This window comes from Variovorax sp. SRS16, from assembly GCF_901827165.1.
Classification (GTDB): domain Bacteria; phylum Pseudomonadota; class Gammaproteobacteria; order Burkholderiales; family Burkholderiaceae_C; genus Variovorax.
Map to the genome: position 1 here is coordinate 2,127,085 of NZ_LR594666.1, position 111,198 is coordinate 2,238,282.

At 68.0% G+C, this 111,198-nt stretch carries 105 protein-coding genes and 5 pseudogenes (2 of these 110 cut by a window edge); 52 read left to right on the forward strand and 58 right to left on the reverse strand.

The features are described 5' to 3' along the window. The 3 genes from E5P2_RS10325 to E5P2_RS10335 form a co-directional block, all read right to left on the reverse strand. Window positions 1-500, reverse strand: the 5' end (the start) of a protein-coding gene (locus E5P2_RS10325; RefSeq protein ID WP_162566995.1) for a type II toxin-antitoxin system HipA family toxin. The gene continues 814 nt to the left of window position 1, outside the view; 500 of the gene's 1,314 nt are visible here — the first part of the coding sequence; the start codon lies at window positions 498-500; the stop codon falls past the left edge of the window. Between the two features lie 3 nt (window positions 501-503). Beyond that, window positions 504-812: a helix-turn-helix domain-containing protein gene (locus tag E5P2_RS10330; protein WP_162566996.1), complete on the reverse strand. Its 309-nt coding sequence runs from the start codon at window positions 810-812 to the stop codon at window positions 504-506. Window positions 813-1,051: 239 nt separating this feature from the next. After that, window positions 1,052-2,647: a glucan biosynthesis protein gene (locus E5P2_RS10335; RefSeq protein ID WP_162566997.1), complete on the reverse strand. Its 1,596-nt coding sequence runs from the start codon at window positions 2,645-2,647 to the stop codon at window positions 1,052-1,054. 130 nt (window positions 2,648-2,777) lie between these two features. Between E5P2_RS10335 and ada the strand changes: the two genes are divergently transcribed. From ada to alkB, 3 genes are all read left to right on the forward strand, one after another. After that, window positions 2,778-3,860, forward strand: coding sequence for a bifunctional DNA-binding transcriptional regulator/O6-methylguanine-DNA methyltransferase Ada (ada, locus tag E5P2_RS10340; RefSeq protein WP_197908484.1), 1,083 nt, complete (start codon window positions 2,778-2,780; stop codon window positions 3,858-3,860). An 11-nt stretch (window positions 3,861-3,871) separates the two neighbouring features. Continuing rightward, window positions 3,872-4,612 carry a 2OG-Fe(II) oxygenase gene (locus tag E5P2_RS10345; protein ID WP_443083550.1) on the forward strand — a complete coding sequence of 247 codons (741 nt, stop codon included), beginning with the start codon at window positions 3,872-3,874 and terminating at the stop codon, window positions 4,610-4,612. Between the two features lie 120 nt (window positions 4,613-4,732). Then, complete coding sequence (gene alkB / locus E5P2_RS10350) at window positions 4,733-5,392, forward strand: DNA oxidative demethylase AlkB (RefSeq protein WP_162566999.1); 660 nt, start codon at window positions 4,733-4,735, stop codon at window positions 5,390-5,392. Window positions 5,393-5,417: 25 nt separating this feature from the next. On the opposite strand, the gene E5P2_RS10355 is transcribed toward alkB, so the two are convergent. Continuing rightward, on the reverse strand, window positions 5,418-6,473 hold the full coding sequence (locus E5P2_RS10355; protein ID WP_162567000.1) for an MBL fold metallo-hydrolase: 1,056 nt from the start codon (window positions 6,471-6,473) through the stop codon (window positions 5,418-5,420). A 4-nt stretch (window positions 6,474-6,477) separates the two neighbouring features. Then, entirely contained in the window at window positions 6,478-7,065 is a 588-nt protein-coding gene (locus tag E5P2_RS10360; protein WP_162567001.1) for a LuxR C-terminal-related transcriptional regulator, read from the reverse strand. Window positions 7,066-7,139: 74 nt separating this feature from the next. On the opposite strand from E5P2_RS10360, the gene E5P2_RS10365 reads away from it, so the two are divergent. Genes E5P2_RS10365 through E5P2_RS10375 form a run of 3 tightly spaced genes read left to right on the forward strand, consistent with a single transcriptional unit; the run spans window position 7,140 to window position 9,991 of the window. Next, the gene (locus E5P2_RS10365) at window positions 7,140-7,952 is read left to right on the forward strand and encodes a CoA transferase subunit A (protein WP_162567002.1); all 813 of its coding nucleotides are present in this window, start codon (window positions 7,140-7,142) and stop codon (window positions 7,950-7,952) included. Window position 7,953: 1 nt separating this feature from the next. Then, a complete protein-coding gene (locus E5P2_RS10370; protein WP_162567003.1) occupies window positions 7,954-8,592 on the forward strand; it encodes a 3-oxoacid CoA-transferase subunit B in 639 nt (212 codons plus the stop codon). A gap of 19 nt (window positions 8,593-8,611) precedes the next feature. Next, window positions 8,612-9,991, forward strand: a complete 1,380-nt coding sequence (locus tag E5P2_RS10375) for a CoA transferase (RefSeq protein ID WP_162567004.1) — start codon at window positions 8,612-8,614, stop codon at window positions 9,989-9,991. Window positions 9,992-10,011: 20 nt separating this feature from the next. Here the strand turns inward: E5P2_RS10375 and E5P2_RS10380 are convergent, their stop codons facing one another. The 3 genes from E5P2_RS10380 to E5P2_RS10390 form a co-directional block, all read right to left on the reverse strand. After that, complete coding sequence (locus E5P2_RS10380) at window positions 10,012-10,251, reverse strand: hypothetical protein (protein WP_162567005.1); 240 nt, start codon at window positions 10,249-10,251, stop codon at window positions 10,012-10,014. A 141-nt stretch (window positions 10,252-10,392) separates the two neighbouring features. Then, window positions 10,393-10,806: a hypothetical protein gene (locus E5P2_RS10385; protein ID WP_232080646.1), complete on the reverse strand. Its 414-nt coding sequence runs from the start codon at window positions 10,804-10,806 to the stop codon at window positions 10,393-10,395. Between the two features lie 95 nt (window positions 10,807-10,901). Further along, window positions 10,902-11,864 (reverse strand): LysR family transcriptional regulator, encoded by a 963-nt coding sequence (locus E5P2_RS10390; protein WP_162567007.1) that lies wholly within the window; start codon window positions 11,862-11,864, stop codon window positions 10,902-10,904. A 102-nt stretch (window positions 11,865-11,966) separates the two neighbouring features. Here E5P2_RS10390 and E5P2_RS10395 point away from each other — a divergent pair, with 102 nt between their 5' ends. Genes E5P2_RS10395 through mmsB form a run of 4 tightly spaced genes read left to right on the forward strand, consistent with a single transcriptional unit; the run spans window position 11,967 to window position 16,687 of the window. Continuing rightward, window positions 11,967-13,487 (forward strand): CoA-acylating methylmalonate-semialdehyde dehydrogenase, encoded by a 1,521-nt coding sequence (locus tag E5P2_RS10395; RefSeq protein WP_162567008.1) that lies wholly within the window; start codon window positions 11,967-11,969, stop codon window positions 13,485-13,487. 10 nt (window positions 13,488-13,497) lie between these two features. After that, window positions 13,498-14,652 (forward strand): acyl-CoA dehydrogenase family protein, encoded by a 1,155-nt coding sequence (locus E5P2_RS10400; protein WP_162567009.1) that lies wholly within the window; start codon window positions 13,498-13,500, stop codon window positions 14,650-14,652. Further along, a complete protein-coding gene (locus E5P2_RS10405) occupies window positions 14,649-15,764 on the forward strand; it encodes an enoyl-CoA hydratase/isomerase family protein (protein WP_162567010.1) in 1,116 nt (371 codons plus the stop codon). Before E5P2_RS10400 ends, E5P2_RS10405 begins: the two co-directional genes overlap by 4 nt. 23 nt (window positions 15,765-15,787) lie before the next feature. Further along, a complete protein-coding gene (gene mmsB, locus E5P2_RS10410; protein WP_162567011.1) occupies window positions 15,788-16,687 on the forward strand; it encodes a 3-hydroxyisobutyrate dehydrogenase in 900 nt (299 codons plus the stop codon). 21 nt (window positions 16,688-16,708) lie between these two features. Here the strand turns inward: mmsB and E5P2_RS10415 are convergent, their stop codons facing one another. Continuing rightward, window positions 16,709-17,635, reverse strand: coding sequence for a LysR family transcriptional regulator (locus tag E5P2_RS10415; protein ID WP_162567012.1), 927 nt, complete (start codon window positions 17,633-17,635; stop codon window positions 16,709-16,711). A gap of 70 nt (window positions 17,636-17,705) precedes the next feature. Here E5P2_RS10415 and metE point away from each other — a divergent pair, with 70 nt between their 5' ends. Then, window positions 17,706-20,033 (forward strand): 5-methyltetrahydropteroyltriglutamate--homocysteine S-methyltransferase, encoded by a 2,328-nt coding sequence (metE, locus tag E5P2_RS10420; RefSeq protein ID WP_162567013.1) that lies wholly within the window; start codon window positions 17,706-17,708, stop codon window positions 20,031-20,033. 24 nt (window positions 20,034-20,057) lie between these two features. On the opposite strand, the gene E5P2_RS10425 is transcribed toward metE, so the two are convergent. Both E5P2_RS10425 and E5P2_RS10430 read right to left on the reverse strand, forming a co-directional pair. Further along, entirely contained in the window at window positions 20,058-20,720 is a 663-nt protein-coding gene (locus E5P2_RS10425; protein WP_162567014.1) for a hypothetical protein, read from the reverse strand. Between the two features lie 77 nt (window positions 20,721-20,797). After that, on the reverse strand, window positions 20,798-22,249 hold the full coding sequence (locus E5P2_RS10430; RefSeq protein WP_162567015.1) for a short-chain fatty acyl-CoA regulator family protein: 1,452 nt from the start codon (window positions 22,247-22,249) through the stop codon (window positions 20,798-20,800). Window positions 22,250-22,361: 112 nt separating this feature from the next. On the opposite strand from E5P2_RS10430, the gene prpC reads away from it, so the two are divergent. The 4 genes from prpC to E5P2_RS10450 all read left to right on the forward strand — a co-directional run bounded on the left by prpC (window position 22,362) and on the right by E5P2_RS10450 (window position 27,037). Next, window positions 22,362-23,516, forward strand: a complete 1,155-nt coding sequence (gene prpC, locus E5P2_RS10435; protein ID WP_162567016.1) for a bifunctional 2-methylcitrate synthase/citrate synthase — start codon at window positions 22,362-22,364, stop codon at window positions 23,514-23,516. A 15-nt stretch (window positions 23,517-23,531) separates the two neighbouring features. After that, window positions 23,532-24,983 (forward strand): bifunctional 2-methylcitrate dehydratase/aconitate hydratase, encoded by a 1,452-nt coding sequence (locus E5P2_RS10440; RefSeq protein WP_162567017.1) that lies wholly within the window; start codon window positions 23,532-23,534, stop codon window positions 24,981-24,983. Window positions 24,984-25,060: 77 nt separating this feature from the next. Next, complete coding sequence (locus E5P2_RS10445) at window positions 25,061-26,029, forward strand: Bug family tripartite tricarboxylate transporter substrate binding protein (RefSeq protein WP_162567018.1); 969 nt, start codon at window positions 25,061-25,063, stop codon at window positions 26,027-26,029. Between the two features lie 144 nt (window positions 26,030-26,173). Next, a complete protein-coding gene (locus E5P2_RS10450) occupies window positions 26,174-27,037 on the forward strand; it encodes an isocitrate lyase/PEP mutase family protein (protein WP_162567019.1) in 864 nt (287 codons plus the stop codon). Between the two features lie 17 nt (window positions 27,038-27,054). Here E5P2_RS10450 and E5P2_RS10455 read toward each other — a convergent pair whose 3' ends face one another. From E5P2_RS10455 to E5P2_RS10495, 9 genes are all read right to left on the reverse strand, one after another. Then, complete coding sequence (locus E5P2_RS10455; protein ID WP_162567020.1) at window positions 27,055-27,378, reverse strand: chaperone modulator CbpM; 324 nt, start codon at window positions 27,376-27,378, stop codon at window positions 27,055-27,057. 5 nt (window positions 27,379-27,383) lie between these two features. After that, the gene (locus E5P2_RS10460) at window positions 27,384-28,343 is read right to left on the reverse strand and encodes a DnaJ C-terminal domain-containing protein (protein WP_162567021.1); all 960 of its coding nucleotides are present in this window, start codon (window positions 28,341-28,343) and stop codon (window positions 27,384-27,386) included. A gap of 29 nt (window positions 28,344-28,372) precedes the next feature. After that, complete coding sequence (locus tag E5P2_RS10465; protein ID WP_162567022.1) at window positions 28,373-28,996, reverse strand: histidine phosphatase family protein; 624 nt, start codon at window positions 28,994-28,996, stop codon at window positions 28,373-28,375. 4 nt (window positions 28,997-29,000) lie between these two features. After that, window positions 29,001-31,394, reverse strand: coding sequence for a penicillin acylase family protein (locus E5P2_RS10470; RefSeq protein ID WP_162567023.1), 2,394 nt, complete (start codon window positions 31,392-31,394; stop codon window positions 29,001-29,003). Then, complete coding sequence (locus tag E5P2_RS10475) at window positions 31,391-32,035, reverse strand: CDP-alcohol phosphatidyltransferase family protein (RefSeq protein WP_162567024.1); 645 nt, start codon at window positions 32,033-32,035, stop codon at window positions 31,391-31,393. The genes E5P2_RS10470 and E5P2_RS10475 overlap by 4 nt, the downstream gene beginning before the upstream one ends. Before the next feature lie 79 nt (window positions 32,036-32,114). After that, a complete protein-coding gene (locus E5P2_RS10480; RefSeq protein ID WP_162567025.1) occupies window positions 32,115-32,858 on the reverse strand; it encodes a glutamine amidotransferase in 744 nt (247 codons plus the stop codon). 8 nt (window positions 32,859-32,866) lie between these two features. Beyond that, window positions 32,867-34,282, reverse strand: coding sequence for a GTPase/DUF3482 domain-containing protein (locus tag E5P2_RS10485; RefSeq protein ID WP_162567026.1), 1,416 nt, complete (start codon window positions 34,280-34,282; stop codon window positions 32,867-32,869). Beyond that, a complete protein-coding gene (locus E5P2_RS10490; protein ID WP_232080648.1) occupies window positions 34,279-35,643 on the reverse strand; it encodes a DUF2868 domain-containing protein in 1,365 nt (454 codons plus the stop codon). The genes E5P2_RS10485 and E5P2_RS10490 overlap by 4 nt, the downstream gene beginning before the upstream one ends. Window positions 35,644-35,863: 220 nt before the next feature. Further along, window positions 35,864-37,843: an ABC transporter ATP-binding protein gene (locus E5P2_RS10495; RefSeq protein ID WP_162567027.1), complete on the reverse strand. Its 1,980-nt coding sequence runs from the start codon at window positions 37,841-37,843 to the stop codon at window positions 35,864-35,866. Window positions 37,844-37,938: 95 nt separating this feature from the next. Between E5P2_RS10495 and E5P2_RS10500 the strand changes: the two genes are divergently transcribed. After that, window positions 37,939-38,766 (forward strand): DODA-type extradiol aromatic ring-opening family dioxygenase, encoded by an 828-nt coding sequence (locus E5P2_RS10500; RefSeq protein ID WP_162567028.1) that lies wholly within the window; start codon window positions 37,939-37,941, stop codon window positions 38,764-38,766. Further along, the gene (locus E5P2_RS10505; RefSeq protein WP_162567029.1) at window positions 38,759-39,628 is read left to right on the forward strand and encodes an alpha/beta fold hydrolase; all 870 of its coding nucleotides are present in this window, start codon (window positions 38,759-38,761) and stop codon (window positions 39,626-39,628) included. Before E5P2_RS10500 ends, E5P2_RS10505 begins: the two co-directional genes overlap by 8 nt. Window positions 39,629-39,673: 45 nt before the next feature. Here the strand turns inward: E5P2_RS10505 and E5P2_RS10510 are convergent, their stop codons facing one another. Both E5P2_RS10510 and E5P2_RS10515 read right to left on the reverse strand, forming a co-directional pair. Next, window positions 39,674-40,645, reverse strand: a complete 972-nt coding sequence (locus E5P2_RS10510; protein WP_162567030.1) for a Bug family tripartite tricarboxylate transporter substrate binding protein — start codon at window positions 40,643-40,645, stop codon at window positions 39,674-39,676. A 32-nt stretch (window positions 40,646-40,677) separates the two neighbouring features. Next, the gene (locus tag E5P2_RS10515) at window positions 40,678-42,759 is read right to left on the reverse strand and encodes a metallophosphoesterase family protein (protein WP_162567031.1); all 2,082 of its coding nucleotides are present in this window, start codon (window positions 42,757-42,759) and stop codon (window positions 40,678-40,680) included. A gap of 104 nt (window positions 42,760-42,863) precedes the next feature. Here E5P2_RS10515 and E5P2_RS10520 point away from each other — a divergent pair, with 104 nt between their 5' ends. After that, window positions 42,864-43,679 carry an IclR family transcriptional regulator gene (locus tag E5P2_RS10520; RefSeq protein ID WP_162567032.1) on the forward strand — a complete coding sequence of 272 codons (816 nt, stop codon included), beginning with the start codon at window positions 42,864-42,866 and terminating at the stop codon, window positions 43,677-43,679. Window positions 43,680-43,696: 17 nt separating this feature from the next. Here E5P2_RS10520 and E5P2_RS10525 read toward each other — a convergent pair whose 3' ends face one another. Further along, the gene (locus tag E5P2_RS10525) at window positions 43,697-44,638 is read right to left on the reverse strand and encodes an aldo/keto reductase (protein WP_162567033.1); all 942 of its coding nucleotides are present in this window, start codon (window positions 44,636-44,638) and stop codon (window positions 43,697-43,699) included. Window positions 44,639-44,646: 8 nt separating this feature from the next. Continuing rightward, window positions 44,647-44,928, reverse strand: a complete 282-nt coding sequence (locus E5P2_RS10530; RefSeq protein WP_162567034.1) for a helix-turn-helix domain-containing protein — start codon at window positions 44,926-44,928, stop codon at window positions 44,647-44,649. Window positions 44,929-45,196: 268 nt separating this feature from the next. Between E5P2_RS10530 and imuA the strand changes: the two genes are divergently transcribed. From imuA to E5P2_RS10545, 3 genes are read left to right on the forward strand one after another with little or no spacing between them, the layout of a single operon-like run. After that, window positions 45,197-45,994: a translesion DNA synthesis-associated protein ImuA gene (gene imuA, locus E5P2_RS10535; protein ID WP_162567035.1), complete on the forward strand. Its 798-nt coding sequence runs from the start codon at window positions 45,197-45,199 to the stop codon at window positions 45,992-45,994. Continuing rightward, entirely contained in the window at window positions 45,963-47,267 is a 1,305-nt protein-coding gene (locus E5P2_RS10540; RefSeq protein WP_162567036.1) for a DNA polymerase Y family protein, read from the forward strand. The genes imuA and E5P2_RS10540 overlap by 32 nt, the downstream gene beginning before the upstream one ends. Continuing rightward, window positions 47,260-50,637, forward strand: coding sequence for an error-prone DNA polymerase (locus tag E5P2_RS10545; RefSeq protein WP_162567037.1), 3,378 nt, complete (start codon window positions 47,260-47,262; stop codon window positions 50,635-50,637). The genes E5P2_RS10540 and E5P2_RS10545 overlap by 8 nt, the downstream gene beginning before the upstream one ends. An 81-nt stretch (window positions 50,638-50,718) precedes the next feature. Here E5P2_RS10545 and E5P2_RS10550 read toward each other — a convergent pair whose 3' ends face one another. The 9 genes from E5P2_RS10550 to E5P2_RS10590 all read right to left on the reverse strand — a co-directional run bounded on the left by E5P2_RS10550 (window position 50,719) and on the right by E5P2_RS10590 (window position 61,044). Beyond that, window positions 50,719-51,270 (reverse strand): hypothetical protein, encoded by a 552-nt coding sequence (locus E5P2_RS10550; protein WP_162567038.1) that lies wholly within the window; start codon window positions 51,268-51,270, stop codon window positions 50,719-50,721. Between the two features lie 43 nt (window positions 51,271-51,313). Then, window positions 51,314-52,786 (reverse strand): N-acyl-D-amino-acid deacylase family protein, encoded by a 1,473-nt coding sequence (locus tag E5P2_RS10555; protein ID WP_162567039.1) that lies wholly within the window; start codon window positions 52,784-52,786, stop codon window positions 51,314-51,316. Window positions 52,787-52,882: 96 nt separating this feature from the next. Further along, window positions 52,883-53,863 (reverse strand): ABC transporter ATP-binding protein, encoded by a 981-nt coding sequence (locus E5P2_RS10560; protein WP_162567040.1) that lies wholly within the window; start codon window positions 53,861-53,863, stop codon window positions 52,883-52,885. After that, a complete protein-coding gene (locus E5P2_RS10565) occupies window positions 53,860-54,894 on the reverse strand; it encodes an ABC transporter ATP-binding protein (protein WP_162567041.1) in 1,035 nt (344 codons plus the stop codon). Before E5P2_RS10565 ends, E5P2_RS10560 begins: the two co-directional genes overlap by 4 nt. Next, on the reverse strand, window positions 54,891-55,784 hold the full coding sequence (locus E5P2_RS10570) for an ABC transporter permease (RefSeq protein WP_162567042.1): 894 nt from the start codon (window positions 55,782-55,784) through the stop codon (window positions 54,891-54,893). Before E5P2_RS10570 ends, E5P2_RS10565 begins: the two co-directional genes overlap by 4 nt. 2 nt (window positions 55,785-55,786) lie before the next feature. Beyond that, window positions 55,787-56,722: an ABC transporter permease gene (locus tag E5P2_RS10575; RefSeq protein WP_162567043.1), complete on the reverse strand. Its 936-nt coding sequence runs from the start codon at window positions 56,720-56,722 to the stop codon at window positions 55,787-55,789. 25 nt (window positions 56,723-56,747) lie between these two features. Further along, window positions 56,748-58,328 (reverse strand): ABC transporter substrate-binding protein, encoded by a 1,581-nt coding sequence (locus E5P2_RS10580; RefSeq protein ID WP_162567044.1) that lies wholly within the window; start codon window positions 58,326-58,328, stop codon window positions 56,748-56,750. 52 nt (window positions 58,329-58,380) lie between these two features. Beyond that, window positions 58,381-59,832: a M81 family metallopeptidase gene (locus E5P2_RS10585; protein WP_162567045.1), complete on the reverse strand. Its 1,452-nt coding sequence runs from the start codon at window positions 59,830-59,832 to the stop codon at window positions 58,381-58,383. A 36-nt stretch (window positions 59,833-59,868) separates the two neighbouring features. Continuing rightward, window positions 59,869-61,044: an NAD(P)/FAD-dependent oxidoreductase gene (locus E5P2_RS10590; protein WP_162567046.1), complete on the reverse strand. Its 1,176-nt coding sequence runs from the start codon at window positions 61,042-61,044 to the stop codon at window positions 59,869-59,871. 202 nt (window positions 61,045-61,246) lie between these two features. Here E5P2_RS10590 and E5P2_RS10595 point away from each other — a divergent pair, with 202 nt between their 5' ends. Then, entirely contained in the window at window positions 61,247-62,056 is an 810-nt protein-coding gene (locus tag E5P2_RS10595; protein WP_162567047.1) for a helix-turn-helix domain-containing protein, read from the forward strand. A gap of 47 nt (window positions 62,057-62,103) precedes the next feature. Continuing rightward, window positions 62,104-63,072: a hypothetical protein gene (locus E5P2_RS10600; RefSeq protein ID WP_197908486.1), complete on the forward strand. Its 969-nt coding sequence runs from the start codon at window positions 62,104-62,106 to the stop codon at window positions 63,070-63,072. Here E5P2_RS10600 and E5P2_RS10605 read toward each other — a convergent pair. Further along, window positions 63,017-63,976, reverse strand: coding sequence for a PDR/VanB family oxidoreductase (locus tag E5P2_RS10605; protein ID WP_232080650.1), 960 nt, complete (start codon window positions 63,974-63,976; stop codon window positions 63,017-63,019). The two genes, E5P2_RS10600 and E5P2_RS10605, sit on opposite strands and share 56 nt — an antisense overlap. A 303-nt stretch (window positions 63,977-64,279) precedes the next feature. Between E5P2_RS10605 and E5P2_RS10615 the strand changes: the two genes are divergently transcribed. Further along, a complete protein-coding gene (locus tag E5P2_RS10615) occupies window positions 64,280-66,991 on the forward strand; it encodes an autotransporter outer membrane beta-barrel domain-containing protein (RefSeq protein ID WP_162567049.1) in 2,712 nt (903 codons plus the stop codon). A gap of 18 nt (window positions 66,992-67,009) precedes the next feature. On the opposite strand, the gene E5P2_RS10620 is transcribed toward E5P2_RS10615, so the two are convergent. After that, window positions 67,010-67,414 carry a GreA/GreB family elongation factor gene (locus tag E5P2_RS10620; protein ID WP_162567050.1) on the reverse strand — a complete coding sequence of 135 codons (405 nt, stop codon included), beginning with the start codon at window positions 67,412-67,414 and terminating at the stop codon, window positions 67,010-67,012. 349 nt (window positions 67,415-67,763) lie between these two features. On the opposite strand from E5P2_RS10620, the gene E5P2_RS10625 reads away from it, so the two are divergent. Next, a complete protein-coding gene (locus E5P2_RS10625) occupies window positions 67,764-68,558 on the forward strand; it encodes an SDR family NAD(P)-dependent oxidoreductase (protein ID WP_162567051.1) in 795 nt (264 codons plus the stop codon). A 246-nt stretch (window positions 68,559-68,804) separates the two neighbouring features. After that, entirely contained in the window at window positions 68,805-69,794 is a 990-nt protein-coding gene (locus tag E5P2_RS10630; protein ID WP_232080651.1) for a hypothetical protein, read from the forward strand. A 551-nt stretch (window positions 69,795-70,345) separates the two neighbouring features. Here E5P2_RS10630 and E5P2_RS10635 read toward each other — a convergent pair. Beyond that, window positions 70,346-71,272, reverse strand: a complete 927-nt coding sequence (locus E5P2_RS10635) for a histone deacetylase family protein (protein WP_162567052.1) — start codon at window positions 71,270-71,272, stop codon at window positions 70,346-70,348. Between the two features lie 9 nt (window positions 71,273-71,281). Continuing rightward, window positions 71,282-71,725 (reverse strand): universal stress protein, encoded by a 444-nt coding sequence (locus tag E5P2_RS10640; protein ID WP_162567053.1) that lies wholly within the window; start codon window positions 71,723-71,725, stop codon window positions 71,282-71,284. A gap of 105 nt (window positions 71,726-71,830) precedes the next feature. Here E5P2_RS10640 and E5P2_RS10645 point away from each other — a divergent pair, with 105 nt between their 5' ends. From E5P2_RS10645 to E5P2_RS10685, 9 genes are read left to right on the forward strand one after another with little or no spacing between them, the layout of a single operon-like run. Continuing rightward, window positions 71,831-74,149 carry a heavy metal translocating P-type ATPase gene (locus E5P2_RS10645; protein ID WP_162567054.1) on the forward strand — a complete coding sequence of 773 codons (2,319 nt, stop codon included), beginning with the start codon at window positions 71,831-71,833 and terminating at the stop codon, window positions 74,147-74,149. 1 nt (window position 74,150) lies between these two features. After that, window positions 74,151-74,288, forward strand: coding sequence for a cbb3-type cytochrome oxidase assembly protein CcoS (gene ccoS, locus E5P2_RS10650; protein WP_162567055.1), 138 nt, complete (start codon window positions 74,151-74,153; stop codon window positions 74,286-74,288). A 59-nt stretch (window positions 74,289-74,347) separates the two neighbouring features. Further along, window positions 74,348-75,787 (forward strand): cytochrome-c oxidase, cbb3-type subunit I, encoded by a 1,440-nt coding sequence (ccoN, locus tag E5P2_RS10655; protein WP_162567056.1) that lies wholly within the window; start codon window positions 74,348-74,350, stop codon window positions 75,785-75,787. 9 nt (window positions 75,788-75,796) lie between these two features. After that, window positions 75,797-76,426: a cytochrome-c oxidase, cbb3-type subunit II gene (gene ccoO, locus E5P2_RS10660; RefSeq protein ID WP_162567057.1), complete on the forward strand. Its 630-nt coding sequence runs from the start codon at window positions 75,797-75,799 to the stop codon at window positions 76,424-76,426. 11 nt (window positions 76,427-76,437) lie between these two features. Next, window positions 76,438-76,575 (forward strand): cbb3-type cytochrome oxidase subunit 3, encoded by a 138-nt coding sequence (locus E5P2_RS10665; RefSeq protein ID WP_162567058.1) that lies wholly within the window; start codon window positions 76,438-76,440, stop codon window positions 76,573-76,575. 13 nt (window positions 76,576-76,588) lie between these two features. Continuing rightward, a complete protein-coding gene (gene ccoP, locus E5P2_RS10670) occupies window positions 76,589-77,518 on the forward strand; it encodes a cytochrome-c oxidase, cbb3-type subunit III (RefSeq protein ID WP_162567059.1) in 930 nt (309 codons plus the stop codon). 24 nt (window positions 77,519-77,542) lie between these two features. Continuing rightward, window positions 77,543-78,979 (forward strand): cytochrome c oxidase accessory protein CcoG, encoded by a 1,437-nt coding sequence (ccoG, locus tag E5P2_RS10675; RefSeq protein WP_162567060.1) that lies wholly within the window; start codon window positions 77,543-77,545, stop codon window positions 78,977-78,979. A gap of 15 nt (window positions 78,980-78,994) precedes the next feature. After that, window positions 78,995-79,270, forward strand: a complete 276-nt coding sequence (locus E5P2_RS10680) for a FixH family protein (protein WP_162567061.1) — start codon at window positions 78,995-78,997, stop codon at window positions 79,268-79,270. A 4-nt stretch (window positions 79,271-79,274) separates the two neighbouring features. Beyond that, a complete protein-coding gene (locus E5P2_RS10685) occupies window positions 79,275-79,520 on the forward strand; it encodes a hypothetical protein (RefSeq protein ID WP_162567062.1) in 246 nt (81 codons plus the stop codon). Here the strand turns inward: E5P2_RS10685 and fnr are convergent. Next, window positions 79,501-80,220 carry a fumarate/nitrate reduction transcriptional regulator Fnr gene (gene fnr, locus E5P2_RS10690; protein ID WP_162567063.1) on the reverse strand — a complete coding sequence of 240 codons (720 nt, stop codon included), beginning with the start codon at window positions 80,218-80,220 and terminating at the stop codon, window positions 79,501-79,503. The genes E5P2_RS10685 and fnr overlap by 20 nt on opposite strands. Window positions 80,221-80,343: 123 nt before the next feature. On the opposite strand from fnr, the gene hemN reads away from it, so the two are divergent. Then, entirely contained in the window at window positions 80,344-81,762 is a 1,419-nt protein-coding gene (gene hemN, locus E5P2_RS10695) for an oxygen-independent coproporphyrinogen III oxidase (RefSeq protein ID WP_162567064.1), read from the forward strand. 2 nt (window positions 81,763-81,764) lie between these two features. Then, on the forward strand, window positions 81,765-82,478 hold the full coding sequence (locus E5P2_RS10700) for a sulfite exporter TauE/SafE family protein (RefSeq protein WP_162567065.1): 714 nt from the start codon (window positions 81,765-81,767) through the stop codon (window positions 82,476-82,478). Window positions 82,479-82,509: 31 nt separating this feature from the next. Here the strand turns inward: E5P2_RS10700 and E5P2_RS10705 are convergent, their stop codons facing one another. Then, on the reverse strand, window positions 82,510-83,295 hold the full coding sequence (locus tag E5P2_RS10705; protein ID WP_232080901.1) for a hypothetical protein: 786 nt from the start codon (window positions 83,293-83,295) through the stop codon (window positions 82,510-82,512). A 196-nt stretch (window positions 83,296-83,491) separates the two neighbouring features. On the opposite strand from E5P2_RS10705, the gene E5P2_RS10710 reads away from it, so the two are divergent. After that, complete coding sequence (locus tag E5P2_RS10710) at window positions 83,492-84,163, forward strand: Crp/Fnr family transcriptional regulator (RefSeq protein WP_232080652.1); 672 nt, start codon at window positions 83,492-83,494, stop codon at window positions 84,161-84,163. Window positions 84,164-84,236: 73 nt separating this feature from the next. Here E5P2_RS10710 and E5P2_RS10715 read toward each other — a convergent pair. The 4 genes and pseudogenes from E5P2_RS10715 to E5P2_RS10730 all read right to left on the reverse strand — a co-directional run. Then, window positions 84,237-84,599: pseudogene (locus tag E5P2_RS10715) on the reverse strand (FtsX-like permease family protein); the annotation flags it as partial. Between the two features lie 18 nt (window positions 84,600-84,617). Beyond that, window positions 84,618-84,770 carry a hypothetical protein gene (locus tag E5P2_RS10720; protein WP_162567068.1) on the reverse strand — a complete coding sequence of 51 codons (153 nt, stop codon included), beginning with the start codon at window positions 84,768-84,770 and terminating at the stop codon, window positions 84,618-84,620. 178 nt (window positions 84,771-84,948) lie between these two features. Then, the gene (locus tag E5P2_RS10725) at window positions 84,949-85,254 is read right to left on the reverse strand and encodes a hypothetical protein (RefSeq protein ID WP_232080653.1); all 306 of its coding nucleotides are present in this window, start codon (window positions 85,252-85,254) and stop codon (window positions 84,949-84,951) included. 28 nt (window positions 85,255-85,282) lie between these two features. Next, complete coding sequence (locus tag E5P2_RS10730; RefSeq protein WP_162567070.1) at window positions 85,283-85,588, reverse strand: hypothetical protein; 306 nt, start codon at window positions 85,586-85,588, stop codon at window positions 85,283-85,285. Window positions 85,589-85,637: 49 nt separating this feature from the next. On the opposite strand from E5P2_RS10730, the gene E5P2_RS10735 reads away from it, so the two are divergent. From E5P2_RS10735 to E5P2_RS10740, 3 genes and pseudogenes are all read left to right on the forward strand, one after another. Then, window positions 85,638-86,990 carry an MBL fold metallo-hydrolase gene (locus E5P2_RS10735; RefSeq protein ID WP_162567071.1) on the forward strand — a complete coding sequence of 451 codons (1,353 nt, stop codon included), beginning with the start codon at window positions 85,638-85,640 and terminating at the stop codon, window positions 86,988-86,990. Window positions 86,991-87,080: 90 nt separating this feature from the next. Beyond that, window positions 87,081-87,179, forward strand: a pseudogene (locus tag E5P2_RS38350) (hypothetical protein); the annotation flags it as partial. After that, window positions 87,149-87,463: a hypothetical protein gene (locus tag E5P2_RS10740; protein ID WP_443083513.1), complete on the forward strand. Its 315-nt coding sequence runs from the start codon at window positions 87,149-87,151 to the stop codon at window positions 87,461-87,463. The pseudogene E5P2_RS38350 and the gene E5P2_RS10740, both read left to right, overlap by 31 nt. Here E5P2_RS10740 and E5P2_RS10745 read toward each other — a convergent pair. The 3 genes from E5P2_RS10745 to E5P2_RS10755 form a co-directional block, all read right to left on the reverse strand. Then, the gene (locus tag E5P2_RS10745) at window positions 87,450-89,498 is read right to left on the reverse strand and encodes a PAS domain S-box protein (RefSeq protein WP_162567072.1); all 2,049 of its coding nucleotides are present in this window, start codon (window positions 89,496-89,498) and stop codon (window positions 87,450-87,452) included. The two genes, E5P2_RS10740 and E5P2_RS10745, sit on opposite strands and share 14 nt — an antisense overlap. Then, window positions 89,498-90,226: a winged helix-turn-helix domain-containing protein gene (locus E5P2_RS10750; protein WP_162567073.1), complete on the reverse strand. Its 729-nt coding sequence runs from the start codon at window positions 90,224-90,226 to the stop codon at window positions 89,498-89,500. Before E5P2_RS10750 ends, E5P2_RS10745 begins: the two co-directional genes overlap by 1 nt. A gap of 63 nt (window positions 90,227-90,289) precedes the next feature. Next, entirely contained in the window at window positions 90,290-91,198 is a 909-nt protein-coding gene (locus tag E5P2_RS10755) for a universal stress protein (RefSeq protein WP_232080654.1), read from the reverse strand. A gap of 139 nt (window positions 91,199-91,337) precedes the next feature. Here E5P2_RS10755 and E5P2_RS38355 point away from each other — a divergent pair. Continuing rightward, a pseudogene (locus E5P2_RS38355) lies at window positions 91,338-91,514 on the forward strand (histidine kinase); the annotation flags it as partial. A gap of 280 nt (window positions 91,515-91,794) precedes the next feature. Here the strand turns inward: E5P2_RS38355 and E5P2_RS37700 are convergent. From E5P2_RS37700 to E5P2_RS10780, 5 genes and pseudogenes are all read right to left on the reverse strand, one after another. Continuing rightward, a pseudogene (locus E5P2_RS37700) lies at window positions 91,795-92,040 on the reverse strand (alcohol dehydrogenase catalytic domain-containing protein); the annotation flags it as partial. A gap of 7 nt (window positions 92,041-92,047) precedes the next feature. Then, complete coding sequence (locus E5P2_RS10765) at window positions 92,048-92,338, reverse strand: BON domain-containing protein (RefSeq protein ID WP_162567074.1); 291 nt, start codon at window positions 92,336-92,338, stop codon at window positions 92,048-92,050. Between the two features lie 68 nt (window positions 92,339-92,406). Further along, window positions 92,407-93,060: a BON domain-containing protein gene (locus tag E5P2_RS10770; RefSeq protein WP_162567075.1), complete on the reverse strand. Its 654-nt coding sequence runs from the start codon at window positions 93,058-93,060 to the stop codon at window positions 92,407-92,409. A 94-nt stretch (window positions 93,061-93,154) separates the two neighbouring features. Continuing rightward, window positions 93,155-93,331, reverse strand: coding sequence for a hypothetical protein (locus E5P2_RS10775; protein WP_162567076.1), 177 nt, complete (start codon window positions 93,329-93,331; stop codon window positions 93,155-93,157). Then, window positions 93,324-93,839 (reverse strand): universal stress protein, encoded by a 516-nt coding sequence (locus E5P2_RS10780; protein ID WP_162567077.1) that lies wholly within the window; start codon window positions 93,837-93,839, stop codon window positions 93,324-93,326. The genes E5P2_RS10775 and E5P2_RS10780 overlap by 8 nt, the downstream gene beginning before the upstream one ends. A 32-nt stretch (window positions 93,840-93,871) precedes the next feature. Between E5P2_RS10780 and E5P2_RS10785 the strand changes: the two genes are divergently transcribed. After that, window positions 93,872-94,390 carry a universal stress protein gene (locus E5P2_RS10785; protein ID WP_162567078.1) on the forward strand — a complete coding sequence of 173 codons (519 nt, stop codon included), beginning with the start codon at window positions 93,872-93,874 and terminating at the stop codon, window positions 94,388-94,390. Between the two features lie 252 nt (window positions 94,391-94,642). Here the strand turns inward: E5P2_RS10785 and E5P2_RS37705 are convergent, their stop codons facing one another. Continuing rightward, complete coding sequence (locus E5P2_RS37705) at window positions 94,643-94,885, reverse strand: hypothetical protein (RefSeq protein ID WP_232080655.1); 243 nt, start codon at window positions 94,883-94,885, stop codon at window positions 94,643-94,645. A gap of 95 nt (window positions 94,886-94,980) precedes the next feature. Then, entirely contained in the window at window positions 94,981-95,505 is a 525-nt protein-coding gene (locus E5P2_RS10795) for a universal stress protein (RefSeq protein ID WP_162567079.1), read from the reverse strand. 102 nt (window positions 95,506-95,607) lie between these two features. Between E5P2_RS10795 and E5P2_RS10800 the strand changes: the two genes are divergently transcribed. From E5P2_RS10800 to E5P2_RS10835, 8 genes are all read left to right on the forward strand, one after another. Continuing rightward, on the forward strand, window positions 95,608-96,108 hold the full coding sequence (locus tag E5P2_RS10800) for an NUDIX hydrolase (protein ID WP_232080656.1): 501 nt from the start codon (window positions 95,608-95,610) through the stop codon (window positions 96,106-96,108). Between the two features lie 81 nt (window positions 96,109-96,189). Further along, window positions 96,190-96,774: a hemerythrin domain-containing protein gene (locus E5P2_RS10805; protein WP_162567080.1), complete on the forward strand. Its 585-nt coding sequence runs from the start codon at window positions 96,190-96,192 to the stop codon at window positions 96,772-96,774. Window positions 96,775-96,793: 19 nt separating this feature from the next. Then, window positions 96,794-97,216, forward strand: a complete 423-nt coding sequence (locus E5P2_RS10810) for a universal stress protein (RefSeq protein WP_162567081.1) — start codon at window positions 96,794-96,796, stop codon at window positions 97,214-97,216. Between the two features lie 21 nt (window positions 97,217-97,237). After that, window positions 97,238-98,647: a trypsin-like peptidase domain-containing protein gene (locus E5P2_RS10815; protein ID WP_162567082.1), complete on the forward strand. Its 1,410-nt coding sequence runs from the start codon at window positions 97,238-97,240 to the stop codon at window positions 98,645-98,647. A gap of 60 nt (window positions 98,648-98,707) precedes the next feature. Beyond that, complete coding sequence (locus E5P2_RS10820; RefSeq protein ID WP_162567083.1) at window positions 98,708-99,529, forward strand: universal stress protein; 822 nt, start codon at window positions 98,708-98,710, stop codon at window positions 99,527-99,529. Between the two features lie 470 nt (window positions 99,530-99,999). Continuing rightward, window positions 100,000-101,340 carry an NRAMP family divalent metal transporter gene (locus E5P2_RS10825; protein ID WP_232080657.1) on the forward strand — a complete coding sequence of 447 codons (1,341 nt, stop codon included), beginning with the start codon at window positions 100,000-100,002 and terminating at the stop codon, window positions 101,338-101,340. Window positions 101,341-101,534: 194 nt separating this feature from the next. After that, window positions 101,535-103,910, forward strand: a complete 2,376-nt coding sequence (locus E5P2_RS10830; protein WP_162567084.1) for a phosphoketolase family protein — start codon at window positions 101,535-101,537, stop codon at window positions 103,908-103,910. Beyond that, window positions 103,907-105,085 (forward strand): acetate/propionate family kinase, encoded by a 1,179-nt coding sequence (locus E5P2_RS10835; RefSeq protein WP_174262656.1) that lies wholly within the window; start codon window positions 103,907-103,909, stop codon window positions 105,083-105,085. Before E5P2_RS10830 ends, E5P2_RS10835 begins: the two co-directional genes overlap by 4 nt. A 221-nt stretch (window positions 105,086-105,306) precedes the next feature. On the opposite strand, the pseudogene E5P2_RS10840 reads toward E5P2_RS10835, so the two are convergent. Then, window positions 105,307-105,817, reverse strand: a pseudogene (locus tag E5P2_RS10840) (transposase); the annotation flags it as partial. Between the two features lie 36 nt (window positions 105,818-105,853). Between E5P2_RS10840 and E5P2_RS38360 the strand changes: the two are divergent. Beyond that, window positions 105,854-106,279, forward strand: a complete 426-nt coding sequence (locus E5P2_RS38360; RefSeq protein WP_162567086.1) for a hypothetical protein — start codon at window positions 105,854-105,856, stop codon at window positions 106,277-106,279. Here the strand turns inward: E5P2_RS38360 and E5P2_RS10850 are convergent. The 4 genes from E5P2_RS10850 to E5P2_RS10865 all read right to left on the reverse strand — a co-directional run. Next, window positions 106,266-106,625, reverse strand: coding sequence for a type II toxin-antitoxin system PemK/MazF family toxin (locus E5P2_RS10850; protein ID WP_162567087.1), 360 nt, complete (start codon window positions 106,623-106,625; stop codon window positions 106,266-106,268). The genes E5P2_RS38360 and E5P2_RS10850 overlap by 14 nt on opposite strands. Then, the gene (locus E5P2_RS10855) at window positions 106,625-106,888 is read right to left on the reverse strand and encodes an AbrB/MazE/SpoVT family DNA-binding domain-containing protein (protein ID WP_162567088.1); all 264 of its coding nucleotides are present in this window, start codon (window positions 106,886-106,888) and stop codon (window positions 106,625-106,627) included. Before E5P2_RS10855 ends, E5P2_RS10850 begins: the two co-directional genes overlap by 1 nt. A gap of 537 nt (window positions 106,889-107,425) precedes the next feature. Next, window positions 107,426-110,587 (reverse strand): efflux RND transporter permease subunit, encoded by a 3,162-nt coding sequence (locus E5P2_RS10860; RefSeq protein WP_162567089.1) that lies wholly within the window; start codon window positions 110,585-110,587, stop codon window positions 107,426-107,428. Beyond that, window positions 110,584-111,198, reverse strand: the end of a protein-coding gene (locus E5P2_RS10865) for an efflux RND transporter periplasmic adaptor subunit (RefSeq protein WP_162567090.1). It continues 900 nt past the right edge of the window; 615 of the gene's 1,515 nt are visible here — the last part of the coding sequence; its start codon lies off the right edge, out of view; its stop codon occupies window positions 110,584-110,586. The genes E5P2_RS10860 and E5P2_RS10865 overlap by 4 nt, the downstream gene beginning before the upstream one ends.

Below are 111,198 nucleotides of genomic sequence, written 5' to 3' on the forward strand. Positions count from 1 at the left end.
TTGGCATGGTCGTCGTTCTCGAGCGAGCCGGCGACCGCCTTGCGCGCCTCGACGACCAGCCGGCTCAACTGGATCGCCATCGGCTTCTGGGTCGCCGGGCCGCGCGCCGGCTTGAACTGGAGCGCGCCCATCGCGCGGTTGTTCATGTAGGCGAGCCGGTCCAGGGCCGTGATGTCCTGCGGCGAGATGCCGCGGTCGGCCATCCAGCGGTTGATGAGCGCGTTGCCGAAGTCGTCGGGCAGCGCGTCGTTGAGCATGGCCGGCAGGCGCTTGTAGGTTTCCGCGGGCAGGTCCGTGAACAGGAAAGTCCGGTCGGCGGCCAGCGGCATCTGCAGGGGCGAAGGCTCGATGCGGCCGGCCTGGAACTGCGGCGTGTAGCGGAAGGCGTAGAAGCCGTAGCCCGGATCGAGCGCAACGACGCCGACGCGTTCGCCCCACAGGTGGATCTCGACGCTGTCGACGTGCTTGTAGCCGGCGGTCCTCGGCTTGCGGGTGGCCATGGCTCAGGTCGGCGCAGGCTTGCGCGTCGTCGCACGCTGCCGTGGCGCGGCGGCCCGGGTCAGCGTGAGCGGATTGATGGTGGCGACCGGCGCGATGGTCTTGAGCCAGTCCTCACGGCCGAGCGCGCGCAGCACGGAAACCAGCGTCCTGATGCTCGAACCCAGGCCGCCCTCGAGATTCTTGAGCGCGTGCAGGCTGACGCCCGCACGTTCGGCGACAGTCTTCTGGTCGATGTTCTGATCGAGGCGCAGCGCGCGCAGACTGGCGCCAAGGCTCGCTTCGAGGTCGGCTGTCGTTTGATGGCTTGGCACGGGTGCTCCTGATGGATTTGGATCGAATCGGGAGAGAATCCATAAAAGACCTATTTAGGTCTATAAATATGAAATATTGCCAATTATGAACCTATTTAGGGCTCTTGTTGCAAGTGATAAGAGATTCCATAAAAGTCCCAATATGGTCTTTTATAAAGAATCTAGCTTGCGATAGGCCCAATTCGGTATCTTGACGCAAGACGCTTGCGCCCTCCGCGTGACGTTGCGGGTCGAACCGTTCAGAACGGCTGGTATTGGTACAGCCATGTCTCCGTCAGCGGCTGGTCGCCGAGCTTCAGGAACAGGCGCATGTCGACCGGATCGTTGCCCTCGGCCGCGAAGTCGAATTGCGCGCGCCAATGACCCGCCATGCCGTCGGGTACCGCTTCCGAAAAGATGTACGAGAACTTGCCGCGCGATGCGGTCAGCACGAGCTCGGGCTTGACGCCGAAGGGAATGGCTTCGAGCGGCTTGCCGATGAACTCGACCATGAACTTGCGCACGCCCTGCGGCCGCGGCTGGCCGGGCTGGCCACCGCGCCCGAGGCGCGTCGCGACGCAGCGTGCGAGCGGCGAAGGGAAGGGCTCGTCGGCCGCCCAGTGCAGCCGGTACTTGAGGCTGTAGCTGCTGCCCGCCGTGGCCGGCGCCTTGGGCACCCAGCAGGCGAGGATGTTGTCGTGGATCTCGTCATCGGTCGGTATCTCGATGAGCTGCACAGCGCCTTCGCCCCAGTCGCCGATCGGCTCGACCCACAGGCTCGGGCGCTTCTCGTAGCCGACGCCGTCCTGGTAGTGGTCGAAGACGCGGTCGCGCTGCAGCAGGCCGAAGCCGTGCGGACTCTTGTCGGCAAAGGAAGAGGCGCGGGTCTGGGTGGGATTGTTGAGCGGGCGCCAGATGCGTTCGCCGGCACCGTTCCACATCGCCAGGCCATCCGAGTCGTGCACCTCGGGGCGCCAGTCGATGCCGGTGGGCTTGACCGTTTCGGAGTACCAGTACATCGACGTCAGCGGTACCAGTCCGAACCGGCCGACATCGCGCCGCAGGAAGAGGCGCGCGTCGATGTCCATCAGCACCGCGCGGCCGCGCTGCATGACGAACTTGTAGGCACCGGTGATGCTCGGCCCTTCGAGCAGTGCATAGACCGTCATCGCGGACGAATCCGAACCCGGCGGCTCGAAGTAGAAGCGGGTGAAGCTCGGAAACTCCTCCGGCCGATCGGGCATCGCGGCATCGAGCGCGATGCCGCGCGCCGACAGGCCGTACTGGTAGAGCTCGCCGATGGCGCGGAAATACGAGGCGCCGAGGAAGGCGACCCAGTCGTTCGTTTCCCAGGGCAGCTTCTTCTGATCGCCCAGCCGGCTCTCCTGCAGACGAAAGCCGGCAAAGCCGGCGCCGTCGGGCAGCTTGCGCGCGGGGCTGTCGGCCGGCATGCTGAAGTACGAAGCGTCGTAGACGATCTCGCGCGCGAAACCATCGCCGCTCGCCGTCTCGAGCACGTGCATGTGGACCGGCGTCTGGAAATAGCGGCCCAGGTGGAAGAATGTGACCGGAAAGGCGCCCGGCCCCTCGCGGAACAGCGCGTTGTCGGCGTTGAACTTGATCTTGCCGTGCGCGTCGTAGTCGATCTGCTGCAGCACGTCCGCAGGCAAGGAGTTGTCGGCCACGTAGGGCCTGCCGGCCAGCGACTTCGCGCGCGTCACAAGACGTTCGAAGGAAAAGGGCCGGGGCTCGCCGAGCTGGAGTCCGGCCGCTGCGAGCGCATCCAGGGGAATGCCGAGGGCGGCAAGCGCCGCGGAGGCGCCACCGGCGAAAAGAAGTGAGCGACGATCGATCATTGCCCAGAATGGTAGCGAGCCCTTGCAGTGTGTCCCGTAGGCCGATGACTGAATTCGAAAGCAAGACCCGGAGTGCGCCGACGGCACGTCATCCCTAAAGTGACGCCATCGACCCCTTCAAGGATGCAAGATGAACATGAATGGTCTCAATGAAATGCGTGCCCTCGCCACGGTGAGCGATCCACGCTGGGCGGCCGTCGCGGCGCGCGACCCGGCTGCCGACGGCCGCTTCTTCTATTCGGTGCGCACCACCGGCGTGTACTGCCGGCCTTCCTGCGCGGCGCGGCCGGCACGGCCCGAGAACGTGGCCTTCCACGCCACCGCTGCGGAAGCCGAGCGCGCGGGCTTTCGTCCCTGCAAGCGCTGCAAGCCGGACCAGCCCGCACTGGCCGAACAGCATGCGGCCATGGTGGCCGAACTGTGCCGCTTCATCGAAGGTGCCGACCAGCCGCCGACGCTCGATGCGCTGGCAGAGCGCGCGGGCCTCAGCAGCTATCACGTGCACCGGGTCTTCAAAGACATCACGGGCCTCACGCCCAAGGCCTATGCAGCGGCGCACCGTGCCCGGCGCGTGCGCCGTGAGCTCGGGCGCAGCGAGACGGTGACCGGTGCGATCTACGACGCCGGCTACAACTCCAACGGCCGCTTCTACGAAAACTCGAATGAGGTGCTGGGCATGACGCCCACCACCTGGCGCGCGGGCGGCGCGGGCACCGACATCCGCTTCGCCATCGGCGAATGCGCGCTCGGCGCGATCCTGGTCGCGCAAAGCGAACGCGGCGTGTGCGCGATCGCGCTCGGCGACGACCCCGAGGCGCTGGTGCGCGATCTGCAGGACCAGTTTCCGCAGGCCCGGCTCCTCGGCGGCGACGCGCGCTTCGAGCAATTGGTCGCCCGGGTGGTGGGCTTCGTCGAGGCGCCCGGTCTGGGGCTCGATCTGCCGCTCGACGTGCGCGGCACGGCCTTCCAGCAGCGGGTGTGGCAGGCACTGCGCGAGATCCCCGCGGGCAGCACGGCGAGCTATGCCGACGTGGCGCGGCGCATCGGCGCGCCGAAGTCGGTGCGCGCGGTGGCGCAGGCCTGCGGTGCCAATCATCTGGCGGTGGCGATTCCGTGCCATCGCGTGGTGCGCAGCGACGGCCATCTGTCGGGCTACCGCTGGGGCGTGGAGCGCAAGAGCGCGTTGCTGCAGCGGGAGGCCAAGCGGACATGAACGCACGGGACATGAGCATGCCGGTCGCGCGCCATACGACGGCGAACGACGTCGAACAGCGTGTCGATGCGATCGACTGGATGCGCGTCGGCGACGATCTCGATGCGGAGGGCAACGCCGTGATCGACCGCCTGCTGTCGCCGTCCGAATGCGCGTCGCTCGCTGCGCTCTATGCACAAGACGCGCGCTTTCGCAGCCGCGTGCTGATGGCGCGGCACGGCTTCGGCCGGGGCGAGTACAAGTACTTCGCCTATCCCTTGCCTGGCCTCGTGGCCGGACTTCGCGAGGCGATCTACCCGCGGCTGGTGCCGATCGCCAACCGATGGAACGAGCTCATGCGCATCGACGTCCGCTATCCGGAGCGACATGCCGACTTCATCGCGCGCTGCCACGCCGCGGGGCAACTGCGCCCGACACCGCTGCTGCTGCAGTACGAGACCGGCGACTACAACTGCCTGCACCAGGACCTGTATGGCGAGCATGTGTTTCCGTTGCAGCTGGTGATCCTGCTGTCCGAGCCCGGCCGCGATTTCGGCGGCGGTGAGTTCATGCTGACCGAGCAGCGGCCGCGCATGCAATCGCGTCCCATGGTGCTGCCGCTGCGGCAGGGCGATGCGGCGGTGATCGCGGTGCACCACCGGCCGGTGCAGGGTACGCGCGGGGTCTACCGCGTCAATCTGCGGCACGGCGTGAGCCGTGTGCGCTCGGGCCTGCGTCATACCGCCGGCATCATCTTTCACGACGCTGAATGAAACTCGCCCCCAGGCTTGCCCACTTCGTGTGGCCGCCAACCCCCTGCCGGGGGCAACACCAGCGGCCCGGCGGAGCCGGTTCCACGGTGTTTCCCGAAAGGGATGTCGTAGTTCTTTGCGATGAATGCCGTGACACCTGACCTGTTCGAATCGCCTGTCGAGTTCCAGGGCACCGTGCCGATCGAGCCCGGCGCGGTGCTGCTGCGCGGGTTCGCGGGACCGCATGCGACGACCCTGCACGCGGACTTGATGCGGGTCGTCGCCGAGGCGCCGCTGCGTCACCTCGTCACGCCCGGCGGCTTTCGCATGTCGGTGGCGATGAGCAACTGCGGCGCACTGGGCTGGGTGTCGGATCGCAGGGGCTATCGCTACGACGCCATCGACCCCGACAGCGGCCGGCCCTGGCCGCCGCTTCCGGCCTCGTTCATGCAGCTCGCGACCCAGGCTGCCGCCGCGGCCGGCTTCGAAGGCTTCGCGCCCGACGCCTGCCTGATCAACCGCTACGAACCCGGCACGCGGCTGTCCCTGCATCAGGACCGCGACGAGCGCGATCTGCGGCAGCCCATCGTCTCGGTGTCGCTCGGCATTCCCGCGGTGTTCCTGTTCGGCGGCGCGAAGCGGGCCGACACCACGCAGCGCATTCCGCTCGGCCATGGCGATGTCGTGGCGTGGGGCGGGCCGGCGCGGCTGCACCATCACGGCGTGCTGCCGCTGAAGGATGCGTGGCATCCGTTCATGGGCGCGTGCCGCATCAACCTGACCTTCCGCAAGGCGCGCTGACAGGCAGGCAGCCGGTCGCGCGGCTTCAGGCCTTCTCGCGCGGCGCGATCGTCCGCGTTCCGCCGATCGGCAGCACGAAGAAGCTGTCGTCCGGCAAGCCCCGCTCGCTGCGCAGGGCGGCCAGCCGGCGCGGCGGCTCGTCGAGCGATTCATCGGTCAGCTCGAAGGTGCCCCAGTGGATCCCGAGCGAGCGCTTGACGCCGAGGTCCGCATGGATCTGCAGCGCTTCCTCGACGTCCACATGCTGCTCCCGCATGAACCAGCGCGGCGCATAGGCGCCGATGGGAATCAGCGCGATGTCGAAGCCACCGCCTCGGGCCGCGGACTGCCGGTCTTCGAAGTGCCGGCGGATGTCGCCGAAATCGCGCGAATAGCCGGTGTCGCCGGCGAAGAACAGATGGCAGTCGGGCGCGAGCACGGCGAAGCCGCCCCACAGCGTGGCCAGCGCATCGCGCGGGCTGCGCGAGGACCAGTGCTGCGCCGGCACCAGTGTCACTTCGACTTCGCCGTGCGGCGTCGGCACCGGATGCCGATCCCACCAGTCCAGCTCCACCGCATGGGCGATGCCGTGCGCCGCCATCCATGACGCGAGGCCGAGCGGCACGACGAACAGCGGCGGCCCGCCGGCCTGCTGGTTCAATGCCGCGACCGAGCCCGTATCGAGATGGTCGTAGTGGTTGTGCGAGATCAGCACCAGGTCCACGTGCGGCAGATCGGACAGTGCGATGCCCGGCGGCACATGCCGCTTCGGTCCGGCGAACTGCACCGGCGATGCACGTTGCGAGAACATCGGATCGGTCAGCACGGTGAGTCCGCCCACCTGCGCGAGGACCGTGGCATGACCGATCCAGGTCACCGCGGGCGCCATCCGCGTGCCGGCCCTGGCATTGGCATGCAGCCATTCCAGGTCCGGCGTCATCCGCGGCGTCGGCACGAGCGGCGGTCGTGGCAGGCCGGCGCGTGCGGCCTGCCGGCGCCAGCGCAGCAACTCGGACAGGCTCTTGGTCTTGAACTCGGTGTAGTTGTTCTGGAAGCCGCGGGCGCGGTGGTGCGGTTTGGGCAGATCGGCGTCGAAGGTCATTGGCTCATCCCGCAATCAATTTCTGCACCAGTTCGGCCGTCGTCGCGGCCGCATATTTGCGCATCAGGCGCGCACGATGGAGTTCGACGGTGCGATGGCTGATCGCCAGCGCGCGGCCGATCTCCTTGGAGGTCAGGCCCTGCATCACCTGCGCCGCCACTTCGCGTTCGCGCGGCGTGAGTTCGGCCTTGGCGCTGCGGCGCGAGCCGAGGTCCTCGAAGATCCAGATGCCGGCCTCGTGCGGCGCCGCGCGGTTGAGCGCCTGGCCGCTCACATGGCACCAGAAGGTTTCGCCGGCGAAGGCGCCGTGCAGGTTGCCGACGCGCTGCATCATGCGGCTGTCGGCATAGCGGCCGTTGGCATTGAGGATCGGCTCCATGCGCTTGCCGATGCGCTCGAATTCGGCGACGCTCGGGTACAGCACGCGGAACGACTGGCCGATCAGCGCATCGCGGGCGGCACCGAACATCTCGCACAGGCGCGCGTTGCAATCGACGATGGTGCGATGGCGCGAGACCACCATGCCCACCGGCGCATGCTCGAAGGCAAGCCGGTAGTCGATGAGGGCCGCGCCGGGGTCGGGTGTCGCCATTACGAAATACTACGTATGTTTATACGTAGTATCGTCCTGACTCTGCATCCAACCAACCAACCGAACGAGGAAACATGGCGAACAAGATCTACCCCTCCGCCGACGCGGCGCTCAAGGGCGTCGTGGCCGACGGCCAGACGCTTGCCGTCGGCGGCTTCGGCCTGTGCGGCATTCCCGAGGCGCTGATCGACGCGCTGCACGACTCGGGCGTGAAGAATCTCACCTGCATCTCGAACAACGCGGGCGTCGACGGCTTCGGCCTCGGCAAGCTGCTCGGCACGCGCCAGATCAAGCGGATGATCGCGAGCTACGTCGGCGAGAACAAGGAGTTCGAACGCCAGTTCCTCGCCGGCGAACTCGAGCTCGAATTCACGCCGCAGGGCACGCTGGCCGAGAAGCTGCGCGCCGGCGGTGCCGGCATCCCGGCCTTCTTCACCAAGACCGGCGTCGGCACGCAGGTGGCCGAAGGCAAGGAACTGCGCGAGTTCGACGGCGAGACCTACGTGATGGAACGCTCGCTGGTGCCCGACGTGGCGCTGGTCAAGGCCGACGTGGCCGACAAGTCGGGCAATCTGCGCTTTCGTCTCACGGCGCGCAATTTCAATCCGGCCGCGGCGATGGCGGGCAAGATCTGCATCGTCGAGGTCGAGAAGATCGTCGAGGTCGGCGAACTCGCGCCGGACGACATTCATCTGCCGGGCATCTACGTGCACCGCATCGTGCTCAACAGCACGCCGGAAAAGCGCATCGAGAAACGCACCGTGAGTGCCGCCGCGCCGGTCGATGCCGCGGCCGCCAAGGTCGAGGCACAGGCCGCCATCGCGCAAGCCGCGGTCGGCAGCGAAGTCCCGGTGCCGAAGGTGCCGGTCAACAAAAAAGGAGCCTGACATGCCCTGGACCCAGGACCAGATGGCGGCCCGCGCCGCGCAAGAACTCGAAGACGGTTTCTACGTCAACCTCGGCATCGGTATCCCGACGCTGGTCGCCAACTTCGTCGGCGACAAGGAGGTCTGGCTGCAGAGCGAGAACGGCATGCTCGGCATCGGCCCGTTCCCGACCGAAGACCAGGTCGACGCCGACCTGATCAACGCCGGCAAGCAGACCGTGACCACCATTCCCGGATCGGCGATCTTCGGCAGCCACGACAGCTTCGCGATGATCCGCGGCGGCAAGATCAACCTCTCGATCCTCGGTGCGATGCAGGTCAGCAGCAAGGGCGATCTGGCCAACTGGATGATCCCCGGCAAGATGGTCAAGGGCATGGGCGGCGCGATGGACCTGGTCGCCGGCGTCAAGCGCGTGATCATCCTGATGGAGCACGTCGCGAAGAAGAAGGACGGCACCGAGGACCTCAAGATCCTCGAGCAATGCACGCTGCCGCTGACCGGTGTCGGCGTGGTCGATCGCATCATCACCGACCTCGCGGTGATGGATGTCGTGCCCGCAGGGCTGAAGGTGGTCGAGCTGGCGCCGGGCGTGAGCTTCGAGGCGCTGCAGGCCAAGACCGGGGCCAAGCTGATCCATTGACCGCGAGGCGGCCCTGGCGATGGACGCGATGCAGGCGCTGGACGGGATCTGGCGGCAGGCTGGCTTGCCGCCCGAAGCGCTGGCGCATGCCCGGCTGAGCGGCTCGGAGCCGGTGCTGCCCTCGTCGTTCGCCGTCGGCACGGCCGCGCAGAGCACCATCGCCGCGGCTGCGCTGGCCGCTTGCGAGTTGGGTCACACGCGGGGTGCGCCGCGGCAGGAGGTCGGCGTCGACATGCTACATGCCGCGCTCGAATGCGTGGGCTGGTTCAGCATCGATGGCCAGGCGCCCAATCCGTGGGACGCGTTCTCGGGGCTCTATCGCTGTGCGGATGGCGCGGTGCGCGTCCATGCCAATTTTGCGCACCATCGCGACGGCGCGCTGCGCTTGCTGGGCCTCGACCCGGCCACCGCCCAGCGGGCCGACGCCGAGGCCGCGATGCGCCACTGGCGCGCACTCGACTTCGAGGATGCGGCGGCGGCCGCCGGGATGGTCGCCACCGCGCTGCGCCGCTTCGACCAATGGGATGCCACGGCCCAAGGCCGCGCGGTGGCATCGCTGCCGCTGTTTCGCATCGAGCGCATCGGTGATGCGCCGCCGCAGATCCTGCCTGCGCTCGGGCTGCAGGCACGGCCGTTGTCCGGCGTGCGCGTGCTCGACCTCACCCGCATCCTGGCCGGTCCGGTGGGCGGGCGCGCATTGGCGGCCTACGGTGCGGACGTGATGCTGATCAATTCGCCCCGGCTTCCCAATATCGTGTCGATCGCCGACACCAGCCGCGGCAAGCTGTCGGCGCATGCGGACCTCGAAACCCAGGAGGGCCGCGACGCGCTGGCGGGGCTGCTGCGCGAGGCGCATGTCTTCGTCCAGGGCTATCGGCCGGGTGGCCTCGCGGCGCGCGGCTTCGGTCCCGAGGCGTTGGCGCGGGCACGGCCGGGAATCGTCTGCGTGTCCCTCACGGCCTACGGCACCGAGGGGCCCTGGGCCGGGCGGCGCGGATTCGATTCGCTGGTGCAGACCGCGATGGGTTTCAATCATGCCGAAGGCGAAGCCGCGGGCGACGGCAAGCCCCGTCCCTTGCCCATGCAGATCCTCGACCAGGCGACCGGCTACCTGATCGCGATGGGTGCGTCGGCGGCGTTGTGGCGCCAACTGCGCGAAGGCGGCAGCTGGCACGTGCAGGTCTCCCTTGCACAGACGGGGCACTGGCTGCGCGGCTTGGGCCGGGTGCCGCACGGACTCGCGGCGGCGCGGCCCGACTTCGCGCCCTGGCTCGAGACCTCGACCTCGGGATTCGGTGAATTGCGCGCAATGCGTCACAGCGCCCAGCTGTCGCGCACGCCGGCCGCATGGCCGCGTCCTTCGATGCCGCCGGGAAGTGATCCGCCTGTGTGGCCTTGAGTTGGGGCGCGCGATGCGTCTCAGAGTGAGCCGATGGCGACGATCAGCATCGACAGGCCGAAACTCGTGGCGACCATCAGCAGTCCGATCGAGACGACCCGGGTTCGGCGTGACAGCCTCTGCGGGAGTGCCGTGATGGAAAGGCCCAGCGGGCTGCGCTTCGCGGCTGCGTCCGGCGAGACCAGCTTCGCGGGCGCGGTCGCACGAGGTACCGGTACGAAACCCGAATCCTGGATCGAGATGGCGGCGGCGTGGCTCACGTGATACTCCGTTCGATGGGCACTGGTGCGCATGGATGAAGTATTCGCGGCGGCGGCGAATTGCACATCGCCCAGAGGAGCCAAGCGGCACATCCGCCGTGGGCCAATACGGGGGCACCCCGGTATCGGCGAGCGCCGGGCTCAGCGATCGGGCATGGGCTGCGCGGACGGGGCCAGCGGCGGACTCGCGAAGGCCATCACGTATTCCATCGGTTCGGCGCCGATGTTCACCAGCTGGCATTCGGCACCCGAAGGCAGGATCAGGCTGCAAGGCGCATGGAAGCGTTGCGGGCCGCTCTCCAGGTGGAGATTGCCGTACCCTGCCAGCACCAGCACGACGCGATCGCTGTGTTGCGGCTCCAGGTCCGCGCGTGCGTTGACGTCGAGTGTTTCGATCCAGAGTTCGAAGCCCGAGCCCAGTTGCCGGCTGGCGGCTGCAAACCGCCGGCGGCCGACTTCGTGCAACCGAGGCAGGGTGGCATGATCGATGACGTGCATGAGCGCAGGACGGAACGATATCGGGGGGCGCAGCCGCCGCGCCGGAGTGGGCAGCATGCTTCACCTGGGTGGCAGTGTTCTCCTTTCGAGCCTCGGTGCATAGAGGTTCAGAGAGCCAACGACGGGCCAACGGCGAGCCTCTCTCCGATCGATCACGCCTTGGACGGCGCTGTTTCAGTCGCCTTCGGGCGGCGCTGCCTGGACGCCGATCGCAACGACCTCGCCGACGCCGGCAGCAGCAGCGCGCGCTGTGCCTCCACCGTCTCGCGCAGGAAGTTCCAGGTGGCCTGCATCCGAGCGAGGTGCTTCGTTTCGGCCGGCACCGACATCCAGAAGGTGCGCGTGAAGTTGGCTTCTTCGGGCAGCACGCGGCGCAGCGACTTGTCGCTCTCGGCGATGAAGGCCGGCAGCACCGCGATGCCTGCGCCCGCCGCCGTGGCTCGGTGCTGCGCCAGGATGCTGGTGCTGCGCAGGGCGAACGAATCGGGCCGGTACAGCTCGTCGAGGAATTGCAGCTCCTTGCTGAAGAGCAGGTCGTCCACGTAGCTGATGAAGGTGTGGCCGCGCAGATCCTCGCGCGTGGCGATGCGCGGGTGCGCCGCCAGATAGCGCGCCGACGCATAGAGCCGCAGCGTGTAGTCGGTGAGCTTGGTCACCACCACCGGCCCGCGGGCCGGCCGTTCGAGCGAGATCACGATGTCGGCCTCGCGGCGCGACAGATGCACCAGCCGCGGCATCGCGAGCAGGTCGATCACGAGTTTGGGGTGCGCCTGTGCGAACAGCGCGAGCTGCGGCGCCAGCACCACCGTGCCGAGGCCCTCGGTGGTGCCGATGCGCACCAGCCCCGACAGCCCCTCGTGCGAGGCCGGCGTCGCGCTCTCGACCGTGCGGAAGGCGCTTTCCATGGCCTCCGCCTGCGGCTGCAGCCGGCGGCCGGCTTCGGTCAGCCGATGCCCATCGGCTTCGCGGGAGAAGAGCGGCGTGCCGACCTCCTTTTCGAGCGCCTGGATGCGGCGCGCGACCGTCGTGTGATCGACCGCGAGCCGGCGCGACGCGCTCATCAGGGTGCCCGAGCGCGCGAGCTCGAGGAAGAAGCGCAGGTTGTCCCAGTCCATGCGTTGCAATTATGCAGATCGCGGGTGCGTATTTGTCTATTGCTTGCGCAAAACTGCAAAGCTAGGATCGCCTTCTGCACCCTTTCTTCAGGAGACAAGTTCATGGACGCCACCACCACCCCCGCGACGAAGGTCGCGACCGTCAAATTGCTGATCGGCGGCAAGTTCGTCGAATCCAAAACCAGCGAGTGGCGCGACATCGTCAACCCGGCGACCCAGCAGGTGCTGGCGCGCGTGCCCTTCGCCACGCAGGCCGAGGTCGATGCCGCCGTGGCTTGCGCCAAGGAGGCCTTCAAGACCTGGCGCAAGACGCCGATCGGCGCACGCTCGCGCATCTTCCTCAAGTACCAGCAACTGATCCGCGAGAACATGGCCGAGCTGGCCGCCATCCTCACGGCCGAACAGGGCAAGACCTTGCCCGACGCCGAGGGCGACGTGTTCCGCGGCCTCGAGGTGGTCGAGCATGCCGCCGGCATCGGCAACCTGCAGCTCGGCGAGATGGCCAACAACGTGGCCAACGGTGTCGACACCTACACGCTGCTGCAGCCGCTCGGCGTCTGCGCCGGCATCACGCCCTTCAACTTCCCGGCCATGATCCCGCTGTGGATGTTCCCGATGGCGATCGTCACCGGCAACACCTTCGTGCTCAAGCCCTCCGAGCAGGACCCGATGGTCACCATGCGCCTGTGCGAACTCGCGCTCGAAGCCGGCATCCCGGCCGGCGTGCTCAACGTCGTCCACGGCGGCGAAACCGTGGTCAACGCGATCTGCGACCACAAGGACATCAAGGCGATCTCCTTCGTCGGCTCGACCAAGGTCGGCACGCACGTCTACAACCGTGCGACGCTCACCGGCAAGCGCGTGCAATGCATGATGGGCGCGAAGAACCACGCCATCGTCATGCCCGACGCCAACAAGGAGCAGACGCTCAACGCATTGGCCGGTGCGAGCTTCGGCGCCGCGGGCCAGCGCTGCATGGCGGTGTCGGTCGCGGTGCTGGTCGGCGAGGCGCAGAAATGGGTGCCCGACCTGGTCGCCAAGGCGAAAACGCTGAAGATCGACGCCGGCATCGAGAAGGGCGTCGACGTCGGCCCGCTGGTGTCCTGCGCGGCCTACGACCGCGTCAACGGCCTGATCGAACGCGGCGTGGCCGACGGCGCCACGCTGGCGCTCGACGGCCGCAAGCCCACCGTGCCCGGCTACGAGAAGGGCAACTTCGTCGGACCGACGGTGTTCGCCGACGTCAAGCCCGGCATGACCATCTACGAGCAGGAAATCTTCGGCCCGGTGCTGTGCCTGGCCAACGCCGACAGCATCGACGAGGCGATCGAGCTCATCAACGCCAACCCGAACGGCAATGGCACCGCGATCTTCACGCAGTCGGGCGCTGCGGCGCGCCGCTTCCAGGAAGACATCGATGTCGGCCAGGTCGGCATCAACGTGCCGATCCCGGTGCCGGTGCCGATGTTCTCGTTCACCGGTTCGCGCGCGTCCAAGCTCGGCGACCTGGGGCCGTACGGCAAGCAGGTCGTGCTGTTCTACACGCAGACCAAGACGGTGACCGCGCGCTGGTTCGATGACAGCACCGCGCACGGCCTCAACACGACCATCAGCCTGAAGTAATCTCGGGCGCATGGACTTCGAACTCTCGGAAGAGCAACGGGCCTTTGCGCAGACGGCGCGCGAATTCGCACTGGCCGAATTCGCGCCGCATGCGGCGCGCTGGGATGCGGAGGCGATCTTTCCGAAGGAGGCGATCGCCAAGGCCGGCGAACTCGGCTTCTGCGGCCTCTATGCCCCCGAAAGCATCGAGGGCCTTGCGTTGCCGCGTCTCGATGCCGCGCTGGTGTTCGAGGAGATGGCCGCGGTCGATCCGTCGACCACGGCCTTCATCACGATCCACAACATGGCGACCTGGATGCTCGGCACCTGGGGCGGCCCCGCCGTGCGCGAGCGCTGGGGTGCCGATCTCACGAGCGGCCGCAAGCTGGCGTCGTACTGCCTGACCGAACCGGGCGCGGGCTCGGATGCCGGCTCGCTCAAGACGCGCGCCGAGCTGCAGGGCGGCGACTACGTCATCGACGGCGGCAAGGCCTTCATCTCCGGCGCCGGTTCCACCGACGTGCTGGTGCTGATGGCGCGCACCGGGGCCGGCGGCGCTGGTGGCATCTCGGCCTTCGCGGTGCCGGCCGACGCGCCGGGCATCAGCTACGGGAAGAAGGAACACAAGATGGGCTGGAACAGCCAGCCCACGCGCACCATCAACTTCGACAACGTGCGCGTGCCGGCCGAGAACCTGCTCGGCAGCGAAGGCGAGGGCTTCCGCATCGCGATGAAGGGGCTCGACGGCGGGCGCATCAACATCGCGACCTGCTCGGTCGGCGCGGCGCAGGGCGCGCTCGATGCGGCGCGCCGCTACCTGCACGAGCGTCAGCAGTTCGGCAAGCCGCTCGCGAGCTTCCAGGCGCTGCAGTTCAAGCTGGCCGACATGGCGACCGAACTCGTCGCCGCGCGCCAGATGGTGCGCCTCGCCGCGAGCAAGCTCGACGCCGGCCATGCGGACGCCAGCACCTACTGCGCGATGGCCAAGCGCTTTGCGACCGATGCGGGCTTCAACGTCTGCAACGACGCATTGCAGCTGCATGGCGGCTACGGTTACTTGAGCGAATTCCCGCTGGAGCGGCTGGTGCGCGATGCGCGCGTGCACCAGATCCTCGAAGGCACCAACGAAATCATGCGCATGATCGTCGCGCGCAAATTGCTGGAAAGCGACAGCGACATCCGATGACCGACGCCGTAGTCCTCTTCGACGAAATCAGCACCGCCGGCGGGCAGCGCTTCGGCATTGCCACGCTCAACACGCCGGCCTCGCTCAACGCGCTGTCGGTCGACATGGTGCGCCTGCTGACGCCGCGGCTGCGCGCCTGGGCCAAGGACGCGGGCATCGCCGGCGTCATGCTGCAGGCCGCGGGCGAGAAGGCCTTCTGCGCCGGCGGCGACCTGCGCCAGCTGTATGCGACGCTGGGGCAGTACGGGGCCGAACGCAATCCCTACGCCGAAAGCTTCTTCGGCGAAGAGTACGAGCTCGACTACCTGATCCACACCTACCCCAAGCCCTTTCTGTGCTGGGGCCACGGCATCGTGATGGGCGGCGGCATCGGCCTCATGGCCGGCGCATCGCACCGCGTGGTGACGGAAAAGAGCCGGCTCGCGATGCCCGAGATCAACATCGGTCTCTATCCCGATGTCGCGGGCAGCTGGTTCCTGCGGCGCATGCCGGGGCGCGTGGGCTTGTTCCTCGCCTTCACGGCCGCGCCCTTGAACGCGGCCGATGCGATCTTCTGCGGCCTGGCCGACGTCTGCATCGCACATGAGCACAAGTCGCAGGTGCTCGACGCCATCGCCCGCGTCCACTGGCAGGGCGACGCGCAGGCCGATCGCGCCACGCTTTCGCGCCTGCTCGAACCGCATGCGGCGAGCGCCGAGCCGCAGCGTTCGGTCGTGCGCGCGCATTTCGACACCATCAATGCGCTGATGGCCGGCGACGACCTGCTCGCGATCGCGCAACGGCTGCGCGCGCTGCACAGCGACGATGCGTGGCTGCAGACCGCCGCCGCGACCTTCGTCAAGGGCTCGCCGAGTTCGGCCGCGCTGGCCTTTGCGTTGTGGCAGCGCGTGCACCACATGTCGCTGGCCGAGGTGTTCCGCCTCGAGTACTGGGCTTCGCTGGGCGCCTGCGCGCATGCCGACTTCCGCGAAGGCATCCGCGCGCTGCTGATCGAGAAGGACCGCAACCCGCGCTGGAATCCCGCGACGCTCGAGGAGGTCACGCGCGAATTCATCGACGACCATCTGCGTCCGCGCACCCCTGGACCGCACCCGCTGGCCGCACTCACCTGAACACCATCCACGGAGACACACACATGAAGATCGCATTCATCGGCCTCGGCAACATGGGCGGACCCATGGCGCTGAACCTGCACAAGGCCGGCCACGCGCTGAGCGCCTTCGATCTGTCGGCCGAAGCCTGCAAGAAGCTCGCGGCCGACGGCGTGTCCATCGCCGGCTCGGCGGCCGCCACGCTGGCCGGCGCCGAGGTAGTGATCAGCATGCTGCCCGCGAGCCAGCATGTGGAGGCGCTCTATTTCGGCAACGGCGGCCAGGGCGGGCTGCTCGAGCAGATCGCGCCCGGCACACTCGTGATCGACAGCAGCACCATCGCCGCGGCGACCTCGCGCAAGGTGGCGGAGGCGGGCGCCAAGCGCGGCGTGGCGGTGATCGACGCGCCGGTCTCGGGCGGCACCGGCGGCGCGGTCGCGGGCACGCTGACCTTCATGGTCGGCGGATCCGAAGCGGACCTCGAACGCGCGCGCCCCGTGCTCGAGAAGATGGGCACCAACATCTTCCACGCCGGCACCGCGGGCGCAGGCCAGACGGCGAAGATCTGCAACAACATGCTGCTCGGCATCCTCATGATCGGCACCTCGGAAGCGATCGCGCTCGGCGTCGCCAACGGGCTCGACCCCAAGGTGCTGTCCGAGATCATGCGGCGCAGTTCGGGCGGCAACTGGGCGCTCGAAAAGTACAACCCGCTGCCCGGCGTGATGGAGGCCGCACCGGCCTCCAAGGGCTATGCCGGCGGCTTCGGCACCGACCTGATGCTCAAGGACCTGGGCCTCGCACAGGAGAACGCGGCGGCCGTGCGCGCCGCCACGCCGCTCGGCGGCCTGGCGCGCAATCTCTATGCGGCGCACAGCCTGGCCGGCCATGGCGCGCTCGATTTCTCGAGCGTGATCAAGCTGGTGCAGAAGGCCGGCGGCTGATCGCAGCGCGGGCGCGCGCATTCACAGCAGCGCGATGCCCGGCAGGCTCTTGAAGCAGGACTCGCGCGTGATGCGAACGAAATCCTCCAGCCATGGCTGGGCCGAGGTCGCTGCGGTGCAGGCCATGTGCAGCTCGCCGGTCAGGCCCTTGCGGCCCACGGGCCGGGCCGTGACGTATCCGCGGTCCAGATAGCCCTGCACGGCCCACAGCGGCAAGGTCGCGATGCCGCGGCCGCTGGCCACCAGCTGCAGCATCGCGACGGTGAGTTCGGTGGTGCGGCGACGCGCCGGCTCCACGCCCGCCGGCGCCAGCACCTGGCGCACGATGTCGAGCATGTCGTCGGGCACCGGGTAGGTGATCAGCGTCTGGTCGGCGAAGTGGCGCGCCGTGAGATGCGTGCGCGCCGCGAGGGGATGGTCGTTGGCCAGGAGCGCCATGATCTCGAAGCGGAACAGCGGGTGGTAGTCGACCGACTCGGCCGCGTCCTGCTCGGAGACGATCGCCACCTCGGCGCGCTTTTGCAGCACCAGCGCGATCGGGTCGGGATGAAAGCCCGAGACGATGTCGAGCTCGATCTCCGGCCAGTGGCTGCGAAATGCGTCCATCGCCGGCATCAGCCAGTCGAAGCAGGTATGGCATTCGACCACGATGCGCAGCTGCCCGCTGCCGCGCTGCGCCAACCGCGCCATGTCGCGTTCCGTTTCCTCGACCAGCGACACCGCGGCATCGGCGAGCTGCAGCAGGCGCAGGCCCGCGCTGCTGAACTGCGGCGGCAGCGACTTGCGCTCGAACAGCGCCGCGCCATAGCGATCTTCGAGCAGCTTGACCTGGTGCGACAGCGCCGACTGCGTGAGATTGAGCAGCTGGGCGGCGCGCACCAGGCTGCCCGTGTCGCGCAGGGCGATCAGCGTGCGCAGGTGCCGGATCTCGAGGATGGATTGAGGCATGAATCGGATTCAAGTTGACTGGCAAAAGCTTTCGTTTGAATCATAGAGCCGAAACGCCGACCATTGCCGGATGACACGCATCCACACTCTCGGCTTTCCGCGCATGGGCGCGCAGCGCGAACTCAAGTTCGCCCTCGAACAACACTGGCGCGGCGAGCTCGACCGCGACGCGCTCGAAGCGGTCGGCGCCGGGCTGCGCGCGCGCCACTGGCAGGCCCAGCGCGATGCCGGGCTCGATCGGGTGACGGTGGGCGATTTCGCGTTCTACGACCATGTCGCCAACCACATCCAGCTGCTGGGCTGCGAGCCCGCACGCTTCGACTTCCGCGGCGACGCGCCCGAGCTCTCGCGCTACTTCGCGATGGCGCGCGGTGTGGCGGCCGAGCCGCACGCACATGAACACGAAGGTGATTGCACGCATGCCGGGCATGGCAGTCTCGCGCTCGAGATGACCAAGTGGTTCGACACCAACTACCACTACCTGGTGCCCGAGTTCGGCGCGGCCACGCGCTTTGGCCTGGGGTCGTTCCGGCTGTTCGACGAGGTCGCAGAGGCGCAGCAGGCCGGGCACGCGGTCAAGGCCGTGCTGCTCGGGCCGCTGAGTTTCCTGTGGCTCGGCAAGGAAAAGGAAGCCGGCTTCGACCGCTTCACGCTGCTCGATTCCCTGCTGCCCGTCTACGAGCAGATCCTCGCGCGGCTGAAGGCGCAGGGCGTCGAATGGGTACAGATCGACGAACCGATCCTCGGCCTCGACCTGCCCGATGCGTGGCGCCATGCCTTCGAGCGCAGCTACTGGCAGCTCGCGCGCAGCGCGCCGAAGCTGCTGCTGGCCACCTACTTCTCGCCGCTCGCCGACAACCTTCGGCTGGCCTGCCAGCTGCCGGTGGCGGGCCTGCACGTGGATGCGGTGCGCGCGCCCGATGAACTCGTCGGCGTGGCCGACTGGCTGCCGGCGCACAAGGTGCTGTCCGTCGGCATCGTCGACGGCCGCAACATCTGGCGGACCGAACTCGATGCGGCACTGGCGCGCCTGCGCCCGGTCGCGGCCAAGCACCAGGGCGAACTCTGGCTCGCGCCTTCGTGCTCGCTGCTGCACGTGCCGTTCAGCCTTGCGGGCGAGGACAGGCTCGACCCCGAGGTGAAATCCTGGCTGGCGTTCGCGGCGGAAAAGCTCGACGAGTTGCGCGTGCTGCGCGCCGCGATCGATGGCGGCGAGGCCGGCGTGCAAGCCGAACTCGCGGCCGCACGCGCCGCCGTGGCCGCGCGCCGCGCCAGCCCGCGCGTGCACCGCGCCGACGTGGCGCTGCGCCTGGCGCGCCGCGTGGCCGGCGACGATCGCCGTGCCACGCCCTTCGCCGAACGCCAGGCGGCGCAGCGCGCACGCTTCGCATTTCCGCCGCTGCCGACCACCACCATCGGCTCCTTCCCGCAGACGCCGCAGGTCCGCGCCGCGCGCGCCGCCTTCCGGCGCGGCGCGCTCGATGCCGCCGGCTACCGCGCGAAGATGCGCGCCGAGATCGCGCTCGCGGTGCGCAAGCAGGAAGCGCTCGGCCTCGATGTGCTGGTCCATGGCGAGGCCGAGCGCAACGACATGGTCGAGTACTTCGGCGAGCAGCTCGACGGCTTCGCCTTCACCGCCAACGGCTGGGTTCAGTCCTACGGCTCGCGCTGCGTCAAGCCGCCCATCCTCTACGGCGACGTGGCACGGCCGGCGCCGATGACGGTCGAATGGACCGCCTACGCGCAAAGCCTCACGTCGCGGCCGATGAAGGGCATGCTGACCGGGCCGGTCACCCTCCTGCAGTGGTCCTTCGTTCGCGACGACCAGCCGCGCGCGCGGACCGCCGAACAGATCGCCTGGGCCATCCGCGACGAGGTGGTCGATCTCGAGCAGGCCGGCATCGGCATCGTGCAGATCGACGAACCGGCGATTCGCGAAGGGCTGCCGCTGCGCCGTGCGGGCTGGCCGGCTTACCTGGACGGCGCCACCCGCGCGTTCCGGATCAGCGCCTCGGGCGTGGCCGACCGCACGCAGATCCATACCCACATGTGCTATTCGGAATTCAACGACATCCTGCCCGAGATCGCCGCCATGGATGCCGACGTGATCACCATCGAGACCAGCCGCTCCGACATGGAACTGCTGCGCGGCTTCGGCGCCTTCGCCTATCCGAACGAGATCGGCCCCGGCGTCTACGACATCCATTCGCCGCGCGTGCCGGCCACGCACGAGATGGTGCGGCTGATGCGCAAGGCGGCGGCGGTGGTGCCGCCCGACAGGCTCTGGATCAATCCGGACTGCGGGCTCAAGACGCGCGCCTGGCCCGAGACCGAGGCGGCGCTGGCGAACATGGTGGCGGCCGCCCGACAGCTGCGCGAGGAATTGGCGGCGGCTTGATGCCGGCCGCGCGAGCCGCGGCCCTCAGTAGCCGAGCGTCGGATTGCGCCGCGCCTCGTCGCGCCGGCGCTCCTCACGCACCCGATCGCAGCGCGGATGCCGGCTGTACGCAGGGTTGTCGCAGTGAGAGGCTTCGCAGCGCGCGGCGAAGATGAAGTTCATGTTCTCGCAGCCGCGCCGCGGGTCCATCGGTTCCGCGCGCGCGTGCGGCGCGGCGCGCGGCGGCTGCGCGCGCTCGGGTGCCGGCAGCACCGGCGCCACCGGATCGGGCGCGCCGGGCTCGACCACCATCTCGCCGGCCGACAGCGACGAGACCAGCGGCACCGGGTCCGGCGCCTTGGGCGGTGCCACCGCAGGCATCGGGGCGGTGGGCGCTGTCGCCTGCACCACGGCCGGCGCTGGCGCACGGCGCGTCACGTACGCGGTCCAGCCGACAAAGCAGAGCAGCACGGCGAACGCCAGCAGTCCGACCCGGATCCACACGATGGGCTGTTCGGTCGGCAGCACGATGCGCTCGAGGGCGGGAGGGCGTTCGCTGTCCGGGCCGCCCGCGGGTCCTTTCACGCGCATGGCCGCGAGCGCGGAGGGTCCGGTGGCAGCAAAGGCCGGCAGCCTGCCCGCACAGCCATGACAGAACATGGCGTTGTCGCGATTCTCGGTGTTGCACACGGCACAGACCACGGACATCCAGCAGCTCCCGGTGATTGGGCAATACAGTGCGGCGACTCTGCACACCGGCTGCGCCGGCGTCTGCCGGCCGGCGCCTACTTTGCGTGGCGCCGGGTGCCGGCGGTTCTGGCCGGTGCCACCGCGTAGGGCGTGAACCGGCTCTGATTCTCGTCGACATCGAGCGGGCGGCCGACAAACGGAAAGGCGCGCTGCGGGCAGGCCGCGCGCTCGCACACCTTGCAGCCCATGCCGATGGGCGTCGGCACCTCCGGGTCGCCGAGGTCCAGGCCCTTGGCATAGACGAGCCGCGACGCATGGCTGATGTCGCAGCCCAGGCCGATCGAGAAGGTCTTGCTCGGCGAGCCATAGCCGAGCTGGCCGCGCGAGATGGTGCGCGCGATCCACAGGTAGGCGCGGCCGTCGGGCATGCGCGCGAGCTGCGGCAGGATGCGGCCCGGCTGCGCGAAGGCCTCGTACACGTTCCACAGCGGGCAGGTACCGCCCATCTTGGAGAAATGGAAATGCGTGGCCGACTGCCGCTTCGAAATATTGCCCGCGCGGTCGACCCGGATGAAGAAGAAGGGCACGCCGCGTGCCTCGGGCCGCTGCAGGGTCGACAGCCGATGGCAGATGGTCTCGAAGCCGACGCCGAAGCGCCGCGCGAGCTGGTCGATGTCGTAGCGCAGCGCCTCGGCCGCCGCGAGGAAATCCGCGTAGGGCAGCAGCAGGGCGCCCGCGAAGTAGTTGGCCAGGCCGATGCGCGCCAGCGCGCGCGCCGCGGGGCTGGAGAACTTGGCCGAAGCCACCAGGTCCTGCAGCACCTCATCCATCTCCAGGAACGCGATCTGCGTCGCCAGCTGGAAGGCGGACTGGCCGGGCTCGAGATACGGCGACAGGCGCAGCACCTTGGTGGCGGGGTCGTAGCGGCGCTGGTCGTTCGAGGCTCCATCCTCGGCCGGCACCACGCGCACGCCGTGCTGCGTCAGCAGGCGCTGCGCCAGCCGGTCGCCGGGACTGCCTTCGCGCAGCCGCCATTCGGCCGCGAGCGACTCGGCCGCATCGTCGAGCGCGGCGATGTGGTTCTGCCGCGCGAAGAAGAAGTCGCGCACTTCCTCGAAGGGCATCGGCCGGCCCTGCGCGAGGTCGCCGCGTCCGTCGCCGAGGCCGGCGGCCATGGCCTCGATGCGTTCCATCGCGTCGCGATGGCGCCGGTGCAGCGCGATCAGGCTGTGGCCGACCATCGGCATCTGGGTGGCGATCTCGCGCATCTCGGCGAGCGAGACCGGCTCGCCGCCCGGGTTGTCGGCCAGCGCCTCGCGCAGGCCGGCCACGAGCCGGGCTTCCTCGTCGTCCGAGAAGGATTGCACGTCGATGTCGAAGGCCGCGCTGACCTTGAGCAGCACCGGCACGGTGAGCGGCCGCTGGTTCTGCTCGATCTGGTTGAGGTAGCTCGGCGACAGGCCGAGCCGCTGCGCCAGCGCGACCTGGCTCAGGCCGCGCTCCTCGCGCAGACGGCGCAGGCGCACGCCCATGAAGGTCTTTTTCATATTCGCAATATTCGCAAGAACGGTCGCCGCCATTCGCAATGATTCGCCAATTCAGGCCTTCATTATGAAGCGAATGTTGCGTAAATTGCGAAGACGCTTTCAAGGAATCCGCATGACCGAAACTTCCCAGGCCGGCTTCAAGCCGAAGAAATCCGTCGCGCTCTCGGGCGTGACGGCCGGCGACACCGCGCTGTGCACCGTGGGCCGCACCGGCAACGACCTGCACTACCGCGGCTACGACATCCTCGACATCGCCGAGGTCTGCGAGTTCGAGGAGATCGCGCACCTGCTCGTGCACGGCAAGCTGCCGACGGCGGCCGAGCTGCGCGCCTACAAGAACCGGCTGAAGGCGATGCGTGGCCTGCCCGCCAGCGTGAAAGCGGCGCTGGAGCAACTGCCGGCGAGCACCCATCCGATGGACGTGATGCGCACCGGCGTCTCGGCGCTCGGCTGCGTGCTGCCGGAGAAGGACGATCATGGCGTGGCCGGTGCGCGCGACATCGCCGACCGGCTCATGGCCTCGCTCGGCTCGATGCTGCTCTACTGGTACCACTGGTCGACGCAGGGCCGGCGCATCGAGGTCGAGACCGGCGACGAATCGATCGGCGCGCACTTCCTGCATCTGCTGCATGGAGGGGAGCCGTCGGCGAGCCGCGAGCGCGCGATGCACACCTCGCTCAATCTCTATGCCGAGCACGAATTCAACGCCTCGACCTTCACCGCGCGCGTGGTCGCCGGCACCGGCTCGGACGTGTATTCGGCCATCACCGGCGCCATCGGCGCGCTGCGCGGGCCGAAGCACGGCGGCGCCAACGAGATGGCCTTCGAGATCCAGAAGCGCTACGACTCGCCCGACGAGGCAGAGGCCGACATCCGCCGCCGCGTCGCGGCCAAGGAGGTCGTGATCGGCTTCGGCCACCCGGTCTACACCGTGGCCGATCCGCGCAACGAGGTCATCAAGCGCGTCGCGAGGCAGCTGTCGCAGGAAGAGGGTTCGACCCGGATGTTCGGCATCGCCGAACGCGTCGAGACCGTGATGTGGGACGCCAAGCGGATGTTCCCCAACCTCGACTGGTTCAGCGCCGTGAGCTACCACATGATGGGCGTGCCGACCGCGATGTTCACGCCGCTGTTCGTGATCGCGCGCACCAGCGGCTGGGCGGCGCACATCATCGAGCAGCGCATCGACAACAAGATCATCCGGCCGAGCGCCAATTACACTGGCCCCGAGGATCTGAGCTTCGTGCCGATCGCCGAGCGCCGCTGAATGCAGAGAGAAAGCATGTCCACACACGTCAGCAACATCCGTCCCGAATGGGACCCCGTCATCGTCGACATCGTCGACTACGCGCTCGGCTACGAGGTCCGCTCCGACCTGGCCTACGACACGGCCCGCAACATCCTGATCGACACGCTGGGCTGCGGACTGGAAGCGCTCGAGTACCCGGCAGCCTGCAAGTTGCTGGGGCCGGTCGTCAAGGGCACCACGGTGCCGCAGGGGGCGCGCGTGCCGGGCACGCAGTTCCAGCTCGATCCGGTGCAGGCGGCGTTCAACATCGGCGCGCTGATCCGCTGGCTGGACTTCAACGACACCTGGCTCGCCGCCGAATGGGGTCATCCGAGCGACAACCTTGGCGGCATCCTGGCCGTGGCGGACTGGCTCAGCCGCACGGCCATCGCCGCGGGCAGGAAGCCGCTGGTGATGCGCGACGTGCTGACCGGCATCATCAAGGCGCACGAGATCCAGGGCGTCATCGCGCTGGAGAATTCGTTCAACAAGGTCGGGCTCGATCACGTGCTGCTGGTCAAGGTGGCGTCCACCGCGGTGGTCTCGCAACTGCTGGGCCTCACGCGCGACGAGACGCTGGCCGCGGTCTCGCTGGCCTGGGTGGACGGCCAGAGCCTGCGCACCTACCGCCACGCGCCCAATGCCGGCAGCCGCAAGAGCTGGGCCGCGGGCGATGCCACCAGCCGCGCGGTGCGGCTGGCGCTGATCGCGCAGACCGGCGAGATGGGCTATCCCTCGGCCCTCACGGCGAGGACCTGGGGCTTCTACGACGTGCTCTTCAAGGGCCAGCCCTTCCGCTTCCAGCGGCCCTACGGCAGCTACGTGGCGGAGAACGTGCTGTTCAAGATCAGCTTCCCGGCCGAGTTCCACAGCCAGACGGCGGTCGAGGCCGCGGTCACGCTGCACGGTCAGCTCGCGGCGGCCGGCAGGTCGGTCGAGGACATCCGGCGCATCACCATCCGCACGCACGAGGCCTGCATCCGCATCATCGACAAGCAGGGGCCGCTCAACAACGAGGCCGACCGCGACCATTGCATCCAGTACATGGTCGCCGTGCCATTGATCTTCGGCCGCCTCACCGCCGCCGACTACGAGGCTGGCGTCGCGGCCGACCCGCGCATCGATGTGCTGCGCGCGAAGATCCATTGCGTGGAGGACGCGCGCTACACCGCGGACTACCACGATCCCGACAAGCGCAGCATCGCCAACGCGCTGACGGTGGAATTCAACGACGGCAGCAGCCTGCCCGAGCTCGCGGTCGAATACCCGATCGGCCACAAGCGCCGCCGCCGGGACGGCATCCCGCTGCTCGAGGCCAAGTTCCGCACCAACCTTGCGCGGCGCTTTCCGAAGAAGCAGCAGGACGCGATCCTCGCCGTCTCGCTCGACCAGCGCGCGCTGGAGGCGATGCCGGTGAACGAGTACGTCGATCTCTACGTGATCTGAGCGCGCGGCGGGCGCGGGCGATGGGCGCGGTGGCATCATTGCCGCCTCGACATGAATCGGACACCAGGAGACATTGCATGCATTCATTCCGCCGCCTCTCACTCCTCGTCGGCCTTACCGCCGCCTTCGTCGCGGGCAGCGCGGCCGCGCAGACCTGGCCCACCAAGCCGATCCGGCTGGTCGTGCCGTTCTCGGCCGGCGGCGCCAATGACCTGATGGCGCGCGCCGCGGCCGAGGGGGCGTCGAAGGCGCTGGGCCAGCCGGTGGTGGTCGACAACAAGCCCGGCGCGGGCACGGTGCTCGGCGCCGAGATCGTCGCCAAGAGCGCGCCCGACGGCTACACCTTCCTGGTCAGCGCGGCCGGCGTGGTGTCCAACAGCATGGTCCGCAAGAGCATGCCCTACAAGGACGAGCAACTGGTGCCGGTCGCGATGATCGGCCTCGCGCCTTCCGTCATCGTGGTGCCGGGCGACGCGCCCTACAAGGACCTGAAGGAATTCATCGCCGCCTCGAAGAAGTCATCCACCGGCTTCCATTGGGCCACGGCCGGCACCGCCAGCACGCCGCACTTCGTCGAAGGCCTGCTCACGACCAAGTACGGCGCCAAGCTCGACCTGGTGCCGTACAAGAGCGGTTCGGAGTCGATCACCGCAGTGCTCGGCAGCCAGGTCGAGGCCACCTCCGAGGCCAGCATCGTGGTGCTGCCCTACATCAAGAGCGGCAAACTGAAGGCGCTGGCCGACACCTGGACGCAGCGCATCTCGGCCTACCCCGACCTGTCGACCGCGGTCGAGCAGGGCTTCCCCGACATCCGCATCGCCCACTGGGCCGGCGTGCATGCGCCGCGCGGCACGCCGGATGCGATCCTCGACAAGATGGCGTCCGCGATCGATGCCGCGATGAAGACGCCGGCCACGGTCGAGCACCTCAAGAGCATGGGCATCGAGCCCATCGGCGGCACGCGCGCCTCCTTCGTCAAGTTCGTCGGCGAAGAACGCGCGCGCCTGGGCGGCGTGGTCAAAGCCACCGGCATGAAAGAGGATTAGGCTCGCCCCCCAGGCTTGCCCACTCCGTATGGCCGCCAACCCCCCGGCCGGGGGCAATACCGGCGGACCGGCCGAGCCGGATCCGCGGTATTTCTGGAAGGGGCCGGCACACTCCGCATCTGACATCTGATGAAAATTGAATCCATGACTTCTCGCAAGACCCTTCGTACCCTGGCAGAGGCGCGCCGCGGCGTGCTGGTGCCGGGCGCTTTCAATGCGCTCTCGGCGCGCGTGATCGAAGACCTCGACTTCGAGGCGATCTACGTCACCGGCGCGGGCGTGACCAACATGTGGTTCGGCCTGCCGGACCAGGCCTTCATGGGCCTGCACGAGATCGCCGACCACACGGCCCGCATCCGCGACGCAGTGCAGCTGCCGCTGATCGTCGATGCCGACACCGGCTTCGGCAACGCGCTCAACGTGCGCCACGCGGTGCGCGTGCTGGAGCGCGCCGGCGCCGACTGCATCCAGCTGGAGGACCAGGTGAGTCCCAAGCGCTGCGGCCACTTCTCGGGCAAGGAGGTCATCGACACCGCCGAGATGCTCGGCAAGATCAAGGCCGCGGTCGATGCGCGGCACGATCCCGATCTGCTGATCATGGCGCGCACCGACGCCGCGGCGGTGCACGGCTTCGAGGCCGCGGTGGAGCGCGCGCAGCAGTTCAGCGAGGCCGGCGCCGACATCCTGTTCGTCGAGGCCGTCACCACGGCCGACGAGATCCGCGCGCTGCCCAGGCGCCTGGACCGGCCGCAGCTGATGAACATGGTGATTGGCGGCAAGACGCCGATCTTCAGCGCCGAGGAGCTCGGCGGCCTCGGCTACGGCATCGTGCTCTATGCCAACGCCGCGCTGCAGGGCGCGGTGGCGGGCATGCAGAAGGCACTCACGGTGCTGCGCGACACGCGGCGCATCGACGAGGATCCGGCGCTGGTCGTGTCCTTCGCCGAGCGGCAGCGGCTGGTGGGCAAGCCGGCGCTCGATGCGCTGGAGAAGAAATACGAAGCCTGAAGGCGCCCGGCCGGGGTTCAGATCTCCCGGCCAAGCCCCTGCGCACGCAGAACGGCCTTGAGGCGTCGCACCTCGTGCTCCAGATCGACGATCAGCGCCGCGGCTTCGACCCCGACGCCGAAATCGCGTTCGAGCCGGCGCACGGTGAGCGCGCATTGCAGGTCGGCGCTTTCGAAGCGCCAGTCGTCCGGCCGCTGGGCCGGCGCACGCGATGCGATGACGCCGACCTCGACCAGCTGAACGACCCAGGCGATCTCCGCGCCGCAGGCGTGCGCAAGCTCGTGCGCCGCGAGCGGATGCGAGGCGCCCAGTGCGGTGGTGGTGACGGAAACGGTGGCCATGCTCATCACACTCCCAGATGGCTGCGTGGGTTGAAGGGGGCGGCCTGCGCGAGCTGCTCGTAGGCCTTGCGCGCGGCGTCGGTGTCGGCCGGCGGCAATGCGATCTCCAGCAGCAGGTAGAGATGGCCCGGCGGCTTGCCCGGCAGCCCGCGCTCCTTGAGGCGCAGCTTGAGTCCGTTGCGCGCCTTCGGCGGCACGGTGACCTCGACCACGCCGCCGCCCGGCGTCGGCACCTCGATCTTCGCGCCGAGCGCGCCTTCGGTCGGCGTGATCGGCAAGGTCATGTAGATGTCGCGGTCCTCGATGCGGTAGAGCTTGTGCGGCGCGATGCGTACCTCGAGGTACATGTCGCCCGCCGCTTCGCCGCCGATGCCCGGCATGCCCTGGCCGGCCAGGCGGATGTACTGGCCCGGATGCACGCCGGGCGGGATCTTCACGCTGAGCGTGCGCGTCTTCCACTCGGGCCGACCCTGGGCATCGATCTCCTGCGAGCGCAGCGTGATCTCGCGCTCGGCGCCCTTGAGCGCATCCTCGAGCGCGATCTCGATCGCGGCGTGATGGTCCTCGCCGCGCGCGCGGTGGTGGCGGCGCTCGGCGCTGCGCCGCTCGGCCGCGCCGAACACCGACGAGAAGAACTCGCTGAAGTCCGCATGGTCGGCCGGCCCCTGGCCCGGGCCGCGATGGAATTCGAAGCCCTCGTCCCAGTTCGGCGGCGGCTGGAAGCCGCCGTCGGGGCTGCCGCCGCGTGCGACGTGGTCGGCGAGCTGGTCGTAGGCCGCGCGCTTTTCCTTGTCGCGCAGCACGTCATTGGCTTCGTTGATGTCGCGCATGCGCACTTCGGCGTCGGCTTCCTTGCTGACGTCGGGGTGGTACTTGCGCGCGAGCTTTCGGTAGGCCTTGCGCACCTCGTCTTCCGAGGCGCCGCGCTCGAGGCCGAGGGTCTTGTAGTAGTCCTTGAAATCCATGGTGTTTGGGTATGCAGGTGGCGGCCGGTTCAGGCCAGGGCGGCGCCATCGTCCGCTTGCGCGAGCAGCGCCGCCACGCCCCATGTGGGGCCGCTGCGCGCGAAACGCAATGGCTGCGCGTTGCCGAGCACGCCGAAGTCGATCGGCACGCCGAGCATCGCCGCCAGCACCAGCAGCGATCCGCCGTGCGCCACCACCAGCACCGGCGCGGGAAGCGCGAGCGCCGCGTCGAGCGCGACGCGCTTGCGCTCGACGAAGCGGGCCAACGTCTCGCCGCCCTCGGGTTCGCAGGCCCAGTCGAGCGCGGCGGAAGAAGTGCCGATCAGTGCGCCGAAGTCGCGTTCGCGCAGGCCTTCGAGCACCAGCGGCGCGAGCGCGCGGTTGCGATGGCGGCCCATCACCGTGTGCGCGGTGTCGAAGGCGCGTTTCGCATCGCTGCACGCGACGCTCTGGATCGGCTCGCCGGCCAGCAGCTCGGCGGCGCGCGCCGCCTGCGCGAGGCCGAGGTCGCTCAATGGCTCGTCGACGGGCTGGAAGATGCGCTGCGCATTGCGCGGCGTCTGGCCGTGGCGCAGGAAGTAGAAGTGGTCGCAGGCCGGTGCGAGCGGCACCTGGGCTGCGAGCCGAACGAGTTCATGGAGTCCGTCGTGCATGGTTTCAATAGGCGAGGTGGAGGGGCGCGCCCACGCGCTGGGCGTCGATGTCGGCGCGATGGAAAGGCAGCGGCAGCCATTGTTTGGCCGAGAACAGCGGCAGCTGATCGTAGGCGAGCGGCGAGGCCGGGTCGCTGCTCTGGCCGTAGGTCAGCAGGGCTTGCGCCACCGGGCCGCGGTCGTCGAAGCTCACGGCCTGGATGTAGCTGGTGCCGAAGTTGACCTGGTAGCCGGTGGGCCGGATCAGCGACTGGCCCTGGCTCTCGACCTTGTTGAGCACGCCTTCGAATTCATCGCCGCCGTGGAGCGTGACCTTCTGTCCGCGCACCATCCGCGTCTGCACCTCGGCCAGCGGCACGTCGGCCGCGAAACCCGCGGTGCGCACGATGCCGACCGCATCGCCGAGCGCCTTGAAGACGGCATCGCGCCTGGCCGGCGTGGCCATGTCGAGGCCGGCCGGCGTGACCACCGGACGCGCCGCGTCGAAGGGCACGCGCCACACCTTCGGCACATCCTTGGCCTTGCGCCAGAACTCGCGGAAGAGCGGTGCGCCCTTCGAGGCGCTGTCGCTGGTGCGGTCCCACGCGGCCAGCACGCGGCAACCCAGCGTCTGGTCGGGCGTGAGCGCCGCGGCGTCGGCGCTGCAGGCGGCGGCGAGGTCGTCCATCACCAGCATGCCGGCCAGGTTCTTGTCGCGGAAGATCACGCTGCGCAATTCGGCCGCGCCCATGCGATTGCCCGGCAGGCCGTCGTTGCCGGCGAGCCGGCCTTCGATCTCGAGGATGCCGCTGCGCGTGCGCAGCCGCTGCGGCGTGCCGATGGCGCCCACCAGCGGCGAGATACCGGCCGGCGGCGCGATGTGCGGGTTGCTGAGCCAGAAGCTGTCGTTGCTGTTCTGCACCCAGTCCTGCGTCACGATCACCGGCATGCGCGCGGGCGGTATCGCGCCGGGCATCGCGGCGGCGCTGTCGCGGTGCCAGGCGCAGGCCGAGCGCGAGCCATCGAGCACCGCGAGGCCGGTGTCGAGCAGCGCCGCCGCGGCGGGCGAGGGCGCGCAGGCCTTGAGCATCTCGGCCGACACATCGGGCACCACCGAGAGATCGGCATACATCGCATGGCCGTCGCGGTCGGCGGCGATGGTGTTGACCCACGGCATGCCCTGGTTGTCCATGGCGGCGCGCAGTTCGGCCACGTCGTGCGCCAGCGCCATCCGCATCCAGCTCTGCGCCGAGCGCACGTTGAGCGTGTTGACGTCGCGGATCGCGTAGGCCTTGGCGGCCGTCCAGCCCAGGCCTGCGCGCGGCAGCGAGAGGACCGGGCCCCATTCGGTGCCGTAGAAAGTCTTTTGCGCCGGCGCCGCGCCGCCGGCTGCGGCGGCCGCGGGCAAGCTGATCGTGCGCGCCGTCATCTTGCGCGGCTGGCCGTCGACGATGTAGGTGGTCGGATCGCTCGGGTCGAGCTTCAGCTCGTACAGCGTGAAGCGCTTGCCGGTCGAGACCGTGTGCGTCCAGGCCACGTCCTTGTTGAAGCCGATCACCACCATCGGGCTCCCGCCGATGCCCGCGCCCATCACGTCGAGCTTGCCGGGAATGATCAGGTGCATTTCCCAGAAGCGGTTGGTGCCGGTCCAGGGAAAGTGGGGGTTGCCGAGCAGGACGCCGTGGCCGTCGGGCGTCGCGTTGCGGCCGAAGGCCCAGCCGTTGGAGCCGAGCTCGCCGCCTTCGGGATTGGCGTTGAAGCTGTAGCGGCCGATCTCCGCGACGGCCTGCTGCCGGTCGACCGGTGCCTCGCCGCTTCGGGTGCCCGGCGCCGGCGGTCGGGCCGCGAGCACCGCGCCGGCCAGCGCGCCGAGGCCGCCCTGGATCATCGACAACTCGGTGCCGCGCCACAGATCGGTGGGCACCATCGGCCGCACCCAGGGCTTGCCGCGACAGGCTTCGGGCAGGCCGTTCGGGCCCGTGTCCTGCAGGTACCGGTTGTAGCCGGCGATGTAGCCGCGCGACGAGGCCCGCGCGTCGGGGTCGACGGTGGCCGCGGCGCGCGCGAGCGCGGCGTCGTCCATGTGGGCGCGCACGAACAGATCGATCTGCGCGTTCGGCATGCGGCCCAGGCCGAGCTGGCCGATGCCCTCCGGTCCGAGGAACTGCGAACGCTCGCCGCGTACCGTGAGCAGGTGGTCGGCGATCTGGCAGACGTTGTCCTGCGCGTACGCGTAGCCGACGCCGAAGCCGATGCCTTCGTAGTCCGGTGCCGTGATGTGGGCGATGCCATGGGCCGTGCGTTCGATGGTCACGCCGCGCCCGCCCGCCGCCGGTGCGGTGGCGCAGGCGCTGAGAAGTGCGGCGGCGGCGAGGCAGGTGGCAGACCTCACGAAGTGGGGAAGCCTGAGGGAGGTCATAGTTTTGGAATGCGCAGGGTCTTGCTGATCATCAGCGTGCCCGAGAGCGCGAACAGCAGGCACAGCGGATGCAGCAGCCAGGGGCCGAGCTGCCACGCCCCGCCCCACGGCGTCGCGCCGATGTGTCCCTGAACGGCCGCGACCGCGAGCACGCCCACCAGCACCACGCTGGTCGGGATCGGCGTGCCCTCGAAGTACTTCACCTTGCCGGCACCTTCGGACAAGGCTTCGGCCGTCACGTTGTAGCGCGCCAGGCGGCTCACGCCGCAGCCGACGAAATAGATCAGGATCACGCAGTCCCATCCGCCGTCGAGCCCGGCGGCGAAGGCCAGCGCGGCGGGCGCGACGCCGAAGGAGATCACGTCGGCGAGCGAGTCGAGTTCGCGGCCGAGCGCGGACTGGGTCTGCCGCCAGCGCGCGATGCGGCCGTCGAACACGTCGAAGATGAAGGCCGCGGGCGCGAGCGCCGCAGCCCACAGGAACTGCGCGAGCGACTGGCTCGCCACATAGGCCATCGCCAGGAACACCGCGCCCACGCCGCAGGCTGCGTTGCCGAGCGTGAACACATCGGCCAGGTGAAAGCCGCGGATCATCGAGAAGTGCTTGCGCGCCGGCGCCGGGGAAGGCGGGGAGTTCGACATGGGTGGCTCCGAAGGCAGGTCAGGTGCCATGCACCTTAGCGCAAGTGGCCGCCGGTCGCTGTAGTCGCCGTCCGATGCCTCAGGCGGCGGCGTCGTGTTCTTCGGCGATGTGGGCGAAGCGGCCGAGCAGCTGCGCCGAGGTCGGCGTGCCGGCGACGCGCTCGCGCAAGGCTGCGGCGTCCTGGCCTTCCGCGTGAAGCGGGCCGGCCATCAGGTCGACATAGCCGCGCATCGCCTCGGCATCGAACTCGGGATGGAACTGCACGCCCCAGGCGCAGCGGCCGATGCGAAAGGCCTGGTTCGGCTCGAGCGCGGTGCCGGCCAGCCGGACCGCGCTCGCGGGCAGCCGCAGCGCGCTTTGCCGGTGCGCCATCTGCGCGTCGAAGCGCGCAGGCAGGTCGTGCAGCAGCGCATCGCCGGCGGCTTCATGCGTGAGTTCGATCGCGACGGTGCCGAGCTCCAGGCCGCCCGGGCGATCGCCGGCCTCGCCGCCGAGCGCATCGGCCAGCAGTTGGTGGCCGAAGCAGATGCCGAGCACGGGCGTGTCGTGGGCCACGAGTTGCCGCAGCCACGCGCCGGTCGCTTCGCTCCAGGGCTCGCGGTGCGAGACCATCGCATGCGAGCCGGTGACGACGGCACCGGAAATCGTGTCCGGCGCCGGCAGGGTATCGCCGCGGCGCGGATCGAGCACCACCACCGGCAGCCGCGTCGCGCCGAGTCCGGCGGCGACCCAGTGCTCGAAGTCGCCTTGCCGGTCGCGCAAGGCATCGAAGGTGTCTCCGACCTTGATGATCGCGAGCGGGCGGGGCGGGATGTTTTCCATGTCCGCGATCATGCCGCAGTCGCGGCTGCATCGACGGCCTCGATCGCTGCCGCAACGCGCCCCGCCACCTGGCTCACCAGCGCCTGTCGCTGAGGCGGCTCGCGCCAGCGCAGTCGCAGGCCCGTTTCCCAGTCGGCATGGCTGCGCGCCGGTTGTGCCGCGCGCACGAGATCGGCGAGCGCGCGCGGCGCCGCTGCGCTGCCGGCGGGCGCGGCGATGCGGTCGATGGCCGCATGGCCGCGCTGCTCCAGCGCGCGCAGCAGTTGCAGCTGCCAGCCTGCGAGCACGATCAGCACACGGTCCTCGACGGTGAGCTCGTGCAGGTCGCGCAGCTTGTTGACGAGCTTGCGGCCCAGCGGTCCCCAGCCCTGCGACACCGCGCCGCCGATCGCGCCGCCGAGCGCCGCGCCCGCGCCCAGCGACAGCCCGGCCAGCGCGAGGTCCGCCACCACGCCGACCGCCGCGCCGACGGCCACGCCCTTGCCGAGCAGCAGGCCTGCGTCCTTCAGGGCCTCGGGATGGAAGAAGTCCATGGTCCAGCGGCCTTCGACCAGCGGCAGCGGCGCCTCGTCGGCATCGCCGTCGCGAAAGCCGTAGAGCGCGAGCAGGTCGTCGGCCGAGCGCTGGGCCTTGTCGAACACAGCCTTCTGCAAGGCCGCGATCAGGCGTCGGCGGTGCGCTTCGTCGGCGAATTCGGCGGCCGTCGCGCTGCGGCGCATCGCGGCCGCATCGACCAGCAGTTCCGCGATGCGCAGACTTGCCGCGCGGCGGCGCTCGGCGAACTCGGCTTCGAGAAAGGCGACCACTTCATCGAGCTGCCGCCGCCGGTCGCGCAGCAGCGTGGCGAGATCGCGGTACAGCTCGCGCTCGGCGCCGACGAAAGGCGCCGCCGCATCGAAGCGCACCACCACGTGCAGGCCATAGGCCGACAGCAGGGTCTTCCATTCGGCCTCGCGGCTGGCTGCGCTGCAGACGAAATTGAGCACTGGCAGCACGGGCCGCGCGCAGGCATTGAGCAGCTCGATCTCGGCACGGAACTTGGGCAGCACCGGCTCGCGCGCATCGATCACCAGAAAGGCGGCATCGACCTCGAGCAGCGCGCGCAGCACCTTGGCCTCCTGCTCGAACACGCCGTGCGCCTCGGGGCCTTGCAGGAATCGCCGCACGCGCTCCGGCGGCGTGAGGCTGCGGTCCTCGGCATCGAGGTGTTCGCGCAGGGCAACCGCGTCCTCGAGGCCGGGCGTGTCGAGGAAGCGCACGGCGGCGCGGCCATCGACCTGCAGGTCGATGCTTTCGACATGCCGCGTGGTGCCCGGCCGCTCGGAGACCTCGCCGAAATTCACGCGCCGCGTGAGCGTGCGCAGCAGCGAGGTCTTGCCTGCATTGGTGTGGCCGACGACGGCGATGCGAAGCGCTTCGGTCACGACAACGTCTCCGCGCCTTCGGTGATCAGCAGCCGATCGAGGCCCGCATCGGCCAGCCAGCCGTGCCAGCGACGGCGCGCCGCTTCATCAGCGCCGGGCAGCCGCAGCCGGCATTCGCCGCACAGTGCCATCACTTCGCGCAGAAAGCGCTCGGTGCCACGGTCGGGGCTCGAAGCCGCGTTGCAGGCGACGAAGGCCTGGCGCGGCCGCAGCCGGGCCAGCTCGTCGAGCAGCGCGCGCCGCGCACCGGCACTGCCGTCGATGCGCAGCACCTGCGCGCCGGACGCCCGGGCTTCGGCCGGTGGCCACGGCAACTCGTCGGGCAACTCGAAGCCGATCAGCACCGTGGCGTTGCCGACCTCGCCGTCGCTGAGGCCCGCCGGCATGCGCCGCAGCGCGGGGCCGCTGTCGGCATCGACGATATGGCGCGGCGCCATCGCATCGAAGCGGGCCCGCAATCGGCTGAAATAGGCCTGCGAGCCGTCGGGCCGCAGCGATTTGCGGCGCAGCCTCCACACGGCCGCGCAGAGCAGCGCGAAGACCCCCCGCGGCAGCAGGCCATAGACCACGATGCAGCCGGTGAGCCACAACGCCCAGGCGCGCTGCCCCGAGGCCGCGGCCAGCGGCGACAGCACGGCGTTGGCATCGGGCACCGGAAAGCCGAGCCACGACGGCGCCGCACCCAGCCATTGCACGGCGTGCACGAAGAAGGCCGGTTCGAGGATCGTGGTTTCCCAGTTCAGCGTGTAGTTGCGAAACGCGAGTGCGAACAGCAGCGCCGCGATCACGACCGTGAACGACAGCGACCAGATCGCATGGCTCACGAAACCCAGCGCCCAGGGCAGCAGCCGCGCGCGCGCCATCAGCCGGGTGGCGGCGCGCAGCAGCAGCGGCGTCTGCCCCTGCCGACCGCCGGCCACGCGGGCCGTGAGGGCGAGCCAGATCCAGCCGAAGGAGGCATTGAAGGCGCCGAGCGGAACCACCAGGCCGAACAGCCACAGCAGCAGCGTCAGCAGATGCAGCCCGAGCAGGCTCGCCAGCGCCACGACCACGTTGATGCGGCGCTCGCTGTTGCCGACCACGCTGCCGGCCAGCGTCAGCCCGGCGAGCACGATCAGCGCCACCAGCGCCAGCAGCACCCACGGCGCCCAATGGCGCGCACGGGCCAGTTCGTCCTGCAGTCCGATGCGTTGGCCGAGGATGCGCGCGCGTGCCGCGATGCGCGCCGGGCCGTCCGCGTGTGCGCTGGCCGCTTCGCGCATCGCCTGCGCGTCGTCCAGCGGGCCGGCCTGCTCGATCAGCTGCACGGCTTCGATGATCACCGCGTCCTGAAAGGCAGGGGGGCGCGCAACGGGGTTCAATGGCTTCCTTCAAAGACCGGACAGTGCCGGGGCGCACCGCGGAAGCGCGAAATTATGCCCGGCATGCACGGTCCCGCCGCCATGAAAAACGGGGCCGCGAAGGGCCCCGGAATTCCCACCGATGGAAGGCGGGAATGAAAAATGATGTTCTAGCGCAGACCGAAGAAGGACAGAACGGCGACGACGACCACGACCAGACCGACGATATAGATGATGGAATTCACGGCGGGGACTCCTCTTTGTTGAAGACGGCTTCAGCGTGCGCCGCCGTCCCGGTTCGCGATGTCGGCGATGGACTTCGCGCACTGTAGGACTCGCGACGCAAGCCGGCGCTGCTTTCCGGCGGGTTCACTTCCCATTCATCGTCGTCGTCGCCGTCGCCCAGGAATCCGCCGCTCTGGTGCGCCCAGAGGCGCGCATAGAGGCCGCCCTGCGCAAGCAGCGTGCGGTGGTCGCCTTCCTCGACCACGCGGCCTTCGTCGAGCACGATCAGCCGGTCCATGGCCGCGATGGTCGACAGCCGGTGCGCGATCGCGATCACCGTCTTGCCCTCCATCAGCCGGTACAGGCTGGCCTGGATCGCGGCCTCGACCTCGGAGTCGAGCGCACTGGTGGCCTCGTCGAGCAGCAGGATCGGCGCGTCCTTGAGCATCACGCGCGCGATCGCGATGCGCTGGCGCTGGCCGCCCGAGAGCTTGACGCCGCGCTCGCCGACGTGGGCCTCGTAGCCGTGCCGGCCGCTCGGGTCGCCCAGGGTCTGGATGAAGGCGTGCGCCTCGGCGCGCTCGGCCGCGGCCTGGATCGCGGCCGGCTTCGCGTCGGGCCGGCCGTAGGCGATGTTGTCGGCCACCGAGCGGTGCAGCAGCGAGGTGTCCTGCGTGACCATGCCGATGTGGGCGCGCAGGCTGTCCTGCGTGACATGGGCGATGTCCTGGCCGTCGATCAGGATGCGGCCGCTTTCGAGGTCATGGAAGCGCAGCAGCAGATTCACCAGCGTCGACTTGCCGGCGCCGGAGCGGCCCACCAGGCCGATCTTCTCGCCGGGCGCGACGCGCAGCGTGAGGTCGTCGATCACGCGCCGGCCCGCGTCGCCATAGCGGAAGCTCGCATGCTCGAAGCGCACCTCGCCGCGCGGCACGTCGAGCGTGCCGGCATCCGGCGCGTCGAGCACCGTGCGCGGGCGCGACAGGGTCTTCATCCCGTCCTGCACGGTGCCGATGTTCTCGAACAGGCTGGTCATCTCCCACATGATCCAGTGCGACATGCCCTGCAGCCGCAAGGCCATCGCGGTGGCCGCCGCGACCGCGCCGACGCCGACCGCGCCCTGCGACCACAGCCACAGCGCGGTGCCGGCCATGCCGGCGGTGAGGCCCATGCTGAGCGTGTGGTTGGCGATCTCGAACGCGCTCACCAGCCGCATCTGGCCGTAGCCGGTGGCCATGAACTCGGCCATCGCGGCGCGCGCGAAGCCGGCCTCGCGCTGCGCGTGCGAGAACAGCTTGACGGTCGAGATGTTGGTGTAGGCATCGGTCACGCGGCCCGTCATCAGCGCGCGTGCATCGGCCTGCGCCTTGCCGATCTTGCCGAGCCGCGGCACGAAGAAGCACAGCGTGCCGATGTAGAGCGCGAGCCAGATCACGAAGGGCATCATCAGCTGCGCATCGAGCACGGCCGCCAGCACGATCATGGTGGCGATGTAGACGCCCATTGCCACCATCACGTCGGCCAGCACGAAGAGGGTGTCGCGCACCGCGAGCGCGGTCTGCATCACCTTGGCCGTGATGCGGCCCGCGAATTCGTCCTGGTAGAAGGCCATGCTCTGGCCCAGCATCAGGCGGTGGAAGTTCCAGCGCATGCGCATCGGCAGATTCACCGCCAGCGTCTGGTGCTTGACGATGGTCTGCAGCGCGACCACGCCGATGCTGGCGACCAGCGCCGCGCCCAGCCATGTGAGCGTGCTGCCGCGCTGTTGCCAGAGCTGCGCCGGCACCTGGCCGCCGAGCCAGTCGACGATGCGGCCGAGGATCGCGAACAGCAGCGCCTCGAAGGCCGACATCGCCGCGGTGAGCAGGGCCATCGCGGCGATCTTGCCGCGCACGCCGTCGGTGCAGGCCCAGAGAAAGGCGAAGAAGCCCCCGGGCGGCAGCGCGGGTTCGGCGGGCGGATAGGGGCGAAGAAGTCTTTCGAAGAAAAGAAACAAGATGCGTGGTCTCCAGACAGGCGCCACTGTAGCGGGCGGCGGCGCCAGCACGCGCTGCATGGGAAATATCTAGACTCGGGGGTCAAGGAGCCTTCATGACCACCACCACCTCGACCCTTCCGACCTATTTCATTTCCCATGGCGGCGGGCCGTGGCCCTGGATGAAAAAGGAAATGGGCACCGCCTACGACCGCCTCGCCGCTGCGCTGGCCGACATGCCGCGCCAGATCGGCCGCACGCCGGCTGCCATCCTGATGATCTCCGCCCACTGGGAGGAGGCCGCCTTCACGGTGATGGGCAACCCGCACCCACCGATGGTCTACGACTACGGCGGTTTTCCCGAGCACACCTACCACGTGCACTACGACGCGCCGGGCGCGCCCGAACTCGCGCGCCGCGTGCAGGCGCTGGTGGAAGCGGCGGGCCTGCCCGCGGGAGTCGATGCCGAACGCGGCTTCGACCACGGCACCTTCTCGCCGATGGCCGCGATGTATCCGAAGGCCGACGTGCCGCTGATCCAGCTGTCGCTGCTGCGCGGCCTCGATCCGGCGCAGCATCTGGCGCTCGGCCGTGCGCTGGCGCCGCTGCGCGACGAGAACGTGCTCATCGTCGGCAGCGGCCTGAGCTATCACAATCTTCGCAACTTCGGACCGCAGGCGCGCGATGTGTCGAAGGCCTTCGACGACTGGCTCGACGATGCGGTGGTCGGCGCGGCGCCGCCGCAGCGTGTCGAGCGCCTGCTCGACTGGGCCTCGGCGCCGGCGGCGCGCATGGCGCATCCGCGCGAGGAGCACCTGATTCCGCTGATGGTCGCGGTCGGTGCCGCCGAGGGCGAGGCCGGCGTGCGGGTGTATCACGAGGAAGCGTTCATGGGCGGCATCGCGGTGTCGAGCTTCCGTTTTGGCGAGGCGGCCGGTGCCTGATTCCTCGATCTTCGACGCCGAAGCGGATGCCGAGGCACGCCGCCTGATCGCGCGCATCGATGCGCTGTCCACTGTCCACGATCCGCAGCACGGCGGGGTGCGCGTGCGCTGGCGCCGCTTCGGCAACGGCAATGGCGACACGCAGCCGCCGCTGGTGCTGCTGCACGGTGGCCACGGCAGCTGGATGCACTGGCTGCGCAACATCGAGGCGCTCTCGGCGACGCGCACGCTGTGGCTGCCCGACATGCCGGGCTTCAACGACTCCGATGCGCCGCAGCGGCCGGCGCTCGATCCCTTGCTCGATGCGCTCGGCGGCACGCTCGACAGCCTGATCGGCGCGCACCGCGAGATCGATCTGGGCGGCTTTTCATTCGGTGGTTTCGTCGCATCGCGCTTCGCGCTGCAGCGCGGCGATGTGCGGCGGCTGGCCTTGCTGGGCAGCGGCGGCCACGGCACGCTGCGCCGCATGACCGTGGAGATGATCAACTGGCGCGCCGCCCGCGACCGCGACGAGGAGCGCGCCGCCTTGCTGCACAACCTGCACGCGCTGATGCTGCACGACGAGGCGGCCATCGATGCGCTGGCCTTCGTGATCCACGACATCTCCTGCCATGGCACGCGCTTTCGCAGCAAGGACGTGTCGCTCGCGGGCGGGCTGCAGGCCGCGCTCGATGCCATTGAGGGGCCGCAGTTGCTGCTGTGGGGCGAGCACGACGTGACGGCCGATTCGCGGCCACTGGTAGCGCAGCTCGTCGCGGGCCATGCGAACCGTCAGGGCGCGGTGATCGGCGGCGTCGGGCACTGGGTGCAGTACGAGCGCGCGGACGAGGTCAACGCGCGGCTCGCGGCCTTCTTCGCCTGACGGCCGTCGCGGCTGCCGTGCCGCGTCTTCTTGCGACGACGCGACTCAGGGCTCGGCGCTGATGCCGGTCTCCGCGACGATCGCCTGGTACTTCTTCATCTCCGCGGCGATGAAATCGTGCAGTGCCGCGCCCTGAAGCGGCGTCGCCGACAGCCCCTGGTCCTCGAGCGAACGCACGAAGGCGGGCTGCGACAGGATGGCCATCACATCGGTGCTGATCTTCTTTTGCATCGACTCGGGAAGTGCCTTCGGCCCGAAGACGCCGAACCAGTTGGTCAGCTGCAGGCGCGGCAGGCCGAGCTCGACCACCGTCGGCACGTCGGGCAGCAGCTTTTCCCTGCGCGGGCCGGCCACCGCGAGCGCATGCAGCTTGCCGGCACGGATGTGCTGGAGCAGCGGCGGCGTGGTCGCGAAGAAGAGATCGATCTGTCCGCCGATCAGGTCGCTGACGGCCAGCGATGTGCCGCGGTAAGGCACATGCGTCAGACGCAGCCCGGTCAGGCGTGCAAGCATTTCGCCGGCCATGTGCTGCTGCCCGCCGATGCCCGGCGATCCGTAGGTCATCGGTTCGGAAGCGTTCTTGCGCGCGAGCAGCGATTTCATGTCCGTGACGGGGAGCTTCGGTCCGCTGACCAGGACCAGCGGCGCCGATGCGACCAGCGTGATCGCCGAGAGATCCGACACCGGGTCGTAGCGCATGTTCTTGAAGACCAGGCTGTTGAGCGAGACCTCGGGCGTGTAGCCCAGCAGCAGGGTGTAGCCGTCGGGTGCTGCCCGCACGGTTTGCTCCGCCGCGATCATCCCGCTGGCGCCGGGCCGGTTCTCGACCACCACTTGCTGGCCCCATCGGGCCGTCAGCGCGGTGGCGATCAGGCGTGCGACCAGATCGGTGGAGCCTCCGGGTGCGTAGCCGACGAGAAGCTTGACCGGTTTGTCCGGGTAGGCCGGCTCGGCCCACGAGAGGAGCGGTGCCGACGCGGCCAGAACGAGGGCGAGCACGGTGGAACGGATCGACATGAGGAACTCCTGCACGAAGGTTGGAATGGAACTCAGAGGCGGACGAGGACGACCTGCAGCGGGCCATCGCCTTCGCCGTCGAGCGCCCGCTGCAAGGTCTTCATCTGCGAGGCCACGCTGCATCGCTCGCCGGTGACGAGGTCGTAGGCGATGCCCGAAGGCGCCAGCGTGCCCAGGCGGTCGAGCACCCGGCTCGTCGTCTGCCGGATCAGCACGTAGTCCTGCGCGTCTGCCTTGAAGGCGAGCGCGAGGCTGGCATCGTGCGTCTGCGCACCGAGCGTGAGGGTCTGCGCGCTCGACAGCAGCGCGTTGAGGGTTGTGAACGCGGTCGCTGCGGGCCGCGGATTGAAGCGCCGGTCGATGAAGGCATGGCGCGGGAAGTAGCCGCGGTCCACGTCCATGAAGGTGTCGTACACGTAGCGGATGCCCGGGCTCGACTTCGACAGGATCATGGCCTCGGCGACGCTCGCCACGTTGGCGCGATCGTCGGCACGCTCGATCGCCAGGCTGGGGCCGCTCAGCTTGAGCGAGGCCAGCACGAGGCAGCCGGTCGCTGCGTGGAATGCCTTCAAGGTCGCGGCCGCGGCGACGAGGGACTGCCCGGCTTCGATGCGGACCGTGACGCCGTCGATCTCGCCGGCGCGGTGTGCCGAGAGGATCATTTCCTCGTGCTCGGCCAGTTCCTCGGGCGTGAATCCGGCCTTGACGAAATGGCTGAAATGCTTGCCGTCGAAATGCGAGTCGTCGAAGGTCAGGATCTTCGCGTAATAGACCTGTGCGCCCGACGACGTGCGCAGTGCGCGCAGCGCACTGCGCTGGCGTGCGAAGCCGTCGAGCGTGGCATTGACCTCGAAAGCCGCGACGCCGCAGGCCTGCAGGTCATGCGCGAGCAGTTCCGCCTTGGGTGCACCGAGCGCCGTCACGATGTAGCGATGGCCCTGGCGCGCCAGCACCTGCATCCGTTGCCTCGATTCGGTTTCGCCGAGGTCCATGTCCGGGACCTTCAGCAGGCGCGCGCCCATTTCCCACAGCGCCAGCAACGGATAGTCGTTGCGCGCCCACTTGCGGCCGAACTCCTGCACGCCGCCGGTCGCGGTGATCTGCATGCTTTCGGCCCATGGATGGCGCAGTTCCACGCCGACGTTGTCGAAGGTCGAGGTCTTCGGGTGTGCGAGCAGCCGTTCGTGTCGCGCAAGGGTCGCATCGCCGGCCTTCGCCTGCGCGCCCATCGTGCGGATCGAATGGGCGACATGGCCGTCGGCATGGACATCGACCACGAAGTAGCCGAGCTTCTCGACGTCGCCGCGGCCGAACTCGACGCTCGGCGCGACCTTGTAGAACTCCGAAAAATCGTGGCGCAGGAAGGCGGTCGAAGGCAGCATGTAGAACTCGGCGTTGCCCACGCGTTCGTACCAGAAGTTGTGGACGTGGCCCGCGAACACGGCCTCGACCTGCGGCCGTTGCATCAGTCCCAGCAGCCAGGACCGGCCCGGCTCGTCGACGTTGTCGTAGTTGCCGCGCTCGCTGCGTGAATGAATGTAGGGCGGGTAGTGCATGAAGAGAAACACGCGCTTGTCGGCGGCGCGTTCGATCTCGTCTTCGAGCCAGAGCTTCTGGCGTTCCTCGTCGGGCAGCCCCGAGTTGAGAAGCAGCGAGTTGATGACGATGAAACGCAGTCCGCCTTCGTCGAAGGCGTGGTAGTCGGCACCGAAGGCCGCGCGGTACGTCTTCAGGAAGGACTCGCAGACCTGGTCGGCCGGCATCCAGTCCACGCGTTTGTCGCCGACGTCGTGGTTGCCCGGCGCGAGATGGACCGGGACCTTGACCGGTGCCGCGATGTCCTTGAAACAACGCACCGCCTCGTCGAAGGTCGGCAGGGACGGCACCGGATGAACGATGTCGCCGAGGTGCACGACGAAGCTCGGGGGTGGATCCATGGCCGCGATGTCCAGGAAGACGCGCCGGGCGCGCGCATTCGCCAGGCGGTTGGTTTCGTAGGGCGAACTGGACACGCCATCGCTTTCGTTGACGTGCGTGTCGGCGACCACCACGAACGAGAACAGGGGACGACCGCGAAGGGCGCTGGGAAAGGTGGGGCCGGTTTCTTCGATCATGGTGATGAGAGATTCGTTATATTGATTTATCGTCAAAATAGTGGAATGAAATTGTCTGAGCGGTTCGATAGAATGTCAATCACCGTTTTGGATGGAGACCTCGTTTGGCCGATCGACCCAGTCCCGACTTCCCGGACGCCGCGGATCTGGTCGCTCATCCCCAATTCGCGTCCACGCTGGCCAATGGCCTGGCGGTGCTCGGCTGCTTCGGCAGCGGCGCGGCGACGCTCGGCAACAAGGAAATCGCGGAGCAACTGGGCATGGCACGGCCCACGGTGTCGAGGCTGACCTTCACCCTGGTGGGCCTGGGCTACCTTCGACGCGATACGCGGACCGGCCGGTACTCCCTCGGGCCCGCCGTTCTCTCGCTCGGCTATCCGCTGCTGTCGCAATTGACCATTCGACAGGTGGCGGGCCCAGCCATGCTCGAACTGGCGCGCTATGCACGCGGTCCCGTGTCGATGGGAACCAGGGATCGGCTGCAGGTCGTTTACCTGGAAACTGTCCAGGGGCAGGACACGAACGACACCAAGCCCGACATCGGCTCGACGCGGCCCTTTTTGCGCACGGCCATCGGTCGGGCGCTGCTGTATGCGCAGGAGGCGCCGGATCGCGCCATCCTCCTCAAGCAGCTCCAGAAAGCCTATCCCGAGGAATGGGACAAGTTCGGTCCGGCGCTGGATCTGGCCTTCGACGAAATCAAGTCGCTCGGCTTTTGCATCGTCTCGACCGACTGGCGGCCGACGCTCGCCGCCGTGGCCGTGCCGATGCGCGGGCGGGTCAACGGCATGTCGCTCGCCTTCAACGCGACAGTGCCCAGCTATTCGACGGACAGGAAGTACCTGGAGACGAACCTCGGGCCGCGTCTGGTCGGGCTGGTGAACAGCATCGAATACAAGCTCGGACTGCAGCAGAGCTGAAGCCGGGGGCCGGACGCCTAAGCGGCCAGTGAGGCGGCGTGCCGCTGCCAGAAGGCCGCGTCGGGCATCGGGCCGGTGCCGGCTGCCGCGTTGTCGGTCATGTGCTCGGGGCTTCCGGTGCCGGGAATCGTGCAGGTCACGGCCGGCGCGCTCAGCACGAACTTCAGCAGCACCTGCGCCCAGCTCGTGCAGCCGATCTCCGCGGCCCAGCCGGGCAATGGCTTGTCGCGCCAGCGGCGCAGCAGGCCGCCGCCGCCGAAGGGCAGGTTGACGATGACCGCGACGCCGCGTTCGGCCGCGAGCGGCAGCAGGCGCTGTCCGGCCTCGCGCGCATCGAGCGAGTAGTTGATCTGCAGGAAGTCGAGCTTCTCGGCACGCAGCACCGCTTCGACTTCGGCATAGGCCGATGACGTGTAGTGCGTGATGCCGATGTAGCGCACGCGGCCCTGGTCCTGCCAGCCGCGCAGGGTCTTGAGGTGGGTGCGCCAGTCGACCAGGTTGTGCACCTGCATCAGGTCGATGCGCTCGGCGCGCAGGCGCTGGAAGGACTGCTCCATCTGCGCGATGCCGGCCTCGCGGCCGCTGGTCCAGACCTTGGTGGCGAGGAAGGCGCGCTCGCGCTGCTTCGATGCGGCCAGCAGATCGCCGGTGATCGCTTCGGCGCGGCCGTACATCGGCGAGCTGTCGATCAGCTTGCCGCCGGCGGCGAACAGCGCGTCGAGCACGCCGGGCAGGCGCTGGTATTCGGCGCTGCCGGGCGCGACGTCGAAGCCGATCCAGGTGCCGCAGCCGATGACGGGCAAAAGCTCGTGGGTGGAGGGGATGGGGCGGGTGTTCATCTTCGTTTCCGTCCGTGGCTGGGAGAAGGCGAGCGGAGGCAGGGCAGTGCAGATCGACAGACCGACGCCGAAGCGCAGAAACCGGGCGCGCGTGACGCCCTCATGGGTTGCGGCTCCCATGTCGCGTCTCAGTCCATCGTCAGTTCGACATGAACGCGACGCCCGATGGCCGTCGCGATGTTGACCAGCGCATCGAGCGAGAAACGCGACACGCGGCCTCGCAACAGGTCGTTCATCCGGGGTTGCGTAATGCCGCAGCGCGTTGCGGCCTGGGTCTGGGTCCAGCCGCTCTCCTTGACGATGGCGGCGATTTTCTGCATCAGTTCCGCGCGCGCCCTGAGATTGGCCGCCTGTTCCGGCGTGTCGGCGATGGCATCCCAGACGCTGGCATGAGTATGAGCAGGGTTCATGTGCACTCCTTGATCATTTGCTGGAAGCGGCGTCGTGCCGTCTCGATGTGCTGCCTCGACGTGGCCTGGGTTGCATCTTGTCGGACATCCGATGGAAAGTCTTTCAGGCATTGAAGGGAGTCGCCGAGCAAGCAGATCGGCTTCATGAATTATATCCAAGTGGATATAAATTGATCACGGCGATTCTGAAAGGCATGTAGGAGGGATAAAGAAAAAGCGCGATGCGAGGCAGAGAATGCTGTATAAAAATACAGTCATCCAATCCATCATGGGCCTCCCTTCCTTCGACTCCTTTTCCCCTGCCGCCCGCCACCACGTCTGGTGCGGCGACGAGCTGGGCCTGTCCGACGCGCAGGTCATCGGCACCGGCCATGCCGCGCTCGATGCGCAGTTGCCCGGCGGCGGCTGGCCGGTCGGCGCGTTGACCGAACTGCTGCAGACCGCGCCCGAGGCGCATGCCTGGCAACTGCTGCTGCCCGCGCTGGCGCAGGCGGTGCAGGGCAGCACCGGGCCGGTGGCGCTGATCGGCGCGCCGCACGAACCCTTCGGTCCGGCACTGGCGGCGCACGGCCTGCCGGTCGAGGCGCTGCTGTGGGTGCGCAGCGAGGCACCCGCTGCGCGGCTCTGGGCCTGCGAGCAGGCGCTTCGCTGTGCCGACATCGCCGCCGTGCTGGCCTGGCTGCCGCAGGCGCGCGTGGGCGAATTGCGGCGGCTGCAGCTCGCGGCGGCGCAGCACGACGCGCTGCTGTTCGTGTTCCGGCCCGAGAGCGCGGCGTATTCGACCTCCCCGGCACGCCTGCGCCTGCAGCTGGCCACCTGCGAGCAGGACCGCACGCAGATCGACATCCGCATCCTCAAGCGCCGCGGCCCGCCGCTGGCCTCGCCGGTGCAGTTGCCTGCGCGCAGCGAGCGCATGGCGGCGCTGCTCGCGGGCAGCCAGTTGCGGCGCAAGCTGCGGCAGCAGCAGGAGGGCGTCGAACCGGCCGCCGGCACGGCCACGGTGGTGCGCATCGAGGCATGGAAAGGAGGAGCGCATGCACTGGATCGCCTTGCGGTGGCTGCCTGAGGGCGATGCCGTCCTGCCGACTCCCGAAGCATTGGGCTGGTGGGCGCTGGGCTTCACGCCGCGCGTCGCCTGGGTCGACGAGGCGCTGCTGCTCGAAGTCTCGGCCTGCGAGCGGCTGTGGGGCGGCCGTCTGGCGCTGATGCGCCTGATTGCGGGCACGAACCCGGCAGCGCCGGTGCGCGTGCAGCAGGCCCAGGGCGCGACCAGCCTGATCGCGCTCGCACGGCTGCGTCTGTTCGCGCGCGGCGAGACGCCGCCTGCCGAGCTGCCCTGCGGCCTGCCGCTCGACACCCTGAGCGCGGCGCACGATCACCTCGACGTGCTGGTGCACCTGGGCTGCCGCACCTGGGGCGAGGTGGCGGCGCTGCCGCGCGCCGGGCTCACGCGCCGCTTCGGCAAGGAATTGCGCGCGGCGCTCGATGCGGCCTATGGCCTGCAGCCCGAAAGCCATCGCTGGCTCACGCTGCCCGATGTCTTCGAGCAGAAGATCGAGCTGCCCGCCCTGGCCGAAGGTGCGCCCGAGCTGATGTGGTCGGCCAACCGCCTGCTGGCCGCGCTGCAGATCTGGCTGCGCGCGCGGCAGCGCGGCGCGGTCGCGGTCGAGCTGCAATGGACGCTGGACCTGAAGCGCCTGGAAGGCGTCGACCTGCCGCCGCACCAGCAGATCATCGTGCGCACGGCCGAGCCCACGCAGGACATGGCGCACCTGCGCCGACTGATGGCCGAGCGGCTCGCGCTCACCTGGCTGGCGGCGCCGGCCAGCTGGCTGCGCCTGCGCTCGCTCGAAACCACGCCGTGGGCCGGCGCGAGCACGAGCTTCCTGCCCGAGGACAACCGCAAGGGCGACAAGCTGCACGAACTGGTCGAGCGGCTCAGCGCGCGGCTCGGCGCAGGGCAGGTGCTGAGCGCGGTCGCACGGGCCGATCACCGGCCGGAGCATCGGCAGGCATGGCAGCCGGCCTTGCATGCGAAGCGAACCGATGCCCCGTCGCCGCCTTCGCGGCCGGAGCCGCCTTACCCTTCATGGCTGTTGCGCGAGCCGCTGCAGTTGGAGATGCAGGGCGAGTACCCCTGCTACCAGGGGGCGTTGCGCAGGCTGGTCGGGCCGCAGCGGCTGGAAGCCGGCTGGTGGGCCGATGGCCGGCCGGCCGTGCGCGACTACTACATCGCCGAAAGCCCGAAAGCCGGCCTCGTGTGGATCTACCGCGAGCGGCCCTCGGCCTGCTTCGCATCGGACGAAGTGCGCTGGTACCTGCAGGGCCTCTATGCCTGAGCTCAGCGACAAGCAACTGCGCGCCCGCATGTCGAAGGTGCATGTGCTGCCGGCGGCCGCGAAGCCGGTGCGCGAACTGCCGGACTATGCCGAACTGCACTGCGTTTCCAACTTCAGCTTCCAGCGCGGCGCATCGGCGCCCGAGGAACTCGTGGCGCTCGCCTACGAGCTGGGCTACGCGGCGCTCGCGATCACCGACGAATGCTCGGTCGCCGGCGTGGTGCGCGCCCACACGGGGCTCAAGGACTACCTCGAACTGCTCGACGAGCAGGACCGCGAAAATCCCGACCTGCCGCCGCATCCGCGCAACCCGGACTTTCGCGTGCTGTACGGCAGCGAGTTCATGTTCGAGCGCTTCCGACTGGTCGCGATCGCACACGACCTCGAAGGCTGGGGCAACCTGTGCGAATTCATCACTGCCGCGCGCACCCGCGCGCCCAAGGGCGACTACCACGTGAGCCTCGAAGACAGCGACATCGCCTCGCTGCGCCACTGCGAGATCCTCCTCGTGCCGCGCCGCGCGTCGTCGGGCGGAATCTTCGACCTGCCGTCGCTGCAGGCCGATGTGGAAACCATTGCCGGCCTGTTCGGGCACACGCCCTGGCTGCTGGTCGAGATGCCCAACGAATGGGACGACGACCTCTGGTTCGCCACGCTGCATGCGCTGGGCGAGCGCACCGGCCTGCCGCTCGTGGCCGCGGGCGACGTGCACATGCATGTGCGTTCGCGCAAGCCGCTGCAGGACGTGATCACCGCCGTGCGCGAGGGCAAGCCGGTCGGCGAATGCGGCTTCGCGCTGCAGCCCAATGCCGAGCGCCATCTGCGTTCACGCAAGCGGCTGGCCGACATCTTCCCGCGCGCGCTGCTCGCCCGCACGCTCGAGGTGATGCGCCGCTGCACCTTCGGGCTCGACGAGATCCGCGCGCATTACCAGTACCCGCTGGAAAACGTCGGCAACGGCGAGACGCCGGCGCAGACGCTGGTGCGCAAGACCTGGGAAGGTGCGCGCGACAAATATCCCGAGGGCATTCCCGAGCAGGTGCGCACGCAGGTGCAGCACGAGCTCGACCTGATCATCGAACTCCACTACGAGATGTTCTTCCTGACGGTCGAGGACATCGTGCGCTTCGCCAGGAGCGAGGACATCCTCTGCCAGGGCCGCGGCTCCTCCGCCAACTCGGCGGTCTGCTTCTGCCTCGGCATCACCGCGATCGACCCCGAAACCGGCCACCTGCTGTTCGAGCGTTTCCTGAGCCGCGAACGCCACGAGCCGCCCGACATCGACGTCGACTTCGAGCACCAGCGGCGCGAGGAAGTCATCCAGTACATCTACAAGAAGTATGGCCGCGAACGCGCAGCCATCGCCGCCGTCGTGATCTGCTATCGCTCGCGCAGCGCCTTGCGCGACGTCGGCAAAGCACTCGGCATCGACGAGCGGCTGATCGACGAATTCGCCAAGGATCACTACTGGTTCGACGAAGCCATCCTCGATCAACGCATGGACGAGGCGATGACACGTGCGGGCGTGCGCGAAGAGCGGCTCAAGCTGCACCAGTGGATCGAGCTCACGCAGCAGCTCAAGGGCTTTCCGCGCCACCTGAGCCAGCATGTCGGCGGCTTCGTGCTCACGCAGAGCAGGCTCACGCGCCTGGTGCCGGTCGAGAACGCATCGATGAAGGATCGCTCCGTCATCCAGTGGGAGAAGGACGACCTCGAGGCCATGGGCATGCTCAAGGTCGACGTGCTCGCGCTCGGCATGCTGAGCGCGATCCGGCGCAGCCTCGATTTCGTCAACAGCTGGCGTGCCAGCACGCTGCAGATGCACGAGATACCGAAGGACGACCAGGCAATGTTCGACATGATCTGCGAGGCCGACACCATCGGCGTGTTCCAGATCGAGAGCCGGGCGCAGATGTCGATGCTGCCGCGCCTCAAGCCGCGCAGCTACCAGGACCTCGTGATCGAGGTGGCGATCGTGCGGCCGGGTCCGATCCAGGGCGGCATGGTGCATCCGTATCTCAAGAACCGCGAGAAGCTGCGCAAGGGCGCCCAGATCGATTACCCCTATCCGGATCTCATCCCTGCACTCGGACGCACGCTCGGCATCCCGATCTTCCAGGAGCAGGTGATGCAGATTGCGATGATCGCGGCCAAGTTCACGCCCGACCAGGCCGATCGCCTGCGCCGCTCGATGGCCGCGTGGAAGCGAAAGGGCGGAGTCGAGAAGTTCTACGAGCCATTGGTCGGTGGCATGAAAAGAAACGGCTATGACCCCGCCTTCGCCGAAGCCATCTTCAAGCAGGTGCAGGGTTTCGGCGAATACGGCTTTCCCGAAAGCCATGCGGCCAGCTTCGCGAAGCTGGTCACGGTGAGCTGCTGGCTCAAGCACTACGAACCTGCGTGCTTCCTGGCCGCAATGCTCGATGCGCAGCCGATGGGTTTCTACAGCCCCTCGCAACTCGTGCAGGACGCGCGGCGCCATGGCGTCGAAGTGCGACCGGTCGACGTCACGTGCAGCCGCTGGGATTGCACCCTAGAGCTCCCGGCTGTTCCTCCTTCCCCCTCTGGGGGAAGGCTGGGATGGGGGCCGCAGCCTCCGCCCCACGCAACGCCCCGCTTCGCCCACCGCCAAGGCAACCCCCACCAACCTGCCGTCCGCCTGGGCCTGCGTCGCATCGGTGGCCTCAGCGAGGCCGGCGCCCAGCGCCTGCTCGACGCCCGCGACGCATCGCCTTTCACCAGCACCGAAGACCTCGCATTGCGCGCCGAGCTCGACGGCAAGGACATGGCCGCGCTCGCCGCCGCCGATGCGCTGATCACGCTCTCGGGCCATCGCCGCCAGCAGGTCTGGGACGCGACCGCGCAGAAGCGCTCGCCGGCGCTGCTCAAGGGCGTGCCCATCCACGAGCGCGCGCTGCAATTGCCCGCCGCGCCCGAAGCGGAGGAGATCACCGGCGACTACGCCTCGCTCGGCCTCACGCTGCGCCGCCATCCGCTGGCGCTGCTGCGCCCGCGCCTCGCGCGCATGCAGCTGCTGAGCGCCGAGCAGCTGCGCGCGCTGCCGCACGGCCAGACCGCGCGCGCCTGCGGCATCGTCATGGGGCGCCAGCGGCCGCAGACCGCCAAGGGCACGATCTTCGTCACGCTCGAGGACGAGACCGGCAACGTCAACGTGATCGTCTGGAACCATGTGGTCGAGGCCTGGCGCGAGCCGCTGCTGCGCTCGCACCTGCTCGCGGTGCAGGGCACGTGGCAGCGCGACGTCGACAGCGGTGGCGAGGTGCGCCACCTGGTGGCCACCGGCTTCAGGGACCTCACGCCGCTGCTCGGCCGGCTGGCAGAGAGCAACAGGAGCCGCGATTTCCACTGAGATCGAGCCCGAGTGCTCAGACAGACCCGTCAGTCACCGTGCCCGCATCGTGATCACCGGACGCAGCGGCATCGGCATCGGTCACGTCTTCGTGTCGCTTGAGCTGTTGCTGCGCAGCACCCGGCCATCGCCCACGAAGGATTCGCCGACCAGCATCCGGAACGCCGCGCCCGGCTGAAAGCGCGCCAGCGCCAGCGCCGGCGCCAGGAACTCGACGTCCAGCGTCTGTGCCACGCCGCGCCGGAAGGTCTCGCCGGGTGCCACGAACCAGCGCGCCGAGAAGCCCTCGTTGTCGATCACCAGCGCGCAGCGATGTTCGCCCGCGAGGATCGGCGTGTCCTCGGAAGGCAGCATCGGCGTGCGCAGCGTGAGCTCGACCAGCGCGTGCGGCTGGAACGGCGCGCCCGCCTCGAAGCTCGCGGCCCCGGGTGCGGCCGGGCGCCGGATCCGCGCCACCAGCCAGCTGATGATGTTGCCGATGACCGGCAGCCACAGCAGCATCATCAGCGTGCCGATGTTGCGCAGCGTGCCGGGTTCGGCGAACTGGCGCACGAGGGCGCCGGCCGCGGCCAGGCACAGCAGGACGATGACGATGATCTTGCGCCGGGACTGGATGGTGGTGCTGGTGGTCATGAGGGGGCCGCTGATGCGGCACGCCCATTCTCGTGCCCTTTGCTCAGTGCGTCCTCGGCGGCACCCCGTCCCGGCGCACGATCACCTGCCCGTTGCGCGCGCCGCTGTGGGTGCCGTGCCGCCAGCTGACGGCGCCGTTGACGATCACGCAGTCGATGCCTTCGGCCGGCAAGGTCGGCGTCCTGTAGTTCGCCGCGTCGCGCACGGTCGCGGCATCGAACACCACGATGTCGGCATGGTGCCCCACCTTCAGCGTGCCGCGCCCGTGCAGGCCGAAGTTGCGCGCGGTGAGCCCGCTCATCTTCCACACCGCGGTCTCCAGCGGGAACAGACCGACATCGCGGCTGTAGTGGCCGAGCACGCGCGGGAAGGTGCCCCACAGGCGTGGATGCGGGCTCTCGCCGACCGGAATGCCGTCCGAGCCGATCATGGTTTCGTCGAAGGCGAGGATGCGCTGCACGTCGTTCTCGTCCATCAGGAAGTAGATCGCGCTGCCGGGCTGCAGGCGGCGCGCGGCCTCGTCCTTCGCGACGCCCCATTCCTTCGCGATGTCGTCGAGGTCGCGTCCTGCGCACTCGGGATGCGGCTGGCTGTCGGCGATCAGCACGCGGCCCTCGAGCATGCCGCGGTCGGTGCGGATCATGGTCGAGCCCGCGGTGTAGGGATAGCAGTCGAGCGAGACGCACTGGTGCTTCATGGTCTCGCGGATGAAGGGCAGGGTGGTCTTCGAGCGGCCGAAGTTGGACGTGTTCTGGACCTTGTGGTGCGACACGACCACCGGAATGTCGAGCTCGCGGCCGATGCGGAAGGTCTCTTCGAGCGCGTCCATCACCTTGTCGGCCTCGTCGCGCATGTGCGTCACGTAGAGCGCCTTGCGGGCGCTGAGTGGCCGGCCGACTTCGATGATCTCCTCGGTCGTCGCCTTCACTGCGGGCGGATAGAAGGTACCGGTGGACATGCCGATCGCGCCGGCCTGCATCGCTTCCTCCACCAGCGCCTGCATGGCCGCGATCTCCTGATCGTTGGCGGGGCGGTCGAGGTCGGACATGGTGACCGCGCGCAAGGTCGAGTGGCCGACCATCGCCGCGACGTTGACCGACGAGGGTGTGGCGCGCAGCGCGTCGAGGTACGCCGCGAAGGTGGTGAAGCGGCCTTCGGGTGGCGAGTCGATCAGACTCAGCGGCATCGGCAGATCCATGTCCGCGCGCAGCGGCGCGGCGCTGATGCCGCAGTTGCCGGCAATCACGGTGGTCACGCCCTGCGAGATCTTGAACGGCATCGCGGCCTGCGACAGAACGGCCTGGTCGTCGTGCGTGTGCGAATCGATGAAGCCGGGGGCGACGATGCGACCGGTGGCGTCGAGCGTCTGCACGGCCGTGCATTGCGAGAGGTCGCCGATGGCAGCGATGCGTCCATCGGTGATGCCGACATCGGCATCGAAGCGCGGGGCTTTGGTGCCGTCGATGACGGTGCCGTTGCGGATCAGGAGATCGAAGTGGGAAGGTGTTTGCGTCATGGGAAGTCCTTTGCGTCTTGCTCCCTCTTCCTTTGGGAGAGGGCGGGGGTGAGGGCGCCGGGCGATGGAAAGGGTCGCGTCGTTGTCGAGGAGCCGCTAGCGGAAATGGCAGGCCACCCATTGGCCGCCGACGGAACCCGAAGGCCGCTCGGTCAACGCCGGCGTCTGCTCCTTGCACACGGCTTGCGCCAACGGGCAGCGCGTATGGAAGCGGCAGCCCGAAGGCGGATTCGCGGGGCTCGGCGGATCGCCTTGCAACAGAATGCGCCGGGCCGGCGTGCGCGGATTCGGCACCGGCACGGCCGACAGCAGGATCTCGGTGTAGGGATGGCGCGGTGCCGAGAACAGCGTGTCGCGGTCCGCCACTTCGACGATGCGGCCGAGGTACATCACGGCCACGCGATGGCTGATGTGGCGCACCACCGCGAGGTCGTGCGCGACAAAGAGGTAGGCGATGCCGAGCTCGGCCTGCAGGTCCATCAGCAGGTTGACCACCTGCGCCTGCACCGACACGTCGAGCGCCGACACCGGCTCGTCGCAGACGATCAGCTTCGGGTTGAGCGCGAGTGCGCGCGCAATGCCCAGCCGCTGCCGCTGGCCGCCCGAGAACTCGTGCGGATACTTCTTCGCCGCCTCGGGCCTGAGGCCCACCTTGGCGAACAGCCACTGCACACGCTCGCGGCGTTCGGCACCCGAGCGCATGCCGAAGTTCTTCAGCGGCTCGGCCACGATGTCGCCCGCCGACAGGCGCGGGTTCAATGACGCATACGGATCCTGGAAGATGATCTGCAGCTCGCGCCGGCGCAGGCGCATCTCGCCGGGCGAAAGTCCCACCAGCTCTTCGCCATCGAGCTTCACCGAGCCCGAAGTCGGCTCGACCAATCTCATCACCGACTTCGCGGTGGTCGTCTTGCCGCAGCCCGATTCGCCGACCAGCGCCAGCGTCTCGCCGCGCGCCACGGTGAAGGAGACATCGTCGACCGCCTGCACCGGCGGCTTGGGCTTCGACAGCCAGCGCTGTGGCGAGACGTAGTGCTTGCGGAGCTGCTCGACCTTCAGCAGGACGTCGGCATTCATGCGACAGCCTCCTGCGCCCAGTCGACGCGGCCTTCCTCGACCGCGAAGCAGGCCGCCGTGTGATCGCCGCCGCGCGCGACGAGCCGCGGCGTCTCGGCCATGCAGCGCGCATCCGCATGCGGGCAGCGCGCCGCGAAGGCGCAGCCGCGGCCGAGTTCGTGCGGCGCGGGCACGAGGCCCGGAATCTCCGCGAGCCGCGTGCCGGTGCCATTCATCGACGGCATCGAGGCCATCAGCGCGCGCGTGTAGGGATGCAGCGGCCGGTCGAACAGGTCGAGCACGTCGGCCTCCTCGACCTTGCGGCCCGCGTACATCACGATCACGCGGTCGCAGCTCTCGGCCACCACGCCGAGGTCGTGCGTGATCATCACCACGCCCATGCCGAGTTCCTTCTGCAGCCGCTTGATGAGGTCGAGAATCTGCGCCTGAATCGTCACGTCGAGCGCAGTGGTCGGTTCGTCGGCGATCAGCACCTCGGGGTTGCAGGCCAGCGCCAGCGCGATCATCACGCGCTGGCGCATGCCGCCGGAGAGCTGGTGCGGGTATTCGTCGACGCGCCGCTCGGGCTCGGGGATCTGCACCACGCGCAGCATCTCGACGGCGCGCTTCAGCGCCTCGGCGCGGCTCGCCTTCTGGTGCAGCTGCACCGTCTCGGCGATCTGCCGGCCGACGGTCAGCACCGGGTTCAGCGAGGTCATCGGCTCCTGGAAGATCATCGAAATGCGGTTGCCGCGGATCTGCCGCATCGCGCGTTCGCTCAGCTGCAGCAGATCGGTGCCGCGCAGGCGCACCGTGCCGCTCACGCGCGCCGGCGGCGTGGGCACGAGGCGCAGGATCGACAGCGCGGTGACGCTCTTGCCGCAGCCCGATTCGCCGACCACGCCCAGCGTGCGGCCGGCGCACACGGTGAGGGACACGCCATCGACCGAGCGCACCGTGCCCGCGAGCGTGTCGAAGTGCGTGCGCAACTCGCGCACTTCGAGCAGGGGTTCGTCGGGGGCCAGCGCGATGCGCGACAGCGGCTGCGTCATAGCTGCCTCGCGAGCCTGGGGTCCAGCGCATCGCGCAGCCCGTCGCCCAGCAGGTTGATGGCCAGCACCGTCAGCGCCAGCAGGATGCCCGGGTACAGGATGATGTGGAAGGCCACGGCGACGAAGTTGCGGCCCTCGGCCATCATGTTGCCCCAGCTGGGCGTCTGCGCCGGCACGCCGACGCCGAGGAAGGACAGCACGGCCTCGGTCAGCACTGCCGATGCCGCGACGAAGGTCGCCTGCACCACCAGCGGCGCCACGATGTTGGGCAGCACGTGGCGCAGCAGGATCACCGGCAGCCGTGTGCCGACCGCATGCGCGGCCTCGACGTAGAGCTGCTCGCGCAGGGTCAGCGCGAGCGAGCGCACCAGCCGTGCGACGCGCGGCACCTCGGGCACCGTGATGGCGACGATCACGGTCGTCAGGCTGGCCTGCGTGACCGCCATCAGCGCGATCGCGAGCAGCGTGCCGGGGATCGCCATCAGCCCGTCCATCACACGCATGATGAAGCCGTCGGTCCAGCGCACGAAGCCGGCCGTGAGGCCGAGCAGCACGCCGAACACCGTCGCCAGCAGCGCCACCGACAGGCCCACCACCATCGACACGCGCCCGCCCCACACGGCGCGACTGAACACGTCGCGGCCGAGCGCGTCGGTGCCGAACCAGTGCTCGGCCGAGGCCGGCTGCATGCGCGCGAGCGGGTCGATGTCCTGCGGATCATGGGTCGCGATCCACGGCGCGCCGATGGACAGCAGCGCGATCGCGATCAGCAGCAGGGCGCCGATGATCAGCGTCGGGTTCTTGCGCACCCAGCGCCAGCGCGGCGGGACGAAGGGCGTGTCGTCGGCGGCGGAAGCCGCGGCATCGGTCATGGGCAAGGCGGCGGACATGGTCAGTACTGGATGCGGGGATCGAAGAAGCGGTAGCTGAGATCGATGAGCAGATTGATCAGCACATAGACCCCGGCCGAGATCAGCAGCACGCTCTGGATCACCGGATAGTCATGCCGCTGCACCGACTCGATCACCAGCCGGCCGACGCCGGGAATCGCGAACACCGTCTCGGTCACCACCACGCCGCCGATCAAGAGCGCGATGCCGACGCCGACCGTGGTCGCGATCGGTATCGCCGCATTGCGCAGCGCGTGGCCCAGCACCGGCAGCACGCCCAGTCCCTTGGCGCGCGCGGTGCGGATGTAGTCCTCGTGCAGCACCTCGAGCACGGTGGCGCGCGTCATGCGCGTGACCAGCGCGATGTAGACCAGCGCGAGGTTCACGCAGGGCAGCACCAGGCTGCGCAGCCAGCCGCCGGGGCTCTCGGCGAAATGCACGTAGCCCTGCACGGGAAACCATGGCAGCCGGATCGAGAAGGCATAGACCAGCAGATAGCCGACCAGGAACACCGGCACCGAAAACGCCAGCACCGCAAACAGCATCACCAGCCGGTCGACCCAGCTGCCCGCGCGGTGCGCCGCCAGTGTGCCGAGCGGCACCGCGACCACGAGCGTGAGCAGCATGGTCAGCAGCGCGATCGACAGCGTCGGCTCCAGCCGCTGCGCGAGCAGATGCGTCACCGGCACCTGCGTGAAGATCGAGGTGCCGAGGTCGCCGCGCGCGAGCTTGCCGAGCCAGAGCACGAACTGCTGCCAGAGCGGCTGGTCCAGGCCCAGCGCGGTGCGCAGCTTGGCGATGTCGTCGACGGTGGCGAGATCACCCGCGATCAGCGCGGCCGGATCGCCGGGCGAGAGATGGATCAGCAGGAACACCACCACCGCCACCACCGCCATCACGGGGAGCGTCGAGAGCAGGCGTCTGGCGAGATAGCCCATGGATGTGCGATGCAGCCTTGGGCTTCTAGCGGTCGAGCACCCAGACGTTGGGCATGCCGGCCCACAGCTTGTCGATGCCCTTCAGGTCGGCGCGCGCAGCGAAGGCGGCCGAGTACTGGCCGGCGTTGATGTAGGGCACGGCCTCGTAGGCGCGCTTCTGGAAGGCGTCAAGCAGCTCCTTTCGCCTGGCCGGCACGGTCTCCTTGATCCATGCGCTGCGCAGTTCGTCGAGCGGCTTGTCGCAGGGCCAGCCGGGCAGGGTGGTGCCGCAGGCCGCGCTCAGGTAGGCGTTGGTGACCGGCGAGTTGACGTCGAATTCACCGGCCACCGTCACATACATGCTCCAGCCGCCGGCCTCGGGTGCATCGCGCTTGGCGCGGCGCGCGCCGATCGAGGCCCAGTCCATGGTCTGCATGTCGACGTTCATGCCGATGCTGCGCATGGTCTGCGCGGCCATCAGCGCCTCGGCATTGAGGTAGGTGATGTCGCTCGGCACCAGCAGCACCACCTTCTCGCCCTTGTAGCCGGCATCGGCCAGCATCTTCTTCGCCTTCGCGATGTCGGGCTTGCGGTACGGGTCGGCGCCGGCATCGGTCTCGTTCGGTCCGCCGCAGATGAAGTAGGTCGCGCAGTAGGTCACGCGCATGTCGAGCGGGTAGCCCATCGCGGCCGTGAAGCGTTCCTGGCTCACCGCCATCAGCAGTGCCTGCCGTACCTTCGGGTTGTCGAAGGGCGCATGCAACTGGTTGAAGACCAGGAAGCCCTGGTACGCGCCGCCGTTGCCGATCTTCACGTTCGGGTCGGTGCGCAGCGGCGTGATGTAGTCGGGCGGCAGTTGCTCGATGTAGTCGACCTCGCCGCGCTTGAGCGCTGCGACGGCGCTGTTGGCATCGGGCAGATAGAGCCACTCGACGCGGTCGAAGTGGCTCTTCTTGCTGCCCGCGAGGCCGCTCGGCGGCTCGCTGCGCGCCACGTAGTTGGGGTTGCGCACGAACACCGCCTTGTTGCCCGGCACCCACTCATCGCGCTTGAAGATGTAGGGGCCGGAGCCCATCACCTCGGACAGCGGCGAGGTGGCCGGCATCCTGGCGAGTCGCTCGGGAAGGATGAAGGGCGGATAGCCCGAGGGCTTGGCCAGTGCGTCGAGCACCATGCCGAAGGGTTCCTTGAGCGTGAGCGTGAAGCTGTTGGCGTCGACCGCCTTCCATTCGGCGCCGGCCGTGCCCATCGCGCGGCCCAGGCTGTCGCGCGCGCCCCAGCGCTGCAGCGAGGCGATCACGTCGGCCGAAGTCACCGCGCTCCCATCGGAGAACTTGAGGCCGGGCCGCAGCGTGAAGCTCCACTGCTTGCCGTCCTTCGAGCTCGTGTACTTGTCGACCATCTGCGGCTTCGGCGTGCCGCTCGCGTCCTCTGCGAACAGCGTGTCGTAGACCATGTAGCCGAAGTTGCGCGAGATGTAGGCGGTGGTGAAAGTCGGGTCGAGGATCTTCACGTCGGCATGCGCGACGACCTTGAGCGTCTTGGTCTGCGCCAGAGCGGGAAGGCCGGCGCCGGCCAGGAGCAGGGCGCCCAGCGTGGCGAGGGCGGCGAGCGTGCGTCGTTTCATCTTCGGGTCTCCGGTGAGGTGGCGAATGGAACAGGGAACAGCGGATCGGCGATCAGGCCGCGGCATCCAGCGGCCACCTGGGCCGCCGCACCTTGCGATAGGGCAGGGTCGACAGATCGAGCGTGACCGAGCCCGGCGCGCCGGCATAGATCACATGCTTCGCGACCTTGGAGAAGGAGGCGTAGAAGTGCTGCGAGGATTTGACGACGATGATCTTCTTCGCCGCCAGGTCGCAACCCAGCTGCGTGAAGAGGTCGGTGCCCATCGCCTGGCTGCGCAGCGTGGTCAGCACGATCTCGATCCCCTTGGCCTCGACCAGCGCGCAGTCGCCGAGCGCGATCGGCGTGTTCGCCAGGCCGGTCATCACCATCTCGGGACACAGCGCCTTGACGGTGCATTCGAGATCGATCGGATCGCCCGACAGCGGGCTGATCTTGCCGCCGATGCGCAAGGCGAGGCGCGCGCCCGCGCCGGCCTCGAAGGCCATGCGCGCCGCGCCCGGGTCCCACACCGGGCCGAGCGCCGCGTTGCCGATGCCGCGCTCGACCATGCGGCGCAGCATGAAGGTCGAATCCCCGGCCGCGCCGCCGCCCGGGTTGTCGGCGCCGTCGGCCAGCACCACCGGCGCGCCGTCGAAGGCCAGCGCCTGGTCGAGCGCGGCGTCGATGTCGGGATAGCGCACGGTGAGCGCATCGCGCAGTCCGATCAGTTCGTCGGCCAGCCGGCGCGCGAGCGCATCGGCCTCGGCCTGCCGGCCATCGGTGTAGACCAGCACCTTGGTCCCCATCTCGGGCACGTCGCCCCACGGGAAGCCATGCGAAATGGAGATCGAGAGCACGCCGTCCTTGCCTTCGAGCGCCTGGATGCGATCGACGAAGCCGCGCGCCGGCTCGCGCGAGGTGTGCATGATCACCACCATGCCGGTGTCGACCACGGCATGCACAGGCTTGATCTTGCCTTCGACCATTGCAAAGCAAAGATCGACCAGTTCGAGTCCGCGTTCGAGGATGTCGGTGTGCGGATATTCCTTGAACGCGATCAGGAGGTCGGCGCTCGCCGTCATCTCGGCGGTCATATGGTTGTGCGGATCGAGCTCGGCACCGACCACCACCTTCGGCCCGACGATCGCGCGCACGCGCTGCAGCAGGTCGCCCTCGCAGTCGTCATAGCCGTCGGCCACCATCGCGCCGTGCAGGCCGAGCAGCACCATGTCGACCGGCAGCGCGGCGCGCAGGTCGGCCAGCAGTTCGTCGCGCAGCATCTCGTAGGCCTGGCGCGTGGTCGTGCCGCTGGGCTGCGCGCCGGCCACCATGCCCTCGATCAGCGTCCAGCCGCGCTCCTTGCCGCGCAGGCGTGCGGCCCACAGCGGGCCGGAGAACATGGTCATGCGGTCGGGATGCTGACCGGCCGGGTAGTAGCCGCGGTCCTTGAAGGACGCGAGGCCGGTCGGCATCGGGCCGAAGGTGTTGGTTTCGGTGGCGAGGGATCCGCTGAAGACACGCACGGCGAGGACTCCTGATGGATGAAGAAGGAAGGCGGTTCAGTTCGGCGCGGCGGCCCGCGCATCGCCGGCGCGTCGCAGCCGCGCCGGGCCGAGCATCGCGGCCGTGAGGCCGAAAGACGCCGCATGCGCGGGCACCGGCAGTCCGCGCGCGAGCGCGGCGCAGGTCTCGCCCATCGCGGCCGAGGTCTGGATGCCGTAGCCGCCCTGCGCGGCGATCCAGAAGAAGCCGGGCGCCTCGTCGTCGAAGCCGCCGACCAGATCGCCGTCGGCGACGAAGGAACGCAGGCCGGCCCAGGTGCGAATGGGCCGCCGGATCGCGAGCGTGGTCGCGGTCTGGATGCGATCGATGGCGAGCGCGATGTCCATCTCCTCGGGCTGCACGTCCTGCGGCTCGACGAGGTCGGCGTTGGCCGGCGAGCCGAGCAGCATGCCGGCGTCGGGCTTGATGTACCAGTCCTCGGTGGCGCCGAAGGCCATCGGCCAGTGCGTCGTGTCGGTGTCCGCGGGCGGTGCGAAGACGAAGGCCGAGCGCCGGCGGGGTTCGATGCCGATCGGCCGCACGCCGGCCAGCCGAGCGACGGCATCGACCCAGGCGCCGGCGGCATTGAGCACCACCGGCGCTTCATACAGCGCGCTACCGGCCTGCACGCGCCAGCCTTGCGGCGTGCGCTCGATCGCGCGCACCTCGGCATCGCAGACCAGCGTGCCGCCAGCCTTGCGCATGCCCCGCAGGTAGCCCTGGTGGATCGCATGCACGTCCATGTCGAAGGCATCGGGCTCGTGGACCGCGCCCAGCACCTGCTCGCGGCGCAGCACCGGCAGCAGGGCGCGCGCCTCGTCGGCGGACAGGCGCCGTGCGCCCGGCGCCATGGCGCGCAGGATCTCCCAATGCGCCTCGAGTTGCGGCAGCTGGCCGGGGCCCGCGACCATCATCGCGCCGCGCGGCGTCAAGAGTGGCTGTTCGGCGAAACCGGGCGGCGGATGCAGCAGGAAGGCACGGCTGGCCATTGTCAGCGCACGCACCTGGGGTGTGCCGTAGCTCTCCATGAAGAGTGCGGCCGAGCGGCCGGTCGAGTGGTAGCCGGGCTGCGCCTCGCGTTCGAGCACGATCACGCGCGCATGCGGCGCGAGCCAGTGCGCGACCGATGCGCCGGCAATGCCGCCGCCGATCACGAGGTAGTCGGCCGTCGTCGCGGGAGAAGAGAAAGTCATCGTGCGTGGATGAATCGGAATGCGGCGAAGTTTAGTGAGAGATTTGCGGATACGCAAAAGTTTGTGCAGACCCTACGGGTAAATCCCACTCCATTGCATCGTTGGAATTTGCGTTCATGCAATTTGCGGATACGCAACTTCAGAGCCCGCGCCGGCCGATGCTCTGGCAGAATTCCGCCCACAACCCACGAGGACCGCCCGCTTGAAAGCACATCCCGTCGCACGTCGCGATGCCGAGCCCAACACGCTCGACCGCGAGACCTTCGGCAAGCGCCTGCGCACCGCGCGCAAGGAATTCGGCTGGACGCTGGCCCGGCTGGCCGAACTCTCGGGCGTTTCCATCACCACCATCTCGCGCGCCGAGCGCGGCCAGCTCGCGCTCGGCTACGAGAACTTCGCGGCACTGGGCCGTGCGCTGCAGATGGACATGAACGCGATGTTCGCGGGCGCGGGCATCCAGCCGGAGCAGCTCGACGGGCCGGTGGTCACGCGCGCCGGCAAGGGCGTGGTGTACCGCGGCCTGTCCTTTGCCTACGAATTCCTCGGCACCGAGGTCGCCGGCAAGCAGATGAGCCCGGTGGTCGGCACCGTGCATGCGCGGCGCATCCACGGGCCCGAGGACTTTGCGCGTCATGCGGGCGAAGAGTTCGCCTATGTGCTGTCGGGCGAGATCGACGTGCACTTCGACAACGGCGAGGTGGTGCGCCTCGCGCGCGGCGATTCGCTCTACTTCGACAGCCGCATCGGCCACGCCTACGTGAGCGTGAGCCGGCAGCTTGCGAAGATCGTCGGCGTGACCACCAGCGAAAGCAGCTTCATGCAATCGGCGCGGGCCGGCGACAGCGGTGCGGCCCGCGCCGTCGCGCCCGCGAAGACGAAAGCGAAGGCGAAAGCAAAGACCGCCGCGAATGCAGGAAGCAGACGCGCGGCAGCGCCTGCGCCTGCCACCGTGCGCCGGCCGGCGGCATCGCGCGCCCGGGCCGGCGCGGCGCCGCTCGCACGCCGCAAATAGCCGCGCAGCGGGTCGCCATCGGCCCGCCTTTTCGCTAACCTTGCGCGATGACTGCACTTGCCCCGCAGCGCGCCGAGCCCATCGGGCCGCCGCCGCCCGCACCCGACCTGCCCGTGCCGGTGCCGCCGGCCGTGCCGCCTGCGCCGCCGCCCGTCGTCGATCCGCCCGCATCCGACCCGCCGCTCACCGAGCCCGGCGCGCCGGCACCGGTCGCCGATCCGCCGCCCGGCGCGATGGCGCTCGGCCGCCTGCATGCGCGCAGGCTGCGCGAGATCTACCGCTCGGCCGGCTGGCCCTGCGGCGATCCGATCGAGATCGAACTGCTCGCTGCCGGCCTGCTGGCGCGCGTGCGTTCGGCCCATGGCCACGAGACCCTGCGCGTGACCGATGACGGCATCGCGTACATCGCGCGCACGCTGGTCGTCAATCGCGCCGTACTGTCGCGCCACGAGGCGCTGGTCGAGCAGGTCGCACGCGAGATGACGCGCGCCGGCCGCGTGGCCTGGCGCGGCCTCGGCCTGCGCGCGCGGCTGCCGGCCGCGATCGAGGGCGGCAAGCCACGCTGGTGCATCGCGCGGCCCGATGTCTTCTCGATCCGCAACACCAGCGTCGAGGCCTATGCGCAGCCGATCGTTCACGAGGTCAAGGTGAATCGCGCCGATCTGCTGAGCGACCTGCGCAAGCCCGACAAGCGCGCGGCCTATCTCGATCTCGGCGGCGAATGCTGGTACGTGCTGGGCTGCGATGCGAAGGGCCATCCGATCGGCGAGCCCGAGGAGATTCCGTCCGAATGCGGCGTGCTGATCGCGCGCGGCGAGCGTCTCGTGGTCGCGCGCGCGGCCGCGCATCGCGCACTGCCGCGCATGCCGTTCTCCGTCTGGCTCGCACTCGCCAAGGCCCAGCCGGTGCCGGGCTTCGACGACGAGTCGCAGGACTTGCTGGCCGAGTTCGATCCGGGCGTCAGCGGTCCAGCACCAGCTTCGGCGTCTTCGATCCCGAGCAGCAGACCATCATGACGGTGTTGGAGGCCTGCTCGTCCTTGCTCAGCACGAGGTCGCGGTGGTCGGGCACGCCTTCCAGCACGCGCGTCTCGCAGGTCGCGCAGATGCCTTCGAGGCAGGAGTAGGGCACGTCGACGCCGGCCTCGAGCATCGCATCGAGGATGGTCTTGCCCGGCGGCACCTCGAGCACCTTGCCCGAGCGCGCGAGTTCGACCTGGAAGCCGCCGGTGGTGGAGGGCGCGTCCTTGGCCGCGAAGTACTCGACATGCACCTGCGCCGGCGGCAGGCCCGCGGTGGCATCCTCGAACGCAGCCAGCATCGGCAGCGGCCCGCAGCTGTAGAAGTGGCTGCCTTCGCGGGCCGTCGCGACCACCTGTCGCAGGTCGAGCAGCTGGCCCTGCATGCGGTCGTCGAAGTGCAGATGCAGCTGGCCGTGGGGCGAGCCGGCCTTCAGCGCGCGCAGGTCGGACAGGAAGGCGGCGCCCGCATGGCTGCGCGCGCAATAGTGCAGCTCCCAGCTGCGGCTCAGGCTGTCGAGTCGCTGCACCATGCACCACAGCGGCGTGATGCCGATGCCGCCGGCGATCAGCACGCTGTGCGGCGCGTCCTCGGCGAGCGTGAAGTTGTTGCGCGGCGCAGCGACGGTGACCATGTCGCCCGCATGCAGCTGCTGGTGCACGAAGGCGGAACCGCCGCGGCTGGCGCGGTCGCGGTTGACGCCGACCACGTAGCGGTGCGTCTCGGTCTGGGGATTGCACAGCGAATAGCTGCGCACCATGCCGTTGCCCAGGTGCAGGTCGATGTGCGAGCCGGCCGTGAAGGCCGGCAGCGCGGCGCCGTCGGCATGGCGGAATTCGAAGGAAAGAATGCCGTCCGCCTCGTAGCGGATGGCGCGCAGCTGCAAGGGCATCAGGTCCATGGTGTTCAGTTGTGTCCGGTGACGTGGATCAGAGGGCGTCGGGATCGACGGTGAACGCAGCGTTCTGCGGGCTCCCGGCCCCGATTGTCGAACACGACGGCGGCAACCGTCAGCCCGTGCGTCGCCGCGCCGGAGCGCCACGCCTTGGGCATCCGACCGTCATGGTGGCCGCATCTTTTTTCGATGGCCTGTCCATCAAAGGTCTTCAAGACGTAGGCCGGCGACAAGAAATGGGCCATTGGCTGATTGTCAGCTGACCATCGGATCGTTTAAATGGCCCGGTTTCAGAACAGAGGAGACCGCATGGTTCGATCCGCCGCCCCGTCCGCCTTTGCCTGCGCATCGCTGGCCGGCGTCCTGACGAGCTTCACCGGCAGCGCGCTGGCCGCGTGCGACAACACGACACCCGGAACCGGCGTCACCGTCACCTGCAGCGGTGCCAGCGCGACGCCGGTCAACGCGCAGGTCGGCAGCACGGGCGTCACCGTCAACGTCCTCGGCGGCGCGTCGCTCAATGCGGTCAGCGGCGTGGTCGTGCAGGGCGCGAGCCGGGTCGACAACGCGGGCACCATCAATGCATCGAGCGGCAGCGTCGGCATCGCGGCGCGCCTGGACGACAACGTGCTCGTCAACGAAGCCGGCGGCGTGGTGCAGACGGTCAATCCGTCGACGGCCGCGATCGTCGCCAACGGCAATCGCAACCAGCTGCTGAACTTCGGCCTCATCAGCACGCAGAACAGCAATGCCTATGGGCTGTCGATCCTGACCTTTCCGGGCAACACGCTGGTCGACAACGTGCTCACCAACAGCGGGACCATCCGCACCCTCGGCACCGGTGCCCACGCGGTCTTTGCGCAGCAGAACGATCGCGCGACGATCACCAACACCGGCACCATCGAAACGCGCGGCACGAATGCGAGCGGCCTGCGCGCGGTGGGTGGCAGCAATGTCGTGACCAACGCGTCGTCGGTGCAGACCTTCGGCGCCGACTCGAACGCGGTCTACGTCCAGGGCAACAACAACAGCGTCGTCAATCGCGGCCAGATCGGCACCAGCGGCAGCAATGCCGAGGCGGTGTTCTCCAACACGGCGGGCAGCTCGTTCACGGCCACCATCACCAACGAGGCGGGCGCTTCGATCACGAGCGCCCAGTCGCTCGCCATCCGCGGGCTGAATGGCCAGGAGACCGTCATCAACGCCGGCACCATCTCGAGCGGCGCCGGCACGGCGATATCGCTCGGCGGCGGCAACGACATGGTGGTGCTGCGCACCGGCTCGGTGATCAACGGCAGCATCGATGGCGGCGCGGGCACCGATGGCGTGCAGCTCGAAGGCTCGGGCACGAGCGGCAATGCCTTCCTGAATTTCGAGACCCTGCGCATGCAGGGCGATGCCTGGACCTTCGCGGGCAGCGGCACCTTCAACAGCGCGACGCTGACCTCGGGTGTCTTCACCTTGTCCGGCGTGCTCACCGCACCCGTCACCGTGCAACCCGGCGCCACGTTGACGGGGGCAGGGCGGGTGGCGGGCGATCTCGCGGTGCAGGGCGTGGTGCGGCCCGGCGCCACGCCGGGCACGGGCGTTCTCACGGTCGACGGTAATTACACGCAGGCGGCGGGCAGCACGTTGGAGGTCACGCAGACACCAAACTCGGCGGACCGCATCATGGTCGGCGGCAGCGCCACGCTGCAGGGCGGCACGGTGCACGTGCTGTCGCAGCAGGCCGGCAGCTACAACGCGGGCCGGGTGCCGATCGTCACCGCAGCCGGCGGACTGAGCGGCACCTTCGATGCGTTGCAGCTGCCGATGGCGCTGCTGAGCGATACGTCCTTGAGCTATGACGCCGACAACGCCTATCTCACCGTCGTGCGCAAGGCGAGCTTCGCTTCGGCGGCGCCGCCGGCCAGCAACGCCGCGCAGGTCGCAGCGGTGCTGGATGCCGTCGAGCCCGTGGCCACCGGCTCGCTGCAGCAGGCGAGCGCCGAGATCGCGATGCTGCCCACGCAGCCGCAGGTGGTCGCGGCCTTCGACAACCTGGGCGGCAGCGTCTACCCGACGCTGGCGCGCGCCGGCCTGCGCGACAACGAGGACTTTGCGCGCTCGCTCACGCAGCGGCTCGCCGAACGTCGAGGCAGTCCCGCATCGGGCGACACGACCAGCGTCTGCAGCGATGCGCACTGCGGCACGGCCGTCTGGGCGCGTGCTTTCGGCGTGGACGGCCGCCTCACCGGCAGTTCCGGCGTGGCCGGCGTGGACACGCGCACGCGCGGCCTCGCGGTCGGCACCGACCGCGAGATCACGCCGGCCACGCGCGTCGGTGCAGGCCTCGAAGTGTCGAGGCTCGATGCCGACTTTCGCGTCACGCCCGCAGCCAGCGCGCAGGCCGACAGCTACAAGCTCGGCGTCTTCGGCTCGATGCAGCTCGGCGAAGGCTATCTGGCCGGCGTGCTGAGCTATGGCCGCTTCAACGGCGACCTCGACCGGCAGATCCTGATCGGCAGCCTCGCGGCTGTCGCGCATGGCCGCATCCGCGCCGACATCGCGAGCGCGAGCCTGGAGGCCGGGCGCCCGTTCAGCTGGGGCGCGACGACACTGGAGCCGATCGCGACGCTGAGCTATGCGCGCCTGAAGCAGCAGGCGCTGAGCGAGACCGGCGCCGGCGAAGTGGGCCTGCGGGTGGGCGGCCAGAGCCTCGAGAGCACGCAGGCCGGCCTCGGCGTCCGGTTGCGGCGCGCCTTCGAACTCGGCAGCGGCCGCCTCACGCTGGAAGGCCGGGCGCGCTGGGCGCACGAGCTGTCCGGGCGCGATGCGACGGCACGCATGGCCTTCGTCGGCGCGCCGTACCAGGGCTTCGACATCAGTGGCGCGACGGTCGACCGCAACCTCAAGCTGCTGGGCATCGGCGCCAGCTACGAGCTCCCCAGCGGATTCACCACGCAGCTCGTGTACGAGGCGAGCGTGGGCGGGGACGATCGCTATCGCTCGCTGATGCTGCGGGTCCGCAAAGTCTGGTGAGCGGCCTGCCATGCGCGCTCAGCGCGTGTAGTCGCCGCTGGCTTCTGGCTGGTACAGGATCCCGACCACCTCGGCGTCGACCTGTTCGCCGCTCGGCGTTTGCCAGCGTGCGGTCGCGCCGAGCCTGAGGCCGATGAGCGCCATGCCCACCGGCGACAGCACCGAGACCAGGCCCGCGCCCGGCGCGGCGTCGCGGGGATAGCACAGGGTCAGCTGCTGGCGCTGCCCCGAGTGGCGGTCCGTGAGCTGTACCTGCGAGTTCATGGTGACGATGTCGGGTGCGACCTCGCGCGAACGCACCACCTCGGTGGCGTCCAGCAGGTCTTCGAATTCGGGCGGGACCTCGCCGTCCTGCCGCAACTTGCTCAGGCGGACGTGGTCGAGTTCGGTGAGCGTGCGCTCGCCGTGAATGATTGCGGGCATGAAGCACTCCAGTCGATGGCGACCGTGCCGCCGGCGGCGGGGGTGGTCGCGTCAATGCGCGGGTGGCGGGCCCGGCGATCGATGGTGCGCTAAAGAATGAAGGAAGAAGCGGATCGCCGGGCGGAGGAAAGTGCGGCTGGCTGGCGAAGCGCCGGTACGGCCCCGTGGCCGCGCGCATCCGCACGCGCCGCGAGCGTTGCGGCGTTGCGTTGTCGGAGAGCGGGAGCCTGGGAACCCATGGGTCGATTGTAAGTGAGCGTGCCGATGCCCCGGCTGCCGTGGGGGGAACGAGCGCCGGGCATACTTTCGACGAAGCCCGATGCGGCATCCATCTCTGCAAGGAACTCTCATGGATCTCGGTCTCAACGCCAAGCGTGCCCTCGTCACCGGATCCACCGCGGGCATCGGCCTCGCGGTCGCGCGCGCGCTCGCCGCCGAGGGCGCGCACGTGATCGTCAATGGCCGCACGCAGGCGCGCGTGGATGCGGCGCTCGCGGGCATTCGTGCCGCCCAGCGCGATGCCGACATCGAGGGCGTGGCGCTCGACCTGTCCACCGCCGAGGGATGCCGCGCACTGACGGCGCGCATCGCCGAGGTGGACATCCTCGTCAACAACCTGGGCATCTTCGAGCCCAAGCCCTTCGAGCTGATTCCGGACGAAGACTGGCTGCGCTTCTTCGAGACCAACGTGCTCAGCGGCATCCGGCTGTCGCGTCACTTCGTCACCGGCATGCGGCTGCGCGACTGGGGGCGCATCGTGTTCGTCTCGAGCGAATCGGCGCTGCAGATCCCGGCCGAGATGATCCACTACGGCATGACCAAGACGGCGCAGCTCGCCGTCGCGCGCGGGCTGGCCGAGACGCTGGCCGGCACGGGCGTCACCGTGAACAGCGTGCTGCCCGGGCCGACCGCCTCGGAGGGCGTGGGCGGCTTCGTCGCCGACCTCGCGAAGGCGCAGGGCGTCGATGCGGCCACCGTCGAGCGCGAGTTCTTCGCCACCGCGCGGCCGTCGTCGGTGCTGCAGCGCTTCACCACGCCCGACGAGGTGGCCTCGATGATCGTCTACGTGTGCAGCGATCGGGCGTCGGGCACCACCGGCGCGGCGCTGCGGGTCGACGGCGGAGTCATCCGCGCGATTGCTTGACTCGCCCCCAGGCTGCGCGCACTTCGTGTCGCTTCGCCTTCCCCCTGCCGGGGGCAACACCGGCCGACCGGCGGAGCCGGATCCGCGGTGTTTTCCGAATGGGCGTCGCTGCGCTTGCCGGACTGGCTGGCGATGTCGGTCGACGTGCGGTTGGGCGCGTGGCCTACCCGGCGAATGGCGGGCGACCGACGGTGGCGCCGCTTGCCGCTACGCATCTTCACGTCTCCCAACCTACGGAGATGCCAGATGGCCGAATTCAGAGACAACGTGGCGGTCGCCGGTCCGCTCGGGCCGCGCGCGTACGAGCGCGTGGAGAGCATCGCAGCGTCCGCGAGCGGTGTGTCGTGGGGCGCGATCCTCGGCGGCGCGGCCGCCGCGGCGGCGCTTTCGCTGATCCTGCTGCTGCTGGGTTCGGGGCTCGGTCTCTCGGCGGTGTCGCCATGGTCCGGGCAGGGCATCAGCGCGACGACCTGGACCGTGGCGACGGTGCTCTGGATCACCTTCACGCAGATCGCGGCCTCGGGCATGGGCGGCTACCTGGCCGGCCGGCTGCGCACCAAATGGACCGGCGTGCACACGGACGAGGTCTACTTCCGCGACACCGCGCACGGTTTCATGGCCTGGTCCGTGGCCACGCTGGCGACGGCGGCGCTGCTGACTTCGGCGATCGGCGCGATTGCCGGTGCCGGCGTGCAGGCCGGTGCGTCGGTCGTCGGTGGTGGTGTGACAGCGGTCGGTGCGGCAGGTGTGGCCGGCATGGCTGCGTCGGGCCGCGGTGAATCCGGAGCTTCGTCGTCCGGGCCGATGGGCTACTGGGTCGACTCGCTGTTTCGCAAGGATCCTGCTGCTGCCGCTTCAGCGTCCTCCGGTGGGCAGACGGATTCGTCGACGGTCAGCGCCGATCGTTCCGGGGTCGCCAGCCAGCCGGAGGTCGGCCGCATTTTCATCAACGGCATTCGCACCGGCAGCCTGTCTCCCGAAGACACGCACTACGCCGGACAGGTCGTCGCGCAGCGCACCGGCCTGAGCCAGCAGGATGCGGAAAAGCGCGTGGCCGATACCTATGCCCGCGCGCAGGCCGCGCTGAAGCAAGCCGCGGACAAGGCCAAGGCCGCGGCCGACGATGCACGCAAGGCGTCGGCCTACGGCGCGCTGTGGCTCTTCGTCTCGCTGCTGATCGGTGCCTTCGTCGCCAGCCTCGCTGCGACCTATGGTGGCCGCCGCCGCGACCTCTGAACTTCAACCCATCCAACGGAGAGACTCATGCGCTCATTGCTTCTGTGGTTCCTCGGCGTGCCGATCCCCATCATCATCCTGATTGCGTTGTTCATGCATTAGGTCGGCCCGGCCGCGCGACGGAACCTTGTCGTCGTCGGTGCCACTCAGGTGTTATCCCAGCAACCCAGGGCCTCATCGTGTTCGTATCGCATCTGATGGCGCGCCTGTCTCCTGCGCGCACACCTCCCGGTGAACTGCGCGCTGAATCCTTCCCCAACGAACCAGGCGGCGAGGCGGATCGGGAATTCCTGAATTCAGCCCATTGGGAGAGCGCCCTGCATGAGGTGAGGAGCAGATTTCACGAGCAGAGATGCCAGGTCCTGATGGGAAGGCGCCCTCCAGTGTTTTGCGGAGGCCACATCCTCAGTGGCTCAATGGCTCAACAGCCGCTCGCAAGACGAAAAGGGGCAGAAGGCAGACTATGGCGGGCAGCTGGGTCACGCCATTTTCAATGCAGTCATCGACAAGTGCACGATCCCGACATTGAAGGCATGTCTGTCGATGGACCTTCAGTCTGCACCCATCAGGACCTTCACGTGCGCGCCGGCGCTGCGTGCGAGGGCGCTCAGCGCGTAGCCGCCCTCGAGGCAGGAGATGACGCGCCCGCGGCAATGGCGCCGCGCAATCTCCGTGATGCGCTGCGTGACCCACGTGTAGTCCGCCTCGACCAGGCCGAGGTTGCCCATGTCGTCCTCGCGGTGGCCGTCGAAGCCGGCCGAGATGTAGACGATCTCGGGGCCGAAGGCCTCGAGTGCGGGAAGCCATCGGCTCGTGACGGCGGCACGGAACGCGTCGCTTCCCGATCGCGCGGGCAGACCGACGTTGACCATGTTCGGCGCGTCGCCATCTTCTCCCGAGAATGGATAGAGGCCGATTTCGAAGGTCGAGCACATGAGCACGCGTTCGTCGTCGCGCAGGATATCCTCGCTGCCGTTGCCGTGGTGGACGTCGAAGTCGATCAGCGCCACGCGCCGCAGACCGTGAACGTCGAGCGCATGGCGGATGCCGACCGCGACGTTGTTGAAGAAGCAGAAGCCCATCGCCGCGGCACGTTCCGCATGGTGGCCAGGCGGGCGCACGCAGCAGAACGCGGCGTCCGCCTTGCCGCCCAGCACCAGGTCGGTGGCCAGCACCGCGGCGCCGGCCGCGCGCAAGGCGGCCATGAGGGTGTGCGAATTCATGCAGGTGTCAGGATCCACCTGAACATGGCCTTCGATGGGCGTCGCCGCGATCAGGTCATGCACGTAGCGAAGCGAATGGGCACGGCCGAGCTGTTCCTGCGTCGCCAGCGGCGCGTCGTACGCAACCATGTAGTCCAGCAATCCCTTGATCAGCAGATGATCATGGATCGACGCCAAGCGCTCGGGCGCCTCCGGATGGTCGGCACCCATCTCGTGGCGGGCGCAGTCCGCGTGGGTGATGTAGGCGGTCGGCAAGGGTGACTGCTAGCGCAACACCAGCACGGGCAACGCGGAATGCGTGAGCACGTGCTGGGTCTCGCTGCCCAGCAACAGCCGCTTGAGTCCCTTGCGGCCATGCGATGCCATCACGATGAGATCGCTGCGGTGCTTCCCGGCGGCGGCGATGATCGACTCGGCCACCCGGTCGGAGCTGACCATGGCGGTCTTGACCTTGACACCGCCAGCCCTGGCGCGCTCACCGATGGCCGCGAGCGCGGCCTGCGCCCGCTCGGCCCATTGCTTCTCGATGCGGCCGACGTCCTCGGGCGCAAAGGTCATGGCGCCGTCCAGGTAGCTCTGGGGGTACTTCGGCACCACGGTGAAGGCGACCAGCTCGGCGCCATGCTGCGCGGCCAGGGCGATGGCGCTCGCGACGGCTTTCTTTGAAAGAGGGGAGCCGTCGGTGGCGACCAGGATGCGATTGAACATGGTGCGGAGTCTCCGGAGGTTGAAGGCCTCAGCTTAGAGCCGCGTGCACCGGGCGGTTTGACGAGGATCAAGCTTGCGGGCTCCGATGGCCGCTAGCCTTGATCCATGCAAGCGACGCTGCCCCTCGTTCAACCGGCTTTCTCCGCGCCGGCCGAATTGCGCAAGGAACAATGGCTGCTGGACGATCCCGCCGAGTGGCCCGTGTTCGGACGCTGCCTCGAAGGCGAGAACCAGACGGGGCTGTGGGAATCGCAGGTGCTGGTCGAAGGCATGCATTGCGCCGCGTGCGCGTTGGCGGTCGAGGTCGCACTGACACGCGTGCCGGGTGTGCAGGCGGCCGAGGTCAACGCGGCCAGCCGGCGCGCGCGCATCGTGTGGTCGGCGGCAGTCGTCAAGCCATCGCGATGGTTCGATGCAGTCGGCGCCGCTGGCTACGGGCTGGTGCCCGCCGGCGACCTGCTCGCTTGCGCGCGCCGGCGCAAGCTCGCGCGCCAGGCCCTTTGGCGCTGGCTGGTCGCCGGCTTCTGCATGATGCAGGTGATGATGTACGCCTACCCGGCCTACATCGCGCGGCCCGGCGACATGACGCCGGACGTGGCGCAGCTGTTGCGCTGGGCGTCGTGGATGTTGACGCTGCCGGTGCTGCTGTTCTCGTGCGCGCCGTTCTTCCGCAGCGCCTGGCGGGATCTGCGTCTGCGCCGCATCGGGATGGACCTGCCGGTCGCGCTCGGCATCGCGATCACCTTCGCGGTCAGCACCGCCGCCACTTTCGATCCCGGTGGTGTCCTCGGGCACGAGGTGTATTTCGATTCGCTGACGATGTTCGTCTTCTTCCTGCTCACGGGGCGCTGGATGGAGACCCGGCTGCGCGATCGCACGGCGGGCGCGCTCGATGCGCTGATCCATCGCCTGCCGGAGACCATCGAGCGCCTGGATTCCGATGGCCGCTTCGTGCGCGTCGCGTTGCGGCGGCTCGTGCCCGGTGACGTGCTTCGCGTGTTGCCGGGCGAAGCCTTTCCGGCCGACGGCACCGTGCTCGCGGGCGACACGTCGGTCGACGAAGCGCTGCTCACCGGCGAGTCGCGACCCGTGCCGCGTCCGTGCGGGGCGCGCGTGTTGGCGGGCAGCCACAACCTGGGCGCAGCGGTCCAGGTGCGCGTGGAATCGCTGGGCTCGGACACCCGATACGCCGGCATCGTCGCGCTGATGGAGAACGCTGCGCTGCAAAAGCCGCGCCTGGCACGGCTGGCCGATCGTGTGGCCAAGCCCTTTCTCGTCATGGTGGTGGCGTCGGCCGTGGCGGCGGCGGCCATCTGGTGGCATTCCGACCCGGGCAAGGCCGTGATGGTGGCGGTGGCCGTGCTCATCGTGACCTGTCCGTGCGCGCTCTCGCTCGCGACGCCGGCGGCGATGCTGGCGAGCGCCGGCGCCTTGGCCCGCGACGGCGTGCTGGTGCGCAACCTGCAGGGACTGGAAGCGCTGGCCTCGGTGGACACCGTGGTCTTCGACAAGACCGGCACCCTGACGCGCGATACACCCCGCATCGACCGCGCCTACACCCGCCAGGGCGTGCGCCCCGGCGACGCACTCGGCATGGCGGCTGCGCTCGGCGCGCGATCCCTTCACCCGGCGGCGCGCGCGCTGGTGAATGCGTGGAACGCGCAGTTCCGCTTGCCCCCTCCGTGGGATGTGGTTCAGCTGACCGAATACGCGGGCTCTGGCCTTGAGGGCCGGCTGCGCTGGGACGCAGGCGCAGACGACGCGACGCGCCGCGTGCGGATGGGCTCGCCGGCCTTTTGCGGCGTTGCGCCGCTGCAGACCGGAATGACCCAGGTTCACCTCTGCGACGACCAGGGGTGGCTTGCGAGTTTCATGCTCGCGGAGGACTTGCGCGAGGACGCCGCGGCCACGGTCGCGGCGATCGAAGCACAGGGCCTGAGGGTGCGCCTGCTGTCCGGCGATCGGGACGCCGCTGCGAAGGACATCGGCGCCCGCGCAGGCATCGCGATCGCCCAGGGCGGCTGCACTCCGGAAGACAAGCTGCGCCTGCTGAAAGACTTGCAGTCGACGGGTCGGCACGTCGCCATGGTCGGCGACGGCCTCAACGATGGTCCGGTACTCGCGCAGGCTCACGCATCGTTCGCGATGGGGCGGGGCGTGCCGCTGGCGCAGGCAAAGGCCGATTTCATCGTCCTGGGCGACTCGCTGGCCGCCATCCCAAAGGCCGTCGCGCAGGCGCGCCGTACCTTGCGCATCGTGAAGCAGAACCTCTGGTGGGCCGCAGGCTACAACGCGCTGTGCGTGCCCCTGGCGGTGGCGGGCTGGCTGCCGGCATGGCTGGCCGGCCTGGGGATGGCAGCGAGTTCGCTGGTGGTCGTGGCCAATGCCGCACGCTTGGCCAGGGCACCGGCTGGAGACCGCTGACATGGACATCCTCTTTCTTCTCGTTCCCTTCTCGGTGGGGCTGGTCCTGGTCATCGTCGCCGCGCTCTGGTGGGCCGTGGACCGCGGCCAGTTCGAGGACGCCGAACAGGAAGGCGAGCGCATTCTTCACGGCGATTGATCTGCGTCAAGTTCGCGCCCGCGACGTGGAAAGACACTGACGCCGTCCCAGGATCGATCATGCAATCCAACCCTTCTTCCTCACAGATCTACAGCGACACGGTGATCCGGCAGTTCGCGCTCATGGCCGTCGTCTGGGGCGTGGTCGGCATGCTGGTCGGCGTGGTCATCGCGTCGCAGCTCGCCTGGCCCGACCTGATCTCGGGCATCCCCTGGCTCAGCTACGGCCGGCTGCGCCCGCTGCATACCAATGCCGTGATCTTCGCCTTCGGCGGCTGCGCATTGATGGCGACCAGCTTCCACGTCGTGCAGCGCACCTGCCAGGTTCGCCTGTTCGCACCGAAGCTTGCGTCCTTCGTCTTCTGGGGCTGGCAGGCGGTGATCGTGGCGGCCGCCATCACGCTGCCGATGGGATTCACGCGCAGCAAGGAATACGCCGAACTCGAATGGCCGCTCACGATCGCGATCGCCGTCATCTGGGTTGCCTATGCGATCGTGTTCTTCGGCACCATCGCGCGGCGGCGCGTGCGCCACATCTACGTGGCCAACTGGTTCTACGGCGCCTTCATCATCGCGGTGGCGCTGCTGCATATCGTCAACGGCGCCTCGATGCCGGCCGGCTGGATGAAGAGCTACTCCGTCTATGCCGGCGTGCAGGACGCGATGGTGCAGTGGTGGTACGGCCACAATGCGGTCGGCTTCTTCCTGACCGCGGGCTTCCTCGGGATGATGTACTACTACATCCCGAAGCAGGCTGAGCGGCCGGTGTATTCGTACCGGCTGTCGATCGTGCATTTCTGGGCGCTGATCTTCACCTACATGTGGGCCGGCCCGCACCATCTGCACTACACGGCGCTGCCCGACTGGACCCAGTCCCTCGGCATGGTGTTCTCGCTGATCCTGCTGGCGCCCAGCTGGGGCGGAATGATCAATGGCGTGATGACGCTGTCGGGCGCCTGGTACAAGCTGCGCACCGACCCGATCCTGCGCTTCCTGATCGTCGCGCTGTCCTTCTACGGCATGGCCACCTTCGAGGGGCCGATGATGTCGATCAAGACGGTCAACGCCTTGAGCCACTACACCGACTGGGGCATCGCGCACGTGCATTCCGGCGCGCTTGGCTGGGTCGGCTTCATCTCGATGGGCTCGCTCTACTACCTGATCCCGCGGATGTACGGCCGCACCTCGATGTACAGCGTCAAGGCGATCGAGATCCACTTCTGGACCGCGACGATCGGCGTCGTTCTCTACATCGCCGCCATGTGGATCGCCGGCGTGATGCAGGGCCTGATGTGGCGCTCGATCAATCCCGACGGCACGCTGACCTACACCTTCGTCGAAAGCGTCAAGGCCACCTATCCGTTCTACGTGGTGCGCCTGATCGGCGGACTGATGTACCTCGGCGGCATGCTCGTCATGGCGTGGAACGTCTGGATGACGGCCATCAGCGGTGCATCGGCGCGCGCCACCATTCCCCCGTTGCCACTGGCTCGCGCCTGAGGATCGTCCATGTCATCGAATTCCGCACCCGGGACCGGCTTCACCCACGAGAAAGTGGAGACGAACAATTTCCTGATGATCGTGCTCATCCTGCTGGTGGTCGCCATCGGCGGTGCCGTGGAGATCGTTCCGCTGTTCTTCCAGAAATCGACCACCGAGCCGATCGCCGGACTGAAGCCCTACACCGCGCTGCAACTCGCCGGCCGGGACATCTACCAGCGCGAGGGTTGCTACAACTGCCATTCGCAGATGATCCGGCCCTTCCGTTCGGAGACCCTGCGCTATGGCCACTACTCGGTGGCCGGCGAGTTCGCCTACGACCACCCGTTCCAGTGGGGCAGCAAGCGCACCGGCCCCGACCTGCAGCGCGTCGGCGGCAAGTACAGCGACGAGTGGCATCGGATCCACCTGATCAATCCGCGCGACCTGGTGCCCGAATCGAACATGCCGGCCTACGCGTGGCTCGAGAAGTCCAAGGTCGACGCCGAGGTCATGCCGGCGCACATGCGCGCATTGCGGCGCGTCGGCGTCCCCTACACGGACCAGGAGATCGCTTCGGCCTCGAAGGATGTCGCGGGCAAGACCGAGCTGGAGGCGGTGGTCGCCTACCTTCAATCGCTGGGCCTGTCGCTCAAGTAAGGAACAAGCTCATGGATATCACCACCCTGCGCGTCGCGGCCACAGTGGCCTGCTTCGTCGTGTTCATCGGCATCCTGGTCTGGACCTTCTCGCGCCGCAATACGCGGCGCTTCGAGGAAGCGGCACGGCTTCCGTTCGAGCAGGACTAGGCGGAGCGCTTCGATGAACGACTTCATCAACGTCTTCTGGGCCAACTACGTGGCCGGTGCGGCCGTCCTCAGCATCCTGGCGTGCGCCTTGCTGTTGTGGCTCACCGCGCGCAAGAAGGTGGTGGCGAACGACGACAACACGACCGGCCACGTATGGGACGAGGACCTGCGCGAGGCCAACAATCCGCTGCCGATGTGGTGGGTCGGGCTGTTCGTGATCACCATCGTCTTCGGCTTGGCCTATCTGGCCTTCTTTCCCGGCCTGGGCAGCTTCGGCGGCAGACTCGGCTGGAGCGCGGCCGGACAGTACCAGAGCGAGGTCGCCGACGCAGACAAGGCGCTGGCACCGATCTATGCAGCCTTCACGGCCATGCCGGTGGAGCAGATCGCCGGGGACCCGAAAGGCATGGCCATCGGCGAGCGTCTGTTCATGAACAACTGCGCACAGTGTCACGGCTCGGATGCGCGCGGCAGCAAGGGCTTCCCGAACCTGACGGACAAGGACTGGCTGTACGGCGGGACGCCCGACAAGATCATCGAGACCATCACCCATGGTCGGACGGGCAACATGCCGCCGATGGCCGCGGCCGTCGGCTCGCCCGAGGATGTCAAGAATCTTGCCCAGTACGTGCTGAGCCTTTCCGGCAACTCGACCGATTCGGTTCGAGCCGGCCTGGGCAAATCGCATTTCACCGTTTGCGCGGCCTGCCACGGTATTGGCGGCGTGGGCAGCCAGGACATCGGTGCCCCGCGCCTGAACGACAACATCTGGCTGCACGGCTTTGGACAGGAAGCGATCGTCGAGATGATCAACAACGGCAAGCACAACGTCATGCCGGCGCAGGAGGGACGGCTCACCGAGGCGCAGATCAAGGTGGTTGCATCGTATGTGTGGGGCCTGTCGAACACGCCTGCGCCGAAGCCTGCGCTTCCTGGCAACTGATCGGCTCGCCTGCGAATGCCCCGCATGACACGGCCAGCCGCTTCCCCCAAGGTGATTCCCATCGCGCCGGCGGCAGCAGATGCCGGCAGCGGCCGCCTTTACGAGTCGTCCAGGAAGATCTACCCGCGCAACGTGCAGGGGCGGTTCATGCGCTGGCGCTGGGCGATGGTTTTCGCGACGCAGCTGTTCTTCTATCTGATGCCGTGGCTGCAATGGGGCGGCCGGCAGATCCTGTTGTTCGATCTCGCGGCACGCCGCTTCTACATCTTCGGTCTGGTCCTCTATCCGCAGGACCTGATCTATCTGTCGGGGCTGCTGGTGCTGAGCGCGCTTTCGCTGTTCCTGTTCACTGCGGTGGCGGGGCGGCTCTGGTGCGGTTTTGCCTGTCCGCAGACGGTCTACACCGAGATCTTCATGTGGGTGGAGCAGAAGATCGAGGGCAATCGGATCGCGCGCATGCGCCTGGACGGCGAGGCCTTCTCTGCGGAGAAGCTGGTCAAGAAGTGGTTCAAGCATGTGGTCTGGCTGGGCATCGCGATGTGGACCGGCTTTACCTTCGTGGGCTACTTCACGCCGATCCGCGAGCTGGGTCTCGCGTTCCTGCAGACACGCATGGGATCGTGGGAGGTGTTCTGGGTGTTCTTCTACGGTCTTGCGACCTACGGCAACGCCGGCTTCATGCGCGAGCAGGTGTGCAAGTACATGTGCCCCTATGCGCGATTCCAGAGCGCGATGTTCGACTCCGACACCCTGATCGTGAGCTATGACGCCGCTCGCGGCGAGCCGCGCGGCGTGCACGCCAAGGGACAGGATGCACGGGCGCTGGGCCTGGGCGACTGCATCGATTGCGGGCTGTGCGTGCAGGTCTGCCCGGTCGGGATCGACATCCGCCAGGGCCTGCAGTACGAGTGCATCGGCTGCGGACTGTGCGTCGATGCATGCAACACCGTCATGGATCGCATGGCGCAGCCGCGCGGGCTCATCCGCTACGCCACGGAGAACGGCATGAAGAAGGGTTGGACGGCGGCCCAGGTGCTGCGCCGCGTTCTCCGTCCCCGGGTACTGGTCTATGGCTTCGTGCTGCTGGCGCTGGCCATCGGTCTTCTTGCGAGCCTGGTGGTGCGCATGCCCTTGAAGGTCGATGTCGTGCGCGACCGGGGTTCGCTCGCGCGCCTCGTCGAAGGCGGCCGCCTCGAGAACGTCTATCGGCTGCAGATCATGAACGCGACCGAGAGGCCGCAGGTCTACCGGATCGCGGCCGAGGGCGGGCTGCAGGGGCTCGCAGTGGCCTCGGACGACAGCGTCAAGGTCGACGCGGCGCAATCGCGCTGGGTGGCGGTGCGGTTGCAGATCCCCGCGGACCGGGCGCCGGTCGGCTCGCACACGGTCTATTTCGACGTGCGAACGGCCGATGGCAGCGCGCATGTGTCCGAAAAAGCCGTATTTCTGGTTCCACGTTAAGCTCCGGAGGACAGCATGTCATCGATCGAGAAGCCACCCATTCGCCCCCCAGGCTGGTGGAAATATCCGCTGGTATGGCTTGTGATGGGTCTGCCGGCCGCAGTCGTGGTGGCCAGCCTCGCATCGGCTTGGCTGGCGGTGCATACGACAGACTCGGTGGTCGACGAGGACTACTACCAGAAGGGCGTCGACATCAATCGCGCGCTGGCTGCGAGGACGCTGGTTCCCGCCGAGACGGGGCGCAACCATGCCGTGACGCCGGCAGGCGTCCTGCCGGCGCGGAGGCCTTGAAGCGATGAGCCCGCAACGCTGGATGTGTGTGTTGTGGCCGGCCTTCCTGATGGCCTGCGTCTGCGAATTCGCGGTGTTCGCACTGTGGGATCCGGGCGAACTCTACTGGCGCAGCGGGAGTGCCGACTTCACGCGGCAGACGCTCTACGCGGGCGGATTCTTCCTCTTCTGGCTGCTCGGTATCGGATCGAGCGCGCTGACGATCTGGCTCGCGCTGCCGCCGGCCGATTTCAATCGCCAGCGCGATTGAAGACTCGCTGGAGCGCATCGGCATCGACGATGCGCAGATGGCGTTGGCGAACCTGCAGGATGCCGTCGTCCATGAACTTCGACAGGGTGCGGCTCACGGTCTCGAGCTTCAGGCCGAGGTAGCTGCCGATCTCCTCGCGCGTCATGCGAAGCACCAGCTCCGACTCCGAGAATCCGCGCGCGTGCAGCCGCCGCACCAGATTCAGCAGGAAGGCGGCGAGCCGTTCTTCCGCACGCATGCTTCCCAGCAGCAGCATCACGCCGTGCTCGCGCACGATCTCGCGGCTCATGATCTGGTGCACGTGGCGCTGCAGCGCGCTCACTTCGCGCGAAAGCGCCTCGATCCGCTCGAAGGGCATGACGCAGACTTCGGCGTCTTCCAGCGCCACGGCGTCGCAGGTGTGCCGGTCGTTCACGATGCCGTCCAGGCCGATGATCTCGCCGGCCATCTGGAAGCCGGTGACCTGATCCCGCCCGTCCTCGGTCGTGATGCGGGTCTTGAACACGCCCGTGCGGATCGCATAGAGCGACGTGAACTTCTCGCCGGCGCGAAACAATGCCTCGCGGCGCCGCACCTTGCGACGCTTGGCAACGATGTCGTCGATGCGCTGCAGTTCGGCGGGCTCCAGGCCCACCGGCATGCAGAGCGTCCGCAGGTTGCAGTTCGAACAGGCAACCTTGATGTTGTCGGTGCTGGTCATGATGAGGTCCGTTCGTTTGCGCGATTCTGGGTCGCGCAAACGAACGGAGGATTGACGTGCGTCAAGGCCCGCAAGGCGGACCGGCGGCACATTGGCGCATTGCAATCGTCAGGTCGCTTCGCGATGTCCTCGAACCCCGCCCTATTTCGCGCCGCAGCGGTCCGGCCGCTGGTTTCTCCTGCTGTCCTGCAGCGCTTCGACATCGCGGGTCCGCGCTATACCTCCTATCCCACGGCGGATCGCTTCGTGGACGCCTTTGATGCAGCGGACTACGCGCAGGCCCTGCGACAGCGGCGCAGCGCCGGCGCGCACGCGCTGCCGCTCTCCCTGTACGTGCACATCCCCTTTTGCGAGTCTCTCTGCTACTACTGTGCGTGCAACAAGATCGTCACGCGGCATCACGATCGCGCGCGCCAGTACCTGGACGGCTTGACACGCGAGGCGCAGCTGCAGGCCGCTCAGCTCGGTCGCGGGGCCCTCGTCAGCCAGCTGCATCTGGGCGGCGGCACGCCCACCTTCCTGTGCGATGCCGAGCTCGACAGGCTCATGGACGTGTTGCGCAACGCATTCACATTCATGCCGGACCGCGAGCAGTCGATCGAGATCGACCCCCGCACCGTGGATGCCGAACGCCTGGCGCACCTGGCGGAACTTGGCTTCAACCGCTTGAGTTTCGGTGTGCAGGACTTCGATCCGGACGTGCAGCAAGCGGTTCACCGGATGCAGCCCGCGGCTCAGGTCTTCGAGTTGATGGCTGCGGCGCGCGCATTGCACTTCGCATCGATCAACGTCGATCTCATCCTTGGCCTGCCCCTGCAGACAGCCGTCTCGTTCGATCGCACGCTGGAACGGATCCAGGAACTGCGCCCCGACCGCGTCGCGCTGTACGCCTATGCGCATCTGCCGGACCGCTTCAAGCCGCAGCGCCGCATCGACGTGAACGATCTGCCGGCGCCTGCGGTCAGGATGCAGATGCTGTCGCGCGCGATCGACGCACTGACGGCGGCAGGCTATGTCTACATCGGCATGGACCATTTCGCGCTGCCCGACGACACTCTGGCCGTGGCCAGGCGCCAGGGCCGGCTGCATCGCAACTTCCAGGGTTACAGCACGCAGCCCGACTGCGACCTCGTGGCCCTCGGCGTGTCGGCCATCGGGCGCATCGGCGCCACCTACAGCCAGAACGCCAGGACGCTGGCCGAGTACTACGACCATCTGAACCAGGGCCGGCTCCCCGTCGTGCGCGGACTGGCGCTGACGCGCGACGACCTGGTTCGACGCTCGGTCATCCTGGCCCTGATGTGCCAGGGCCGGGTGGACTTCGAGGCGATGAGCATGGCCCACCTGTTCGACTTCCGCGACTACTTCGCGCCGGAGTTCGCGGCGCTCGGGCCGCTGGTGGCGCAGGGGCTCGTCAATCTGACCGATCACGACATCGAGGTCACGCCGACGGGCTGGTACTTCGTGCGTGCCGTTGCGATGGTGTTCGACCGCTACCTTCAGGCGGATCGGAACCGGGGCCGGTTCTCGCGCATCGTCTGAGCATGCCGTCCTCTCTGGCCAGCGCTGCGCTGCTGATGGGATTGGTGGGCGGTCCGCATTGCGTGGCGATGTGCGGCGCGGGATGTGCCGGCGTGATTCGCCTGGTGCGTGCGGGCGCTCCCGCCGCCGTGGCCGACGCCGCGCCGGCGCGGCGCGGCGCGGTGCGAGCCGCTGCCTTTCACCTGGGCCGGATCGCGAGCTATGCCGTTGCCGGCGCGGCGACGGCAACTGCGACCCAGGGACTGGCGTTTGCAAGCGCGCAGGTGGCCGCCTTGCGGCCGCTGTGGATCATGTTTCATGCCTGCGTGCTGGCATGGGGCGCGCTGCTCATGCTGCACGGGCGGCAACCACTCTGGGCCCATCGCATCGGCCGGACAGTGGGTGGCCGCCTGCAGCCGTTGACCGCTTCGACCGCGGGTGTGCTGGCGACAGGCGCACTGTGGGTCTTGATGCCCTGCGGCCTGCTGTACTCCGCATTGCTGGTCGCCAGCCTCGCCGATACGGCATGGCAAGGAGCCGTCACCATGGCCCTGTTTGCGCTGGGCGGCGCCATCTCGCTGATTGCGGCGCCGTGGCTTTGGCAGCGCTTGCGCTGGCATGTCGGCCGTCTGCGCGTCGACTGGGCGAACCGGCTTGCCGGTCTGGTTCTGTCCATCATCGCGGCGCAAGCATTGCGGATGGACATCACCCAACAGCTGGACATCTATTGCCGTTAGCGCTGTGACGCATGACGCGCCGCAAGGGAAGCTAGCGATTGGTCATCGCGTCGAGCAGCATCGCCTGCAGCACGAAGTGGCGGTTCTCGCAACGCTCCGCCTCTTCGATCGGCCCGGACGGCGCTTCGAAAGCCCAGTGCTCTGCATCGCTGGCATCGATCGTGAATGCCTCGTCGTTGGCCGCATACCGCGCGAACTCGACGAAACGCAGGTCGAAACCCAGCAGCCTGGCAGCCTTGACGAAATCCTCGCCGCGCGGCGTGCGCGGATTGCCGAGGAACGAGATGGCGTTGCCGGCAACGCCGCGCGGACAACGCTCGCTGATGCACAACAGGTCCGCCAGAATCCGAAACGGGTGTTCGTCGCTTTCGAGGCCATGGTAGACCGGAATGCCGGCGTGGCGCTCGATCTCCAGGGCGACGGCGCTTGAGATCGGCCCGCAATCGACGGCGTCGTAGAGCCGGCCAAGCATCTGGCAGATGTCCCTGAGCTTCGGGTCGCCGGATTCGAGGGGATCGCCGAGCCGCACGTGGGAAATGCGAGCGCCGAGTTCTGCCCCCGCGCGGTGCAGTTCGGAGGTTTCGGTTGTTGGCGCCTCGGTTCGCAGCAGCGCCAGGTTCTTGCCCGACAAGGGGCGGAGCGTCCCACCTGCGCGCCACGCCGCCTTCAGCCGCTGCGCCATGTCGACGATCCGGCGCACTTCAGCGCTCGAAGCGCCAGGAGACGGCCAGGTGCTGCGAGCGTTGACGGGATGCAGGGCAATTGGGGGCACGCGGAGAAGGCTACGCCTGGCGTTCAGCCAATTCTTGATCAACATCAACGCCAGCGCATGGACCACAGCACTCACGCAAAAGACACAAGCCATTCACGCACCGTTACGCGAACGCGCACTGCATTGGCGGTCCTGTTGCACGTGCGGCCTAAGCTTCAATCCATCAAATCAGGAGCGAACGATGGAACAAGCGACCCCCGCGGCGAAGACAGGCCAACCCGCACAGAATCGCATTGCCGCAATGCTGCAATTGCTCCAGGACACGATGTCCGTTCAGAAGCGGATCGTCCACGCAGGCGACTCGGTCTACCAGGTGGGTCAGCCGTTCCAGTGCCTGTATGTCGTCAGCACAGGCTTCTTCAAGATGGTCAATCTCTCGGACGACGGGCGCGAACAGGTCGTGGGTCTTCATTTCCGCGGCGACTGGCTGGGTCTGGACGGTATCGCCAACGGCCGGTATGGCTGCGACGCCGTCGCCATGGACACCGGCGAAGTCTGGAGCATCCGCTACGACGCTTTGCTTGAGGCCGGCGCCCGCACGCCGGCATTGTTGACCGCATTCCACGAGACGATGAGCCGTGAGCTTGCGCGGGATCGCGACTCGATGCAGTCGCTGTGCACCTTGCCCGCCGATGCGCGCGTTGCCGGCTTTCTACGCTATTGGGCCGATGCGCTGGCCCAGCGCGGCTTGCGCACCGATCAGATCACGCTGCGCATGACCCGCGCCGAAATCGGCAACTATCTGGGCATGACCCTGGAGACCGTGAGTCGCTCTCTGTCGCGCCTCGCTCGCGTCGACGCGATCCGGTTTTGCGAGAAGGGCAGGCGTGACATCCATATCCCGGAACTCGGAGCCTTGACGGCCTTCATGCAGCGCAGCACCGCATCGCTGGGCGCCGCGGCCGTTCATTGAGCAGGCGACGGCGCCGCGGGCAATCGGCGATGTGCCTGATCGGCGCAAACGCTGACCAACCTGACCGGCACGTTCAGCCTCTGAAGATGTCGAAGGGCTCGATCGTCAACACCCGGCGCACGCCGGACCAGCTTGAGATCGCGGCGATGACCAGGACCATGGCGAAGGCCAGGCTCGGGTTCCAGAACGTCACGATGGCGGCGTAGCTGGACAACTCGGCGCGCGCGATGGTGATCGTCAGCGTCACGAGGCCGGTGCCCGGGCCGAAGCCTGTCAATGCGGTGAAGCTGGCCGTGAAGAGGATCATGCAGACAAGCTCGCGTCGCTTGGCTCCGATCGCCTTGAGCGCGCCGAACTTCTCGAGGTTCTCCAGGATGAAGCTGTAGAAGGTCTGACCCCATATCGACAGCCCTACCGGGAAACTGATGACCGTCATGGAAGTGCAGGTCCGAACCTACTTCGTCCCGTGAGGCGTACAGGACTGGCACGCGGGGGCGGCCACTTCGACCGATTCGGCCATTCCGGCGACCACGAGCACTGCGGTCGCTCCCGCGGTGGCCAGCACGAACGCCAGCACCTGAAGAATCCCCGTCTTGGTGATCGTCATGTCAACTCCTGCGTGATGAACTGGGGCGGGTCGGTCGGTCGGCCGACCCGCCGGGAGGGATGCTTCGACTGTAGTGATCGGCATTCGATGCGACTTGCGCTGGATCAGGGCGCCGGCATTTGTCCGATCGGCCTGGTACAGCGTGGCGCGCATCTGGCATCCGTGCTCTCGAAGATGCTCATTCGTACAGACTGCGGCGCGCTGGCTTGGCGCCGGGCCGTGGAACCCGGCGCACGGTATCGCAATGCGGCTCATCTCCGGTGGGCGTCAGCCATTTGCGGTTCAATGCCCTGAGTCCGCGCGGTGTGATCTCGAAAACCGTGGCGGGATCCTGGCGCAGACAGTCGTCGCAATCGAAGTGGGGCGCGGGAATCAGTGCCTTGACGTGCCCGGCTGCATCGAGCCTTCGGAGTTTTTCGATCTCGTCGCGGCTCGCGATCGGTGATGGAAGTTTCGCGTTCGCAAGCCTGTGCAGCAGTTCCATGGGCATTCGGCACCTCCTTCGATCGCTTTCAGTCCTGCGTGACCCATATCACCAGCGCTCGCAGTCCGAGCCAAAGCAGCGTGAGCGCGGTGGCCAGCGACGCGACGACGATGCGCAGGACGGCGCCGCGGTGCGATCTCCGGAAGGCGATTCGATGATCCGCATTCATGTGATTTTTTCCTTTGATCAATGAATCGTGCGCTGTCCCCGGGTCGCGGGCTTTGACGCGCATCAAGCTTTCATGCACACGGGCGACCTGCGCCGACGCCCCAAGCGATCGAGGCGACGGATGCTCGAGCGGGTCTCCGCAAACGGCTGCCTTGATGGAGGTCAAGGCGCCGCCGCGCGCCGGTGCCACGCTTCATCCGACAAGGAGAACAGCGATGCGCATCCAATTCCTCGGCGCCACCGGTACCGTCACCGGGTCCAAGTATTTGCTGGAGCACGATGGCCGGCGGCTGCTGGTCGACTGCGGACTTTTCCAGGGTCTGAAGCAGCATCGCCTGCGCAATTGGGAGCCGCTCCCCGTCGATGCCGCACGCATCGACGCCGTGCTGCTGACCCATGCCCACATGGACCACAGCGGCTATGTGCCGCGCCTCGTCAAGCTCGGCTTCGAGGGAAGGGTGTACTGCACGTCTGCCACGCGCGACCTGTGCCGGCTGCTGCTGCCTGATTCCAGCCGGCTGCAGGAGGAGGAGGCCGATTTTGCGAACCGTCACGGACACTCGAAGCACAAGCCGGCACTCCCGCTCTATACCGAGGAGGAGGCTCGCATTGCATTGAAGCGCTTCGAGACCGTTCCCTTCGAAAAGGAGATCTCGATCTGGCCCGGTTGGTCATGGCGTCTCGGTCGCGCGGGCCATATTCTCGGCGCCTGCAGTCCCCGCATCGATTGGGGTGGCGGCAGCATTCTTTTCTCGGGGGACCTTGGCGGCAACGACGACTTGATGATGCGCCCGCCGGAAGCGCCCGCACCTGCGGACTACGTGGTGGTGGAGTCCACCTACGGCAACCGGCGGCATCGCGAGGCCGATACGCTCGGCACGCTTGCCGAGATCATCAACCGCACTGCTGCGCGCAATGGCGTGCTGGTGGTGCCGGCGTTCGCCGTCGGACGCGCGCAGACGCTTCTGCATTGCATCCGGCTGCTCAAGCAGGCGCGTCGCATTCCGGAGATGCCGGTCTATCTGAACAGCCCGATGGCCGCCGATGTAACCCGGCTCCTGCGCAGCCACCTCGACGAACATCGCCTGACCGAAGAGCAATGCGCTGCTATGAGTCAGGAAGTCACCATCGTCAACACCATCGAGGAGTCGAAGCGCCTCAACGCGCTGACGGGTCCGTCGATCATCGTGTCCGCCAGCGGCATGGCCACCGGCGGGCGTGTGCTCCATCACCTCAAGGCCTATGCGCCGGATGCCAGGAATACGATCCTGTTCGCGGGCTTCCAGGCCGCCGGCACCCGCGGCGCGGCGATGCTGGACGGCGCCGAAGCGGTCAAGATCCATGGTGCCTATGTGCCCCTTCGCGCCGAGGTGGCCCACCTCGATACGCTGTCGGCGCATGCGGACCGCGAACAGTTGCTGGCCTGGATCGGCGCGCAGCCGGCGCCGCGCCGGGTATTCGTCACGCACGGGGAGCCGGTGGCGGCCGACGCCTTGCGGCTGGCCATCGAGGAACGCCATCCGTGGCCCTGCACGGTGCCGGACTATCGGGATTCGCGCGAACTCTGAGGGTGCCTGCCCATGCCCATGTCGCAATCCTGGCGTCCATGACACATTGCGGTCCATGTGCCAATCGTCGGTGTCGCGCTGATCCCGGTCGTGCTGGGAGGGCCGGTCCTGCTACTGCCGCTTCACGTCGTACTGCTCGAACTCCTGATCGACCCCGCGTGTTCGCTGGTGTTCGAAGCGGAGCCCGCACCGGACGACAGCATGCGCGTGCCGCCGCGGCGAAGCGACGAAAGGCTGTTTTCGCCGGCATCCGCGGCGGTCAGGAGTGGGCCAATCCGGCCTTCATGGTCCTGCTGGCAGGTGTCTGCATCGTCTGGGTGCTGCTGCTGGGCGTGCCCGCCATCGGGTCGGTATTCGGCCTGCCTGCCATGCCGGCTGCATGGGCACTGGCCGCCGCGCTGCCCGCGGGTTGGGCCGTGTGGTGTCTGGCCCGGCGGCGCCGATGGGCGCCGCGCCTGTTCATTGAGCGGTGAGCAATGCCCTTGTCATCGCGCGTTCCAGTTCGTCCCGGGCAAAGGGCTTGCGCAGCAACTCCCAACCGGGCGGCGTTTCGAGCAGTTCGACCGAGAATCCCGACCTCAGCAGCACGGCCAGGCCGGGTCGCCTCTTGCGTGCTTCGTCGGCCAGCTCGGTCCCCTGCATACCGACACCGAGCGCGATATCGGTCAGCAACAGTCCGACACCCGAGCCGGATGCGAGGGCGATGAGCGCCTGTTGGGCATCGCCGCACGGCAGCACCTCGCAGCCCATCGATTCCAGAAAGCTCTGAACGACGCTGCGTACCTCGGTATCGTCTTCCACCAGCAGCACGCGCAGCCCTCGCGGCACGCTGCCGCCGGCAACGTCCTCGTTGCCATGCTGGCCCCCATCGTCCGGCTCGATGCGCGGCAGGTAGAGCGTGACGGTCGTGCCCTCGCCCGGCGCGCTGTCGAGCCGGATGGCACCACGCGATTGCCGTGCGAAGCCGTAGACCGTGGACAGTCCCAACCCGGTGCCGCGTCCGACCTCCTTGGTCGTGAAGAAAGGTTCGAAGGCGCGATCCTTCACCGCCTGCGGCATTCCGCTGCCAGTGTCCGCGATGGAGATCGCCACATAACCGGCGGCCGGAGCCTGCGCCGTCTCGGCGTCAAGCTCCGGCGGCAGCTCGCGCTCGGCATGGCATGCGAAGGCCAGCGTGCCGCCTTGCGGCATGGCATCGCGCGAATTGATGGCGATGTTGAGCAGAGCCGATTCCAGCTGGACCGGATCGGCCAGACAAAGCACCTGGGCCGTGTCGAGCGTGATGGTGATGCGCTGGTCGAGTGTTCGACGCAGCATGTCGGTCAGCGAATGGAGGAGGGCACTGGCGTCGAGCACCACCGGCTGGAGCACCTGCCGCCGCGAGAAGGCAAGCAGCTTGCTCGTGAGTTCTGCGCCACGTCGCGTCGCGCGCGTGGCGGCACTGATCAATTGCAGCGCGAATGTGTCGGCGGCGCAGGCGGGCATCTCTTCGAGTACCTGCAGATTGCCCGAGATCACGGTCAGCAGGTTGTTGAAGTCATGGGCGATGCCGCCCGTGAGCTGGCCGACGCTTTCGAGCCGCTGCGCATGGTTCAGGGCGTCCTCGCTTTGCGCCCGTTGCAGGACAGTGGCCAGCAGGCTCGACAGCGAATCGAGAAAGCGGACCTCGTCCTCGCCGAATCGCCCCGCCGTGCGCGAGCGCACGGCCAGGATGCCGATCACGTGGCCGCGGTCTGCCAGCGGCACGGAGATCTCGCACGTCATCCCTGCCCGCAGGTAGGGAGCCGGAATCCTGAATCGCTGGTCCCGTGAATAGTCGCCTATCAGCACCGGCTTGCCCTGCGCGACGACATAGCTCGAAGGAGTGCCGAGTTCGTTCGGGATTCGATCCCCGACCTTCTCTTCCGGCAACAGGCCGACACCGGATGCAATCCGAAACTCCAGGCCGCTCGGCTCCAGCATGAGCACTTTGGCCGATTCGACCTGGAGCGCGTCCGCCGCGGTCAGCGGGACCTGTTCGAGCAGCCGTTGCGTGTGGGGCGCCTGCACCGCGAGGCGCCCGAACTGCGCCAGGCATTCGGCATAGCGCGCCCGTTGCAGGGCCTGCTTGACCCGGGGATAGGCGCCGACACTGCGAATCGCGGCCACCACGAACGGCAGGCCATGGTCGTTGAGCGGACTGAGCGCGATCTCGACCATCACCTCGCTGCCATCGCGGCGCTTTGCCACCAGGTCCATCTGCATGCCCATCGGACGTGTGCGCGGCTGATCGGCATACGCGTTGCGGTAGGCCGCATGGCGCGGCCGGATGGCATCGGGGACGAGGACGTCGACCGAGAGTCCGAGCAGTTCCCGGGCTTCGTAGCCGAGCAGGTCGAGCGCCGCCGGATTGGCCAGCACGATCACGCCATGGAGATCGACCAGCAGCAGCGCATCGGGGTAGGCGGCGAACAGCGAGCGGAAAACGGTGCCGTCGTCGAAGCCCGGAATGACGGGGCCTTGCGTCATCACGCCGTTTCGACGCCGGGAACGAAGAGATAGCCGGCGCCGCGCACCGACTTGATGATCTGGGGACGCTCCGGATCGGTCTCGAGCTTGCGACGCAATCTTCCGATCTGCACGTCGATGGTCCGGTCGAAGGGCCCGCTTTCGCGTCCGCGCGTGCTTTCGAGCAGGAAGTCGCGCGACAGCACGCGGCCGGGATGGGTGCTCAGGACATGAAGGAGGTCGAACTCGCCCGAAGTCAGCGTCACCTCGGCACCGCCGGGCCTGAGCAGCCGTCTCGCGGCCGTGTCGAGTTCCCAGCCCGCGAACTGCAGCAGCGGGCGCGGCGCAGGACGCGAAACAGGCACGGCCGGTGTCGCCGGCGCGATGCGTCGCAGCACCGCCTTGATGCGTGCAAGCAGTTCGCGCAGGTCGAAGGGCTTGGTCACATAGTCGTCGGCACCGACCTCGAGGCCGACGACCTTGTCGACCGCGTCGCCACGGCCGGTCACGATCACGAGCCCGCAGTGCCAGTGCTCCCGCAGCTGGCGCGCGATCGCGAAACCGTCTTCGCCCGGCAGGCCGAGGTCGAGGAGCACGAGCACCGGCGCGTCCTTGCCCATCAATTCGAGCAGCGACCGCCCCGAGTGCAGCTGGCTGACGCGATAGCCGTGGCTGCCCAGGTAGTTGGCCAGCAGGAGCGTGATGTCGTGCTCGTCGTCCAGGACGGCAATGTGGGTAAGGTCGGTCACCGGGGCATGGTAATCGCCCCTCCGGCTGCCCACAATGCCTGCGGAGCACCGGGACGAAAGCCGTCAGTGCGCCATCAGCACCGGCACCGTCATCGAATCCAGGACGGTGAGCGTCGCGCCTCCGAGCACCAGTTCGCGCATACGGCTGTGCCCATAGCAGCCCATGACGATCAGATCGGCGCCGATCTCCGCCGCCCGCGACAGCAGATCGTCGCCGGCATGGCGATCCCTGATCTGGCGGTGCTCGTGTGGGTGCGAAATGCCGTGCAGGCGAAGCCACTCGGAAACCTGGACGGGTACCGCCTGCGTCTCGTCGCCGCTTCCATCGGCGCACACGAGGTGGACCTGCCGCGCTTGCCGGAGAAAAGGCAGGGCGGCAGTGAGCGCACGGGCTGATTCCCGCGTAGCCTTCCAGGCCACCAGCACCGTCTGCGGCGCGGCCAGGGCCTGACTCGCGAAGGGAATGATGATGGCCGGCCTGCCGCTGTCGACGATGACTGCCTCGGCGAGGTCGCCGGGAACGTCGAAGCCATCTGCATCCGCCGGATCCCGCTGGCCGAGAACCAGCAGATCGGAGCACAGGGCACGGCGCGTGAAGGTCTCGACGACGGGCTCGCCGGACAGTTCCAGCCAGTGGCTTGCGGATGCGCCGGCCTTGTTCTCGATTTCGAACGAGGCGACCGCGCGGGCCCGATGGTCGGGGTTTATTTCCGCAGGCATGGGTACCGACGGCACGCCACCTGCCAGCGGCAGCAGGGGCAGATAGCGTGGCGCGACCGCGAACAGCGCGGTCAACGAGGCCTGATGAATGTCCGCGAGTTGACGGGCAAGACGCATGCGGCCCTGTGCGCGTGCCGTGCCATCGAGATGCACGAGGATGGATTTGATGGAGTCCATGGCGCTCCGCCCTTCCGGGTTGTGGATGCGGCAAGCGTAGGGGCAAGAAGAACTCGCCGGCTTGACCGGGGTCAAGTCTCGGCCTTAGGCGGCATCCGCCGGCCCTTTGCCAGCCGTTCCGGACGTATTCATTGATCTGGATCAGATCCATCGTTCCGCGGGCGCGAGAGTATGCAGAAAGACCGCCGAGTCGATCCATGCAAAAGGAACCCGTATGACACCCAGCTCCGAACCAGATCGTCAGCGCTCGGTGCGCCTCGCGGAACTCGCCACCCATCTGCAACGTGCACGCGAACAGGAGCGCGCGCACTTGGCGCGCGAACTGCATGATGAGCTCGGTGCGATCCTGACCGCCGCCAAACTGGACGTGGCGAGTCTTGGCGCGCGTCTGGGCTCCCTGTCGCCCAACATCGCCCGGCGTCTGAAACATCTCGCCGACACCGCTCAACAGCGGGATCGCACTCAAGAGCAGGATTGTCGAAGGCCTGTGTCCATCCGCCCTCGCGAACCTCAGCCTGGTGGCAGCATTGGACATCCTGGCGCGCGACTTCGGGCTCGGCGCCGGCATCGCAATGACCGTGACGCTGGAGGAAGTCGCCTTCGATGCGCCGACACAGCTTGTCGTGGCAGTAGCTGCAATGCCCGCAGGCATGGCCGAGCCATGGCACGCCCACGTGATCGCCGATGCGATGCCTTGTCACTTGCGCACCGGGCGCATCGACCACGCCGACGATCCCGTGCCCCGGCACGATCGGCAGCGTCGGCAGTGGCAGATCGCCATCGACCACATGCAGATCGGTGCGGCACACGGCGCAGGCCAGTATGCGCAGGCGTACCTCGCTGCCCGCGGGCTCGGGCGATGCCCGTTGTGTCAGGCGCAGTGGCTGGCCTGGCGTCTCCAGGACCATGGCGCGCATGGTGCTATCAGGCCGCGCCGGCCTCGAGCTGTCCGACGCCGCCCGCCGATGCGCTGTCGGAATCGCGCCGGCAAGGCTCGGGCACACCGCGCACGACGAGCTCGTTCACCAGGGTCTTGATGCCCTTCACTCGCCGGACGGCGCATTCAACGGCGCGCTTCAGATCGATGCTGACCAGCTGTCCGGTGAGCGTGACCGCGCCGTCCTCGACGCACACGTCGACGTCCGCGCAGCAAGCCTGCGGGTCCCAGTTCAGCGCGGCAAGCACCTCGTGCCTCAGTTCGATGTCGGGGTTCATTGCAATCCTTTCGCAAGTTCGGGCTCAGGCCATGTATTTCCCGCCGTTGATCGACGCAACGCGCATGCTCAGGCGTCCACCAGCACGTCGTTGACGACGGTTGCAACGCCGGGCGCCGACCAGGCGGCGCTCTGCACCGCATTGAATTCCGCCCAGGAATGGACCTTGCCGCGCAGGGTGACCTTCGATCCATTCACGCTGATCGAGACGGCCTTGGCCTCGCGGTCGGCCTGGCGCTCCAGGGCGTCGCGAATGTTCTTTTCCACCTCGGAGGGCTTGACCTGCGGCGTGACCTTGACGAGGTTGCTGACGCCGGTGACGCCGAGCAGATTGCGCACCGCCGTCTCCGCGGCCCGGCGCTGGTATTCCCATTCGACCTCGCCGTTCAGGGTGATCCAGCCGCCTTCTGCCATGGGCTTGATCTTTCCGTCGGGCACGAGCACGTTCCATTCGAGCGCGCGTTCGGCTGCCAGGGCGATGTCGGCATCGGTGCGTTCATAGGCGGGGGCCAGCTTGACCGACAGCTCGACCGCGAGCGCCTTCACCCCCTTCACGCGCTGCGCGGCGCGCTCCACTGCGTACTTCTCGGCATGGGAGCCGAGGTGGCCGGTCAAGGTGACCACGCCGTCCTTGGCGATCACGCCCACGTTGGTGGCCTTGATCGCAGGATCCCAGGTCAGCTCGGCCTGGACATCGTCTCTGAGTTGTGCATCGGTCTTCATGGAATTCCTTCGACTGAAATGGGGTGGAACGGCAGGCACGCCGTGCCTGCAAGCTCACTGTAGGAACGCCCGGCGCGAATCGTCTTGCGCTGGATCAAGCATCGTGGCGAAGATGCCGGCCTTCGAGCACGTAGGTGCCGGGCGCGGCGAAGGCGGTCGTCTCCGATGTCGCGGTAGGCTGTGCCGCGCCGGCGCCGCAAGCGGCGAGCAGGCCCGCAAAGGCGACGCACCGGATGAGCCGCCGCCTGAACACCGACACGCGATCAGGCATCTGCCGCTTCGTCGCGCACCAGCAGCACCGGCACCCGGCTGCTTCGAACGACCCGATCCGCATCGCTGCCGAGTGCCAGTCGGCTGAAGCCGCGGCGGCCATGCGTTCCCATCACGATCAAGTCGCACGCTGCCGTCTGGGCCTCGTCGACGATGATGTCGGCGACCCGGCCCTGCATGACCTCGCGCAATACCGCGTCGGCCTGTATGCCGGCTTCCAACGCCTTGGCCTTGGCCTCGGCCAGCACGCCTTCGCCGTACTGCCGCAGCTTCTGCATCGACGCTTCGAAGCTGGAGATGGCCGACATCTCCACCAGCATCGGAAAGTCGGTTGTTTTCCTTTCGGGCCGATGCACGGAATGCCCGCCGTCGGTCGCACGGGCGAGCGAATCGATTCTTGGGCCCGTTTGCACCAAGTCGTTTGCACCAAGTCGTTTGCGCCAGGTCAACGCGGCGCCTTGATGCGCGTCAAGACCGTGCGGATTCGCCGGGCGGAAACTGATGCCCATCCATCCACACCTGCACCAGCAGCCATACCGCCATGTATCAACGAATCTTGGTTCCCATCGACGGCAGCACGACTTCTCTTCTCGGTCTGGACGAAGCCGTCCGTCTGGCCAGGCTCACGGGCGCAACGCTCAGGATCGTTCACGTCGTGGACGAACTGAAGTACGTGTCCGGCTTCGAGACCTTCGCCTCTTACAGCTCGGACCTGATTCCGTTGATGGAACAGGCCGGCGAGCAGGTCCTTCAGCAAGGCAGGGAGCGTGCGGCGAAGGCCGGCGTGCAGGCCGAGAGCGTTCTTTTCACCTCGCCGGCAGGTCGCGTTTCGGACTTCGTGGTGGAACAGGCGAAGACCTGGAATGCCGAACTCATCGTGATGGGAACCCACGGCCGCCGCGGCATCGGCCGGGCACTGCTCGGCAGCGACGCGGAACAGATCCTGCGCGTCGCCCCGGTGCCGGTATTGCTGGTCAGGGTCGTCCAGGCCGCTGAGGCGAACGCAGCCCGGGCGGCGGGCGCAGAGCCGGCACCTTCCCATGTCGCCGTTGAAGCTTGAACGCCGAAGCTGTCTCCTGTTTCCTCAAGGCCAACCGGGAGCCGACCATGCCGACAAAGATTGTCGATTTCTTCGCCCGATCCGAGATCGTTCGGGCCGAACCCTTCAACCTCGATCAGGCCGCCTGTGGCGACCAGGCGGCTGCGCGGGTGGCGGTCTGCGTGTTCTGCGATGTCTCCACCGCCGTGCCGAAGGCTTGCAGGCGGGCTGCGCAGCTGCCGTCCTCGACTTCTCGCGCCGTGAAAGCCGTGCTCAGCAGGGGAGAGCGACCCAGCAGCGCACCGATTTCGGCGACCGCGTTCGGGGCGCGCCCTGACCCCCCATGGCGGACACCACGGCAACGCGCGGCAGCTGATCGCGCCGCGACGTCACGACGCTTCGCATCGGCCCTGCGAGCCGATAGGCCCAGAGCCAGTCCTGCTGGCCGCATAGCAACTGCGCCAGGCGGCGGCAGGTGCCCGTATTCGAATAGCTGATCACGAGTACTTGGTTCATCGAAGCCTCCTTGGCGAACGGGATTTCTTCTGCCGTGAAATCCGAATCGGAATGGCTCGGCGCCGCGGTGCGGTCAGTGCATCGAGCGCGGCCCATCACTCCATCGTCAGGGCGGCGCTCGGCAGCTTCACATGGGTGGAGCCGTCAGCGCTTGCTTGCGGCTTGTCCGCGCTTTCGGGTGCGCGCACCAGCAGCACCGGGACGCTCGCAGAGCGCAGGATGTGTTCCGCGCTGCTGCCCATCACCAGCCGTCCGACGCCGCGGCGGCCATGGGTGCCGACGACGATCAGGTCGGCAGGCCAGGTGGCCGCCTCGGCCGTCACGAGTTCATGGACCGAGTTCCTGAACGTGTCGTGCAGCACGGTATCGACCTCGATGCCGGCGGCTGCCACTGTCGCCCTGGCCGCCTCGAGGATGCGGGCACCGCCGGCACGCAGTTCGCCGAGCCAGTCGCCCGCGTAGCCGGCATAGGCATCCATGGCCAAGCTGAACGAGAGCTCGTCGACGACATGCATCAGGCGCAGCTTTCCGTGCGTGAGCTTGGCGAGGCGGATCGCCTCGTCCAGCCCCCGGCGGGAGGTCGGACTGCCGTCGACGGGGACGAGAATTCGCTGGTACATGATGCGCTCCTTGGGCTTGCGGTTGAGGTGCAGGCAGTATGGAAGGCGGTTCGTGCGGTGCTTTGACATCGATCAAGTCATCGTGATTGGATGGCGGTTTTCATGGACATGATGAAAACCACCAGCTGCGGCGTGCTCGTGCTTGATCCGGCAGGCGAGCTGCTCCTTTGCCACGCTACGGGGAGCCGCTACTGGGACATTCCCAAGGGCGGAGTCGCCGGCTCCGAGGCCGGTCCCCAGGCGGCCGTACGCGAAGCGCGCGAGGAGTGCGGCTTGAGGCTGGAGGCCAACGAACTTCTGGATCTCGGACGCTTCGACTATCTGCGCCACAAGGAGCTGCTGCTCTACGCCGTTCTGATGGAGCGGTTCGACACGCGCCAATGCGTGTGCGTGAGTACCTATGTCGATCGCCAGGGCCGCGTACGGCCGGAGATGGATGCGTTTCGGTGGGCGCCTTTCGACGATTTGCAGGCGCGTTGTGCGCCAAGCCTGTCGAGCGTGCTGACTGGGCATCTGTCGCTTTCTTCGCTGCTGGATGATCTGTTGCGCGCCGGCAAGCCGAAGCCTGCGGTTTTCGCGTTCGACGCGACGGGCAAAGCATGAGAAGAGCCGCAGTCCTTGATCTGCGACAAGGCAACGCGCAGCCACAGGGGCGACGCTCGGGGCTTCAACCCGGAGCCTCGCATGACGCACACCACCACTCGAATCATTCGCGACGAGCACGCCGCGCTGGCCGCGATGCTTCGATCCATTCTGCTGTTGCTGGCCCAGCACCGGCGTCGCGGCACGCTGCCCGATTTCGCTGCGCTGCGCGCCATGCTGTTCTACGTCGACGAGTTTCCGGAGAAGCGGCATCACCGCAAGGAGTCGCAGCTGCTGTTCCCGAAGCTTCGCGCACGAACACCGCTGTCGAGGGAACTCCTCGACCGGCTGGACGACGACCATGAACGCGGCGAGCGCAGGATCCGCGACGTCGAGCACGCGCTGCTTGCCTTCGAGATGCTCGGCGAGCCTCGCCGGCAGGATTTCGAAACGGCCGTCGAGCGTTATGTCGATTTCTACCTGGCGCACATGGCGCTGGAGGAAAAGGAGATCCTGCCGCTGGCCGAACGCGCGTTGACCGAGGAGGACTGGGCCGAGCTGGACCGCGCATTCCTTGCCAACCGGGATCCGCTCACGGGTTGCGAGCCCGACGAGCCATACCGGGCGCTCTTCACGCGCATCGTCAGCATCGTCCCGGCACCGATCGGGCTGGGCGCGGAAGCCTGATAGACAGGAAAGGTTCATCATGAAAATACTTCTGGCGGTGGACGGCAGCGAATACACGCAGCGCATGCTCTCCTACCTGGGTTCGCACCGCGACCTGTTCGGCGCAAGTCACGCCTACACGGCCTTCTATGCGGTCCTGCCGGTGCCCCATCGCGCGGCGGCGTTCGCAGGGCCCGCGTTGACCCGCAGCTACTACGAAGACGATGCGAGCGTCGTCCTGAACCCCATCCGCACGCAGATGGGGACGACAGGTATCGATGCGGAATTCGCGTACGAGATCGGACATCCGGCCGACCTCATCGCCGCGCGTGCGGAACAGGGCCGCTTCGATCTCGTGGTCATGGGGTCGCATGGGCACGGTGCCCTCGCGAACCTGGTGCTCGGCTCGGTTGCCACCAAGGTGCTGGCAAAGTGCTCGGTACCGATCCTGCTGGTGCGCTGAGGCGCGTGGAGACCAAGCAAGATGGACTGGTTCAAGCACGCGTTTGTCGCTGTCGTCCTGGGGATAGGTGCCGTGGGACTCGCGGCAGCGGACACGGCCCGGCCGCGTGAATCGACCTGCGCGCAGCGCGCCGAGGCGCCAGGGCGAGCGGGAGATTTCGTCTCCGCCGTGGCGCGGGAATCACTCGCCGTCGTCCGGGTTCTGGCCTCGGGCACGGAGGAATGGAATGTGGGCGCCGCGCCTTCGGAAGATGTGCCGTCGCGTGGCATCCCGGCGCAATGGACCTCGCCACCGGACCGATCGCTGGCCTCCGGCTTCGTCATCGATCAGGAAGGCTACATCCTGACTGCTGCCCACGCGGTTGCGGGCGCGCAGGACATGACGGTCGTCCTTCCGGACGAGCGGCGCTTCCGCCCGGTACTGGTCGGGCTCGATCGCCGCACGGATATCGCGGTGCTGAAGATTGCTGCATCGAGGCTGCCGGCGGCGCTCATCGGCAGCGGATCAGGACCTTGCGCGGGGGAGTGGGTGGCCGCGATGGGCGCGCCGTTCGGATTCGAGAACAGCGTCGCGGCGGGTGTCGTCAGTGCGAACCCGCGCTTTGTTCCTGGCGGCGCTGGCGTGCCCTTCATCCAGACCGATGTGGCGCTGAGCCCCGGCAGCTCCGGCGGCCCGCTGTTCAATCTTCGGGGCGAAGTCGTCGGCGTGAACTCGATGATCTATTCGACCGGCGGCTATGGCGGTGCGTCGTTCAGCTTGCCCATCGACCTTGCCATGCGAGTCGCCGCAGAGCTGCGCTCGACCGGTCGGGTGCATCGCGGACAGATCGGTGCCGCCAGTCAAGCCCTCACGCCCGAACTCGCGCCGGCCTTTGGTCTCGACCGTGCCCTTGGCGCCCTGGTCATCCGCGTCGAACCGCAGGGTGGTGCGGCGTATGCCGGTCTGCGCGGCGGCGATGTCATTCTTGCCATCGACGGCGCCGCGTGGATGTCATATCCCGACATTCAAGAGCGGGTCGCTGCGGCGCGTCCAGGGACCGAGTTGGCGCTGGCGATCTGGCGCAACAAGGCCCTTGTTCAGCTGAAGGTCCGCGTCGCCGAGGCGGTTGAAGACCTGCCTCGGCCTGCCGCCGTGACCCAGAGTGACAACGATGCCCGGCTGGGGCTCGCCCTCGCCGAGCGCGGCACGGGCCAGAGCCTTGGAATGCTTCCCGCCGGGATCTACGTGAGATCGGCCTCCGGATTCGCGCGGCTTGCTGGCCTGCGCTTCGACGACATGATCGTGGGTGTCAATGGGACGGCAGTCGCCAGTTTGAAGGACTTCGACTCCGCCCTCCAGGCCACGCAGGACGACGATGTCGTCGCCTTGCTGGTCAGGCGGGGCAAGCTGACCAACTTCGTGCCGGTCCTGCGCCGCCCGCCCAGGACATAGGGTGCGGGACCAGCCTCCGCACTGCATCGCATCCACTCTCGAGTTCTGAAGGAGAACACCATGCAAACTCCGAAATCGATCCTGCTGCATCTGGACAGCTCGGCGCGAGTCGTCGAGCGGATCAAAGTTGCCCGGCAATTGGCCGAGACCTTCAATGCCGAAGTCACGGGTCTGCCGTGCATGATGTCGTCGCTGATGCGCTATCCCTTCGCCCTCGAAGGCGCCGCGCAGGCCCTGGCAATCATGCAGGACCTCGACAGGCAGTGCCGCGACAAGGCGTATGCGGCATTCACGGCTGTCGGCTCGGGATCACCGCGCTTCAAGTGGGAGGAGCCAATGGGGGACGCGCCCTGGGGATTCGCGCGGCGGGCCTTGTATTGCGACTTGATGATCCTGGGGCAGCGTGACGCCGGCGATCCAGCGGCCGGCGAACTGCCCGGCGACTTCCTGCCGAGCCTGCTGGTCGAGAGCGGGCGGCCGGCCCTGGTGCTGCCCTATGCGGGGCCGATCGCTCCCATCGGTCGCACCGTCCTCGTCGCGTGGAAGGAGACGCGCGAGTCCGCGCGCGCCGTGTCGGCAGCGCTCCCCTGGTTGCGCCGTGCGGCCACCGTGCATGTAGTGAGTTATGGCGAGGACATCGAATCCTCGCTCGAGGCGCTGCAGGCCTACCTGAGGGCACAGGGCGTGACGGCAACTCTTCAACAGGGTGGTCCGCAGGACGACGAAGTCGGCGGAAGGCTGTTGTCTCTGGCAGCGGACCGGAGTGCGGATCTGCTCGTAATGGGCTGCTACGGGCATAGCCGCGCGCGTGAATGGGTGTTGGGCGGCGCGACGAGCTCGATCCTGCAGTCCATGACGCTGCCGGTGCTGATGTCGCATTGAGCGATTGCGGCGATGGGAGGCGTCCGTCGCGGCTGACGGGCGCCGCGGCTAGCGGCCGGTCTTTCTCCGCGGCCGTGTGGATGCCTCATCCCGCTCCTTGGCCTCGACCTTCCTCCCCGGTTCCGTCGAAAGTTTCGCACGCGGTGGCGTCGTGCCCTCATCCAGATTCCGCGGACCGATTCCATAGCCTGCGGAGCTTCTGTGAGCAGCCCGAACTGCCTCGAGCAGCGCAGCGCATGCCTGTCGGAATTGCAAGGAAGGTCGCGCCATGTGGACTCCTGAGTGATGTCCTGAGGCTAGTCGGCACTGGAAGCCCACGGCTTGCGTTGGATCAAGCGATCTTCGTCTGCCTTTCTTGATCTGGCGCAAATCCGGAACGGCATCGCCTGCAAACATGCCAGCATGCCCCAGCACATATCCTCCCGTTCCAGCGCGCGGCTCTTTCAATTCGCGCAAGAGAAAGTCATCGTGTGACGCCGCTTTCCGACGCGGGTGTCGCGCGGTCCAGCGTGGCTTCAATGGAGCTTGGAGAACGCGACACGCGGCGATCCCATCGACGGCTCGGGCCGGGTCTCGGATGGCGCCGCCTCGGCCCGGGCCTGATCACCGGCGCGGCCGACGACGATCCCAGTGGCATCGCCACCTACTCACAAGCGGGTGCGCAGTTCGGGCTCTCGATGCTGTGGACCGTGGTGTTCACGCTGCCGCTGATGGTTGCCATTCAGATCGTCAGCGCGCGCATCGGCTACGTCACCGGCCGCGGCCTCGCAGCCAACATCAAGGCGAGTTTTCCGCGCTGGGTGCTGTATGCGGTGGTCGGCATGCTGGTGGTGGCCAACGTACTCAATGTCGCCGCGGACATTGCCGCGATGGGCGGGGCCCTGCAACTTCTTGTCCGAGGCTCGGCGCGTCTCTATGCAGTGGCTTTCGGCCTGTCGTGCCTTCTGCTGCAGGTCTTCCTGCCTTACAAGAGCTACGTCAAGTGGTTGAAGTGGCTCACGCTCACGCTGCTGGCCTACGCAGGCGTGGCGTTCACGCTGCATATCGATTGGCAGCAGGTCCTGAGTGAAGTGGCCGTGCCGCACTTGCCCGCAGGGTCATCCGCCCACGATGTCGTATTGATGGTGGTCGCAGTCTTCGGCACCACCATCAGCCCCTATCTGTTCTTCTGGCAGGCGGCTCAGGAGATCGAAGACGACAGTCATGGCGCGCTGCACACGGCCAAGGCCGTGCGCCGTCATCTCGGTCGCATCAAGATCGACACCCTCATCGGCATGAGCTTCTCGAACCTGATCGCCTTCTTCATCATCCTGAGCACGGCGGCCACGCTGCACGCTGCAGGGATCACCGACATTCAGACGTCGGCGCAAGCGGCCGAGGCATTGCGTCCGCTCGCCGGCGAATTCACGTTCTTGCTGTTCAGTCTTGGGATCATCGGGACCGGGATGCTGGCGGTACCGGTCCTGGTCGGCTCCGCGGCCTATGCGATCGCCGAAGCCGCCGGCTGGCAGGGTAGCCTCGGTTTGCGTCTGGACAGGAATGAAGGCCGCGGCTTTTACGGCGTCATTGCTGCCGCCACGGTGGGAGGCGTGCTTCTGTGCTTCACTCCGGCCGATCCGGTCAGGGAATTGTTCTGGGCGGCCGTCATCAACGGAGTGATCGCGGTGCCGATCATGGCCGTCATGATGCTCCTGGCGTCGCGCGCACGGACCATGGGCGCACATGTGATCGGGGTCCGGTTGCGTTGGCTCGGGTGGATTGCCACGGCGGCGATGGCGGGCACGGTCGCCGCCATGGTTGGGACGCTCTGAATGGCGCCGGCATGGAGCTGCGACGTATGCCGTGGAGCGCTCTCGACGCCGTGCCGGCAAGAGGGCCCATGCCGGGACCGAATTGATGCACCATCCGGGTTTCGAGGTGTCCTCGGGAGGGTTCAGCGCGTGACCTCGCTGAGCCTGGCGCGGATGCCTGACGAGCGAGTTCGAACGACGCAATGAAAGCCATCATGTCCGCTCCTCTCTCCCCCGATCTCCTGCGCAGGATGGACGCCTACTGGCGCGCGGCCAACTACCTCTCGGTCGGCCAGATCTACCTGCAGGACAACCCGCTGCTCGAAACGCCGCTGAAGCTGGAGCACGTGAAGCCACGCCTGCTCGGACACTGGGGCACGACACCGGGACTCAACCTGCTCTACGTCCATCTCAACCGGCTGATCAAGGAGAACGATCTCGACATGATGTACGTCATCGGCCCGGGCCATGGCGGCCCCGGCATCGTGGCGAACAGCTACCTGGAAGGGTCGTACACCGAACACTATCCTGCGATCGAGCGCGACCGCAACGGGCTGCAGCGGCTTTTCCGGCAGTTCTCATGGCCCTATGGCATTCCCAGCCATGTGTCACCCGAAACGCCCGGCTCCATCCATGAAGGCGGCGAACTGGGCTATTCGCTGGCCCATGCCTACGGCGCGGCCTTCGACAATCCGAACCTGATCGTCGCTTGCGTGGTCGGTGACGGCGAGGCCGAGACCGGCGCGCTGGCGGCGAGCTGGCATTCCAACAAGTTCCTCAATCCCGCGCGCGACGGGGCGGTGCTGCCGATCCTGCATCTCAACGGCTTCAAGATCGCCAATCCGACGCTGCTGGCACGCATCACGCGCGAGGAGCTGACGGCGCTGATGCGCGGCTACGGCCATGAGCCGCATTTCGTCGAGGGGGACGATCCGGCGCTCGTGCATCAATCGCTCGCCGCCGCGCTCGACACGGCGCTCGCGCAGATCCGGCATGTGCAGCACGAAGCCCGCTCGGCCAATGGCGCGAAGAGGCCGCAACGACCGCGTTGGCCGATGATCGTGCTGCGCACGCCCAAGGGCTGGACCGGTCCCAAGTTCGTCGACGGCAAACCGGTCGAAGGCACCTGGCGCGCGCACCAGGTGCCGCTCGCCGATTGCAGCCAGCCCGAACACCTCGAACAGCTCGAGGACTGGATGCAGAGCTACCGGCCGCGCGAGCTGTTCGACGACAACGGAAAATTCCGCGAGGAGTTCGCCTCGCTGGCGCCGACCGGCCATCGCCGCATGGGCTCCAATCCGCATGCCAATGGCGGCGCCTTGCTGCAGCCACTGGCGATGCCGCACTTCCACGACCACGCGGTCGCGGTGACCGAGCCCGGTACCCTGCGCGCAGAGGCGACGCGCGTGCTCGGCAAATTCCTGCGCGACGTGATGAAGCTCAACCTCGACAAGGCCAACTTTCGCCTCTTCGGTCCCGACGAGACGGCGTCCAACCGGCTGGAGGCGGTCTACGAAGTCGCCGGCAAGGCATGGATGGCCGCCGTCGAAGAGGTCGACACCGACCTCGCTGCCGACGGCCGCGTGATGGAAGTGCTGAGCGAACACCTGTGCGAAGGCTGGCTCGAAGGCTATCTGCTCACCGGCCGCCATGGCCTGTTCTCGTGCTACGAGGCCTTCGTCCATATCGTCGACTCGATGCTCAACCAGCATGCCAAGTGGCTCAAGGTGACGCGGCAGATTCCGTGGCGCAAGCCGATCGCGTCGCTGAACTACCTGCTCACCTCGCATGTCTGGCGCCAGGACCACAACGGTTTCTCGCACCAGGATCCGGGCTTCATCGACCATGTCGCCAACAAGAAGGCCGACGTCGTGCGCATCTACCTGCCGCCCGACGCCAACTGCCTGTTGTCGGTGGCGGATCATTGCCTGCGAAGCCGGAACTACATCAACGTGATCGTCGCCGGCAAGCAGCCCGAATGGCAGTGGCTGTCTCTCGATGCGGCGATACGCCACTGCACCGCCGGCGCCGGCATCTGGCACTGGGCCGGCAACGACGATGGTCGAAGCGATCCGGACGTGGTCATGGCCTGTGCCGGCGACGTGCCGACCCTGGAGACATTGGCCGCAGTGACGCTCCTGCGCACCCACGTGCCGGACATCCGCATCCGCGTCGTCAACGTGGTCGACCTGATGGTCCTGCAACCGGCTTCGGAACATCCGCATGGCCTCGAGGACGAAGACTTCGACGAGCTCTTCACCCGCGACCGGCCGGTGATCTTCGCCTTTCACGGCTATCCGGCGCTGATCCACAAGCTGGTCTATCGGCGGCGCAACCATCCCAACATCCACGTGCGCGGCTACAAGGAAGAAGGAACCACCACCACGCCCTTCGACATGGTGGTGCTGAACGATCTCGATCGCTATCACCTCGCGCTCGACGCCATCCGGCGGATCCCGCGGCTTCGCGACCAGGTGGAAGAGGCGACCGCGCGCTACTGGACGACGATGGAGCGCCACAAGCTCCACGTGAGCGAGCATGGCGAGGACATGCCTGAAGTCAGGAATTGGCGCTGGACCGCGTGGGCATGATCGTCCTCGCATTGAACAGCGGCTCCTCGTCGCTCAAGTTCGGTATCTACCGCGCCGGTGCCGCCGCGGTCGACATGCTGGTCGCCGGCGAGGCCGAGATGATCGGCGAGGCGCAAGGCAAGTTCAGCGCGCACGATGCGAAGCGCCGGACGCTGGTCAGCGAGACGGCGGCCATTGCGAGTCAGCAGGCAGCGATCGAGCGCATCGGCCGCCTGCTCGCCGCCATCGACATTCCGGGACCGGAAGCCGTCGGGCACCGCATCGTGCACGGCGGTCCGGCGTTGCGCCGGCACTGCCTGATCGACGCCGCGGTGATGCACCAGCTCGAGGCCGCCGCCGCCTTCGCGCCGCTGCATGTGCCGGCCGCGTTGTCGCTGGTGCGCCATGCCCCGGCGCAGTTTCCGGGCCTGCCGCAGGTGGCCGGCTTCGACACCAGCTTCCATGCCGATCTGCCGGAACTCGCACGCGTGCTGCCGGTCCCGAGCGAACTGCGCGCGCAGGGCATCGAGCGCTACGGCTTCCACGGACTGTCCTGCGAGTCGATCGTGCGTCAACTGGGCGGGGATCTGCCGCAGCGCACGGTGATCGCCCATCTGGGCCATGGCGCGAGCGTGACCGCGGTCAGGGACGGACACTCGGTCGACACCAGCATGGGACTGACGCCGACAAGCGGCGTTGTCATGAGCACGCGCACGGGCGATCTCGATCCGGGCGTGCTGGTTTATCTCATGCGCGAGAAGAATCTCAAAGCCGCGCAAGTGGAAGCGCTGGTCAACGAGCGCGCGGGCCTGCTCGGCATTTCGGGCGTGAGCGGCGACATGCGGCGGCTGCGCGAGGCCGCGGCCTCGAACGCGCAGGCGCGGCTGGCAGTCGAGATGTTCTGCTATTCGGTACGCAAACAGGTGGCCGCGATGGCCGCAGCGATGGAGGGCATTGATCTGCTCGTCTTCACCGGCGGCATCGGCGAGAACGATGCCGAGGCGCGCGCGACCATTTGCGCCGGTCTGTCCTGGGTCGGCGTCGGCCTCGACACCGAACGCAACCGCTCGGTGCGCAATCCGCTTCATGACATCGGCGCGCATTGCGCGGTGCTCGTTCTGCCCGCGCAGGAGAACGAGGAGATCGCCCGCCACACGGTATCGATCGCTTCGGCTGCGGTCAGATTCCCTCGCTGACCCGGAACCATGTTCGTTCGCAAGCAGCTGCCATCAAGGCGATGCGCTCGAATGAGCCTCCCCGGCCTCTGCCCGCGTGCGACGCCACGATCTCCTCAGTGCGATGTGTCTGGCACGCTGAGTGGCCGGGAATTCCCTGCCGGCTTGGACCGCAAGTGGTGCGCGATTGCCGTGCATTGCATGGTTCAGAGCCTGGAGTTGACCGCTGAGCCGTTCTCGTTCTACTTCGTCGCGAATCGATCGGTCTTTGCCCTCCCAACGTTCGAAGACACCGCGCATGTATGCTGACTCAGATTGCGAGGCAGGATTGCCGCGGCCTCGAACTGCATGTAGCGCCGGTTGAGCGACCACTCGTCGTTGTGCTCGAGCATGATGGCGCCGACGAGCCGCATGATCGAGGCGTCGTTGGGGAATGATGCCCACGACGTTCGTGCGTCGCTTGATCTCGGCATTCAGCCGCTCCAGAGGGTTGGTCGAGTAGATCTGCGTCCAGCGCGCTCGCGCAAAGGTCATGAAGGCCAGCACGTCGTTCTCCCCGTCGTCCATCAGCGAGCCGAGCTTGGGGAACTTGTCTCCGAGCTGATCGGCGACCGACCTCCATTGTGCCCGCGCTGCATCGGCCGAGTCCTGTACGAACACCGTGCCGATGGCGGCTGAGACCATGCGCTTCACGCCGCGCAGGCCCCGGCGATTCAGGCTGCGCAGGAACTCGGTCCAGAAGGGCTCGGCTTCCTGAGCCGGCTCGAGCGCGATGCGGTGGCGGCCTCGGTGGCGACGCTGCTTCGTGTCTGCAAGGCGATCGGCATCCGGCCCGGCTCGTTGTTCGACCCGCCCGCGACCAACCTGGTGCGCGCAGCGCAGGGCACGCCGATCAGCCTCGGGGGACAGGGGATGTCGGAGTTTCTGATCTCCGGCGCCGGCAACGAGCACATGATGGCGCTTCTCTCCATCATCGAGCCCAGTGGCGGCTCGGGTTCTGAGCCCTATACGCTCAACGCGGCATCGGACCTCGTGCACGTCGAGCAAGGTGAACTGATCATCGTGGTCGACAGCGTAGGGCCCGCAGTGGCACGTGGCGATGCGGCCGGGCAAGCACAGGCGACTGGACCCGAGGCGCAAGTGGGCGCGGCTGCTCGAGAAGGCCGAGCGGTTGAAGGCGAGCTCGAGGTCGAAATGGCAATCAGATCTCGATGATCTGATTGAGCGCCTCGCACGCCGCTGCGAGCACGGGTGAGGGCACCTGCTTCCATGGATGGACCTTTGCCCGCCGGACTCGCCAGTCGAACGACTTGGGCTGATGCGCAAGAACGTAGCTCTCTATGGCCTTCGGCCCGACAAACCGGATAGCAAATGGATTGGAGGCGTTGTATGCCGCTGTCGTCATGGGCAAACCGATCACGATGCTCGTACGATCGTTGAATGCCTTCGGGGACAGCACCAGCATCGGATGCATGTCCTTCATCTCTCGATCTACCTGTGGATTGAAGTCGATCCAGATGATGTCCCGCCGATCAGGAATCCAAGGCGCGCGCGTCGCCATCAGAACAACTCTGCCCCCAACCGCCCCGCGGCCATGGCCTCGCCGCTGTGCCTGGATGGCTCGAATACCTTGAGCTTTTGTGCCAACGACAGTTTCGGTTCGCCCTGCACGCGCAGGAAAATGCCACCTTCGACAACCTCAACAATGACCGGCATTCCGCGCACCAGGTGGGCCGCGCGCGCTACCGGCGCGGTCAATCGCACGGCCAAGCCGTTTCCCCACTCTTGAACCGTCTGCTCAGCTCTGACTGATATCGCACCCATGATGGATCTCCTTGAACCACGCTTCACTCTAGCCGACAGCGCCCCCGTGTCAACATGTAGAAACATGTCAATGCTACGTCCAGATGCCGTGGCACGAGCAAAATTGGGATGTCGCATTTCTTCCTTCTTGAGGAAGTCCAGGCCGTTTGAACAGCGGACGACGACACGAATTCACTGGGCTTCGTGTCGTTACTGCGACAAAACCAGCCTGCGGCGGGGCTCACCGCGCGTGACTCGCCTTCACGGGACGCTGAGCTCGGGAAGAGGCGCCGCGCGAGTGGTCCCGCGTTCGATGAGGCTGAAGCCAAGATCGACGATGAGGCGTCGACTACGCAATCGTGGGCGCGCAAGGCGGCCTCGAAGCCGGCCTTGCGATCGCTGTGGCGATCGTTGAGCGGCCCTTCCGCGGCGAGCAACACCGGATGGCGCACGCCGGAGCGAATGAGCTGGTCGACGAGCTGGAGCATCGCCCGGTGATTGGAACAACCGATGCAATCACTTGGTGCCCTTCACCGCGACCTGTCGGAGTAGCGGCGCTCATCCGATCTTGGCCACTCGGTGCGGTCGAGTGGCTCGGTTCGCATGACCACGCCGGCGCAGCAGATACCAGGCCGCGGGCACGACGAGCATGCTGAGCAGCGGTGCGGTCACCATGCCGCCGACCATGGGAGCGGCGATGCGCGTCATCACCTCCGAGCCCGTGCCGCTGCCCCACATGATGGGCAGCAGGCCGGCCATCACCACCGCGACCGTCATCGCCTTGGGCCGCACGCGCAGCACGGCGCCTTCGCGGATCGCGGCGAGCAGGGTGTCGTCGTTCATCGGCTCGCCGGCCTCGAGGCGCCGCGCGAGTGCATTCTTCAGGTAGACCAGCATCACCACGCCGAACTCGGCCGCGACGCCCGCCAGCGCGATGAAGCCCACGGCCGTGGCCACCGAGATGGCATGGCCGAGCGCCCAGACCAGCCAGAAGCCGCCGATGAGCGAGAAGGGCACGGCCGCCATCACCAGGGCCGCGTCGCCGAAGGACCTGAAGAGCAGGTACAGCAGCACGAAGATGACGGCCAAGGTGACCGGCACCACCAGCTTCAACCGCTCGGTCGCGCGCTGCAGGTACTCGAACTGGCCTGACCATGACACCGCGTAGCCGGCCGGCATCTTCACGGACTTCGCGACCGCGGCCTGCATGTCGTTGACAGTGGAACGGAGGTCTCGTCCACGCACGTCGACATAGACCCAGCCCGAGAGCCGCGCGTTCTCGCTGCGCAGCATCGGCGGACCGTCCTCGATGTGGATCCTCGCGACATCCTGGAGCAGAAGCTGCGCACCGCTGCGGGTCACGAAGGGCAGTTCTCTCATGCGCTCCAGCGAATCGCGGACCTCTCGCGGGTAGCGCACGTTGATCGGATAGCGCTCCCGGCCCTGGATGACCTCCCCGACGTTGTCGCCGCCGATCGCGGTGGACACCACCGCCTGCACGTCCGCCACCGAGAGGCCGTAGCGCGCCGCTGCCAGCCGGTCGACATCGATGTCGATGTAGCGGCCGCCGGTCAGCCGCTCGGCGAGCGCCGACGACACGCCCGGTACGTTCTTGACCGCGGCCTCGACCTGCGTGGTCAGCGCATCGATGGTGGCGAGATCCGCGCCGGCCACCTTGACGCCCACCGGGCTCTTGATGCCCGTGGCCAGCATGTCGATGCGGTTGCGAATCGGCGGCACCCAGACGTTGGACAAGCCCGGCACCTTCACGGCGCGGTCCAGCGCCGCGACCAGCTTGTCCGGCGTCATGCCGGCGCGCCACTGGTCCTTCGGCTTGAACTGGACGATGGTCTCGAACATCTCCAGCGGTGCAGGGTCGGTCGCCGTGTCGGCGCGGCCGGCCTTGCCGAACACGCGCGCGACTTCCGGCACCGTCCTGATCAGGCGATCGGTCTGCTGCAGCAGCTCGGACGCTTTCGACACGGAGAGCCCGGGAAGGGCAGACGGCATGTAGAGCAAATCGCCTTCGTCCAACGGCGGCATGAACTCGCCGCCGAGGCGCATCAGCGGCACGACGGTCAGCCCCAACAGCAACGCTGCCACGACCAGCGTCGCCTTGGGAAAGCGCAGCACCCCTTCGAGCGCGGGCCGGTAGATGGCCATCAGAAAGCGGTTGACCGGGTTGGCGGCCTCGTGCGGGATGCGGCCCCGGATCAGGTAGCCCATCAGCACCGGGATCAACGTCACCGACAGGCCCGCCGCCGCCGCCATCGCATAGGTCTTGGTGAACGCCAGGGGAGCGAACAGCCGGCCTTCCTGCGCTTCGAGCGAGAACACCGGCACAAAGGACAGCGTGATGACCAGCAGAGAGAAGAACAGGGCCGGCCCGACCTCCACCGAGGCGTCGGCGACCAGCTGCCACCGCTGCACGTTGCTCGGCTGCCGGCCGTGCCGCGTCTCGAAGGCCTCGATGTGCTTGTGCGCGTTCTCCACCATCACGATCGCGCCGTCGACCATGGCGCCGATCGCGATCGCGATGCCGCCCAGGGACATGATGTTGGCGTTGACGCCTTGCCAGTGCATGACGATGAACGCAGCCAGGACCCCGATTGGCAGTGCCACGACGGCCACGAGCGCCGAGCGCAGGTGGAACAGAAAGATGGCGCAGACCACCGCCACCACGATGAACTCCTCGGCCAGCTTGGCGCGCAGGTTGTCGACCGCGCGATCGATGAGAAGCGAGCGGTCGTAGGTCGGAACAATCTCGACGCCGGCGGGCAGGCTCGACTTGAGCGTCGCCAGCTTGGCCTTGACCGCCTCGATGGTGGTGCGCGCGTTCTTGCCGGAGCGCATGACCACCACGCCGCCCGCCACTTCGCCTTCGCCGTCCAGCTCGGCGATGCCACGGCGCATCTCCGGGCCGATCTGGAGGGTCGCCACGTCGCGCAGCAGCACGGGTGTCGCACCGGACACCGAGAGCGGGATCGTGCGGAAGTCGTCGAGCGACTGCAGGTAGCCGCGCGAGCGCACCATGTACTCGGCTTCGGCGAGCTCCACCACGGAGCCGCCGCTGGCCTGGTTGGCCTTTTGCAGCGCTTCCACCACGGCGGCCTGGGTGATGCCCAGCGCACGCATGCGGTCGGGATCGAGCACCACCTGGTACTGGCGCACCATGCCGCCGATGCTCGCCACCTCGGCCACGTCGGGCACTGTCTTCAGCTCGAACTTGAGAAACCAGTCGTTGAGTGCCCGGAGTTGCCCGAGGTCCCGGTGGCCGGTTCGGTCCACCAGCGCGTACTCGTAGACCCAGCCGACGCCCGTGGCGTCAGGGCCCAGCGATGCGTTGGCGCCGGCGGGGAGCTTGCCCTGCACCTGGTTGAGGTACTCGACGACGCGCGAGCGCGCCCAGTAGGGATCGGTCTTGTCGTCGAACAGCACGTAGACGAAGGAGTCGCCGAAGAACGAATAGCCGCGCACGGTCTTTGCGCCTGGGACGCTCAGCATCGTGGTGGTCAGCGGATAGGTGACCAGGTCCTCGACCACCTGCGGCGCTTTGCCCGGGTAGGGCGTGCGGATGATGACTTGCGTATCGGACAGATCCGGCAGCGCATCGAGCGGCGTGCGAGCGGCGGACCACAGCCCGACTGCGACCAGGAACAAGGTCGCGATGAGCACCAGAAAGCGGTTGCCGACCGACCAGCGGATCAGGGCAGCGATCATCGTCTTGCCGCCGGCTGGAGCCGCTGCACGGAGAGCAGCTCGTAGCCGGTCGATCCGCCCTCCTTGAACTCGAAGCGGACTTGATCGCCTGGCTTGATATCGGGGAAGGCGTTCGGTGCCGGCTTGGCAAAGCCCATGGTCATGGCAGGCCACTGCAGGGAGGCCACCGGCCCGTGCGAAATGGTGATGCTGTCCGCATCGACGCTCTCCACCTTGCCTTGCGTGCGGTGCGATGCGATGGCCGGCTTCGGCACCGCAGCCGGTCCTGGCGCCGCCAAGGCGGGCGCTGCCATGTTGCCCAGTACCGATCGCAGCCGGGCTTCCGAGTCGATGAGGAATTGACCGCTTGCCACGACTTGCTCGCCTTCGGTCAAGCCCTGAACGATCTCGATGTCGTCACCGAGGTCCGCACCCAGCGACACATCGCGCGGCTCGAACGCACCCGTGTCCTTGCGCACGATGACGACTGCGCGCTTGCCCGTGCGGATGACGGCCTCGGAGGCCACGATGAGGCGCGTGCTCCGAGTGCCGTCCACTTGCAGTCGCAACAGCATGCCGGGGGTGAGCTGGCCTTGTGCGTTGTCGACCTCGAAGCGGGCCTTCAGGGTACG

What these genes read in the sequence shown, in the direction of transcription:
- E5P2_RS10455 (WP_162567020.1), bottom strand. Translation starts at nt 27,378, where the DNA reads ATGGCCACCGTTTCCGTCACCACCACCGCACTGGGCGCCTCGCATCCG.
- E5P2_RS10805 (WP_162567080.1), top strand. Translation starts at nt 96,190, where the DNA reads ATGACGCACACCACCACTCGAATCATTCGCGACGAGCACGCCGCGCTG.
- E5P2_RS10345 (WP_443083550.1), top strand. Translation starts at nt 3,872, where the DNA reads ATGAGCATGCCGGTCGCGCGCCATACGACGGCGAACGACGTCGAACAG.
- E5P2_RS10425 (WP_162567014.1), bottom strand. Translation starts at nt 20,720, where the DNA reads ATGTCCGTGGTCTGTGCCGTGTGCAACACCGAGAATCGCGACAACGCC.
- E5P2_RS10765 (WP_162567074.1), bottom strand. Translation starts at nt 92,338, where the DNA reads ATGAACCCCGACATCGAACTGAGGCACGAGGTGCTTGCCGCGCTGAAC.
- E5P2_RS10580 (WP_162567044.1), bottom strand. Translation starts at nt 58,328, where the DNA reads ATGAAACGACGCACGCTCGCCGCCCTCGCCACGCTGGGCGCCCTGCTC.
- E5P2_RS10415 (WP_162567012.1), bottom strand. Translation starts at nt 17,635, where the DNA reads ATGCCTCAATCCATCCTCGAGATCCGGCACCTGCGCACGCTGATCGCC.
- E5P2_RS10550 (WP_162567038.1), bottom strand. Translation starts at nt 51,270, where the DNA reads ATGACCACCAGCACCACCATCCAGTCCCGGCGCAAGATCATCGTCATC.
- ccoS (WP_162567055.1), top strand. Translation starts at nt 74,151, where the DNA reads ATGGACATCCTCTTTCTTCTCGTTCCCTTCTCGGTGGGGCTGGTCCTG.
- E5P2_RS10500 (WP_162567028.1), top strand. Translation starts at nt 37,939, where the DNA reads ATGACCACCACCACCTCGACCCTTCCGACCTATTTCATTTCCCATGGC.
- ccoO (WP_162567057.1), top strand. Translation starts at nt 75,797, where the DNA reads ATGTCATCGAATTCCGCACCCGGGACCGGCTTCACCCACGAGAAAGTG.
- E5P2_RS10445 (WP_162567018.1), top strand. Translation starts at nt 25,061, where the DNA reads ATGCATTCATTCCGCCGCCTCTCACTCCTCGTCGGCCTTACCGCCGCC.
- E5P2_RS10605 (WP_232080650.1), bottom strand. Translation starts at nt 63,976, where the DNA reads ATGGACCTGATGCCCTTGCAGCTGCGCGCCATCCGCTACGAGGCGGAC.
- E5P2_RS10400 (WP_162567009.1), top strand. Translation starts at nt 13,498, where the DNA reads ATGGACTTCGAACTCTCGGAAGAGCAACGGGCCTTTGCGCAGACGGCG.
- E5P2_RS10680 (WP_162567061.1), top strand. Translation starts at nt 78,995, where the DNA reads ATGTCATCGATCGAGAAGCCACCCATTCGCCCCCCAGGCTGGTGGAAA.
- E5P2_RS10565 (WP_162567041.1), bottom strand. Translation starts at nt 54,894, where the DNA reads ATGACGCAGCCGCTGTCGCGCATCGCGCTGGCCCCCGACGAACCCCTG.
- E5P2_RS10700 (WP_162567065.1), top strand. Translation starts at nt 81,765, where the DNA reads ATGCCGTCCTCTCTGGCCAGCGCTGCGCTGCTGATGGGATTGGTGGGC.
- E5P2_RS10405 (WP_162567010.1), top strand. Translation starts at nt 14,649, where the DNA reads ATGACCGACGCCGTAGTCCTCTTCGACGAAATCAGCACCGCCGGCGGG.
- E5P2_RS10335 (WP_162566997.1), bottom strand. Translation starts at nt 2,647, where the DNA reads ATGATCGATCGTCGCTCACTTCTTTTCGCCGGTGGCGCCTCCGCGGCG.
- E5P2_RS10460 (WP_162567021.1), bottom strand. Translation starts at nt 28,343, where the DNA reads ATGGATTTCAAGGACTACTACAAGACCCTCGGCCTCGAGCGCGGCGCC.
- E5P2_RS10515 (WP_162567031.1), bottom strand. Translation starts at nt 42,759, where the DNA reads ATGATCGAAGAAACCGGCCCCACCTTTCCCAGCGCCCTTCGCGGTCGT.
- E5P2_RS10780 (WP_162567077.1), bottom strand. Translation starts at nt 93,839, where the DNA reads ATGGGCATCAGTTTCCGCCCGGCGAATCCGCACGGTCTTGACGCGCAT.
- prpC (WP_162567016.1), top strand. Translation starts at nt 22,362, where the DNA reads ATGACCGAAACTTCCCAGGCCGGCTTCAAGCCGAAGAAATCCGTCGCG.
- E5P2_RS10785 (WP_162567078.1), top strand. Translation starts at nt 93,872, where the DNA reads ATGTATCAACGAATCTTGGTTCCCATCGACGGCAGCACGACTTCTCTT.
- E5P2_RS10390 (WP_162567007.1), bottom strand. Translation starts at nt 11,864, where the DNA reads ATGGACTGGGACAACCTGCGCTTCTTCCTCGAGCTCGCGCGCTCGGGC.
- E5P2_RS10545 (WP_162567037.1), top strand. Translation starts at nt 47,260, where the DNA reads ATGCCTGAGCTCAGCGACAAGCAACTGCGCGCCCGCATGTCGAAGGTG.
- E5P2_RS10430 (WP_162567015.1), bottom strand. Translation starts at nt 22,249, where the DNA reads ATGAAAAAGACCTTCATGGGCGTGCGCCTGCGCCGTCTGCGCGAGGAG.
- E5P2_RS10370 (WP_162567003.1), top strand. Translation starts at nt 7,954, where the DNA reads ATGCCCTGGACCCAGGACCAGATGGCGGCCCGCGCCGCGCAAGAACTC.
- ada (WP_197908484.1), top strand. Translation starts at nt 2,778, where the DNA reads ATGAACATGAATGGTCTCAATGAAATGCGTGCCCTCGCCACGGTGAGC.
- hemN (WP_162567064.1), top strand. Translation starts at nt 80,344, where the DNA reads ATGTCCTCGAACCCCGCCCTATTTCGCGCCGCAGCGGTCCGGCCGCTG.
- E5P2_RS10720 (WP_162567068.1), bottom strand. Translation starts at nt 84,770, where the DNA reads ATGACGATCACCAAGACGGGGATTCTTCAGGTGCTGGCGTTCGTGCTG.
- E5P2_RS10450 (WP_162567019.1), top strand. Translation starts at nt 26,174, where the DNA reads ATGACTTCTCGCAAGACCCTTCGTACCCTGGCAGAGGCGCGCCGCGGC.
- fnr (WP_162567063.1), bottom strand. Translation starts at nt 80,220, where the DNA reads ATGACCAGCACCGACAACATCAAGGTTGCCTGTTCGAACTGCAACCTG.
- E5P2_RS10630 (WP_232080651.1), top strand. Translation starts at nt 68,805, where the DNA reads ATGGCCGAATTCAGAGACAACGTGGCGGTCGCCGGTCCGCTCGGGCCG.
- ccoN (WP_162567056.1), top strand. Translation starts at nt 74,348, where the DNA reads ATGCAATCCAACCCTTCTTCCTCACAGATCTACAGCGACACGGTGATC.
- E5P2_RS10540 (WP_162567036.1), top strand. Translation starts at nt 45,963, where the DNA reads ATGCACTGGATCGCCTTGCGGTGGCTGCCTGAGGGCGATGCCGTCCTG.
- metE (WP_162567013.1), top strand. Translation starts at nt 17,706, where the DNA reads ATGACACGCATCCACACTCTCGGCTTTCCGCGCATGGGCGCGCAGCGC.
- E5P2_RS10835 (WP_174262656.1), top strand. Translation starts at nt 103,907, where the DNA reads ATGATCGTCCTCGCATTGAACAGCGGCTCCTCGTCGCTCAAGTTCGGT.
- E5P2_RS10355 (WP_162567000.1), bottom strand. Translation starts at nt 6,473, where the DNA reads ATGACCTTCGACGCCGATCTGCCCAAACCGCACCACCGCGCCCGCGGC.
- E5P2_RS10705 (WP_232080901.1), bottom strand. Translation starts at nt 83,295, where the DNA reads ATGTTGATCAAGAATTGGCTGAACGCCAGGCGTAGCCTTCTCCGCGTG.
- E5P2_RS10440 (WP_162567017.1), top strand. Translation starts at nt 23,532, where the DNA reads ATGTCCACACACGTCAGCAACATCCGTCCCGAATGGGACCCCGTCATC.
- E5P2_RS10795 (WP_162567079.1), bottom strand. Translation starts at nt 95,505, where the DNA reads ATGTACCAGCGAATTCTCGTCCCCGTCGACGGCAGTCCGACCTCCCGC.
- E5P2_RS10645 (WP_162567054.1), top strand. Translation starts at nt 71,831, where the DNA reads ATGCAAGCGACGCTGCCCCTCGTTCAACCGGCTTTCTCCGCGCCGGCC.
- E5P2_RS10665 (WP_162567058.1), top strand. Translation starts at nt 76,438, where the DNA reads ATGGATATCACCACCCTGCGCGTCGCGGCCACAGTGGCCTGCTTCGTC.
- E5P2_RS10475 (WP_162567024.1), bottom strand. Translation starts at nt 32,035, where the DNA reads ATGTCGAACTCCCCGCCTTCCCCGGCGCCGGCGCGCAAGCACTTCTCG.
- E5P2_RS10770 (WP_162567075.1), bottom strand. Translation starts at nt 93,060, where the DNA reads ATGAAGACCGATGCACAACTCAGAGACGATGTCCAGGCCGAGCTGACC.
- E5P2_RS10710 (WP_232080652.1), top strand. Translation starts at nt 83,492, where the DNA reads ATGCTGCAATTGCTCCAGGACACGATGTCCGTTCAGAAGCGGATCGTC.
- E5P2_RS10725 (WP_232080653.1), bottom strand. Translation starts at nt 85,254, where the DNA reads ATGGAACTGCTGCACAGGCTTGCGAACGCGAAACTTCCATCACCGATC.
- E5P2_RS10555 (WP_162567039.1), bottom strand. Translation starts at nt 52,786, where the DNA reads ATGACGCAAACACCTTCCCACTTCGATCTCCTGATCCGCAACGGCACC.
- E5P2_RS10375 (WP_162567004.1), top strand. Translation starts at nt 8,612, where the DNA reads ATGGACGCGATGCAGGCGCTGGACGGGATCTGGCGGCAGGCTGGCTTG.
- E5P2_RS10810 (WP_162567081.1), top strand. Translation starts at nt 96,794, where the DNA reads ATGAAAATACTTCTGGCGGTGGACGGCAGCGAATACACGCAGCGCATG.
- E5P2_RS10820 (WP_162567083.1), top strand. Translation starts at nt 98,708, where the DNA reads ATGCAAACTCCGAAATCGATCCTGCTGCATCTGGACAGCTCGGCGCGA.
- E5P2_RS10385 (WP_232080646.1), bottom strand. Translation starts at nt 10,806, where the DNA reads ATGCTGCCCACTCCGGCGCGGCGGCTGCGCCCCCCGATATCGTTCCGT.
- E5P2_RS10800 (WP_232080656.1), top strand. Translation starts at nt 95,608, where the DNA reads ATGGACATGATGAAAACCACCAGCTGCGGCGTGCTCGTGCTTGATCCG.
- E5P2_RS10470 (WP_162567023.1), bottom strand. Translation starts at nt 31,394, where the DNA reads ATGACCTCCCTCAGGCTTCCCCACTTCGTGAGGTCTGCCACCTGCCTC.
- E5P2_RS10480 (WP_162567025.1), bottom strand. Translation starts at nt 32,858, where the DNA reads ATGGAAAACATCCCGCCCCGCCCGCTCGCGATCATCAAGGTCGGAGAC.
- E5P2_RS10395 (WP_162567008.1), top strand. Translation starts at nt 11,967, where the DNA reads ATGGACGCCACCACCACCCCCGCGACGAAGGTCGCGACCGTCAAATTG.
- E5P2_RS10570 (WP_162567042.1), bottom strand. Translation starts at nt 55,784, where the DNA reads ATGTCCGCCGCCTTGCCCATGACCGATGCCGCGGCTTCCGCCGCCGAC.
- E5P2_RS10640 (WP_162567053.1), bottom strand. Translation starts at nt 71,725, where the DNA reads ATGTTCAATCGCATCCTGGTCGCCACCGACGGCTCCCCTCTTTCAAAG.
- E5P2_RS10530 (WP_162567034.1), bottom strand. Translation starts at nt 44,928, where the DNA reads ATGAACCCTGCTCATACTCATGCCAGCGTCTGGGATGCCATCGCCGAC.
- E5P2_RS10465 (WP_162567022.1), bottom strand. Translation starts at nt 28,996, where the DNA reads ATGCACGACGGACTCCATGAACTCGTTCGGCTCGCAGCCCAGGTGCCG.
- E5P2_RS10560 (WP_162567040.1), bottom strand. Translation starts at nt 53,863, where the DNA reads ATGAATGCCGACGTCCTGCTGAAGGTCGAGCAGCTCCGCAAGCACTAC.
- E5P2_RS10575 (WP_162567043.1), bottom strand. Translation starts at nt 56,722, where the DNA reads ATGGGCTATCTCGCCAGACGCCTGCTCTCGACGCTCCCCGTGATGGCG.
- mmsB (WP_162567011.1), top strand. Translation starts at nt 15,788, where the DNA reads ATGAAGATCGCATTCATCGGCCTCGGCAACATGGGCGGACCCATGGCG.
- E5P2_RS10360 (WP_162567001.1), bottom strand. Translation starts at nt 7,065, where the DNA reads ATGGCGACACCCGACCCCGGCGCGGCCCTCATCGACTACCGGCTTGCC.
- E5P2_RS10625 (WP_162567051.1), top strand. Translation starts at nt 67,764, where the DNA reads ATGGATCTCGGTCTCAACGCCAAGCGTGCCCTCGTCACCGGATCCACC.
- E5P2_RS10365 (WP_162567002.1), top strand. Translation starts at nt 7,140, where the DNA reads ATGGCGAACAAGATCTACCCCTCCGCCGACGCGGCGCTCAAGGGCGTC.
- E5P2_RS10860 (WP_162567089.1), bottom strand. Translation starts at nt 110,587, where the DNA reads ATGATCGCTGCCCTGATCCGCTGGTCGGTCGGCAACCGCTTTCTGGTG.
- ccoP (WP_162567059.1), top strand. Translation starts at nt 76,589, where the DNA reads ATGAACGACTTCATCAACGTCTTCTGGGCCAACTACGTGGCCGGTGCG.
- E5P2_RS10735 (WP_162567071.1), top strand. Translation starts at nt 85,638, where the DNA reads ATGCGCATCCAATTCCTCGGCGCCACCGGTACCGTCACCGGGTCCAAG.
- E5P2_RS10620 (WP_162567050.1), bottom strand. Translation starts at nt 67,414, where the DNA reads ATGCCCGCAATCATTCACGGCGAGCGCACGCTCACCGAACTCGACCAC.
- E5P2_RS10775 (WP_162567076.1), bottom strand. Translation starts at nt 93,331, where the DNA reads ATGCCTGATCGCGTGTCGGTGTTCAGGCGGCGGCTCATCCGGTGCGTC.
- E5P2_RS10685 (WP_162567062.1), top strand. Translation starts at nt 79,275, where the DNA reads ATGAGCCCGCAACGCTGGATGTGTGTGTTGTGGCCGGCCTTCCTGATG.
- E5P2_RS10510 (WP_162567030.1), bottom strand. Translation starts at nt 40,645, where the DNA reads ATGTCGATCCGTTCCACCGTGCTCGCCCTCGTTCTGGCCGCGTCGGCA.
- E5P2_RS10850 (WP_162567087.1), bottom strand. Translation starts at nt 106,625, where the DNA reads ATGGCGACGCGCGCGCCTTGGATTCCTGATCGGCGGGACATCATCTGG.
- E5P2_RS37705 (WP_232080655.1), bottom strand. Translation starts at nt 94,885, where the DNA reads ATGAACCAAGTACTCGTGATCAGCTATTCGAATACGGGCACCTGCCGC.
- imuA (WP_162567035.1), top strand. Translation starts at nt 45,197, where the DNA reads ATGGGCCTCCCTTCCTTCGACTCCTTTTCCCCTGCCGCCCGCCACCAC.
- E5P2_RS10525 (WP_162567033.1), bottom strand. Translation starts at nt 44,638, where the DNA reads ATGGGAGCCGCAACCCATGAGGGCGTCACGCGCGCCCGGTTTCTGCGC.
- E5P2_RS10855 (WP_162567088.1), bottom strand. Translation starts at nt 106,888, where the DNA reads ATGGGTGCGATATCAGTCAGAGCTGAGCAGACGGTTCAAGAGTGGGGA.
- E5P2_RS10600 (WP_197908486.1), top strand. Translation starts at nt 62,104, where the DNA reads ATGACTGCACTTGCCCCGCAGCGCGCCGAGCCCATCGGGCCGCCGCCG.
- E5P2_RS10815 (WP_162567082.1), top strand. Translation starts at nt 97,238, where the DNA reads ATGGACTGGTTCAAGCACGCGTTTGTCGCTGTCGTCCTGGGGATAGGT.
- E5P2_RS10615 (WP_162567049.1), top strand. Translation starts at nt 64,280, where the DNA reads ATGGTTCGATCCGCCGCCCCGTCCGCCTTTGCCTGCGCATCGCTGGCC.
- E5P2_RS10590 (WP_162567046.1), bottom strand. Translation starts at nt 61,044, where the DNA reads ATGACTTTCTCTTCTCCCGCGACGACGGCCGACTACCTCGTGATCGGC.
- alkB (WP_162566999.1), top strand. Translation starts at nt 4,733, where the DNA reads ATGAATGCCGTGACACCTGACCTGTTCGAATCGCCTGTCGAGTTCCAG.
- ccoG (WP_162567060.1), top strand. Translation starts at nt 77,543, where the DNA reads ATGACACGGCCAGCCGCTTCCCCCAAGGTGATTCCCATCGCGCCGGCG.
- E5P2_RS10830 (WP_162567084.1), top strand. Translation starts at nt 101,535, where the DNA reads ATGTCCGCTCCTCTCTCCCCCGATCTCCTGCGCAGGATGGACGCCTAC.
- E5P2_RS10745 (WP_162567072.1), bottom strand. Translation starts at nt 89,498, where the DNA reads ATGACGCAAGGCCCCGTCATTCCGGGCTTCGACGACGGCACCGTTTTC.